Origin of the sequence: Serratia grimesii NBRC 13537, from assembly GCF_001590905.1 — a bacterium.
GTDB classification, from domain to species: domain Bacteria; phylum Pseudomonadota; class Gammaproteobacteria; order Enterobacterales; family Enterobacteriaceae; genus Serratia; species Serratia grimesii.
Map to the genome: position 1 here is coordinate 343,039 of NZ_BCTT01000003.1, position 113,739 is coordinate 456,777.

The window sequence follows — 113,739 nt, forward strand, 5'->3', positions numbered from 1 at the left end:
CGGCGCCGGCTGCGAGTTGGCGCTGGCCTGCGACATCGTTATCTGCGGAGAAAACGCGCGCTTTGGCCTGCCTGAAATCACGCTCGGTTTGATGCCGGGTGCCGGTGGCACACAGCGATTAATCCGCTGCGTCGGTAAATCGCGTGCCAGCCAGATGGTGCTAACGGGAGAAGCCATTAACGCAGCAGGCGCGTTACAAGCCGGATTGGTCAGTGAGGTGTGCGTGGATGCGCTAACGCTGGAACGTGCACAACAGATCGCTGATCGCATCAGCCGGCAAGCACCGCTAGCACTGCGTGCCGCCAAACAGGCATTGAAACAGGCTGAAGAAACCGGCCTTAGCCAGGGGTTAGCCATTGAGCGCCAGCAATTTGTCACCCTGGCTGCCACCGACGATCGCCGTGAAGGCATCGCCGCCTTCTTCGAAAAACGTACGCCAAACTATCAGGGGCGCTAATTTATGGATAATGCATTGATTCTCACCCACCTCGAAGCCGGGGTGCTGACCCTGACCCTCAACCGGCCGGATCGGCTCAATAGCTTTAACGATGAGATGCACCGCCAGTTAAGTGAAGCGCTTACTCTCGCCGAACGGGACGACAAGGTACGCTGCCTGCTGATCACCGGTGCCGGGCGTGGTTTTTGCGCCGGACAAGACCTGAATGATCGCAATGTCAGCGTGGAACAGCAGGCGCCAGACCTCGGTCTGTCAGTGGAGCGTTTCTATAATCCGCTGATCCGTCGCTTGACTGCCTTGCCAAAACCGGTGGTGTGCGCCGTCAACGGCGTAGCAGCAGGCGCAGGCGCTGCTCTGGCGCTGGCCTGCGATATCGTCATTGCTGCCGATAACGCCAACTTTATTCAGTCATTCTGTCGTTTGGGCTTGGTGCCGGACTCTGGTGGTAGTTGGTTCCTGCCACGCTTAGCAGGCCACGCCCGCGCCATGGGCATGGCAATGCTGGGTGACAAAGTCAGCGCACAACAAGCCCTGGCCTGGGGCATGATCTGGCAGGTGGTGGCTGCGGATGAACTGGCTGCCACCAGCCAAACGCTGGCACAACATTTGGCTACTCAACCCACCTATGGGCTGGGGCTGATTAAAAAAGCCCTCTACAGTTCGGCGAACAACACTCTCGATCAACAGTTGGATCTGGAGCGCGATCTTCAACGCCTCGGTGGCCGCAGCGACGACTACCGTGAAGGGGTCAGCGCCTTCTTCGCCAAACGTCCTCCTTCTTTCAGCGGGAAATGAACATGAACCTGCCGAACGTCAACGCAAGGGTCGCGGTGATTGGTGCCGGAACTATGGGTATAGGTATCGCCCAAGTGGCGGCAAGTGCCGGGCATCAGGTGCAGCTGTTTGATATCGCCGCCTCCGCAGCCCAACAGGCGCTCAACGCGCTCGGGCAACGATTGCGCCAACGGGTTACCGCAGGTAAGGCCGATGCAGCCAATACCGAAGCGTTGCTGGCACGCATTCAACCGGTGGATGCATTGAGTCAACTGGCCGACAGTGAATTGGTGATAGAAGCGGTAGCGGAAAAACTGCCGATCAAGCAGAGCCTGTTCCGCGATCTGGAAGCCCTGTGCTCCCCTGCCACACTGTTTGCCAGCAACACGTCATCACTGTCGATCACCGCCATCGCGGGCGCCTTGCAGCACCCACAACGCTTAGCGGGTCTGCACTTCTTTAACCCGGCACCCTTGATGAAGTTGGTCGAGATCGTCAGCGGTCTGGACACCAGCGCCGAAACCGTGGCCACACTGCAAACACTGACTCAACAATGGGGTAAACAAAGCGTCCTGTGTCGCTCTACGCCAGGGTTTATCGTGAACCGTGTAGCACGGCCTTTTTATGCAGAAACCCTCCGCGCTTTGGAAGAGCACGTCGCCGATGCCGCCACGCTGGATAGCGTCATGCGAGACGCGGGTGGCTTCGCCATGGGGCCACTGCAATTGACCGATATGATTGGTCAGGACATCAACTACGCCGTGACCGAATCCGTATTTCAAGCCTTCTTCCAGGATCCCCGTTTTACACCGTCGCTGGTTCAACAAGAACTGGTCGCCGCCGGGCGTCTGGGGCGGAAAAGCGGTCACGGTTTTTACCGTTATGGCGATCATCCCCAACCGACCGCCAACTACTTACCTGCCTCGACGGCAGCGTTACCGCGCAGTATTACGCTGCACGGCGATCCTACCGGCATGACTCTGCTGGACGATTTACTGACGGGAAATGCGGTCACGATCAAACAACCTGGCCAGACCAGCGTATTTGCCCGGCTCGACGAAGTTACATTCATGTTAACAAATGGTAAAACAGCTAGCCAAGTCGCCGATGAAACCGGAACCCCCGTGGTGCTGTTTGATCTGTCCGCCAATTATTCGCAGGCTTCTACCGTCGCAATAAGCTGCGCGGCGCAAAACGATGCCCGGCATAACGCCACGGTAGTGCGCTTACTGCAATCTCTTGGCAAAAAAGTGATTCAGTTACCGGACTATCCCGGCCTATTGGTCATGCGCACCCTTGCCATGCTGGCTAATGAAGCACTCGATGTCGTAAACAAGGGCGTCGCCAGTGCCGCCGATACCGATCACGCTATGTGTTGCGGCGTTAACTACCCTCGCGGCCCGCTGGAATGGGGGACCGCCTTAGGCTGGCAACAGATCCTGACCACGCTGGAAAACCTGCAACACTATTACGGTGAGCCTCGCTACCGTCCGATGCCGCTGCTGCGCCACTACGCGTCCCTCTCTTCAGGAGCCCAATGATGAACGCCAATACGCCCCATGCGCTGGCGCAACGCTGCGCCGAACAGATGTTTCAACAAGATACCTGCGCGCAGGCAATGGGCATGCGTGTGGATGCCGTGGACGCAGGTTTCGCCCGCGTCAGCATGATCGTCGGTCCGCAGATGCTCAATGGTCACCAGACGTGCCATGGCGGTCAACTGTTTAGTCTGGCAGACACCGCCTTCGCTTACGCCTGCAACAGCCAAGGGCTGGCCGCTGTGGCATCCGGTTGCAGCATAGATTTTATCCGCCCCGCACTGGCAGGCGATCGCCTGACTGCCAGCGCAGAAGTGCGCCATCAGGGTAAAACAACGGGGTTGTATGACGTGGAAATCGTCAATCAACTGGGCAAAACCGTCGCCTGGTTCCGCGGCCGCGCACATCGTCTGGGCCACCACATTCTAGGGGAGCAACCATGAAACAGGCGTTTATCTGCGACGGCGTCCGCACGCCAATCGGCCGTTACGGCGGCGCACTCGCCAACGTGCGTGCTGATGATTTAGCCGCGCTACCGTTGCGTACCCTGCTGGCCCGCCATCCTCAGGTGGACTGGTCGTTGGTCGATGACGTTATTCTGGGTTGTGCCAATCAGGCCGGGGAAGATAACCGCAATCTGGCGCGCATGGCGGCGCTACTGGCTGGTCTGCCGGTCAATGTGTCCGGCACCACAATCAACCGCCTGTGTGGCTCTGGATTGGACGCACTCGCCATGGCGGCACGCAGCATCAAAGCCGGTGAAGCCGAGCTGGTGTTGGCGGGCGGTGCAGAATCGATGACGCGAGCTCCACTGGTGATGGGTAAGGCTGACAGTGCCTTCAGCCGCCAGGCACAACTGTATGACACGACTCTGGGCTGGCGTTTTATCAATCCGCTGATGCAAGCACAATTCGGTACCGACTCGATGCCAGAAACGGCCGAAAACGTGGCGGCACAGTTCAACATCAGCCGTGCCGATCAAGACGCTTTCGCATTGCGTAGCCAGCAACGCACTGCCCAGGCACAAGAACGAGGATTGCTGGCACAGGAAATTGAACCGGTTAGCCTCAGGGGCAAAAAAGGCGTGAGCACGCTATTCAGCCAGGACGAACATCCACGCGCAGACACTCAGTTGGCGCAATTGCAGGCGCTAAAAACCCCTTTCCGCCAACCCGGTACGGTGACCGCCGGTAACGCATCCGGCTTGAATGACGGGGCGGCAGCGCTGATCGTCGCCTCGGAAACAATGGCTCTAAGCCAGGGATTAACGCCGCGAGCACGTATCGTTGCCACCGCCACCTGCGGTGTCGAACCTAGCCTGATGGGCATGGGGCCGCTGCCTGCGACCCGTAAAGTGCTGGAAATTGCCGGTCTTAGCCTGGCGCAAATGGACGTGATTGAACTGAATGAGGCGTTTGCCGCCCAGGCGCTGGCAGTATTGCGCCAGCTTGGCCTGCCGGACGATGCACCACAGGTAAACCCTAACGGTGGTGCGATCGCCCTGGGCCACCCGCTGGGTATGAGCGGTGCGCGTTTGGCGCTTGCCGCCCTGTTTGAACTGGAACGGCGTTCCGGTCGCTACGCACTGTGCACCATGTGCATCGGCGTCGGCCAAGGCATCGCCATGATTATTGAGCGAGTTTGATCCCCGAGGCTAACTATGACAACTAATCCACAGCCACTCGATGCCATTGAGTTCGCCTCGCGCGATGAAATTGAAGCGTTGCAATTGGAACGTCTGAAATGGACGCTTCACCACGCCTACAACAATGTGCCTATGTATAAACGCAAGTTTGATCAGGCGGGCGTCCACCCTGACGATCTCAAACAGCTGAGCGACCTGACCCGCTTCCCCTATACCACCAAACAAGATCTGCGTGACAACTACCCCTTCGACACCTTCGCCGTGCCGATGGAACAAGTGGTCCGTATTCACGCCTCGTCGGGTACTACGGGGCGGCCAACCGTCGTTGGCTATACCCAACGTGACATCGACAACTGGGCGGATATTGTTGCCCGCAGCCTGCGAGCAGCCGGTGCCACCGCCAAAGACAAGGTGCATGTGGCCTACGGCTATGGATTGTTCACCGGCGGGCTGGGGGCACATTACGGCGCGGAGCGGCTTGGGGCAACCGTGATCCCCATGTCCGGCGGCCAAACAGAACGGCAGGCGCAGTTGATCCTGGATTTCAAACCTGACGTGATCATGGTGACCCCTTCTTACTGTTTAACGTTGATCGACGAACTGGAACGCAAAATGGGCGGCGACGCTCGTGGCTGTTCGCTGCGTCTTGGGGTATTCGGTGCCGAACCCTGGACCGAAGCATTGCGGCACGAAATCGAAAGCCGCATGGGTATCAAGGCACTGGATATTTATGGTTTGTCTGAAGTGATGGGGCCTGGGGTCGCCATGGAATGTGCAGAGAGTGGCGGCGGCCCAACGATTTGGGAAGACCACTTCCTGCCGGAGATCATTTGTCCGGAAACCGGCATCGCGCTGCCAGACGGACAGCACGGCGAACTGGTGTTCACCACCCTGACCAAAGAGGCGCTACCGGTGATTCGCTATCGCACCCGTGATCTCACCCGCTTGCTGCCAGGTGACGCGCGTCAAATGCGTCGAATGGGCAAAATTACCGGCCGCTCCGACGACATGCTTATCATCCGCGGCGTCAATGTCTTCCCGTCACAGGTGGAAGAACAAATCATGCAGTTCGAACAACTGTCGCCACACTATCAACTGCAAGTCAGCCGCAGCGGACACCTGGATACGCTGGCGGTGCGTGTTGAATTGAAGGAAGCGGCGCTCAGCCTCAGCCATCAACAACGCTGTGAGATCTGCCACCAGCTTCGCCACCATATCAAGTCGATTATCGGCGTCAGCACCGACGTCAGCATCGCCAACTGTGGCGACATCCCGCGCTCGGAAGGCAAAGCACAACGCGTGGTTGACTTAAGACCGCGTTGATTGTGCGGGCGTCACGGATGACGCCTTAATGAATTGTGGTAATGTTACGCTTCATCGACGGCTAACCCATGGAAAAATATGGAACATAAACTGGATGAGTTTATCCACCATGCAATAGACGCTCAGCCGATCAGCGGCACCTCACTGATTATCTCCCTATACGGCGATGCACTCAGCCATCGCGGCGGAGAGGTGTGGCTCGGCAGCCTAAGTGCGCTGCTGAAAGCGTTGGGTTTCGGTGACCGCTTTGTACGCACCTCGGTATTCCGCCTGCAAAAAGAGGGTTGGCTGGACGTCGAAAAAATCGGCCGCCGCAGCTTTTATCGAGTGACCGAACAGGGCATGCGTCAATTCCGCCACGCAGAGTCGAAAATCTACCTCAGCGAACCGCCCGCCTGGGATGGCAAGTGGGATTTGCTGTTGCTGGAAGGGGCTGAAAAGAACGACCGCGCGCGGCTAAAAAAAGAGCTTGGCTGGTTGGGCTTCGGCCAAATAGCCAATAACCTGATGGCAGCCCCGACGCACGTGCAAACCGACGTGACGGCGCTGCTTGGCGAACTTAACGCCAGCGAACAGGTGATCTATTTCCGTGCAGACTATCCCTATAATCGCTCAGAGCATACCCTGCAACAGCTAGTGGCGAGCTGCTGGGCGCTGGCTGACGTTGCCGCCGATTACCATGAGTTTATCGTTTCTTTCCGCCCGCTGATGGCGCTACTGCGCGAAACCGATGACGCGCTGCTGACACCCCAGCGCTGTTTCCAGATTAAGCTATTATTGATCCACTTCTTCCGGCGCGTGGTGCTAAAAGATCCTTTACTGCCGGATGCCTTGCTGCCTACCCAATGGGAGGGGCAAATCGCCCGTAATCTGTGTATCAATATTTATCAACGAGTGGATCGTGCCGCCACCGAGTATGTCAGCGCATTGGCGGAAACCACTATCGGCACCCTGCCCGCCCCAGCAGCAGGTTATTACCGACGCTTTGGCGGCCTGCCGCGCGATCCTTCACTTTAAGGAAATTTTACGATGCCCGTGTATCAGATTGACGGCCTAACGCCAGTCATAGACCCCAGCAGCTATGTCCACCCAACCGCGGTGTTGATTGGCGATGTGATCGTCGGTAAACACGTGTATATCGGCCCAAACGCCAGCCTTCGTGGTGACTTTGGCCGGCTGGTTATCTGCGACGGTGCCAATATTCAGGACAACTGCGTCATGCACGGTTTTCCGCAACAAGACACCGTCGTGGAACAGGATGGTCATATCGGTCACGGCGCGATCCTGCATGGCTGTCGCATCCGCCGTAACGCCATGGTTGGCATGAACGCAGTGATCATGGATGGTGCGGAGATCGGTGAAAACACCATCGTGGGCGCGATGGCATTTGTCAAAGCCGCCGCAGTGATCGACGCCAATAAGCTGGTGGTCGGCAGTCCGGCGCGCGTATTGCGTGACTTGACCGAACAGGAGTTGGCCTGGAAAGTGGCTGGCACGCACGAATACCATGATCTGGTGCTGCGCTGTAAATCTTCACTGCAAGAAGTCGCGCCACTGAGTGAAATCGAGCCGGGTCGTCAGCGCTTAAGTTTTGGCGACCACCTGATCCCAAAAAGTCAGCTTTAAGTTTCGCGAAATACGCTATTCCGTCAAAAAGTGGTTTACAGTAAATACCCTGCTTAACTTCTTTTATCTGGACCGGAATAGATGCCAAGAACGGCCAAAACGGTTGAAGTCCCCGCCATCGGCGAGCTTGATCGCCAAGCGGGGCAACTTAGCTTACAGCTTGCTCAGGCGTTACGGGCAGCCATCAATAAAGGCGAATTGAAAGCGGGCGATCTGTTGCCCTCCACCCGCGTGCTGGCAAGTGCATTGCAGCTTGCCAGGGGAACCGTGCTGGCTGCCTTCGAGCAACTGACGGCAGAGGGATTTCTAGAGGCGCAGCCCGGCTCGGGTACCCGCGTCGCCCTGTCACTTCACCGCCAGCCCCCGGCACCGCTAACTCCGGCGAATATGTGTGACATCCCCCTTTCCAACCAGGCGCAGGCATTGGCGCAATTCGCCAGTCAGTTACGGCCACTGCCACCGGTGCCATTCACCGTTTCAGTACCGATCAATGATACCGCGCCCGACGATGTCTGGCGCCGACTCGGTAACCGTATTCGTGCACGGGGCCCCGGTGCCCCCGCCGGTTATGGCGAACCGCTCGGTGCATTGGCGTTACGCAAGGCCGTCTGTGAATACGTCCGTAAATCCCGCTCGGTCCTTTGTACACCGGAACAGGTCATCATCACCTCCGGCACTCAACAAGGGCTGTATCTCGCCACGCAAATTTTGCTGGACGCCGGTGACACCGCCTGGGTGGAGGATCCGGCCTATCACGGTATTACCGCCATCTTTAACAGCGTATTCAGGGATCGAATCATGGCCAGAGTCCCGGTAGATGCGGAAGGCATAGACGTCACGGCGGCCAAAAAGATCGCGCCACAGGCCAGAGCCGCCTTTGTCACCCCTTCTCACCAGTACCCGCTGTGTATGCCGATGAGCATGACGCGTCGGCTCGAACTGCTGGCGTGGGCCAAGGAGAATCGCGCCTGGATTGTTGAAGATGATTACGACAGTGAAATGCGCTATTCCGGTCATCCGTTCCCTTCATTGCAGGGGCTGGATCCGGCCAGAGTTGTCTACCTGGGTACCTTCAGCAAGATCTTGTTCCCTTCGTTGCGACTGGGTTATGCCATCGTACCAAAACCGTTAGTGGACGCCTTCTGCGGTGCGCGCGTGCTGATGGATCGCCACCCACCCAGTGCCGATCAGCACGTGCTGGCCAGCTTTATGGCGCAGGGGCATCTGGATCGCCATATACGCAGGATGCGTGGCGTCTATGCGGAAAAACGACGTGTGCTTACCGACGCCATCAACGCACATATCTCTCCCGATCTGGCGACCTTGCACCCCAGCGATCAAGGCATGCATATGTTGTTATGGTTAAAGGCCGGGCTGGACGACAGGCAGGTTGTGCGCCGCGCTGCCGAGGCAGGTGTGGCAGTGAGTGCACTCTCGCCGATGTATGCCAGCGACAGCGGGAAAAACGGGTTAATACTCGGATTGGGCGGCTACGATGAGGCACAAATCCACCGTGCCGCCCAAACGCTGAATCAGGTACTGGTGTCGCTAGCCAACCCAGGGTAAGCCGCAACTTACCCTCGCAGATTATCGCGAAAACCGCTTCGCGCCGTACACGCAAACCAATACCCCAGCCATTACCGCGATCATGGATGGCTGGATAGTTTCATGCAGTATCAGTCCGGCAAGCGCCAGGCCGAAAAACGGTTGCAGCAATTGCAGTTGCCCGACGGCGGCTATGCCACCCAGCGCCAAACCGCGATACCAAAAAATAAAGCCTATCCACATGCTAAACAGCGAAATGTAGCCCAGAGAAAGCCACGCCCCGAGACTAACCTGCGGCCATGCCGCAGGGGCAGATCCCATGGCAACCGCTGCGGTCAGCGGTAATGCCACCACCAGCGCCCAGGAGATCACCTGCCATCCACCGAGCTTACGCGTCAGTATCGCTCCTTCCGCATAACCCAGCCCACAAAGTAAAACCGCAGCCACCATAAACACGTCACCGATCCAGGAGCCGCCCGCTCCCTGGCTCAATGCGAAGGCGGCAACGAATACGCCACCCAACATTGAAAACAGCCAGAACGCGGCCTTCGGTCGTTCCCCTCCCCGCAGCACACCGAAACAGGCGGTGGCCAGTGGCAACAGCCCGATATACACCAGCGCATGAGCCGACGTGGTGTGCTGTAAGGCTAAGGCTGTCAGTAAAGGAAAACCGATGACCACGCCGACCGCCACCAGCACCAACGGCATAAGATCATGGCGCTGCGGCCAGCGTTGGCGCATCACCCCAAGTGCAGTCATGGCCAGAAAGGCGGCAATTACCGCCCGCATCGCGGTCAGGAACAGCGGTTCAAACTCCAGCACCGCCAGTCGTGTCGCGGGCAAAGAACCGCTAAAAATTAACATCCCCAAAAAACCGCTGGTCCATCCTTGGGCCGAACGCTGCGCCCCCGCATCGCTGACCCGGACGATAACGCTGTTTTTTTCTGTTTCACTGCGCATTGCAAGACAACTCCACAATCCCGAAAGACCCTTTATTCTCCGGTTAAAGTGGTTTATTTACAGAGCCACATAATCACATTTTTTACTGAACCAGTTTATTCCACACTCGGTGTTTCCATTGCCGCAGGCACTGGCTGATGGCGGCTATAGAAGAAATAGATGGCCACCAACAACAGGGTGAACGGGATGCCAAACCACAGCGTCATTTTGAAAAACTCGGTGAACGCCGTCGAAATCAACAGTGCAGCCATCAGTCCTGCACCGGCCAGCGTGGTGTATGGGAATCCCCACATACGGAATTTCAGGTGTGTTTGGCGATGCTGACGGCGGAAAAACAGATGGGTGACGAAAATCATCAGCCAGGTAAAGCAGGCACCGTATACCGAAATCGACATCATGGCGGCAAACGATTTCTGCGGATACACCAGGCTCAGCACGATCGACACCACAATGCCGATACATGACATCGCCAGTGCACTTACCGGTATACCGCGTTTACTCACTCGACCAAGTGCCGCCGGTGCTTGCCCGGCGCGTGACAACGAGAACATCATGCGCGTAGTAATATACAACTGGCTGTTCATCGCCGAGAGCGCAGCCACCAACACGATAAAGTTGAAGATACCGGCAGCAGCAGGCAAATGGATCACGTTCATCGCGACCAGGAACGGGCTTTCGCCGGTACCCGATTGCCGCCAGGGCACGATCGCCAGCATCAGCGCAATCGACAGCATATAAAAAATAAACAACCGCAAAATGGTGCCTTTGAACGCAGTTTTCACCGCAATCACCGGGTTTTTGGCTTCACCGGCAGCCACTGCGATCATCTCGATACTCAGATAGCTGAAAATGGACACGATCACCGCAAACCACATCCCCTTAATACCAAACGGGAAGAAACCGCCGTTTGCGGTAAAGTTTTGAACACCAAACGCCGGATTCGCGGAGAACACCAGAATGCCGATACCAATAGCGATAAAAGCCGCGATAGCGACCACTTTAATGGTCGACAGCGCGTACTCAACCTGGCCGAATGACTTGACGCCAATGACGTTAATGACGATAACCGCCGCTGAGAACAACAGCACCCAAGGCCAGATTGGCGTGGTCGGGAACCAGAACTGCATATACATGCCAATGGCAGTGACTTCCGTCCCCACCGCCAGCACCACACAGGACCAGTAGGAATAACGCACCAGGAAACCAAACAGTGGACTGATGTAAAACTCGGCATAGTCTCCGAATGAACCCGGTGTCGGGTGTTCGGAGGTCATTTCCGCCAAACACCCCATCAGCAGCAGCGCTACAACACCGCCAATAAAATAGCTCAACAATACGCTGGGACCCGCCATCTGGATGGCATAGGCACTGCCGAGAAACAGCCCGGTACCGATCGCGCCACCTATCGCCAGCATCGACATCTGCCCTGCGGTGAGCTGTTTCTGCAACCCGCCCTGCCGCCGTGCTATTTCGTCAAAACCTTTCATCTGTTTCATAGCAGTGTCCTACCTTATTCACGCAGTACGGGTGACATCCAGAATGGCGGCAGTAACATAGTCGACATTATTTTGATTCAGGCCAGGCAGGCACATACGACCAGGTGCGACCAGGTAAATGGCATAGTGTTGTCGTAGCCGCTCAAGTTGCGGTTGGTTTAGCCCGGTGTAGCTGAACATGCCTTTCTGATCGCGGATACGACGGTAGTCCAACTGTGAACCACCTTGCTCCAGCCCCGCAGATAGGATTTGCCGCATCTGTTTGATACGCTGCCGCATACCGGCCAGTTCGTCTTCCCACTGTTGCCGCAAGCTTTCGTCCGCCAACAGCGTTTCCACAATCTGACTGCCATGGGTCGGTGGGCAAGAGTAGCTGCGGCGGATCAGTGTTTTCAGTGCGCCTTTAACGTTCGCTGCACTCTCTGGACTGGCGCAACGCACCGAAAGCCCGCCCAGTCGCTGGCCATACAACGCGACATTTTTTGAAAACGAGTTGGCGACCAAAAACGCCAGATCGGTTTTCAGCGCTTCGCGCAAGGCAAAGCAGTCTTCTTCCAGACCGTCACCAAAGCCCTGATAGGCAATATCAAAGAACGGCAGCAAGCTGCGACGCTGTAACACTTCCAGGGTGGCACGCCACTGTGCCTGGCTAAGATCGGTGCCGGTTGGGTTATGACAACACGGGTGTAAAAGCACCACACTGCCTTCTGGCAGGCTATCCAGCGTGTCCAACATGGCGTCGAAACGCAGACCACCGTTCACCTCATCAAAGTACGGATAGGTATGTACCTTCAGCCCGGCACCTTCAAAGATTGCCCAATGGTTGGCCCAGGTCGGGTCGGACACCCAAATATCGTGGCGGGACAGGTATTGATGAATAAAATCCGCCGCCAGCTTCAGGGCACCAGAACCGCCAACGGTCTGCACCGTGGTGATGGACGATGAGGTCTGCTCGCCAAATAACAAGGCCTGCACCTGTTGGGCAAACAGCGCCGAACCTTCGATCGGCGGATAACCGTGTGGGCGGCGTTGTTCAAGCAAACGCCGTTCGGCTGCCTCAACCGCCTGCATCAACGGGATTCTGCCGTGCTGATCGTAATAAAGGCCAATACCCAGATTTACTTTCTGCGTATTTTCATCCTGTAAATACGCTTCCATCAACGACATAATAGGATCGGCCGCAGAGCGGCCAATGTGATTAAACATAGCGATTCCTTAACTCATTATTTAATGAATTTTCAGGTGAAATTACTAAAAATATCTTTTATAAATTTAACGACCCAGCACACTGACCGCATCGTTAAATATTACAGCTATAAACTATTCAGCGGTGGCGCTGACCGTTATTTCTATTTTCATTCCAGGCACCACCAATTTATCAACAATTACCGTTGAACGATTAGGATAAGGATAATTAAAATAGTTCTTATAGATTTCATCGAGTAATTTAACGTCACTCACATCGGTGAGATAAACAATAACCTGTAAAACATTGTCGCTGTGGCTATTTGCTGCCTTCAGCGTCTGTGCAAGATTATCGAATGTCAGGGTAATCTGTTTTTCCGGTGCCCCGGTTTCAATACTGCCGTCTGATCTAACCGGGCCATGGGCGGTGAACAGCATGCCGCCGCCTTTGGTCGCCCAAGAGAAAGGTTGGCCAATCTCCGGCAGGCCCGTTTCAATGATACTGCGCATGGTTTATTTCCCCGTGGTGATTAACTGGCGGATCAGCGCCCCATCTCTGGCGAACAGCGAATCTAACACGTTGTAATGGTTAGCTCCGGCTACCGCGACCAGGCGAGCGGGCAAGTGTTTTTCATGCAGCGCGGTGTAATAGTGCTGCGACTGCCCAATCAGTTCCGGCAGCTCTGCGTCGCCATAAAACAGCGTCATGGGCTTTATGCATTCAGGAATCTGACGCGCCGGACTCAGCTGGGTAATTTGCTGTGGGGTCAACTGCAATTGCCGATTAACATAGCTGTTTAACAACGGCTCCAGCTCATAAATACCGCTGATCGCCAGCACGACATCAGCCACCTCATGATGCTGCCAAAAGCTTGCCAGATGACCGCCAGCAGAATGCCCGCACAGATAAACCGGCGCTAAATTATCCTGCCCCAAACGATGTTGAATAGCACCCAGTGCCACTCCTGTTTGCCGGCAAATATCGTCCAGAGTGGCGTGAGGTGCCAGAGTATATTCCAACAGGATCACATCAAAGCCCAGCGACAAGGGCACGTCGGCAATAAAAGCAAAATCATCTTTATTACAAAATTGCCAATAGCCGCCGTGAATAAATATTAATGTGCCTTTATGTTCTTTATCGGAATATAACCAGTCGAACACTTCCCGTGGGGAATTACCGTAGGCAATATTACGTTCACTACGCACTTGGCGATAAACATGCTGACTACGCGTTTGAAACGACGTCAGGATCTCATCTTCATTGTCTACCGTAGCACCGTTATCGTAATCCCCTGGGACAAGTTTCATATATTAAACTTCGTTTATTATTTAAGATATGCGTTAACTATTAGCACCGGGAATAATATTGTCAAGAAGGGAACAGCAGCAATGCGGGCCTGGTAATATAAATCTTTTTAGCTGCCCAATAAGTTTAACCAGTGAAACTTATTGGGCCTGAGTCTTTATTATTCTACCGGCTGAATTTGTGCTAATTGGCTTAGCGCTTGCCAGGCATAATCCCAGAATGTCCGTACCTTTAGCGGCATTCTCTGTGCGTTCTGTGCCACCAATTGCACCGGCATTGGCAAGGGTTCGTAGGACGGTAACAGGCGTACCAATGTCCCCGCAGCCAAATCGTCCGCGACCTGGTATGACAACAGCCGGGCGATGCCCTTGCCTGCGCGCACCGCCAATAACTGTGTTTCAACCTCGTTAAGCAGCAAGCGCGGCGTCAAACGTACTCGCTCGCCGTTCTCCTGTGGGTCAAAACGCCATTCACGCAGCGACGCACGCTGAGTACCGACAATGGTGTCATGATCCGCCAACTGCGCCGGTTCTTGTGGTTCCCCGCGTCGTGCCAGATAGGCCGGGCTGGCGACGGTTACCCGCGACACCTGCCCCAACCGCCGAGCCACCCGGGAAGAATCTTGCAGATGCCCGATACGTATCGCCACATCCAGCCCTTCGTCGATCAAGTCCAGATTACGATCGTTTAGCACCATTTCAATCTGCATCTGCGGATAGTGGTCGAGAAATGCCATCACCACCGGTGCCACATGCTTGCGCCCGAACTGCACCGGCGACGTTATCCGCAACAGACCGGTGAGCTGAGTATCCACCGTGTCCAACACGGCAGCCTGATATTCATGCAGCAGCACGTGAGCGCGTTCCACCAAACGCAACCCCGCCTCAGTCGGCGCGAGCCGCCGGGTGGTACGTTCGACCAAGCGGGCACCAAAGCGCTGCTCCAGCGAGGCAATGGCTCGGGTGATCGCCGGTGCAGAACGCCTTAGCTTACGACCGGCTGCGGCCAGACTGCCGTGCTGGATCACTGCCACAAAGATCGCCAGTTCGTCCAACCGATCCATAGATTGTTCCATAAAGTGAAATTATCAATTTCTACATTGCCGGATTTCGCTCACTGCCTGCAAGAGTATGCTAATAAAAATTGTTCAGGAGCCTCATCATGCAAAAACTAAAACTTTACGGTACCCCGCTTTCCGGCCATGTTCACCGCGTGGCGTTGCTATTACGGATGCTTGCACTGCCGTATGAATTTATCGAGGCCGGCGCAGAGGTGCGCCAGAGCGAGCACTTTCGCCGCCTAAACCCTTTCGGCCAGATCCCGGTCCTGGTGGACGACGATCAGGTGCTGGCCGACAGTAACGCCATTCTGGTGTATCTGGTCAAACGTTACGCACCGGGCAGCCATTGGCTGCCGGAATCCCCCATCGCGGCAGCACAGGTGCAGGAATGGTTATCCAAAGCAGCCGGAGAAGTGCGCTACGGGCCGGCCTCAAGCCGCTTGATCGCTCAATTTTCTGCGCCAGAGGATTATCAGAGTGCGTTAGCGGTCGCCGCCCGTTTTCTGCCGCATATGGAGCAACATCTGGCCAACCGTGCTTTTCTAGCAACTGACGAGGCGACAATTGGCGATCTGGCCTGCTACAGCTATGTTGCGGTGGCCCCAGAAGGCGGGATTTCTCTGGCCCCTTATCCGGCGATCCAACGTTGGGTGGCACGCATCGCAGCGTTGCCCGGTTTCTTCGCCATGCCAACGCTGCCGGAACCCGGCAAGAGGTAACTGATGAACCAACCGATGTTTCACCCCGATGAACTGCGCGCCCAGACGTTAGCCGGTTTTGATCGGGTCAGTGGCGGCATTTACCCCAGCATGCCAGAGCAACATCGTGCGTTTTTCGCTGCACTGCCTTATCTGTTTGTCGCCACACTGGACAGCCAGGATTGGCCGGTGGCGACACTGTTCAGCGGTCCACCCGGTTTCCTGCGCTCGCCAGACAGCGATCACCTGCGTATCAGCGCCCCCCGGAGAAGCGACGATCCTGCGCAGGCTGCCTTGCAAACGGATAAACCGGTGGGGGCATTGGGGTTGGACTTCAGCAACCGGCGACGCAACCGTGTCAACGGTATTATTGGGCGTACCGACAAGAACCGTATTGAGATCGACATCAGGCAGAGTTTTGGTAACTGCCCGCAATATATTCAACGGCGTGAGCTGTATCCAGCAACCAGCTCAGCTTCCCCGATTGAACATCTCACTGCGCTGGACGCGTCGGCGGAGATGTTAATCCGCCAGGCTGATACCTGTTTCGTCGCCAGTTGTGCCCATGCAACGCTCGAACAAGGTGGTGTAGATATTTCACACCGTGGCGGTAAACCAGGTTTCATTCATTTGGAAAACAATAGCCTGTGGATACCCGATTTTCGTGGCAATCGCTATATGAACACGCTGGGTAATTTGCTTGCGGAACCGCGGGCGGCACTGCTGTTTGTCGACTTTGAACACGGGGATATTTTGCACCTGCAAGGGGAAACACACATTCTCTGGCAAGCGGATATCGGGCAAGGCGTGGCAGGGGCAGAACGTTACTGGCGTTTCGATATACGCAGTGCATGGCGCTTTTCGCAGGCCCTGCCGTGGCGAGGCCGTAATCTTGAGTTCTCCCCGGCAACGCTGAACACCGGGGTGTGGTCGGAATAAAAAACCCCGCTTTGGCGGGGTCAGTAGATTGATTTTATACGCTGTGTTCCACCGTTGCAGCGGCTTGATAAAGCTGGCGGAAATAGTTCAGACGTTCGAAGAACAAACGGCTTTGCGACTCCGACATATTACCGGCCACTTTGCCGGCGTCGACCTCTCGCCCCTGCCACTCCATCAACGCAATACTGGAAGCCAAAAAATCCATTTCTCCGCCGCCATAAAGATGTCTGTCCACTGATTTCATCATTTGCACACTCCTTTTAATCACATCGAAAAGGGTCATATGCCTGCTAACTTCAGTATCGTCTCGAACGCGGGCATTTTTTGTACAGAAGGTGCTCAAGGCAGTAAATTGATTTCTTGCCACTGATAGGGCAAATGAAGGCGGAAAAGTTTGCTAGGGTAAAGGGTAGCCATTTGGGATAGATCACCCCGTGTTGAATTCTGAAAAAGGAAGATAACCGATGAGCAATCACTTCTCTGCCACCCTCAAAGATGCCTCACTGTTTCGCGAAGCCAACTATATCGATGGGCAATGGCTGCCGGTCAAAGACGGCCAGTGTCTCAAGATCCACAACCCCGCAACCGGTGAGTTACTCGGCCAGGTACCGGCTTTGGGCGCCAAAGAAACAGCACAGGCGATTGCCGCCGCCAAGAAGGCCCAGCCAGCCTGGCGTGCGCTGACCGCCAAAGAACGGGCCGGTAAGCTGCGCCGCCTGTTTGAACTGATGATGGAAAACCAGGACGATCTGGCGCGCATCATGACCGCAGAACAGGGTAAGCCGCTGGCCGAAAGCCGCGGTGAGATTGCCTACGCAGCGTCCTTTATTGAGTGGTTTGCCGAGGAAGGCAAACGCGTCTACGGCGATACCATCCCGCAACCCCAGTCTGGTCGCCGTATCATCGTGCAGAAAGAACCGATTGGGGTCTTCGCCGCCATTACACCCTGGAATTTCCCGGCGGCGATGATCACCCGTAAAGCGGGTCCCGGCTGGGCCGCAGGGTGTACCGGTGTGATCCGCCCCGCCAGCCAGACGCCATTTTCGGCACTGGCCATCGCGGTACTGGCTGAGCGTGCCGGCCTACCGGCGGGGGTCTGCAACGTGATTACCGGCCCAAGCCAGGCCATCGGTGCTGAGCTGACCGCCAACCCCGACGTACGCAAACTTTCGTTTACCGGCAGCACCGAAGTAGGCGCACAATTGCTGGCACAGTGTGCGCCTACGATCAAAAAGACCAGCATGGAACTGGGCGGCAATGCGCCGTTTATCGTGTTTGACGATGCCGATCTGGACGCCGCCGTGACTGGCGCAGTGGCCTCCAAATACCGCAATGCCGGCCAAACCTGCGTGTGTACCAACCGTTTCCTGGTACAGGACGGTATTTATGACGCCTTTGCTGAAAAGCTGAAAACCGCGGTAGAAAAACTGAAAGTCGGTAACGGAATGGACGATGGCGTGACAATCGGCCCCTTGATTAATCCAGCGGCCGTGGAAAAAGTCACTGAACATATCGATGACGCGGTGCAGCACGGCGCATCGATTCTGTTGGGGGGGAAACCCCACTCGTTGGGCAATAACTTCTTTATGCCAACTATTCTGACCGACGTGCCTCGTCAGGCCAAAATCTTCCATGAGGAAACCTTTGGCCCGGTAGCACCATTGATCCGCTTTGAACACGAAGCCGAAGCCATTGAACTGGCTAACGATACGCCATTTGGCCTGGCATCGTACTTCTATAGCCGGGATATTGGTCGGGTCATGCGCGTCGCAGAAGCGCTGGAATACGGCATTGTTGGTATTAACGAAGGGCTGATTTCTACCGAAGTCGCACCGTTCGGCGGGGTGAAAAACTCCGGGCTGGGGCGTGAAGGATCGAAGTACGGTATCGAGGATTATCTTGAGATCAAATACCTGTGCCTCGGTGGGCTAGACAGCTAACCGCCTGATGCGCTGATACGGTCTGCATAATGCGGGCCGTATCAGCATTGATTGCGAATCCTGTTCGGGTTAACCGACCCGGAAAGAGAGTCCGTCTTCTGAGCGTTGTTTAAGTGAGATTAATAATGGAATTCTCCGCCGCCATCCCTATTCTTCGCATCTTCTCGGTAGAAAAAGCCAAAGAGTTTTACCTGGATTTTCTTGGCTTCACGCTGGATTGGGAGCATCGCTTCAGCGAAGATCTGCCGCTGTACGCACAAGTCTCCCGCTCCGGCCTCACCTTGCATCTCAGCGAACACCACGGCGACAGCACGCCGGGCTCTGCGGTGTTTATCCCCATGGGTGATATCGACGCGTTACATCAGGAACTGTCGGCCAAACAGTATCGCTATGCCAGACCGGGAGTTGAAACGGTCGATTGGGGGAAAGAGTTAAACATCACAGATCCCTTCGGCAACCGCCTGCGCTTTTGTCAGCAGATAAGCAACAGCTGACAACCTTTCAGCGCGCAGGCATCACTTCTGGTACTGCGCGTCACTGACCTTCTCCATCCAGTCAACTGGGCTGCCGTTAAGTGACTCAGCGATAGCAATATGGGTCATGGCAGTCTCCGGTGTCGCACCGTGCCAGTGTTTGACATCTTCCGGGATCCAAACAATATCGCCCTGGTTCATTTCCTGGATCTCGTCACCCCACACCTGGATCCAGCCTCGCCCTTGGGTAACAATCAACGTCTGACCAAGCGGATGGGTGTGCCAGGCAGTGCGAGCACCTGGCTCAAAGGTCACGGTCGCGCCGCCCACGCGGGCCGGCTCACTGCCGGCAAACGGCGCATCGATCCGTACCTTACCGGTAAAATACTCTTCTGGGCCTGGACGGGAGGGTTGTGAACCACTGCGTTGGATTTTCATTTTTTTCTCCGTTTCGACCAAAGTAGCCGACGTTAATATAAACAGAATAATTGTAGAGGCTGCCAGTCACTTCACCGGGTAATGCCTAAAGCATGATGAAATGCACACGACAAAAGATACCCTTCACTCTGCAACGCGACTAGATAGCTAAATGCGCAAGGAGCTATGAGTTGAATTCATTAATTGTCGCCGCCGCCGGCAAACGGCTAGAATATCGCCATGAATTCTGCCCATGCTGTGAGGCCGGGATGTTAAAAGAGAACTTTAACGATTTAATTTCATTTCTGGTGGTCGCCCGTGAACGCAGCTTCACCAAGGCCGCAGCAAAGCTTGGCGTATCCCAATCGGCATTAAGCCATGCCATTCGGGGCCTTGAAGAGCGGCTTGAGCTGCGTTTATTGACGCGTACAACCCGTAGCGTTGCTCCTACCGAAGCCGGTGAGCGGTTGTTCAACAGCCTCGGTCCGCGCTTTGCCGAAATTGAAAGTGAGCTGGATGCGCTGAGTGAAATGCGGGCGCGGCCAGCCGGTAATATTCGCATCACCGCCGGTGAGCATGCCGTCGATTCGGTGCTATGGCCGGTACTGAAATCGTTTCTGGCTGACTACCCGGATATTAATGTCGAAATTACGGTGGATAACGCCCTGACCGACATTGTTGCTGGCCGCTTTGATGCCGGTATTCGCTTGGGTGAACAGGTGGCTAAGGACATGGTTGCCGTGCGTATCGCACCGGAAATGCGTATGGTGCCGGTCGCCTCTCCTGCCTATTTTGAACAATACGGCATACCGAACACCCCACAAGAATTGCAGAATCATCGTTGCATCAATATGCGTTTACCGACCATGGGCGGGCTTTATGCATGGGAATTTGAAAAAGACGGTAGAGAGATCAAAGTTCGCGTTGATGGCCAGTTAACGTTTAACAGCCTGCGCCAACGTATTGAGGCGGCGTTATTGGGTTTCGGTATCACCTTTGTCCCCGAAGATACCGTCACCCATGAGCTGGCTGATGGCCGTTTAGTGCGCGTACTCGACGCCTGGTGCCCGCTTTTCCCCGGTTATTACCTCTACTACCCCAGTCGTCGGCAGCACACGACGGCCTTCGCCCTGCTGGTAGAGGCGCTACGCTACCCGCGCCAATCCTGAATCCCCCTGCCGACGGCTGCGGCAAGGGGCTGGTTTCAGCGCCCGATATTCTGTTGCAGGTGCGCAGGATAACGGGCGCCCTGCACTTCAATGGCGGCAAGCGCTCCTTCAATGCTGCGCAATTCATCCGTGCTCAGCGCTATCGCAGCCGCCCCCAGATTCTCTTGCAGGCGATGTTGCTTGGTGGTTCCCGGAATAGGCACAATCCAAGGTTGTTGCGCCAACAGCCAGGCCAACGCAATCTGTGCCGGCGTGACACCTTTTTGCTGTGCCAACTGCCCAAGCACGTCCACCAGCACCTGGTTGGCCTTACGTGACTCCGTGCTGAAGCGCGGAACGACGTTGCGAAAGTCACCCTTGTCAAAGGCGGTATTTTCATTGATCGCCCCTGTCAGGAAACCTTTCCCCAACGGGCTGAAGGGCACAAAACCGATGCCCAACTCTTGTAATGTCGGTAAGATTTCTTTCTCTGGCTCGCGCCACCACAGCGAGTATTCACTTTGCAACGCCGTCACCGGCTGCACGGCATGGGCACGGCGAATGGTTTGCGCCCCAGCCTCTGACAAACCAAAGTGCTTCACTTTCCCTTCCTGGATCAATGCCTTCACGGTACCGGCGACGTCTTCAATCGGTACATTGGGATCAACCCGGTGCTGATATAGCAGATCAATAGTTTCAATATTCAGGCGCTTCAGTGACCCTTCCACCGCCTGACGGATATGTTCCGGCCGGCTGTTAAGCACCTGTTTGCCATCCGGCTGCGGCAGTTCAAACCCAAATTTGGTCGCAATCACCACACGATCACGCACCGGAGCCAACGCTTCCCCGACCAATGTCTCATTGGTGAAGGGGCCATACACTTCAGCGGTGTCGAAAAAAGTCACGCCCTGATCGACAGCCGCACGAATCAACGCGATCCCCTGCTGTTTGTCAGTCGCCGGGCCATAGCCAAAACTCAACCCCATACAACCCAAGCCCAAAGCTGAGACTTCCAAACCCCTGTTACCCAGTTTACGTTTTTGCATTTTTGCCTCCAAAAGTGTCGCGCTGGCCACCACTCACGCAGGGCAGCCAAAGTGTGATTACTGTAGGAGGACGGTCGGCAAATGACTATGCGTTAAATGTGCTTGAGCTTATGAGCTACATTCATAAAACCAACAAATAATCGTAAAAACAGCACAAGGTATGCAACGAAAGAATAACAATTAGAGTAACCTAGGCGCGCTTCAGGCGATGCTGACGCACCCGTTTACGTTCATCTTAACGGCATCGCTGCGTACGACGCCTGACTCAGACTTGTTTTTGGTTTTACCCCCGATAGTAGAGTTTCTTCAATCATCCAAAACTGTCCTCTCCATTTTTTGCTGCCACTGCCGATTGGCATTGGTGATGAGGGAGGTTGCCAAACATACGGGACGGATTTTTAGGGAGAAACCGCGTGTTTTTTTGGATATGGCTTAATCTCTAAATCGGGGACTTTTCATTTTGGTAAGGATAATACTATGCAAAATAAAGCATCATTGTCGCCGCTCATCATCATCACGGCTCTGTTTGCCGCGTTGAGTGGGCTTTATCTGCTGGGAGGCGGCATCTGGCTAGCCAAACTCGGCGGTTCACTGTACTACATCATCGCCGGCCTGGTTTTGCTGGTTACCGCCTGGCTGCTGGTTCGCCGCCGCGCCACTGCACTGCTGCTGTATGCCGTGTTTTTACTCGGCACCACAATTTGGGCACTGTGGGAGGTCGGTCCGGACTTCTGGGCGTTGACGCCACGCCTGGACGTTACCTTCTTCTTCGGCCTGTGGCTGGTGTTGCCGTTCATCTATCACAAGCTGATTGCCAGCGGCAAGTTGGCCTACAGCGCACTGAGTATCGCGCTGGTGTTTACCGTCGCAGTCCTGGCCTATGCCGTATTTAACGATCCGCAAGAGATCAACGGCACCCTTGAACCGGCCCAGGTGAAGGTTGCACCTCAGGCATCAGACGCCGATTGGCCAGCCTATGGCCGTACTCAGGAAGGCACGCGTTATTCGCCACTGAGCCAGATCAATGACAAAAACGTTGGTCAGCTTAAAGAAGCCTGGACCTTCCAAACTGGCGACCTGAAAACCGCCAACGATCCGGGGGAAATCACCAACGAAGTAACCCCGATTAAAATCCGCGACACGCTCTACCTGTGTACGCCTCACCAGAAGCTGTTTGCACTGGATGCGGCCACCGGTAAACAGAAGTGGAAATTTGATCCTCAGTTGAATTTCAACCCGACCTTCCAGCACATCACCTGTCGTGGTGTTTCTTACCATGAAACTGCCGCAGCAGCAGGCTCGGCGACAGACGCGTCTCCGGCAATGTGCGCACGCCGCATTTTCCTGCCAGTGAATGATGGGCGGTTGTTTGCGCTGGATGCCGAAACCGGTAAGCCTTGTGCCGACTTCGCCAATAACGGCGAACTCAACCTGCAAAGCAATATGCCGTATGCGACGCCAGGCCATTATGAGCCGACGTCTCCGCCGGTGATCACCGACAATGTGATCGTGGTCAGCGGTGCGGTCACCGACAACTACTCCACCCGCGAGCCATCCGGCGTGATCCGCGGATTTGACGTCAACAGCGGCAAACTGCTGTGGGCATTTGATCCGGGCGCCAAAGACCCTAACGCGATCCCAGCAGACGAGCATCACTTTATCCCGAACTCGCCTAACTCTTGGGCACCTGCTGCCTACGACGCCAAGCTGGATATTGTCTACCTGCCGATGGGCGTCGCCACACCCGATATCTGGGGCGGCAACCGTACACCGGAAATGGAGCGTTATGCTAGCGGCCTGCTGGCGCTGAATGCCACAACCGGCAAACTGGTCTGGTTCTATCAAACCGTACACCACGACCTGTGGGATATGGACGTACCGGCGCAGCCAACGCTGGCGGATATTACCGACAAGAGCGGCAATAAGGTGCCGGTAATCTACGTACCGACCAAGACCGGTAACATCTTCGTCCTGAACCGTACCAACGGCGAATTGGTCGTGCCAGCGCCAGAAAAACCGGTACCACAAGGCCCAGCCAAAGGCGACCGTCTGTCACCGACTCAACCTTTCTCAGAGCTGACCTTCCGCCCTGAGAAAAAACTGACTGGCGCAGACATGTGGGGGGCGACCATTTACGACCAACTGGTCTGCCGCGTGATGTTCCACAGCCTGCGTTATGAGGGCACCTTCACCCCGCCTTCTGAACAAGGTACGTTGGTATTCCCAGGTAACCTTGGCATGTTCGAATGGGGCGGTTTGTCTGTCGACACCGATCGTCAAGTGGCTATTGCCAACCCTATCGCACTGCCATTTGTGTCAAAACTGATCCCACGCGGTCCGGGCAACCCAATTGAACCGCCAGCCAACGACAAAGGCGGCAGCGGTACTGAAGCGGGTGTGCAACCACAGTATGGCGTGCCGTTCGGCGTCACACTGAATCCGTTCCTGTCGCCACTTGGCTTGCCGTGTAAACAGCCAGCCTGGGGTTACATTTCTGCTGTAGACCTGAAAACCAACGACATCGTGTGGAAAAAACGCATCGGTACCGTGCGCGACAGCTCCCCGCTGCCGTTGCCGTTCAAGATGGGTATGCCGATGTTGGGTGGACCGGTTTCTACTGCGGGTAATGTGTTCTTTATTGGCGCGACCGCAGACAACTATCTGCGCGCCTTCAGCGTGACCAACGGTGAAAAACTGTGGGAAGCGCGGTTGCCAGCCGGTGGTCAGGCAACACCAATGACCTATGAGGTTAATGGCAAGCAATATGTGGTCATTTCCGCAGGCGGTCATGGCTCATTCGGCACCAAGCTGGGTGACTATATTGTCGCTTACGCCTTGCCGGATGCGAAATAATCAGCACCGTTGAGTTAACGTAAAAAGCACGCCGCAAGGCGTGCTTTTTTACTACAGCAAAGTAATCATGCCGTACCCAGCGGTTATTCCACGGTCAATTTCACCACCGCCGACGCTTGATATTCACCCACCGGTGCGGCACCACCACTTTTTAGAGCAACGCTCAAATCAGCCTGTACTGCCGATTTCTCGACGGTGTATGTCTCCCCTTTGACGCCCTCTTTTGTACCCACCTTAAGGGCAAGGGTCAGATCATCGGCGATCTTCTCGCTACTACTCCCCGATGCAAAGGCAAAGGTCACTTTGACGGTGGATTTTTTATCACAGCTAATGGTGTAACGCGCTTTCTTTGATTTACCCGAAACGGCGGCAGGCTTCAGTTCGCCAAAGTCGATAACATCGGGCCCACTAAGTCCACACACCGGTGGCGGTATGCCATCCCAAGGTTGGTCGAGGGTAGACCAATCGTAATTCGAACCAGATTTAGTAACACAGTAACCATAGGTTCTGTATGACTTCTTAGAAGGTGGAATTAAATCATCGAGCAAACCCGACGACATCACTTCCCCAAGATAACTCTGCCCTTTCAATCCAGCTTCTATCCCGCTAGATGAACATCCCTCGATCTTCGCGATTCTACTATATGTGCTAGTGTGGCGAGCCCACGTCGTCTTCCCTAGCATGTCAGTCCCGGCGAAAAATTCCACTAACAGACAGCCAGCGTGGTCGCAGTTAAATCCGCCGGCCGTCTGATTAAATTTCGTCTTCACTTGCGGTGACTCAACAGTCACTGTGACCGAACTCCCTGGTTTTTCATTGGGGATATTCAAGACAGCGAACGACGTCGTGCAATAGAACCAGAGGAACAAAACAACAATACGTTTCATAAGTTTTCTTCGTCATTATTAAAGTGCTGGCAGAAACCGTTCATTCCGACCGCCTGATTATTCATATTCCAGATTAAAGGTCGCCACCGCACTAAAAGGCCCACGCTGAATACTCTGGCGTTTACGCGCTTCTGGCTCCGCCTGCACATAAGCTTGCAGCCTTAACACATTGTCACCGCTGACCAATCCCTGTTGTCCCCAGGGTTTATTCATCGGCAGCCGTTTACCACCCGGTGTCTCCATCCCGATGGCAATGCCCGATGCCTGACTGCCCGCTGACAACGCTAACAACCCCGGCAAAGCTGTATTCTCAATGCCACTGAATGTGACCTTCACCGTTTTTGCCAGGCTCAGATCGCACTGCGTCAGATGCAGGGTAAACCCCTGCCCATGCGTGCGGTTATTCAGATACAAGAACTTGTCGATCACCGTGCCAAAATCCAGCGTAATATGCTCCTCACCCGGCGGGATCACGCAGGGTTCTGCCACCAATGCCCCATGAAAACGCAGGTTATCTGCGGCTTGCGCCCCTGGCATGGCTAACAGGAACCCTAATGCCATTAAGGCAGGTCGCCCGTAAAATCCGCTATGGTTCACTGGTACACCGCCTGCAACGTTGCCGTCGCCTCGAACTCCCCGGCCTTTAACTTGGCGCCAGCGCGCTTGACCGGTGCTGCCATCAGCACTGGGGGCTTGTCGACACTGACAGGAACAGGCGAGCCTAAGGTAAAAGGCAGGCCGTCACGGGTGAGACGAATACCCAGATCTTTGACGTTGGTGCTGACCGCCGCGTTGTCAAAACCGCTCGGTATACCCGTCAGCACCAGCGCCATCACCAAGCCTTTGCCGCCCGGTTCGCAGGTGATGCTATAGTTCACCGGCTGTCGATAGTTCACTCCATCCACTTTGTTCACCCCCACCCGATCGCCGAAGTTAACATCGATGCGCTGTCCCTTGTTGATCAGGCATGCCGGGCGTATAACGGTCACCTTGATTTTTACCTGCTGCTCGGCGGCATGCACCGCTCCAGCAAGCAACAATAGCCCCAACACCCACCCCTTCTGAGCCAGACAGCGCATGTCGCCCTTCCTAGTCATAGTTAAATCGCACGTTGATCATTGCCGAATACACCCCAGCTTGCAGCGGTGCCTGAGTGCGTTCTGGCGTCACGCTATAACTCAACACACTTTGGCCCGGCACCAGCAACAACGGTGCCCCGCGCTCACCCAACCGCACATCCCGCCCCTGTGAGTCCTTCAGCCGTAGTCCCAATCCCTGAGCGCCTTGAACCCTCACTAATTTTGGATTATTGGCGTCCATCGGCGCGGTAAAACTCACCGAGACCGCCGGCTGGTGAGGAGCCCACAGCAGGCCACCGCTGCGGTCGTCCCGCTTGTTGGCCGGGCTGCGCAAACAATCTTCCAGTCGCAGTTCTATCGCCACCGGCACACCCTGGTTCCCTACCTGTTGCAGATGGGCGCTACCCACACCACCCAAATCAATATCCTGCCTGGCGGAGGTCATCGTCAGTCTACAGGCGCTCTCAGTCAGCGCACCGCGTAAGCGCAGCACCCCATGAGCCCCGTCAACATTGCCTTTATCGGTGTGCCCCTGTTGCGCCGCGCTTGCTTCCGGCAATAACGCCAATAGGCTAACCAGTACCACCGGCACCATCAGTACCGCCATCAACTGCAACAACTGATAGCGCCGCTCATACCGCAGCCAATAACCCTCTTCGTCACTTTTGTTCCCTTGCCGCATACCCCGCTCCTTGTTCACCACCACGATTTCAACGCGGTTTGATTGGCGTTGCCGTGCAGTGCTCGCCATTGCAGCTAAATTGCAACTGCGGGCGGCCGCCATAGTCGTTGACATAGGTCAACACCGGACTGCCGCCCAGCGCTGCCACGCCTACGTTCAATAAGCCACTGCTCTTTGGCGCCACCATCAGTGGCTCAAAATCACTGGCTCCAGGGCCATTAACACTGCGACCACCGTCCACCAGCGTGACAAAATACGCGGAGGGGTTGTTAACCCGATAACGGTCGCCCTGTTTGGTCAGCGTCAGTTGTTCCTGCCAGGGTTTCGCATCGTGGGCCACGGCCAACGCCTGCGGACGGTAGAACAGCTTGATGCGCGTTTGCAGCGCCAACTGCAGGGTATTTGGCTTGTCACTTCTCGGCGGGATCTCGCGCAAGTTGAAGAAAAACAACGTCTCACGATCCTGCGTTAACAAATGGGTCGCCGGCAGCCCCTGAATTTTTATTTGGCTTCTGGCCCCGGCCTCCAGACGCTGTACCGGCGGTAACACCGTTAGCGGGCTGGTGATTTTTTTGCCCTGTGCGTCTTCGATCCACCCCTGCGCCAGGTACGGCAGCTGTTTGTTCTCATTGCTGATGCCCAAGCTGGCCGACCTGTCACCGCCGTTAAACACCACTCGGGTGCGATCCAACGCAATCGCCGCCTGTGCCTGCTGAACGCCCAGCGCCACCAGCAGCACAGTCACATAGGTAAAAGTTAATTTGTTCATTACAGTCATTGTTGTTCACTCGTTATCGGGTTATTCACGCTTGCTGATATAAAACCGCCGGGGTTAGGGATAACGCTCACACGGCAACAACAGCGCACTCACGTCGTTGTGTGGAACCTGCACCGGCAGCGCCAGCTCACACTGAGCCTTTCCCCCCCAACGCACCTGCATCCTTTCGTTCGGGTTCATTCCCGTCAGATAAACACTGCCGCCGTCGTTGACGATTCCTACTTCCTGCTGCTTGCTGTTGAGCACCGTGGCGCCGAACGGTGGGCTGGAACCATCGGCCAGCCTGATCACCGCCATCGCTTTATCGCCAGTGATCACAGCAAAGCGCCGGTAACCAATGGCCCCTTCGGTCAGGGTTGACTGCACAACCGATTGGGTCGCTTCGGCGTTGTCTGGCAAGGTGTTGAGATCAATACTCACCTGATTGCGGTAATAACTGCTGACGTCCGTCACGATGGCTTTGCCAAAAGCATTGGTCTTGACGATAGATCCGTAGCCACGGATCGGAATGGCCGCTACGCCGTCGGTATCCACCAGCATTCGCGCTGTGCCGTTCATGCCGCCACGGTGCAACGCCGCACCTTGCAGGGTGGCGGTTGCGCCACCGGCTAGCGAGACGCCCAACGAGGAGTAACGGCCTGCCAGATAGCTGGCATTGGCGTCGATCAGTGCCATATCCCCTTCGTGGCTGTAATAGCCGCTTGCCGTGCCGCCACTGCGTGCCACGCCGCTGCTCAGGCGGTAACTGTCGCCATTCTCCAGCCGATCGTAGTAGCCAAGGCGCTGGCTGTTGTCATAACGGCTGTAGCTGCTGTCATAGCTCAGCGTTCCGCTACCGCCCCACGGCAGCGACAACGACAAATACATACCGTCGTCATTCGCGCCGTTGTATATATTCCGGTAGCCCGTCAGTGACAGATTCAGGTTGCGCAGACGGCCAAGGTCAAGGTTTTGCGCCAACGTCAGGGTATAGCTGTCGTTGGTGGGTTGATCCCAGTAGGTCTGATGGCTGTAATTGAGGTAAGCACTCAGCCCCAACTCACGGAATTGCTGGTTAAAACTCAGCGTATAACGCTCCTTGCTGCCGCCGTTGCGTCGCCCGTCCAGGCGTGCATCCAGATATTCACTCATCGACAGGTAATCTCGCTCAGAGAAGCGGTAAGCGGCGAATTGCACCTGGCTGTCAGTCTCTTCAAAACGTTTCGCATAGCTCAACCGGTAGGAGCCACCGCTCAGTCGCCCCTGTTCCGGCAACGTCGCGCGTGCCTGAGTAGCGTCGAACGACAGCGCGCCAAACATCATCAGGTCACGCCCCATTCCCAACGACAGCGCGTTATAGTCACCACTGCCCACACCGCCGCCGTATAACGACCAACCGTTATTCACCCCCCAGGAAAACTCACCGGTGGCAAACAGCGGCCCATTAGTACGGTGCTGCCAATCTGACGGTCGTCCTGATGCCAGCTTATAGCGCACCTGCCCCGGCCGGGTTAGATAAGGGATAGTGGCGGTGTTCATTCGAACCTGTTGAACACTGCCGTCCTGTTCTTCCACACGCACGTCCAGCTCTCCAGAAACCGCGTCGTTGATGTCCTGAATGCGAAACGGGCCCGCAGCTACCTGTGTTTCATACAACACGCGCCCCTGTTGGCTGATCACCACCTTGGCGTTAGTACGGGCCACCCCAACCACTTCCGGCGCATAACCACGCAAGTTTGGCGGCAACATGTTGTCATCGCTGGCAAGACTGGCGCCGGTAAAGCGCACACTGTCGAAAAGATCCGAATAAAGGTAGTTTTCCCCTAGGGTCAACTTGGCCCCTAGCGGCGCAAGCGCGCGGTAGGCGTAATAACGGCTCCAGTCCCAGCGAGACTGAGCGCGTTGGCCGCTGTCCTGACGGTCATAACGGGCCTGCCAATCGGCACGCAACCGCCAGGTGCTCAGGTTAGCTCCCAGCGTGCCGTTACCGCTCAGGTGGTAACCACGCACCCCTTGCTGTTGTTGGGTTTGCGCATTGAGGTAATAGTCCATCAGCACGCCCGGAATACCGTTATCCCAACGGGACGGTGGATCCCAGTTTGCGGCGCTGTACTCCAGATAGGCCTGTGGCACGTTGATGGTCAAGCTGTTGCTGCCCAGATCAGCCTGAGCCGTCATCCCCGCCAGGCTGCCCGGCACCAGACACTGTTTCTGATGCCACCAGGCTAACGTGGCCTGCACCTTGGGCTTTAAGGCAAACTGCGCCACCATTGCCGGTGTAATACAGGCTTCACTGCCCTGCGAGTCATCACCCGACGTATAAAAACTCACGGGTTGGTCAGGAATATCTTGCTTATTAATCCGTAGTGTCATCACATAATCACCGGGCATAATGTAGCCACCGCGTGAAAATTGGTTTAAGTCGATATTTTCCCGGTCATTCACATCCAGCACATCAGTATTAAATTGCACTTCACCGGCCCAGGAACAATAACTTATGCCGCCTAACAAACAGGCAAGCCACATTCCGAAAATACGTGGGCGAAATGGCAATAACAGTAACGAAGGGTTATCCATAATCCTCAAGCCTTTATGCTTAACTGAATGCCGTCGTGGGCTTATTCGATGCGTAATAATAAATTCGCTGCCCCTCCCATCGATAATGCATCGGGAGAGATTTTCACATTAATACCGATATATCCGTTTCAGTAATAATCTAATTTAAATCGAACGGTGGAATAAAAGTCCCCCGCCCGCAATACTTGTTGGTTACCCACTAGTCGCAGTGAATAATTCAGCAGCATCTCGCCCGGCATAATATTTACTGCCGGTAAAGCCTCACCTGGGGTGGCGATATATCCGCGCTCATCGGTAATTTGCAAAGCGACACCGCGCGCAGCACCAGACACACCAAACCCACCGGTATCAGGACTACCGTCAAAGGTAATCTGAAAGCGCCGCCAATCCGGGAGTGCCGGATTGATTCGGCCCAGTACACAATTCACCAGATGTATACGGAATGCCAGTGACTGCCCCCGCCCCTCACGTACAATCTGACCAAACGGGAGTGTCGCCATATCGATGGTCTGATAACGGCTGCCAGTATCAATAGCGCAGGCGGTTTCAATAATGGCGCCTTGCATATTAATCCGTCCCCAGCCGGACGACATGGCCCCCATTGCAGGTTCTGCAAGGAATAAACTCAGCAATGCAAGCGCCGTCATAGCGCGAAAAAAAGGGAACATAGGCACTCCGACATCGGCAGCGGTGACAGAAATACATGCGGAAATCCGCATGTATTTTTTAAGCAAGGTGTTACTGATAAGCCAAGGTAAAGTTGACTACGCTTTTGAAATCACCCGGCACAACCGCTGCATCTTTGACGCCATCGCCTTTCAGGAACGCGGAGAAACTCATGGTATTATTGCCATCTTGCAACACCTGCTTTTTGCTTGGCGTATTCAGTTTCAATGGGGAACCATCGCCGTTGGTGAGTGCGATGCTGGCGCCTTTCGCCGCACCGGTCATACCCAGCAGACCGTTTGCGCCCTCAATACCGGTAAAGGTGGTGGTGACGTTTTTAGCCGTACCCAATACACAACCTTCGAGTTTAACTTCAAAGCTTGCAGGCTTAGAGCTACCGCCATTAGCCAGCGCCACGTTAGAAACCTGACCCAAATCAACCGTCTGATTAATATCACTCAACGCAATAGAGCACGGCGCATCAATAATTGAGCCACTGAACGTAACCGTTCCGTGCCCCTGATCGCCAGCCGCATGCGCTACAGAAATGGCACCCAGAGACAAGATAGCTGACAACATAATTTTGTTTAATTGCATGATTGGTTTCCTTTAAGTCGTATTAGTTAATAAGTCACCTTGTTATATATCGGCATTACCCGACACACATATTAAGAGGGCAATTTACTCATCTAACTGCCCACTCCCTGGCAACGAGAAAAATGGTAACCCTTACGACAATAAACAGCAAAATAATCAAATAATTATCACAATAACGATATTAATAACTTTTTAAATTAGATAATTTATATTTTTATTCTGTTTTGAGTAAAAAACAGACAAGTCACTTGGTAAATATAACCAATGAAAACAAATAAAATATATCTTGAAAAAATAAACTTGACCGGATTAGGAATAATCTTGTAAATTAATTTGACGCCAGCATAAAAAAACGCTCATCTGTGCATTACCGTTCACAAAATTATTGACAGCCATAAAAATGAAATATGTACTAAACCTGACAGTAGCATTTGACTTTGATAGTAGACGGTTATCTCTTCGCAATGATGACCGGATTTTTATTGATTTAACCAAACCGGCCACACGCTTATTAATTGAACTCATCAAAAACAACCGAACCAATACCTCCAGAGAAGACTTGCTGAACAACGTCTGGATTAATTATGGATTTTCCGCCTCAAATGCCAGCTTAAATAACTACATCAGTGAGTTAAGACGATCTTTTGCTACGTTGGAAATGAACAGGGACGTGATCATTACTATCCCTAAAGTTGGTTTCAGGCTGGATGCGGACATTCAGACCATTGCCAGATTTGGCTCTCCAGAAACCTGTAAGGAGCAGGTACTGGATGATTTATCGGTAGCCGCAGAGCAGCCGGACGATTCCACAACACAGGTAAAACGAGAAGGCTCTCCCGCACCGCCCATAGATATCGTACCTCCGCAAATCGAGGCTGGCAGTAACACTGCCGCGGTTGCGAAAACCACAAATTTAAAGGCCACAATAAAAATAAAACTGCTGTCATTGTGCCTGGCGCTGTTGGTTCTGTTCATCTACTTTATGGCAACAAAGCCAGACAATACCGTCCCGGTAGAGCAGCTCTTCCAAGAGGGGCAGTGCACGATATACTCACTTGGCCCAGATAAAGACACGCCAAATATGCTGAGCAGGATCAAACTGCACATCGCCAAAATGAACATAGACTGCCGCAGCGTAAAGCGCGATGTTTTCTATATTGAAGAGCTGCCTGAAAAAAACGTCAACAACACAATTTTTATTTCGGTTTGTGATAAATCAGAGGACAACCAGTACAGAACCTGTCGAAATAAATTTGAAGACACACGGAAAAATATAAAGTGAAAACAGTACATTGCGCACCAGCAATCATTATTGCTGTCATTTTAACAGCATCTGTAATTTTGATAATTTGCAACAACCGTCCGCAAGACATTGAAGAGTTTAACTGCCATGCCCAACTGAGTCAGAGTGCCTATACCAATAACAACACAGGCGAAACCATACGCACGAATGCTTTCGTTACCGTTTTTTTGACAAAGAAAGACGGCGGTTTTTTTTCAATGGCAGGTACCATCGAGAATGGTGGTGTCATTCATGACCTGAGAAGAGTAGCTAACTTCTCTATTTCACAAGAGACCTTGCTCGGGATGAGAAAAATCATAATAAAAAGTGTGGACATTAGCCCCAGCGACAACACACCCGACAAAATTTGGAACGATTATGTTGTGCCTGAAAAGGCTGGAATACCGTTGTATGTAAAACTAAAAAAAATAAACAGCAACACTATCGTCATTAATTCGCTGTCGCTCCCTTACCTAATGTGCGTTATGCAGAAGAACTGAAGACAGTAATATCCCACGCATAGGCCTAGAATCCTGATATTACCGCTGAAACCCCATGCCGATCCACGTCTCTCTACCCTTTTGGGGCAGAGAGACGTGTTTATTTAACACATGCCGATGGGTATATCCTGTAAAATGACGATTCGCTAAAAAACCAAAGCATGCTCAAATTCATTTATAAAATAGATAAAAAATATAAACCGAATAATAAAACAGTATAAAAAACCATATACTCATGCTAACGACAATTATTTTGCCATGAAAAACTCAAGAACATATTATAAACCTATTGATTTACGCTCATGACATAAACCATCACTGCCAGAAGATGGCACAGGCGCATAACAATGAAACGAAAAATAACTATCTTGTTCATGGATCAGAATCGTTACTTCACGGAAGGGTTGCGTCAGGGGCTCTCTCATTATTTCAACGACCAAAATATTAACGCTGTTTTTACCGAGAACACGGCATATAAAAATACCGCCGACGTCATATTTTTCGCCGTCGAATCACGTAATAATATGCAGCATCATTATTCATTAAAGTTAATACATCCATCAAGGCAATGCCTGCTCTTGATTACCGAACGCGACCAGATTTTGCCGCAGAACTCCCCTTTACTTAAGGCGTGTCGCCGTATTATCAGCCGGGAAAGCAACATTGATAATGTCATACGGCAAGTAGAACGCTCACTCGCCCTACAAGAAATTCCTGGAGAGACGGATGCCGATAAACACACTGCGCTGTCGTGCAGAGAGTTCGATATTATGCTTCACCTGTCGTTTGGCAACAGTAACTCTGCCATCGGTCGTCATTTGAATATCAGCGAGAAAACTGTCAGTAACCATAAACGGTCCGCGATGCGCAAACTGAATCTACATCGAGATTTTGAGCTTAATTATTGGCTATTACATGGCGGCCTTTACAGCGTCAATAGAGGACAACAGCGTTAGACTCATAACCCCTCCCTCGTGACCACGCTACACGGGCTGCCACCTGCCCCGGCTAACTCGCGCGTAGTTTGCCCCTACAATAAAATTTCACTTCACATATTGATAATGATTATCATTCGCAATATTATAACTCCGTTGGCCCCGGCAGTGGCCGACAATCATCTCTACATTACAGGCAGTCGTACGGCAGGCCGCCTTCGGGCGGCCTTATTCGGAGGCATATGATCGAACACAGTGATCGGCAAGAATATAACGTCACCCCCGCGAGAGTGGCATTCATCCATAACAACACGGAGAACGCTGTATGAGTCAACAGCCACTGACCGCTATGCTGATGCTGGTTTATGTGCTGCTGATGGTGCCTGCACTCTTCGCAATCGACAACCGCCTGAGCACGACCCGCTGGGGCCAGGGTCGCCTCATGCGCAAGACGGTACAAACAGGGTTCGTTATCGCTCTGACGCTGCTGTTTTTCGGCCTCATGACGTTATTGTATTGATGCAGACTAACTTACTGCCACTGGCAGCGCCCCCTCTTCCTTCACCACCGTCGTTTTGCTACTCAAGGCAAAGGCTGAGATCAGGGTAAACAGCAATGCGATGCAGCCGAGGATCAGATACGAGGTTTTAAACCCGTAATTGACGTACATCAGGCCCGCCGCATAAGACATGCCAATGGCCGAAAGCTGCTTGAAGAAGCAGAACCCCCACAGATAAATCGATGCCGAGAGGTTAACGTTAAACTGTGTCGTGATGTATTTGAAAATACCCACCAGCAGGAAAGGGACCTCAAACATATGCAGGGTTTTGAGGAAAATCACCGCCGTCACTGAGTCCGCCTGGGACGAACCAATAATCCGTACAGACATTATCAGCCCGGCTATCAGCAACGCGTTCTTTCCGCCAATGCGGTTGATGATCAAGGGTGCAAAAAACATGATAAAGGCATTAAGAAACTCGCCTAGCGTCGTCACATAGCCAAACGCCTGCGTCCCCGCGTGGCGATCGCTGAAAAACGACGTGAAGAAGTTGGCGAACTGCTGATCGAACACGTCGTACACGCAGGCCACCCCGACGATATACATCACCAGGCACCAAAATTTACGCATTTTCAGCAGGCTCAGCGCCGCTTTTAATTTGATGGGTTTGTGGTTCAACGCTAAGCCATCCGCGACCGCCAGCGTGTTGTTTTGCTCAGGTTTAAACAAATAAAGCAGACCGGCCAACACCAGCGCAAAGCTCGACGCCAGCCAAAACGCAAACTGGTTGTTAATCGTGAACATATAACCGACGATCGATGCGCAAATCGCCCAGCCGATACAACCAAATAAGCGCGCGCGGCCATACTCAAATTGGCTGCGTCGGCTCACCTTCTCAATATAGGCTTCTATCGCCGGCGATCCCCCACTGCACACCAGCCCCAGGTAAATACCGCATAACAACGCACCCAGCACAAAGTTGGTTTGCAGCAGCGGCGAGAAGACATAGATAAACAAAGGCGCCAGAAACAGCAGCAGAAAGATGATCATCCACAACAGATGCTTTTTCAGGCCAAATTTGTCGGTGACAAAACCAAAGATAGGCTGGAATACCAAGGCAAACAGCGCCATACAGGCGAACACTAATCCAGTTTGCTGTTGATCGAGCTGGTTGACGTCATGCAACCAAATCGGAAAGAACGGCAGCACCGCACCCATGATAAAGAAATAGAAAAAACAGAAAGCACCGAAGATCCAAAAGTTCTTGTTCTTTAAATAAAACATGGCTCACCATCCCATTTATGACGGCGCAGGAAACCCTGCGCCTTGTGCGTTTTGAGGAGGTAATACAGTTAGTTCAACGATCAGTGGTAAGCAGGCAGCCAATTACCGTGGGCTTCAATCAACTCGTCACAAAGTTTACGAATATCATCAATCGACAATTCAGCAGACGTATGCGGATCCAATAGTGCTGCATGGTAAATCGCGTCACGTTTATGGGTTACTGCGGCTTCGATAGTCAGCAGTTGGGTGTTGATATTGGTGCGGTTGAGCGCCGCCAGTTGCTCCGGTAAATGCCCCACGTAACATGGCGAGATGCCCTGCCCATCCACCAGACAGGGCACTTCGACACAGGCCTCTGCCGGTAAATTGGTAATTAAACCCGTATTAAGCACATTGCCGCCAATCTTGTAGGGACGATCGGTTTCCATCGCTTCAATGATGTAAGACGCATACTCATGCGTACGGGTGTGTGTCAGGTTGGCGTCATTGGTCAGCGCCAGTTTACGTTGCTGCCATTGTTCAATCTGTTCAATACAGCGGCGCGGGTACTCGTCCAGCGGAATGTTAAAGCGCTCAATCAGTTCCGGATAGTTACGTTTAATCCAATAAGGCATGTACTCCGCGTTGTGCTCAGAAGATTCGGTGACGTAGTAGCCGAAGGTTTTCATGATTTCATGGCGCACCATATCATCGTGCTTGCCTTGCAAGGCATTGGCGCGGCGTTTGATCTCTGGGTACAGATCCTCGCCATGGCGACGAACATCCAGCAACCAGGCCATATGGTTAATGCCTGCGATGTGGAACTGCACATCATCGGTCGGCATATCCACGCTTTTCAGCAGCGTTTCTGCGCAGACCTGCACGCTGTGACACAACCCCACCGTTTTCACCCCCGTATGACGCAGCATTGCACCAGTTAAAGATGCCATCGGGTTGGTATAGTTCAACAGCCAAGCATCTGGGCAAACCGCTTCAATATCCCGGGCGAAATCAAACATCACCGGAATGGTGCGCAGTGCACGGAAGATGCCGCCTATCCCCAGGGTATCGGCAATGGTTTGCTGCAAGCCGTACTTTCTGGCAATGGTAAAGTCGGTGATAGTACAAGGATCATAACCCCCGACCTGGATAGCATTCACCACATAGTTGGCATTTTTCAATGCCGTACGGCGATTTTCCACCCCAAGATAAGGGGTGATCTTCGCCCTGCCGCCATTTATATTGCGGTTGATATTGTTCAACATGGCGCAAGATTCGTTAAGGCGCGCACTGTCAATGTCATATAGCGCGATATCCACTTCTTTCAATGCCGGCGTCGCCATGATGTCGCCGAGTACGTTCTTGGCAAAAATGGTGCTGCCCGCGCCCATAAAAGTCACTTTAATCATCGTATTTCTCCGCTGCACGTGTTTTCGATAGGCTGAAATTACCCTGCAACGCCTGAATGAGATATGGATGAATGTGACCGTGTTATGGCGAAAAATGACGCACCGCAAAAACTGTGAGCTAAGTCGGGATTTGATGGTAACCCAGCCGCGACACTGCCATTACACTGCTACAGTGAATGTAAAAACAGGGACAGTATCTGATGCATAAGAGCTTTACGCTGAACCAGACCGACAATATTGAGCTGAACCTGTACCAATATGGCGAGGAGAACTGTGATAAAGGACATCGCTTTGGCCCCGCCGTACGCCAGCACTATTTATTTCATTATGTGATAAGCGGTACCGGCGTCCTGCATAGCGAGTACGGTTCATTTCCCGTTGTTGCCGGAGAGGGTTTTTTGATTCACCCACACGACGTAACCACCTACTGCGCTGACAAAAAAGATCCCTGGCATTACATGTGGCTGGAAGTCGACGGGCTCATTGCCGGTAAGATTTTCGAAGAATGCCGTCTAAGCCGTCAATTCCCGATTTATCGGCCCAGCGAAACTGGCGATGATGCCCAGGCACTTCACCATCTACGGCAGATCGTGGCCCATGGCGATGAACACCGGCTGAAAGTCCTCGGACTGAGCTATCTGTTTTTTTCTGCGCTGATCGCCAATTCGGTACAAAGCAGCACCGACTACCCCAGTGACAAAACACTGCATCTTCACAAGGCCGTTAAACACATAGAAAACCGATACCATGAACACCTCACCATTGCGCGTCTGGCAGACTACTGCAATATCAACCGCAGCTATCTGTGCAGGCTGTTCAAAGGCGCATACGGCATTGGGCCGAAGGAATACTTACTTAATTTCCGCATGAATATCGCCGCCAGCCTGCTGCGTAATAGCCAGACGGCAATCAAAGTGGTAGGGATTTCTGTCGGTTATGAAAACCAACTGCACTTTTCCAAAGCCTTCAAACAGGTCCACGGCCAATCGCCGGCGAAATGGCGGCAAGAAAACGCTCAGGAACCACGATCCAGCACGTGACGATCAAACATCGTTACTGCCTGCCACAGCGCTTTCCTCAACAGCATGCGATTTTACGCGCGGGTACTTCCACAACCAGCGACCACTGACCATACGCCAATAGAACAAGGCACCGCGTACCGCCCAATCCATAAACATCCCCAACCAGACACCAACGACGCCCATTCCCAGCATAATGCCCAGCGTATAACCGGCTACCACACGGCAGCCCCACATGCCCAGCATCGACACCCACATGGCAAAACGCGCGTCGCGCGCGCCTTTCAAACCGGCAGGCAGCACCCAGGATGCAGCCCAGATCGGCATAAAGGCGGCATTAAGCCAAATCAGGACCTTCACCACCTCTTTCACGTCGTCTTGTTGGGTATAGAATGCGGCGAACACGCCGGCCAATGGCGCCGTCCCCCAGGCGATCACTGTAAGTCCAATCGTCGCTAGCCAGAAGATATGCCGCAGTTGCCGTTCTGCCTGGGCTATCTGCCCTTTCCCCAGACGTTTTCCCACAATAATGGTCGATGCCGACCCCAAGGCATTGCCCGGTAGGTTAATCAATGACGCGATAGAGAAAGCAATAAAATTGCCGGCGATAACATTGGTGCCCATACCGGCGACAAACATTTGTGTCAGTAACTTGCCACCGTTAAACAACACCGACTCGATGCTGGCGGGAATACCGATCCCCAACACTTCCCAGAGGATATTGAGTTTTAATGGGGTAAAGTAACTTTTCAGTGTGATGTGCAGCGCCGGGTTAAAACCGATCATGAGGACATAAATAATCGCAATAGCACCGATATAGCGCGAAATGGTCAGCCCCAGCCCGGCGCCGACGAAACCCAGGCCGTGCCAGCCCAACATGCCATAAATCAGGATGCTACTGATGATGATATTCAGGATATTCATGCCGCCGTTAATCAGCAGCGGGATTTTGGTATTCCCGGCGCCACGCAGCGCGCCGCTGCCAATCAGTGCAATGGCAGCAGCCGGGTAACTCCATACCGTAGTTTGGAGATAGGACAGTGCCAGCGCCTTTACCTCTGGCGTGGCAGCACCGGCGATCACATCAATAATTTGTTCGCCCGCCAGGTGAATACCCGCGGCCAACACCAAGGCAACCAGGGTCATCAACACCAAAGATTGACGTGCCGCCGCGCGTGCTCTTTTACGATCCCGCTTGCCCAGGCTGAAAGCCACCACCACCGTAGTCCCCAAGTCCACGGCGGCAAAGAACGAGATAATCACCATGTTGAAGCTGTCAGCCAACCCCACCCCGGCCATTGCTTCCTTGCCGATCCAGCTCACCAGAAAGGTACTTAAGACCCCCATCAGCAGGACACAGGCGTTCTCCATAAAGATCGGCACCGCCAGCGGCGTGATCTCACGCCAAAACAGCACGCGGTAGCTTTTCCGTTTGGCGTACCAGGGGGTATTTTCTACACGCTGACGCAGGGCGGCATATGGGTTCAAGATCGGCTCATGAGATAAAAGTGAAACAACATTTCAAATAATGAGCGACAGATGCTTATCCTGCAAAGAATATTTTGAAAATGCGCCGAGAATTGGGGATTGCCAGGTGCGCAGCGTGCCGCACCGGCATTAATCATGCACTCACTACTCCATATAGTCTTCCTGATCGGACTTTGCTGCGGCAATAAAGTTCGCGGTGCGATTTTCCATCGAAGCGCATTTATCCGACAGCAACTGGCGGTCCTCCAGCACAGCCAGATAACGTGCCTGGGCCAATGCCGGCAATTTCTGATAGCCCGCGGCATGGGTATCCCAACCGCGATGCTCCGCTACCCGCATCGCGGTACGTTGTAATTTAACATCATCAGGAATGTCCGAACGGTGGCAGTTTTGTCGCAGGAAATGGCTACCAGCCAACATAGTGGAAAGATGATCCAATTGCGCTTGCAGCGGTGGAGCCGGTTTATGCTCCTTTTGCTGGCAACCCGCGATAAGTAACAATGCCGCAGCGCCAACAATGGAAGTGCGTAACAGTACAAACATAGTGATTACCCGCAAAAATAGTGATGGTTAAAATGATATTAGGTGAGCCATAAAATACTGCAAGGCGATGTACGGGCATTATTTCTGAGGGCGATGGGGAGAAAAGGCACAGTACATAACGAGCCGAATGCTGGTTGAAAACACAGTATTTACCGTGCAATGATAACGAAACACCTAAGGAGATTGGATGAAAACCGTCGAAATTCTTTTGTATAGCCTACAGCCCAATACTGGCGTGGCATTTCATCAAATTATGCATGAGATAAGTGTGCCATTGCACCTGGACTGCGGCATGGATGTCGTTCGCTACGGTCAATCCCTGCATGATCCGGACAACTATTATTTAATCCGGGCCTACGATAGCGCAGAACATCTCGAAGCTTCCCAAAATGCCTTCTATAGCAGCCATGCCTGGCGTGCAGGCCCACGGGAATCCATCATTGCGCTCATCGCCACCAGCATAAAATCCGTCATTACACTGGATAACGTCGCACTTGGGGCATTAAGGCAAGCTGACTTATGAACAACGCCAATGCGATGCGTTATTTTTTGGCTATTTGCTTACTCATTGCGACAATTAATCACCTTATTGCCGGCGTGAAGTTTGGTTTTCTCTGGGATTATGGTTACGGCGAGCAGGCATTCTTCGTCAGCCGTCTATTTTGGGGCAGTCTGACTTTCCTTGATCCGCTGGCGGCCTATCTTCTTTTTGCCAAACCCAAGGCCGGTATTGCCAGTACGTTAGCCATCATTACCCTTGATGTCCTGCACAATGGCTATTACGTTTACCTTAATCACCAATGGCTCGAACCTTTCTTTATCTTCCAATGTGCATTTCTGGTTATCAGCTATCTCTTTGCCGTCAGAATAAAAAGAATGGGTTTTGTTCAGGCAAGACAGTAAAGGGTGAAGCCGTAGGCAGCAGAAGTGATTTTTGATCGCGATGGGGCATGTGAGGCGTGGATCACAGACAAAATCGTCTGTAAGTGATTGAATAATGGCGGAGAGAGGGGGATTTGAACCCCCGGTAGAGTTGCCCCTACTCCAGTTTTCGAGACTGGTCCGTTCAGCCGCTCCGGCATCTCTCCTTCAAGTGCTTGCTATCATGCCCCTTTTTGCGGCATTTTTACAGAGTTAGCCTCCAGCCGAATGTGCAAGTGACGACTTTACGAGCAACGCGATGATTAAATGGCCGTGGAAAACGCATCAACCGCAGGCGGAAACGCTTGCCCAGTGGCAAGACGCGCTGGCAATTCCCCTGCTCTCTCCGCTGGACGAGCGGGAACAACAACGGCTGGTTGCCGTTGCCGGGCAGATTTTGCAGCAAAAACGCATTGTCCCCTTACAAGGGCTGGTGCTGACGTCGCAAATGCAGGCGCGCATTGCCCTGCTATTCGCCTTGCCGGTAATGGAGTTGGGCGCCGAATGCCTCGACGGTTTCAATGAGATCTTGCTCTATCCGACCCCTTTTGTAGTGGAGGATGAATGGCAGGATGATTTTGGGCTGGTGCATTCCGGGCCAGTAGTACAATCTGGCCAAAGCTGGGAACAAGGGCCTATTGTGCTCAACTGGCAGGACGTACAAGACTCTTTTGATCTCTCCGGTTTTAACCTAGTGATCCACGAAGCAGTGCACAAGCTGGATATGCGCAACGGCGGCAGCGCGACAGGCATCCCACCTATTCCGCTACGCGATATTGCCGCCTGGGAGCATGACCTGCACGCCGCGATGGAAAACCTACAGGACGAGATCGACATGGTCGGTGAAGATGCCGCCAGCATGGATGCCTACGCCGCGACCGATCCCGCCGAGTGCTTTGCCGTGCTGTCAGAGTATTTTTTCAGCGCCCCCGAACTGCTGGCCAACCGTTTTCCGGCGCTGTACCAGCATTTCTGCCGTTTCTATAAACAGGATACGCTGGCACGTTTGCAACGCTGGCAAGCTGACGGCGGCGCAGAACTGCTGTAACCACGCCCGTATTGCTCAGATGCTGAGCAGTCGCACCGAATCGGCGAATTTAGCGTTGACACACTCTGGGTGGCTGGATATGATGCGCCCCGTTCAGACAATTCCTCTGTAGTTCAGTCGGTAGAACGGCGGACTGTTAATCCGTATGTCACTGGTTCGAGTCCAGTCAGAGGAGCCATATTAGAGACGCCCGCTTAAGGAAACTTAAGCGGGCGTTTTGCTATTGCGCCGTTTCACACTTTCCCTTTCTCGCTAACCTCATCTTGTTGATCTTCTGTTTTTACTCGCATATAGTTAGGCGCCATACTACATGGCGAGATCAATCATGAAACTCGAGCAAAAATACCTCTCCCTGCTTCAAGAAGCTCACCGACGCCAGCTTCCTGATCTGGAGAATATTCGATTATGTTTTCAGACACTCTCGCTGGCTTCAGCCATCGATCGGGATTGCGCCTCACTGCTGGCACCTTATGCCCTGTCTGAAGGCCGCTTCGTCATGTTGTTCTTGCTTGATGCCGCCAAAGAAGGGCTGGCACCTAATGAACTGGCGGAAAAAGCAGGCGTGACCCGCGCTACAGTCACGGGCCTGCTAAATGGCCTTGAGCGAGAACATCTGCTTGAACGCCACGCCGATATCAGTGATCGCCGTGCACTGCGCGTTCGACTGACTCACAAAGGTGAACACGTTGCCAAACAGGTATTTGAGCAACATAGCCAATGGATTGCGGGATTGTTTGGAAACCTCTCCGCTGGCGAACAAGCTCAATTGGGTTTGTTACTTGAAAAAGTCGCAGCCAACTTAACGCCGGTCGAAGAGGAGCCATCGATATGAGCCACTCTCCTACACGTAAAGGGGCAACCCGCGTTTCAGACATTGCTCCTGATATTCTGGATGCATTATCCCGTGGCGAGCAACAGAGCGCCACACTGGTCGAGGTATTGGCCCTTGACCAAATCTTATTGTTACACACCGCTTTTCCTGCCCTTTCCCCCCACGCACTACAAGCTGCCGAATCGGCTTGCAAGCAAGGAATCGTCAAGCGAATGGAAGGCATTGGTGCCATTTTACTGAGTGAACTTGGTACAGCAGGCATTGAACAATGCATGGCACACCGTTCAGATACAGTACGAGGCTGGGCCTGTTTTATGATTGGGGCGCAGACTGAAATGTGCTTAACCGAAAGACTGGACGCCATCCGCCCTCTGGCTGACGACGGTCATTTCGGTGTGCGTGAATGGGCTTGGCTGGCGGTACGCCCGCATTTGGCGAAAGAGCTCGATAAGGCTATCGAACACCTGAGCGTCTGGACAGGTGCGTCCTCTGAGCGTATTCGTCGTTTCGCCAGTGAAGCATTGCGGCCACGCGGCGTTTGGTCTGCGCACATCGCGGCACTTAAACAACAGCCTGAACGCGCATTACCCATTCTTTCTCCGTTGCGGGCTGATCCGTCCACCTATGTGCAAGACTCGCTGGCCAACTGGCTCAACGATGCCGCAAAAAATACCCCCAAGTGGGTAATGGATTTGTGTCAGCAATGGTTGCAAGAATCCCCCTCTGCCGCGACCCACCGTATTTGCCAACGCGCGATGCGCAATCTGAAATGAAGGAGAAACTGCCCATGGCCCATTATCTGATTGAGTTATATTCCCCCAATGCAAAATGGGAAGCGTTGCCCGCCGAAGAACGGCGGCAGTTCATCGACAACATCCAACTTGCGATGGGCAATCTATCCCACCTTGGCGTCGACGTTCTGGCATTGGGTGAAACGGACAGCACTGTCGACAAACCAACGGAGCATCGTTTTCTGGGTATCTGGCGTTTTGCTGATATTCAAACGCGGGATAGGTTGCTGGCGGGCATTAAAGCCAGCGGCTGGTATAACTACTTTGACCATGTCAATGCCGCGGGGAGTGCCGCTGGTTTCGAGACCCATTTAGCTACGTTAGCCGCTGGCTAATCACGCAGTAGCCCCTCATGAGGTGTAATATTACGCCGATATCAGGCACCACGAATGGTCCCACGCCAGACAAAATCGGCGTGGTACAACCGTGTTTCACCCGGCATCTCCTGCCCTAATGCCGGCATCATGCTCTCTTCTTTCTTTTCTTCCGCCATCAGCCACGAGACCGCATCCTGCGCAAACAACGCCACCGGTTGAGTAAATGTGGTCAGGTTGTAAGAGGACCAGGCCGCCTGCGGAATATCATCGTAACCTGCAACACACAGGTCCTCTGGAATGCGGAGCCCAAAACGATGCCGCGCCTCATCCATAAAACCGCAGGCCAACAGATCGGTCACGCAGAAGACCGCGTTTGGGCGCTCGCGCCGGGTCAGCAGCCGGTGTGCCAGGATCTGGCCGCTTTCATAAGACGTGGTGCCAAAACGTTCAACGCTCACCTGCAACCCCGCACCTTCTGCCGCCTGAAGAAAGCCGCGTTCACGCGCCATCAGGCTGGGCGTGCCGGCCAATGAGTTGGCAAAAGCAATGCGCTGGCAACCTGCACGGGCAAACGCCATTACCACCCTGCCCGCCGCCTCTTCATTATCGAGTCGGATGCTGAGTGACCCCGGCAAGGTGTCGTTGCGGTTAATCAGCACCAGCCGCTGACCATGCTTGTGGCACAAGCGGGCAATGCCACTGTCCGGCATCCCAGAAAGCACAAAAGAGGCATCTGCCCGAAAGTTAATTGCCTGCTGCAATGCCTGGGAAACGCTGTCATCAGAGCGATCGGTATTAATCAGCATGGCAATTTTCCCCGCATCCTGCAGATGTTGGGTCAGCAAGCGAACCAGGCTGGCCCGATAGGGTGTCGCCAGCTCTGAGACGATCAGGCAGACGATACCGCTACGGTTACGCACCAACCCCCTCGCCAGATGATTAACGTGATAACCCAGTTCTTCCGCCGCGCGCATCACCCTTTCACGGGTCGTTGCGGACACGCTGGCACCGGGCGTATAAGTCCGCGAAACGGCCGAGCGGGAAACTCCGGCCAATTCCGCCACATCTTTCGCACTGATCATCACCTTATCCACTGCCATCTTCACATCCATCAGTTTGTGCTCTGGGAAAAGTTTGCCGCACTTTGCAAAGCTGTGCAAATTTTTATCGGTTAAATTGTTTCGTTTTTGTGACGGATAGGTTGAATTGTTTCATCACGCGATTGACAGCACAATTTTTATCCTCTAGTTATTTGCACACACGTGCAAAAAAATAGGCGACAACGTATCGCCACCCTACACAACCAAGGAGAACACCATGCATCGCGTTACTCTGATAGCGGCCCTCGCCGCTGGCTCTGCACTCTCTGCTTCACCTGCTTTCGCCGCTGGGAAATTGAACATGATCTGCTCCGCCGATGTTGTGGTCTGCGAACAGATGACCAATCTATTTGAGAAACAACACCCGGACATCAAAGTCAGTATGGTGCGCCTTTCCGCGGGTGAAGCCTATGCGCGTATTCGTACCGAAGCCCGCAACCCACGCACCGATATTTGGTGGGCAGGCACGGGCGATCCCCATATGCAGGCCGCCGACGAAGGGTTAACCCAGCCGTATAAATCTCCACTGCTTGATCAACAGCACGACTGGGCGCGCAAACAGGCTGAAAGCGCCGGCTACCGTACCGTCGGCGTCTACGCCGGGGCGCTGGGTTGGGGTTACAACACCAAGCTGTTGGCAGAGAAAAAACTCAAGGTACCTGCCTGCTGGAGCGATTTGCTGGATCCGGCCTTTAAAGGCGAGATCCAGATGGCCAACCCAAATTCGTCCGGTACCGCCTACAACACCCTCGCCACATTGGTGCAAATCATGGGGGAAGAACCGGCCTTCGATTATCTGAAAAAACTCAACGCCAATATCTCACAGTACACCAAATCTGGCTCTGCGCCGGTGAAAGCTGCGGCACGTGGCGAAACGACCGTCGGCATCGTTTTTATGCATGACGCCGTCGCAATGCAGGTGGATGGGTTCCCGATCAAAGCGGTCGCGCCTTGCGAAGGTACCGGATTTGAAATTGGCTCCATGTCTATCGTCAAAGGCGCGCGTAACCTCAATGAGGCCAAGGTGTGGTACGACTGGGCACTCGGTGCTGACGCCCAGTCACACATGAAAGATGCCAAATCCTTCCAGTTACCCTCGAACCGTAACGCGGCCATTTCCGAATACGCGCCACGCTTTGAGAACATCAAACTGATCGATTACGACTTTAAAACCTACGGTGCGACAGAGAAACGTAAGGCACTGCTCAGCCGTTGGGATAAAGAGATCGGCGCCAGCGCCCAATAATTCACGTCCTTTTCCTCACGTATGTTATGCGCTCTGCGATAAACCGGGCGAGGCAACACTCGCCCGTGCAAGCAGGGTGAAGGAAATATAAACACTCGAGGTTACGATGAATGCTCAAAACCGCCGCCTTGACGGGGCTCTTGTGCTGGGCGCATTGGCTTTGCTGCTACTGCCCTGGTACAGCCTGGAGGCCGGGTTCTTTGACTTTGGCTGGCTAAGTACGCTGTGGCAGGATCAAGCAAGCGCACCGGCACTGTGGCAAATTCTGGTGTTTCAGCGCCCCTGGCTGACAATCGCTTTACTGATGCTAGTGGTTTGCGCACTGGCGCGCTTGCTGCACGTTAGCCGTTTGCGCTCACAGCTCCTGATGTGTGCCAGTGCCATCGGCGTTGTTTTTCTTTTATTTGAAGGCCATGCCATCGGCTACAGCGGTTGGAATTGGCAATGGAGCGAGCATCTGTTTGGCGCGCTCAGCGACGGTCAACCGGCGTTTGGCGCGGGCGCTATTTTGCTGATCACCACGTTTCTGTTGCTGTTCTCTTTTGCACTTGCCGAACGCGGTGTGCTGAAAGGTGATGCCTTTGTGGTGGCTGCCATTGTGCTGCTGGTCGCGCTGGTCACCACCTTTGTGCTTTACCCGGTGCTGAGCATGTTTGTCGCTTCCGTACAGGACGTAGACGGTTCATTTAAACCCGATGGCCTGATCGCCAATATGCAAGACCCGGCGATTTGGAGCCTCAGTTGTCTGAAAGGCGGCAGCTGTGGCACCGCCTGGCGAACGCTGACGTTGGCGCTGATGACAGCCAGCGGTTCTACGCTTCTCGGTCTGGCTTTTGCGCTGGCTGCTACACGCACGCCGTTGCCGTTTAAGAAAGGTCTACGCTTACTCACCGTCCTGCCAATCATCACGCCGCCGTTTGTGATTGGCCTGGCGCTAATGCTGTTGTTTGGCCGCGCCGGCGTCGTCACCGAACTGCTTGCCAGCCTGTTTGGCATTGAGCCAGGTCGTTGGCTGTACGGGCTGACCGGTATCTGGATTGCCCAGGTACTTTCCTTCACTCCGATCGCCTTCCTGGTACTGATTGGCGTGGTAGAAGGTGTCAGCCCCTCACTGGAAGAGGCCTCACAGACACTGCGGGCAAACCGCTGGCGCACCTTCCGTTATGTTTCACTGCCGCTGATGGCACCCGGCTTGGCCAACGCCTTCCTGATCAGCTTTATCGAAAGCATGGCGGACTTTGGTAATCCGATGGTGCTTGGCGGCAGCCATGGCGTGCTGTCGACCGAGATCTTCTTCTCGGTGGTGGGTGCGCAGAACGATCCGAGCCGTGCCGCGGTTCTGGCAATCATCCTGCTGTGCTTTACCCTCAGCGCCTTTATTCTGCAACGCCTGTGGCTGGCCGGGAAAAGCTTCGCTACCGTGACCGGCAAAGGCGATTCGGGCATGCACTGTGGGCTGCCGCGTGGATTGCGTTATGGCGTGTACACATTGGTCATCCCTTGGGGTCTGTTCACGCTGGTCATCTACGGCATGATCCTGATCGGCGGTTTCGTCCAGTCATGGGGACTCGACAGCAGCCTGACGCTGGGCCATTACGCCCGTGCCTTTGGCTTCCAGTGGAATGGTGGTCAGATAGTCTGGACCGGTGTTGCCTGGAACTCGTTCTGGACTACGCTGGAGATCGCGTTGATCGCCGCACCACTCACGGCCATCGTTGGCCTGCTCACTGCGTGGTTAATTGTGCGGCAGAAGTTTGCCGGTCGCCAAACCTTTGAGTTTTTATTGATGCTCAGCTTTGCCATTCCCGGCACGGTCATCGGTGTCAGTTACATCATGGCTTACAACCTGCCACCGCTGGAGATCACCGGCACCGCGCTGATTCTGGTCGCCTGTTTTGTGTTCCGTAATATGCCGGTTGGTGTGCGCGGTGGCATTGCCGCCATGAGCCAACTGGATCGTAGCCTGGATGAAGCGTCACTGACGCTACGCGCCAGCAGTTTCCGCACCCTGCGTAAAGTCATACTACCACTGTTGAAACCGGCGATCAGCGCAGCGCTGGTGTATGCCTTTGTGCGTGCAATTACCTCCATCAGTGCGGTGATTTTCCTGGTTAGCGCCCAGTACAACATGGCCACTTCCTACATCGTTGGATTGGTCGAAAACGGGGAATACGGTGTAGCTATCGCCTACTCCTCCGTGCTTATCGTCGTGATGTTGGCGGTAATCCTCACCTTCCAGTTGCTGGTCGGCGAACGTCGCCTGCGCCGCGCAATCCGTATTGCCACACCGCCGGTGACGCCTCCACCGGCTCTACATCAGGAGAATGCCGTATGACTGCCATTTGTTCCGGCTCGGTGGTGTTTGAGAACGTCACCAAACAGTTTGCCGATTTCACCGCCGTACCCGGCCTGTCACTCACCGTCGAACCGGGCACACTGGTGACATTGCTCGGCCCGTCTGGCTGTGGCAAAACCACTACCCTGCGCTTGCTGGCAGGCCTGGAACACCCAACCTCTGGCCGTATTCTGATTGGCGGCAAGGACGTCACGCATCTGCCCGCCAACGAACGCGACGTCGCGATGGTGTTCCAATCCTACGCATTGTTCCCGCATATGAACGCGCTGGACAACGTCATGTACGGTTTACTCGCCAGCGGCCTGCCGCGTAAAGAGGCACAGGACCGCGCACGCGAGGGGTTGAAACTGGTTGGCCTGGAAAACATGGGCCAACGTCTCCCCGCAGAGCTCTCTGGTGGACAGCAGCAGCGCATTGCCGTAGCGCGTGCGCTGGTATTGGAACCGCAGGTGTTACTGCTTGATGAGCCATTATCCAACCTTGACGAACGCCTGCGTCGCCGTGTTCGCACCGAAATCCGTGATTTGCAGCAACGCCTCGGTTTCACTGCGGTATACGTGACTCATGATCAAGAAGAAGCTTTAGCGGTCTCCGATAAGATTATCGTCATGAAAGAAGGGCATATTGCCCAACAGGGCGCGCCTCAGGAGCTTTATCATTCACCAGCATCCGTGTTTATCGCTGACTTTATGGGCGAGGCCAATATCTTGCCCTGTGATATTGAACGCGTCGAGGATGGTGAGGCGCTAATCACCCTCGGCAGCCGTCAGTATCGGGTTCCGGGTACCAAAGCACGCCCCGGCACCGCGCAACTGTCGGTACGCCCGCAATTTATTACTCTGCAGCCGGAGCAAGCTGGCGCATTAAACGGGGAAATAACCCATAGCACCTGGCTCGGGGACCATATCGAATATGAAGTGAAAACCGATCTCGGTGCGCTATTCATTGTCGATGTACAGATGGAGCGCCAACTGGCGCCAGCCACACGCGTGGCCGTTGATTTCAAATCTCAGGGGCTGGCACTGATAGCTCAGTGAGCCTCAAAACGTTAAGGATCAAACATGAATGAGCCCATTTCCCAGCGTCTGTCGCTGGCCGAACAGGCGGCGCGTGCCGCCGGCACCAAAGCGCTGGACTATTTTAACCGTCGTGAAAGCCTGGTGATTGAAACCAAACGTGATGCACAGGACGTGGTATCCATTGCCGACCGAGAAGTTGAACTGTTGATCCGCGAACAGATCGCCAGTCAGTTCCCGGACGACGGTTTTTTGGGGGAAGAGTTTGGCTTGCAACCCGGTAACTCAGGTTACACCTGGGTGGTGGATCCCATCGATGGCACCAGCCCGTTTGTTAACGGCATGCCAAACTGGTGCGTGTCCATCGCCGTGATTCACCACGGTGAGCCGGTGATCGGTGTGATCGTTGCACCCTGCCAGCAAGAATGTTTTATCGCGGCACGCGGCGCGGGGGCGACGCTCAATGGCAAACCGCTGCGGGTAGACCCAAAACGTACGATGCAAAACCACGTCACCGGTTTTGGCGCTAACAGCTATGTCACACCGGAACGCGTCGGTGAGATCGCCGCCGGTATCACCGCGTCGGGCGGCAATTTCTTCCGTAATGGGTCGGGTGCCATGATGCTGGCTTGGGTTGCAGCCGGACGTTTGGTGGGTTACTACGAACCCTATATGCATGCCTGGGACTGTCTGGCGGGTTACTGTCTGGTCAACGAAGCCGGTGGCTGGACGCATCCGTTCAATACCGACGGGGAACATCTACTGCGTGGCGGGCCGGTGCTGGCCGTCGCGCCAGGGGCCAAACAAGATTTAATGCATATCGCACAACTGTAATTCAGACGGCTCACAAATCTGTTTAGGGTTAAACCGGTGGGGTCGAGCCTGTTCGACCCGATTTAACCCATTGATTATGCTATAGGGCGCAGTATGCAGCGCCCTTATTCTTAGCACCTACAACCCGCGTTTTTCCATCAACACAGCCAGATCAACCAAACGGTTAGAGAAGCCCCATTCGTTGTCGTACCAGGCCAGAACCTTGACCAGATTCCCACCAATAACCAACGTCGAAAGCCCATCAATAATGGATGAACGTGGGTCGCCTTTATAATCGCTCGATACCAAAGGCTCATCGCTGTAACCCAGAATATCCTTGAGTGGGCCCGACTGCGCCGCCTGACGGAACGCGGCGTTGATCTCTTCAGCCGTCACGTCACGTTTCAACGTCACCGTTAAGTCAACGATAGATACTACGGGCACCGGCACACGTAACGAATAACCGGTTAAACGCCCGTCCAATGCCGGGATCACCTTGCCAAGGGCTTTCGCGGCACCGCTGGAGTAAGGCACTATCGACTCCGCTGCGGCGCGAGCGCCACGTAAGTCTTTTTCCGGTTGGTCATGCAATGCCTGGCTGTTGGTGTAGGCATGGGTGGTATTCATCAGGCCATATTCAATACCGAAGGCCTGATGCAGGACCTGAGCCGCGGGCGCCAGGCCGTTAGTGGTGCAACTGCCGTTGCTGACCACACGGTGCTTCGCCGGATCGTACAGATCCTGATTAACGCCCATCACTATCGTAATATCGTCGTCTTTGCCCGGAGCCGAGATAATCACTCGCTTGGCCCCGCCTTTCGTGATGTGCACTTCGGCCTTGGCTTTGTCAGTGAAGAACCCCGTCGCTTCGATAACGACGTCAACGCCCACGCTTTTCCATGGGATAGCGGCCGGATCTCTTTCGGAGAAAACATGAATCGGCCGACCATCGAGCAGTAGCTGGTTTTCACCGGCTTCAACATTGGCTGCCAATGTGCCCGACAACGAGTCGTATTTCAGCAGATGCGCCAAGGTTTTGCTGTCGGTTAAATCGTTGATCGCCACTATCTCAAAGTCACTGCGCCCCAACGCAGCACGCAACACATTTCTGCCGATTCTGCCGAATCCATTAATGCCTACTTTGACCATGATCTACTCCTTCGTTATTGGCTCTGCTGCCAATGTAGGTCGAAGGCGTTATGACGTAAATGACGTTTATAGATCAATTTACGCCAACACGCGTGAATGGAAACGTTCGCGATACTCGGTAGGTGTCAGTTGTAAATGTCGTTCAAAAACGCGCCGCAGATTGAGACCATTACCAAACCCGCAGTTCATGGCGATTTGCTCAATACCTTCAGCACTCTGTTCCAAACGTTGCCGGGCCAGATACAGGCGCCCTTCTTCAACAAATTTAGCGGGTGAAATGCCCGTCTCACGCGTGAACACGCGGGTAAAGTTTCGCGGGCTCATCGCGACCCGCTCTGCCAGTTTCTCTACACCGAGATCGCTGGACAGGTTTTCCAGGATCCAGGACTGGAGATCGCGGATCGGGCCAGGGGTTTTAGCCTGATTCAAAGGATAACGACTGAACTGCGCCTGACCGCCAGGCCGACGCAGGAACATCACCAGGTCTTGCGCCACTTCGCGTGCCTGAACAAAACCGTAATCGTCTTCCACCAGCGCCAGGGTGAGATCGAACCCGGAACTGACACCGCCGGAGGTCCAGACAGAGCCATCCTGAACATACAGCGGCCCATTTTCGACGTGTATTTTGGGGAAGCGGGCCTGCAACGTTTCCAGCAGTCGCCAATGGGTGGTTGCCCGGCGTCCATCGAGTAAACCAGCCTCTGCAAGTAGCAAAGCGCCACCGCATACCGACGCAATACGTCGCGCTTTAGGTGCGGCGCGGCGCAGCCAGTCGACAACGTAGGCACTTTCTTCTTCGGTCGCGCCTTTTCCGGTCACTATGATGGTGTCGCGCTCCTGATCAGGATCGAGATCCGAGAGACGATGATCGGCGAGCAGATTCAATCCAGACAAACCGTGCACCACCCGATGGGGTTGCGTGGTGGCCAGCGACATTTGATAAAGCGGCGCGTCATGAGGCCTCAAGCGGTTGGCCTGCATCAGGATGTCAGCGATTCCCGCCGACTCGAACAACATGCCCCCTTCGGGGACGATAATCAGAAATGTATGCATGTCCTTAAAATACAAATTGAACAAAATAAGTCAAGAACGTGTTATCCGCAGAGGCACGTTAGTTTGCTGCCCCTGCTTTGAATTTCAGAGAAGCCCACCACAGGCGGTTCAGGCGGGCTTGTCGTCATCGAACTATCAGCGCCAACCCAGCGCCGGGGCGACATGCGTCAAGATCGATTCAATCACATGGGCGTTATAGTCAACGCCCAGTTGGTTTGGCACGGTCAACAGCAAGGTGTCCGCTTCGGCAATGGCTTCGTCCTGCGCCAGTTGTTTGATCAACAGCTCTGGCTCAGCGGCATAACTGCGTCCGAATATGGCTCGGGTCTGCTGATCGATATACCCCACCTGATCGCCTTCCTGACCGCTATTGCCGAAATAACTGCGATCCTGCGAATTCATCAATGCAAAGATACTGCGGCTGACCGACACACGGGGTTCGCGCTGATGCCCTGCTGCTTTCCAGGCTTCACGGTACTCGCGAATTTGCTTGGCCTGCTGCACGTGAAACGGCTCGCCCGTTTCGTCATTTTTTAACGTCGAGCTTTGCAGGTTCATCCCCAATTTCGCCGCCCAGACTGCTGTGGCGTTCGAGCTGGCCCCCCACCAGATACGATCCCTCAAGCCTGCGGAGAAAGGCTCAACACGCAACAGTCCCGGCGGGTTGGGGAACATCGGCTGTGGGTTCGGTTCGGCAAAACCTTCACCACGCAGCGCATCGAGTAACACCTCGGTATGGCGACGGGCCATATCGGCTTCGGTCTCGCCTTCGGCGGGCGTATAGCCAAAGTAACGCCAGCCCTCAATGACCTGCTCGGGAGAACCGCGGCTAATGCCAAGCTGCAAGCGTCCACCAGAAATCAGATCAGCAGCACCGGCGTCTTCGACCATATAAAGTGGGTTTTCATAGCGCATGTCGATCACACCGGTGCCGATCTCAATACGTCGAGTTTTTGCGCCAATGGCAGCCAACAGCGGGAACGGCGAGCCTAGCTGACGCGCAAAGTGATGCACGCGGAAGTAAGCCCCATCCGCCCCCAATTCTTCTGCCGCGACAGCGAGATCGATGGATTGCAGCAACGCATCCGCAGCAGAACGGGTACCCGACTGTGACGAAGGCGTCCAGTGACCAAACGAGAGAAATCCAATTTTCTTCATAGGAGTAGCCCTTAGATTCAATTATGACCGGATTACAGTGACAAAAATGCCCCCGCTCAGGCCAGAAAAATTGTGTGCGATCGCACTAAACGAACCGTTTTGAGCTAACGAAAGACGCCCTTATTGCAGCCCAACTCGACCGCCCGATCGTTGTAATCAAAAAGTAAATATCGTATAACAGGCTCCTCCGAGGGGTGTCCTGTTACGGGCTGAGATGGCGCAAGCCGAACCCTTTGAACCTGATCTGGGTCATGCCAGCGAAGGGACGGGTCGGCAATAACACCATCAGTCATTGCCTGTTCATACCTCAGCGCGCCCGGATCTCCACACACTTTTGGAGGTCCCATGTTTACCCCTCAATTTGATAATGGTCTTTACGGACGGCTGCGCCAGCAGGCCGGTAGCCACTGGCAGGACTATGTCGCACACCCTTTTATTCAGCAACTGGCTGCCGGCACACTACCTGAGCCCGCATTCCGCCGCTATCTGACCCAGGATTACCTGTTCCTGATCCACTTTGCCCGCGCCTATGCGCTGCTGGTCAGCAAACTGCGGACCCTGCCGGAGATGCGTGCGGCCACCGCCTCCCTCAACGCCATTGTCGCCGAACTGCCTTTGCATCTGGCCTATTGCGCAGACTGGGGGCTGAGCGAACCAGACATTGCCGCCGAACCTGAGGCCGCAGAAACCCTCAACTACACCCGCTATGTACTCGATATCGGCCACGCCGGTGATGCGCTTGATCTGCTCGCCGCGCTGATGCCCTGCGTCGCCGGTTATGCCGAAATTGGCTTGCGGCTGCTGGGCGACCCTGCCACGGTAATGGAAGGCAACCCTTATGCCTCATGGATCCGTAACTATGGTGATCCTGCCTATCTGTCCGGGGTGCAGGCCGCACTCGATCTACTGGAAAACGTTGGTCACCAGCGTGGAGCTGAAAGCCGACTGGCCGAACTGTCGACCATCTTCACCACGGCGACCCGGCTGGAGTCTGCCTTCTGGCAAATGGGGTTGAATGCCAAATGAGTAGCGGTAACGCTCAGTATGACGGCGTGCGACCGGGTATTCAGGTGCGGGATTTGACTCTGCGCTTTGGCCAGCAAGTGATTTTCGACCGGCTAAATTTCGATATCGCAGGCGGCAGTTTTGTCGCCTTGCTCGGCGCAAGCGGTGCAGGGAAAACCAGCTTACTGAAGATCATTGCCGGGTTGGCGAAACCCACGTCCGGCACGGTCACAGGCAGCGATGGCCTGCCGATCCCCGGCCGCATCGCTTACATGGGGCAAAAAGATTTGCTCTATCCGTGGCTAACCATTGATCAAAACATTAGCCTCGGCGCACGGCTACGGGGTGAAAAAGTCGACCGTTCCTGGGCAGAACATCTGCTGGAACGCGTAGGTCTGAGCGGGTATGGCAGTGCCTTGCCGGCGGCCTTGTCCGGTGGGATGCGCCAACGCGCAGCCATCGCCCGCACCTTGTATGAGCGCCAACCGATCGTATTGATGGATGAACCTTTCTCGGCGCTGGACACCATTACCCGCGCCAAAATTCAGCAGCTTGCCGCCGATCTGCTGGCACAACATACCGTGTTACTGATTACCCACGATCCCATGGAGGCCTGCCGCCTTAGTCACCGCTTGCTGGTCTTGTCGCGCTATCCCGCCGGCATTGACGACAGCCATGTCATTGAGGGCCTGCCGCCACGTGCACCGGACGATCCCCAACTGCTGAAAAGCCAGAGCGAGCTGCTGCTGCAACTGGTGAGGGCAGCCGAATGAAACCTATGGTGGAAAGCCGCCTGTCACGAATACGCCGCAGCCTGACAGTATTTGTCGGTCTGTTATTGCTATGGGGATGGGTCACCTTGGGTGATATACCCGCCTTCCTGTTGCCTTCACCGTCTGCGGTCGCGCAGGCGCTTTGGAATGACCGGGCTTATCTCGCTTATCACACGCTGATTACGGCCTCAGAAATAGCCTGCGGCCTGCTGGCAGGGGTGTTGCTGGGGGCCGCGCTAGCACTGTGCATGATTTTCTCGCCACGGCTGCAACGCTGGCTGATGCCCCTGGTGCTGACCAGTCAGGCGATCCCGGTGTTTGCGCTGGCCCCGCTGTTAGTGCTGTGGTTTGGTTTTGGCATGAGCGCCAAAGTGGTGATGGCGGTGCTGGTGATCTTCTTCCCTGTCACCTCCGCATTCTTTGATGGACTGCGGCGGGTCAATAACGACTATCTCGACCTGGCACGAACCCTGCGCGCCTCCCCCTGGGCCCAACTGCGGCATGTGCGGCTGATGGCGGCGTTGCCGGCCTTCGGTTCCGGGCTACGCATGGCCGCCGCCGTCGCCCCGATAGGCGCCATCATCGGCGAATGGGTCGGTTCGGCGGAAGGTTTAGGTTACGTAATGCTTAACGCTAACGCACGCATGCAGACCGACGTCTGTTTTGCTGCGCTGTTTATTCTGGTGCTGATGACCGTCTTGCTCTGGGTGACGGTAGACGCGCTGCTGCTACGCCTTATTAACTGGGCGCCGGAAAATGACTGATAAAAGGAATCAACAATGATTAAAAATACCCTCTGCGGGCTGCTGCTCAGCGCTACGCTGGCCGGGCAAGCAACCGCTGCCGAAAAACTGACGCTGGTGCTCGATTGGTACATCAACCCCGATCACGCGCCTATCATGGTGGCCGAACAGATCGGTGCTTTCAAGGCCGAAGGCCTCGACGTCAAGATTGTGCCCCCGTCTGATCCCGCGTTGCCCCCACGGCTGGTTGCAGCAAAACAGGCCGATCTCGCCATCACTTATCAACCACAATTGCATTTCTTTGCCGATCAAGGTCTACCGTTAATGCGTGTGGGCACCCTGATTAACTCACCGCTGAATACCATCATCACGCTGGATAAAACCATCACCACTCCTGCTGGCCTAAAGGGCAAGAAAATCGGCTATTCGGTCAGCGGTATTGAACAAGCGACGCTGGCAACCATGCTCCAGCATGAACATATCAACCCCAATGACACCCACTTGATCAACGTTAACTTCCAGTTGACCAGCGCCTTGCTGGCAGGACAGGTCGATGCGGTTATCGGCGGTTATCGCAATATTGAAGCGCTTGAATTGAAGTTACAGGGAAAAGATCCGGTGGTGTTTAACGTTGAAGATTACGGCGTCCCCGCCTACGACGAACTGATCATCGTCGCCAATCGCGACACCGTCACAGAGCCGAAAATTAAAAAATTCCTCGCGGCACTGAAAAAAGGCAGCGATTACCTGCACGCCCATCCTCAGGAAAGCTGGTTAGCGTTCGCCAAAGCCCATCCAGAACTGAACACCGAGCTGAACAAACAGGCGTGGCAGGCCAGCTTACCGCTGTTTGCGCGCGATCCGGCCAAGCTGGATAAGGCACGCTATCAAGCCTACGAGCAATTCCTTTTCGACAACAAGCTGATCAAGAAAATCACCCCCGTGGAACAATACGCGGTGGAACTGCATTAAGCCGTTATCGGGCGTAGCATGCTGCGCCCTTATCTATAACGCCCTATCTCAATGGGGAAGCCATACAACACCATGATTGGCCTCTCTCTTCACTGGCGTGATTAGTGTCACACTATTGTCACAAAAACGTCCAATCACACTCTGACGCACCGGAGCAATGCAAACACGCATTGCCCTGACGGTTTCAATGCGCTATACCCTCCTCTTTCTCGCTGCGGCAGCGGTCAGCGGCGTTGGCCAGGACAGTAAAGTTTTTCTTTTTAATTAGACAGGGTACGGTGGATGGTTTCAGCATTAATCTCGTTTGCACTTTTTTTAGCCTCAATTTTAATCTACCGGACCCGGGGCGCTGCCAACCGTTGGTGGCTTGCCACTCTGCTGACACTGCTGGGCAGCTATCTGATCCTCAACGTTGTCCTGATCGCCAGTAACTATTTTACCGGTGACGGCATTACCGATGCGGTGATCTACACCCTCACCAGTAGCCTGAAAGGCGCGGGCGTCGGAAAATACCTGCTGCCGTTTATCGGGCTACTGGCCGTCCTGGCGCTGATCTTCGCCGTACTCACCTGGAGTCTGGTGCGGCGCAAAGCGAAAAGCAGCAGCGTGGTATACAGTGTGATTGCCGTGCTGCTGGCCTTGTTTTCCGTCGGTACCACCCCCGCCTTTCAGGATATCTCCCTGCTGGTCAGAAGCCAGATCAGCGGCGATACCGCCGACTTTGATACCTATTACAAAGCCCCCAAAAGAAGCGTACAGGGCAAGGCCCCGAATCTGGTGTATATCTATGCTGAGAGCCTGGAAAGAACCTACTTCGATCAGCAACTTTTTCCCGGACTGGCTGACGAACTGAACCAACATCGCGAAAACAGCATCGACTTCAGCAACACCCAACAGTTGCCTGGCACCGGCTATACCATTGCCGGCATGGTGGCCTCGCAGTGTGGCATCCCGCTGTTTGCCCCTTTCGACGGTAACGCCTCCAGCGCCGTGTCCACCTTTTACCCGGAAAACGTCTGTCTGGGCGATGTGCTGAAGTCCGCCGGTTATGACAACTACTTTTATCAGGGTGCCGAGCTGGCCTTTGCTGGTAAAGACACTTTCCTGAAATCGCACGGTTTCGATCATGCTTACGGCTTCAAAGAACTGCGTGGGCAGGTCAGCGATCCAAGCTACAAAAATGACTGGGGCTGGTACGACGATACCGTTCTGGATGTGGTGTTCGACAAGTTTGTTGAGCTGTCTAAACAGAATAAAAAGTTTTCACTGTTTGCACTGACCGTGGACACTCACCACCCGGATGGTTTTATCTCCGCCAGTTGCAGTAAAAAATCATTCAGTTGGCAGAACAAAGAGAACCGCTCATTAAGCGCGGTCGCCTGTAGCCAGCAGCACATCGCGGCGCTGATCGACAAAATCAAGGCATCCGACTATTTCAAAAATACCGTTATCGTGGTGTCCTCGGATCACCTGGCGATGAACAACACCGCCTATGACATTCTGACCAAGCAGAAACGCCGTAACCTGTTCTTTATCATTGACGGCACTCGCCCGCAGACTGCGCTGCATAACGAGAAACGCAGCACGCTGGACAACGGTGCCACAGTGTTGGACGTGATGGGCGGCGATAACTACATTGGCCTTGGCCGCAGCAGTTTCTCTAGCCCAACGTTGTCCACCGTTTTCATGAATATCGATGAGAAAATCAACGCCTGGAAACCGGCAGTGGTGAAACAATGGGGGTTCCCAAACAGCATTAGCAATTTCACCTTGGGCAATCAGGGCAACAGTTTTACCTTTTCCGGCATTACCTTTAAGGTGCCGTTTATCCTGAAAGTGACGGATAACAAAATTGAGCCGATGTTTAATGTTTACCTGTCAACACCGCTGAAAAAACAGCTTGCTGGCCTGGGCGCAGGTGAAAAATTCGTTTGGGTCGACAAGTGTTATGAAATAGGCCGGATATGGGCACCCGAAATGGCGCTGAGTACCGAAACCTGTGTTGCGTCAGGCAACCTGGCTTCACCGCCGCAGATTGTGCAGGCCAAAGGGGGGAGCTACCGTGGCAAAGTCAGCTTTAGCAGCCCGGAAGCAGACAGCGTTGCTGCTTATCAACGTGCCATCGAACAGTTGAACGTGGACGATGCTGCCGTTAAATATCAGGCAGATGCTATTGCATTTATGCTGCCGGGCATGCCGGAACAAGTGAAGGCAATTACCGGGGTTTCCAGCGTTGAAGACTGGGGGCGCTGGTCAGATGCCAATCTGGCACCAACGGTGAAAATCGACTATGTCGACCCATTACCGTCCGTCTTCGATCTGGTGTTACGCGCCCGCGCTTACGGTAAAAACATCGGTGAACCGATCTCCGTGCGCGTCGGTGAGCAAGAGCAATTTGTGACACTCAGTGAGCAGGACACCACCGTGACCCTGCGTTTCGACAATACCGGCGGCGCACGGAATATCAGCATCACCCCACCTGCACCGACTGAACCGCAGGAGGGTGCCAGCGGTGGCTTTACCCCGAAAAAACTGGGTATTGGCCTGGTATCATTGAAGGTAGAACAGGCCGCTCCCGCCTCCTGATCGTTGCCTTGCAGAGGCGCTGCATGCAGCGCCCACGTTATTCGGGGCGAATTTATTCGCCCCTTACCGTTTCTCCAAAGCTTTTGTGCCCATCTTCGGCTAACCTGTGGCTGTGAATTAATATCCGCCTGCCTCCCACCACGAGTAGGGAGAACCAAGGAGAGAGTATGAGCAGTCAGCAATCCGGCACCGGCCTCACCCCCACTCAGGCGATCGACAAACTGGAAGCGTTGTATGACGCCTCAGTTGCCGCGCTGCGCCAGGCTGTGGGGGATTTTATTAGTCACGGCGGCCTACCCGACACACAAGCCCGTACGACAGGGTTGTTTGTTTATCCGGAACTGCGCGTTAGCTGGGACGGCACATCACCCGGCCAGACTAAAACCCGCGCCTACGGCCGCTTTACCCATACCGGTTGCTACACCACCACCATCACCCGACCACAACTTTTCCGCCACTATCTCATCGAGCAGTTGACGATGCTGGCGAACGAATACGATGCGCATATTGACGTCAGACCATCACAGCAGGAAATTCCGTTCCCTTACGTGATTGACGGTTCCAACCTGATGTTGGATCGCACGATGAGTGCCAGCCTGGCACAGCATTTCCCGACAACCGAGTTGGCGCAAATCGGGGATGAAACTGCCGACGGCCTGTTCCACGCCACCAGTACCTTCCCGCTGTCACATTTCGACGCGCTACGGGCCGATTTTTCACTGGCGCGGTTACGCCACTACACCGGCACCCCGGTGGAGCATTTTCAGCCCTTCGTGCTGTTCACCAACTACACCCGCTACGTGGATGAGTTTGTCCGCTGGGCCTGCGCCGAAATAGCCGACCCGGCCAGCCCTTATATTGCGCTGTCCAGCGCCGGTGGCATCTACATCACGCCGGAAACGACCGCGCCAGACCAGGCCGTTTCTGACTTGGCCTGGAAAAATCACCAGATGCCGGCCTACCATCTGATCTCACGTACCGGCCAGGGCATCACACTGATCAATATTGGTGTCGGTCCGTCCAACGCCAAAACCATCTGCGACCATCTGGCGGTACTGCGCCCTAGCGCCTGGTTGATGATCGGCCACTGTGGCGGTCTGCGTGAAAGCCAGTCGATTGGTGACTATGTATTGGCCCACGCCTATCTGCGTGATGATCATGTGCTGGACTCGGTGTTACCACCGGATATCCCGATCCCCAGCATTGCAGAGGTACAACGTGCGTTGTATGACGCCACCAAAATGGTCAGCGGTATGCCGGGTGAAGAAGTTAAACAGCGTCTGCGCACCGGCACCGTAGTAACCACCGACGATCGCAACTGGGAACTGCGCTATTCCGCTTCTGCGCTGCGCTTTAACCTCAGCCGCGCGGTCGCCGTCGACATGGAAAGTGCCACAATTGCGGCCCAGGGTTACCGTTTCCGGGTGCCATACGGCACACTGTTGTGCGTATCGGATAAACCACTGCACGGTGAAATCAAGCTACCAGGCCAAGCCAACCGCTTTTATGAAGGAGCAATTTCAGAGCACCTGCAAATCGGTATTTGCGCCATTGATTTGCTCCGTGCGGAAGGCGATCGCTTACATTCCCGTAAGCTGCGGACCTTTAACGAGCCGCCGTTCCGCTAACGCGCTTCGCCCTACTACCGATCGGCTGAGCCTGACGCGCATTTTTTATTCGGTCTTTGTCAGTTCAGTACAGGAAGAAGTGCCGTTCATTTCTCTGCCACCGTCATGAACGGCAATTGAAGGGGCCGAAGGCGCGGGTTGCAAGGGGCCGCACTTACGGCCCCTTGCTCGGCCGGAGCATAAAAACCTGAAGTGAACAGCATTCCCACTTTTGCGGGCTTTTTAACTTTTCATCCTCAGACCGTTGATGTCTACGCCGCAAATCTGTTACAACAGCGGCTCCCATTCCCCAGTCATTATCACTCATATGATTGTCAGACCTCAGCAACACTGGTTCAGGCGGCTTTTCGTCTGGCACGGTTCGGTGCTCTCCAAAATTCTGTTTCGCCTTAGCCTTAACATCGCAATGTCGATCGTTGCTGTGCTGTGTTTTCAGTGGTACGAACATCTGGGCGTCAAACTCACACTGGCCCCCTTCAGTCTATTAGGCGTGGCGATCGCCATCTTCCTCGGGTTCCGCAACAGCGTCAGCTATGCGCGATTCACCGAGGCGCGGCTGTTATGGGGCAGCTTGTTGATCGTCCAGCGTTCACTGCTACGCCAGATCAAAAGCCTGCTGCCTCAGCAGGATGAGGCAGCGCGTGAATTTGCCGCCCTGCTGATGGCATTCAGCTACTGCCTGAAACACCAACTGCGCGGCACCGATATCACCGCCGATCTGCAACGCCTGTTACCCCACGCTGATTTACGGGCGATTGAAACTAGCACTTCTCCCTGTAACCGTCTGCTGTTGATGATGGGGCAATGGCTGGGAGAGAAGCGGCAATCGGCACAGCTGTCAGATATGCTGTTTCACAGTATCGATCAGAACCTCAATCGACTGTCCGAGATCCTCGGTGGCTGCGAACGCATTGCCAATACGCCGATCCCGTTCGCTTATAGCCTGATCGTTCACCGCACGGTATATCTGTTCTGCACGCTGCTGCCTTTCGCACTGGTGCCGGACCTGCATTACATGACGCCATTGGTGTCGGTCTTTATTTCCTATACCTTCATCTCACTGGACTCTCTGGCAGAAGAACTCGAAGATCCGTTCGGCACCGCCGCTAACGATCTGCCACTTAACGCCATGTGCAACGCCATTGAGATCAACCTGCGCGAAATGAACGACGAAACCGATTTACCACCAGCGGCGCGACCGGACAGCCATTATCAACTCAGTTAATTGACGACAATTTCAGGTGCGGTGATGACCGCACCTGAAACGGCATGCGCATGCTATCCTCTACCAAAACCCCCTCCAACACCTTCGGTTTCTCACTGGCACTGTCGCTCCCGGAGGAACGCCAGACACCACCAGCATCAGGCTCAGTTCAGGCGGCCCCCGACATCAGCAAACTTAAGCGGGAAAGCCTGTCCTGATTACTGCACCAACGCCAGCACGCGTTTTTCCTGACTGCGGCTGGCGGCGATTGACAGTAAAATCTCTTTCACCACCAACGCTGGCGCCGACAACGACTGCTGACTGGAGATACACAACGACAACGGGACGCTTAACGACGGCGTATTGATGCGTGCCATCCACGCCTTCGCGGGGCCAATCATCGCGCGCGCCACCGACTCCGGCAAAATAGTGGCGCCAAGGCCGCTGGCGATAGCCGCGCTCAGGGTACCTGGGGATTCAATTTCACCAATTACGTTGGCCGCCAGCTTGCGCACTGCCATGGCTTTATCCACCTGGTTCCGCACCACATCACCCTCGCGTGGTAAGAACAAATTCAGCCGCGCGACATCAAGCAGATCAACACTGTTGCCGGGGTTTGGTACCGCACGCGTCGCCACCAGATAGAGATCTTCCCGCATCAATGCTGTGGCCTGCAAACCGGTGGGCATTTTAGTCCCGTAAATTACCGCCATATCCAGGTTCTGGTTGGCGACCTGCCCGGCCAACGTTGAACCGATGTTCTCGTTCAAACTGAGCAAAATACCTGGGTGCTGATCGCGCACCGCCTGCAACAGCGGCAAGGCCAGTTGAGACGCCAGGCTACCCGGTGCCAACCCAACGGATACATGGCCGCTCATTGCCTGTCCGGCACTGTTGACCGCACTTTGCGCCTGCTCACACTGGCGCAAAATGGTTTGGGCATGCGCATAAAGAATGTTACCGGCCTCGGTCGGCATCACGCCACGCTTGGTGCGGATCAGCAGTTGCTGTTTCAGCTCCCCTTCCAGAGTGGCCAATTGTTGGCTGAGCGCTGGCTGAGCGATATGTAGCACCTCTGCCGCCTGCGTCAGGCTGCCAATGTCGACGATTTTCACAAAATACTTCAGACGTCTGAAATTCATATTGCCTCCGTCATGCCACTTAACTGCGTATGTTCAGGAAGAAATACAGCAAGATCTGGGCCAGACCGAAACAATAAGAGAGCATATGAACTAATCGACGGAAAAATAAGAAAAAATGATGCTGTCGTCGATAAAATCGCCAGATGACGCGACGGGAAATAACAAAAGTGTGCACCAACATAAGGCATGGCAACGGTGGCAAATGGCCATCCCTGGATCACTGCGCAGCAGTGCATCAATAAAAGCGATAAAAAGCAGCAGGTTGAATAATCTTGCAGCAAACGAAACGGCAAGGTGTTTTCAGGCTTTACAAGCCAGAGCCACCTCGCTATTATTCGCCCCGTTCACACGATTCCTCTGTAGTTCAGTCGGTAGAACGGCGGACTGTTAATCCGTATGTCACTGGTTCGAGTCCAGTCAGAGGAGCCATATTAGAGACGCCCGCTTAAGGAAACTTAAGCGGGCGTTTTGCTTTGCGTCAAATCCGATCGTCGGCGAAAAACGGTCGTCATTCGTCAGCAGGCTAAAAATTCGTTATTATCCGCTCCCACTCTCCATCCGGCAGCCTGATGTCTACGATTATCGATACCTTTATTGCCCCACCGTGCCATGACGAGATAAAGACGCTCTATCAGGACGAGCATCTGGTGCTGATCAATAAACCCAGCGGGTTGCTTAGTCTTTCGGGGAAAAATCCGCAAAATCTGGATTCGGTACACCACCGATTAGTACAGATCTTCCCTGGCTGTACCTTGGTTCACCGCTTAGACTTCGGTACATCCGGGCTGATGGTAATTGCCCGCAATAAAGCGATCAATGCTGCCCTCTGCCAACAGTTCAGCCAACGTGCGGTGACCAAGGTATACAGCGCATTGCTCTGTGGGCATCTGGATGATAACGAAGGGATAATAGACGCAGCGATAGCCAAAGACCCGGCGTTGTTCCCGCTAATGTCAATTTGCGCAATCCACGGTAAACCCGCTCGCTCCCGCTATCGGGTGGTTGAACGCTTTTACCATGAATTGGAAGACGGGACGTTACTGCCATTGACGCGAGTCCAACTCATCCCGGAAACCGGACGTACTCATCAGCTCCGCATCCACTGTCAGCAGTTGGGCCACCCTATTTTAGGCTGTGATCTGTATGGCGGCCTGCTGGTGCCAGGCACCGAACAAACACCGCGACTGATGCTGCATGCCAGTGAGCTGCATTTTGTTCATCCCATCAGCGATGAGCTGATCAAGGCCCACAATGCCAGCCCGTTCTAAACGCGTTTCACTGGATTCCGCTGACGTCCGGTGATTATGCGGAGTATGTATCTCTGATGATGGTTGCCGTGCATATCCCAGCGCGCAACCCCCTTTGATTCCTGATGTGAAACTTGTCGGCCAGGGGCTTTTGTCACAATACCAGCCGCTACCCTACCCCAGATCATGAATATGACTCATGTCGTAATGAAATTAAGTCGCTTTCACTCCGCTAATGGCTCTGGCATAAAATATGCAATGTTAACTTATTGACAACATGAAGACTGATGAATCAGAAATCCAGTAACCGCTGGAAAATAAAGAAATAAATTCATTTTTCATGTCAGAACCCAGGGTCAAGATTACGATGAATAAAGATTTTACCTTTACGATTAAGCGCAGTTCCTTCGATGAAAACTATAACCCTTCAGAAGGTACGCGTATTACAACCAACTTTGCTAACTTGGCCCGAGGAAAGAATCGCCAGGAGAATTTACGCAATACTTTGGTGATGATTGATAATCGGTTCAATTCATTAGCCAATTGGGATAACCCCAAGAGCAATCGCTATTCTGTCGAACTTGAAATCATTTCCGTTGAGATGAGTATTGAAGGCAATGGCAATACCTTCCCAGTGATTGAAATATTAAAAACAAATATTATTGATAAGAAAAACAACGAGCGCATTGAAGGTATTGTGGGGAATAATTTTTCTTCTTACGTACGAGATTATGACTTCAGCGTATTGCTGTTAGAACACAATAATAACCAACCCCAATTTAACATTCCAGATAACTTTGGGGATTTGCATGGGAACATATTTAAATATTTCGTTAACTCAAATGAGTACAAAGAGAACTTTAAAAAATCACCTGTAATATGCTTAAGTGTCTCAAGTAAAGATACCTATTACCGGACGGGGAACCAACATCCTGTATTAGGCATTGAGTATCAGCAGAATGATTCTTCCTTGACTGAAAAATATTTCAATAAAATGGGGTTACAGGTTCGTTATTTTATGCCTAAAAATAGCGTTGCGCCTTTGGCTTTTTATTTTTCTGGTGATTTACTTAGTGATTATACTGATATTGAGCTTATCAGTACGATCAGCACGATGGAGACTTTCCAGAAAATTTACCGACCTGAGATTTACAATAGTAACTCTGCCGCAGGACAATACTATCAACCCAGCCTGAATCATCAGGATCATTCATTAACAAAAATTGTTTATGACCGGGAAGAACGCAGCCAGTTAGCTATTGAGCAGGGGAAATTTACTGAAGAGCACTTCATCAAGCCATACAAGAATATTCTTGAACAATGGTCCGCTAACTACGCTCTTTGATTAACCGAAAATAAAAGGTCATCTATTATGAAAATATTACTTCCCACTTCAACTGCTGGCAGTTTGCCTAAACCTTCCTGGCTTGCACAACCAGAGACACTTTGGTCCCCTTGGAAATTGCAAAATGAAGAATTAATTGAGGGGAAACAAGATGCACTGCGTTTGTCCCTGGAAGACCAACTGCGGGCAGGCATTGACATTGTCAGTGATGGCGAGCAAACGCGCCAACACTTTGTCACTACGTTTATTGAGCACCTCAGCGGCGTTGACTTTGAGAAACGTCAGGTCGTTAAAATTCGTAATCGTTATGATGCGAGTGTACCGACCGTCGTGGGTGCTGTGGCGCGTCAAAAACCTGTTTTTGTCGAAGATGCCAAGTTTTTACGTCAGCTCACCAAGCAGCCTATTAAATGGGCCCTGCCAGGGCCTATGACGATGATCGATACGCTCTATGATAGTCACTATAAGAGCCGCGAAAAGCTTGCGTGGGAGTTTGCAAAAATTCTCAATCAAGAGGCAAAAGAATTAGAAGCTGCTGGCGTCGATATTATTCAGTTCGATGAGCCTGCCTTTAACGTATTTTTTGATGAGGTGAACGATTGGGGGATCGCCGCGTTAGAAAAAGCCATTGAAGGACTTAAATGTGAAACGGCTGTGCATATCTGCTATGGATATGGCATCAAGGCCAATACCGATTGGAAAAAGACGTTGGGGTCAGAGTGGCGACAATATGAAGAAGCTTTCCCAAAACTGCAAACATCTAATATCGATATAATCTCACTGGAATGCCATAACTCGCATGTCCCAATGGATCTGCTTGAACTGATTCGCGGTAAAAAAGTAATGGTTGGGGCCATTGATGTGGCAACCAACACCATAGAGACACCAGAAGAAGTCGCCAATACATTACGTAAAGCACTTCAGTTTGTAGATGCCGATAAACTCTATCCTTCTACCAACTGTGGCATGGCTCCCTTGTCTCGTCAGGTTGCCACAGGCAAACTCAATGCCTTAAGCGCGGGCGCAGAGATCATCCGCAGAGAACTCTCAACGAAATAACATCGCTAAATATTCGGTCTATCTAAAGGAAATCCCCAGGGTGTTAGGCGTACAGCACAACCTGACTAATGTGGAACGATAAAGTGCGAAGTTGTTTAGTGCGTTTGTATTTTGAATAATGTCTACTTTGCCACTGAGCAGTCCAGATGACATCGGGCTGCTTAGAGCAAACAGCAGAAGTTCACGATTTCTTATATGGTCGAATAAAGGGTGTGCTCCTCTAGAACGCCGAAACTCTACCGTTTTAATAAAGTTATAGACTAATTAACACACCGGAAAGCCATCAAAAATGCGAATGACTTCATCTTTGATGGTTTCTGAATCCGTTGTTACTCAGCGCGGATAATTACCGACAGCACGATTCACTGCCGCCCATGCCGTCATGACATCTCGTTGGCTCATGGCCAGCGCCTGCCTTGCCTGGATATTGCTGCGCTGTGCATCCAACACATCGATAAAATTGCTAAGTCCGCCATCGTAACGTGCCTGGATTAGCTTCAGTGCCTGTCCGGCACTGTCCGCGCGAATCTGCTGCTCGTTTAATTTTTGCTGCGCCGCTGCATAACGACTTAAAGCATCATCAATTTCCTGCCACGCCTTCAGAACTGTTTTGTGGTAATCGACTGCAGCCTGCTGTTGAACGGTTTCCCGCAAAACCACCGTCGCTTTTCGACGTCCTCGGTCAAACAAGGGCAGATTCAGGCTCGGTCCTACTGACCAGCTGCGGCTGCCCCACTCAGTAAAGTTATCTGCACTGTAGGTATCCATACCAATTCGTGCGCCCAATGTAATACTCGGGTAAAGTTCGGCTTCCGCTACACCAATTCTCGCCGTTGCCGCATGAAGACGGGCTTCTGCAGCCCGGATGTCAGGTCGGTTGAGTGCCACTTCGGACGGAATACCCATGTGCAATGGTGGCAAATTGCCCGGTTTTAAGCTGTCCGCGTGATATTGCAGCTGCTGCTGCAGCGCACCAGGCCGTTCGTCCAACAGCAAGAGGAGCTGGTTCATTGCCACACCTTCCTGTGCCTGAAGGTCGATCAGGTTCGCTCGGGTGGCAGCCAGTTCACTGCGCTGCCTTTCCTGACTGGTCTCATCCAGCTCTCCACCCTCTGTTCGTGCCTGAATCAGAGAAAGGCGTTCATCCAGCGCTTTTTCATCCTGTTTGGCGAGCATGATTTGCTGCTGAATGCCACGCAAGTTGTAATAGTTATTCACCACATCACCGACAATACTCAGCCTTGCCAGCTCCAGCATCGCTTTCTGGGATTGAACATCCGCGTCAGAAGCTTCTATTGCGCGGCGTACATGCCCCCACAGATCGACTTCCCATGAGAAATCCAGCCCACCTTGATACCAGTTCGACGGCGCAGCCATCAGCTGTATGAGTTCATCTGGGTTGGGCAGCGCTTCTTTCAGAGCTCGCGTTGAAGGGCTGTTCTCGCTTTGCTGGATCCGGGTGACACTGCCAGTGGCGTTCACCGTTGGAGTTTGCTGCGAAGCGGTTATCTGCTGCTGTGCACGGGCGCTAGCAAATCGCAACGTTGCGGTGCGAATATCCGGGCTCGCCGATAAGGCTTTGGTAACCAGTGCATCAAGTACAGGATCGTTATAGCGTTTCCACCACTGGTTATCTGAAACGGCGTTCCCTCCTGGTAGCGTATGCAACGCGGCATCACCGCTGCGCCAGGTTGTCCAGTCTGTTGGTGCATCTGCCTTTGGCTTTTGGAAATCCGGACCAACTGTACAACCACTGATGAGAGTCAGTGCAGTCATCGCCGCCAGCGCGGATAATGCATGACGATTGAAAAGTGAAAAACGGTTATTCATCTGGATCTCTGCATCAGTAGAGTCGGTTACGAAACAGCCACGCGGCCAACGGCATGGTGATAACTGCCATGGCTATCATGGGAATAAAATCAAAAGCGACGTCGCTAAACCCAGCGCCTTCGAGATAGACCCGCCGCACAAGATCAATGGCAAAACGCAGTGGATTAGCATAGGTCAGGGTATCAAGCACCGCAGGCATGGTTTGCACAGGAGTTAGCAATCCGGAAAGCAACATGAGCGGCATGATGAGTAAGAAGGTGTACAACATGGCCTGTTGCATGTTGATGGAAACCGCTGAAATCGACAGCCCCAGACCGACAGCTGCAATATTGAAACTGAGCAGCCCGAAATAGAGAAGAAACAGCGACCCGTTCATTGGGATCTGGAACCAGAATAATATGACCAAGAGGATGATTGTCGATTGCACCAACCCAACCAACACCGGTGGGATGGCTTTGCCAATTAGCAACTGCATGGGCGTAAAGGGTGTGACCAGAAGTTGGTCAAAGGTCCCCTGCTCCCGTTCTCTGGCGACCGAAAGAGCCGACAACAACAACGTCTGCATCATACTGATTGCCGCAATCAGCGTGGGCATCAATCCCCATCGAGACTCAAGATTCGGATTATACCAGGCGCGGACCTCAACATTTATCGGTGAAAGGTTGCCTGTCCTGCGCTGGTTAAAGTCGTTGACCACCGCGCTGATATAACCTGCTGCCGCACCTGCGGTAGAGGAATTACGGCCATCGAGGATCACCTGCAATGGTGACGTCAGTCCCTGGTTAAGCTTATTTTCAAAATCAGGTGGGAATGTCAGTACCATCAAGGCTTTCCCGTCCATTACCACCTGCTGAATTTGCGAGGCTGACGTCAGCGTGGCGGTTCGGTTAAATACGCCAGTCCCGTCCAAGTGCGAAATAATTTGTGTTGAAGCCTGACCCCGGCTTTGATCCAGTACAGCATAGTCAACGTGGTTAACATCATAGGTTGCCGCGTAGCCAAACAGTAACGCCTGCATAAAAACGGGAGCAATCAGGATCACTCTGTTGGCGGGTTCTTTGACAATGGTCAGGATTTCTTTTCTTATCAGAAAGCTGATGTGCCGCAGCCATTGTTGGAATTCAGATATCATGCGCTACCTCAGCCGTTTGCGAAGGGAAAGTCGTGAGGCATTAATCAGGATAACCGCATAGAGCAGCAGGATGCCGCATTGGCGGAAAAACATCGGCCAGTCATCACCACCCAGAAACAGCGTCTTGATAAGTGACATGAAATGGGTTGCGGGTAAAATCTGACTGACAACCTGAACGACTATCGGTAAGTTACGGATATCAAAAACAAAACCAGATAGCATCATCGCAGGCATAAAACTCGCAATCAGTGCAATCTGGCTGGCCAAAAACTGGCTTGGCGCAAAGCCTGATATGGTCAACCCCATCCCCAGCGAGACCAACAAATACAGTAGTGAAGACGTAATGATGGCGAAGAGAGAGCCTCTGATTGGGATCGCAAACAGGTAATGCGCAGCAAGCAGGCAGATAACGAGATCGACAGTGCCAATCACCATATAAGGTGCAAGTTTGGCCAACACCAGTTCCAGTGGGCGAACGGGTGTAACAAACAAGGCTTCAAGTGTTCCCCGCTCACGCTCACGGGCAATCAGCAGTCCGGTAAGAAATGCCCCAATCAGCGTCAAGATGAGGACGAGGATCCCCGGCACAATAAACCAGGTACTGATCCCGGCTTCGTTGAACCACATGCGTTGTTCAATGGATACCGTGCCTGTCGTTGACGCGAGATTTTGTCTGTCAGACTCAATCGCCGTCTGCGTACCCAATGCACCGATGATATAGCTCTGTGCCGCAGAGGCAACGCTGGTGACAGCCCCGTTGAGCAATACCTGCAATGTGCCATTTCCCGACGCCGTGCTTTCGGCATAGTCTGAAGGAATCCGAACAATGGCATCAATCTCATCTTTCTGAAGTGCTGCCTGCGCAGCAACGAGGCTCGGGTACTCCTGCACGGAGAGATAACGACTACCCTGTAATGCGGTAAGGACCTGATGGCTCTGAGTGGTATGCTGCTCCTGCACCACCGCGACACGCGCCGTGCTCAGATCAAAAGAGACGCCGTAACCAAACAGCAAGATCAGCACGATGGGCAGTAGAAACCCGACCGCAAGGTTGCTTTTATCGCGTATCAACTGGCGGGTTTCTTTGCGGGTCAGCGAGATCAGACGACGAAGGAACGTTGAATCATTCATTACTGAGCTCCTTTTGAGCCACCTGAGCACGGGAATTTTCGACAATGGCAATAAAGGCAGTATTCATGTCTGCTGTATGGTCAAGTCCTGCGAGCTGACGGACTTCTTTAGGCGTACCCAACGCCAGCAGCTTTCCCGCATCCTGAATCGCAATCCTGTCGCAATATTCGGCCTCCTCCATAAAATGCGTTGTGACGATAATAGTGATGCCTTTGTTCGCCAGTTCGCCAATGGTGTACCAGAACAGACGCCGCGCCAGTGGATCGATACCGCTGGTCGGCTCATCGAGAAAAACAATTTCCGGTTCATGCAACAAAGCTACTGCCATGGATAAACGCTGTTTGAATCCTCCAGGCAGTTCGCCGCTAATGGCATCCGGACTCAGTTCAAATTGCTTCAGAGAAGCCTCTATCTGGCGGTTCAGTTTTTCACCAGACAGGCCATAGGCTCCCCCAAAGAAAGTCAGGTTGTCCCGTACGCTGAGGTTGCCGTAAAGGGCAAATTTCTGCGAGACGTAGCCAATACGGGCACGCGCTTTCGCCCGCGCTGTGCGCAGGTTCATTCCGGCTACTTCCAGTTGCCCGCTGGTCGCAGGCAGCAACCCACACAGCATACGGAACGTGGTCGTTTTCCCTGCGCCATTCGGCCCTAACAAGCCGAAGATTTCGCCGCGTTTGACGTCAAAAGAGGTATTGGCAACCGCGGTGAAATCACCAAATTTTCGCACCAGATCTTTCACGACGATGACCGGCTCGTCACTGTCGCTATTACTGTTTTGTGCGGAGACCATTTCCGCTTTTACCGGCCCGCCAGGCGCAGTCGAATCGTGCTGCTGTGCTTGATGCAATAACAACATGAAACCATCTTCCAGTTCTGCTTCCCTCGGAGTGGCATTCACTTCACGCGGTGTGGTTTTATCATCGGCAGATAGGCAGATAAAGCGGACGGCATCGCCTTTGGGTACTGCATCAGCAATGGCGTCGCGCTTTTCGAGTAGATGAGCCTGTAAAATACGTGATTTAGTGCCTTGTGCAGGAACGGCCAACCATGTTCTACCTGCGGCCTTCTGACGCAGCATTTCAGGTTTACCCTCTGCGAGGATTTTGCCCTGATTCATCACATAAATTTGCGCGCAGCGCTCGGCCTCGTCCATATAGGCGGTACTGATGATAACGCTCAGTTTTTCATCTTTAACCAGCTGTTCGATGATTTTCCAAAGATCACGACGAGAGAGAGGATCAACCCCGACGCTCGGTTCATCAAGCAGCAGCAAATCAGGGGAACGCACCAGCGTGCAGGCCAACCCCAGCTTTTGCTTCATACCACCTGAGAGCTTTCCGGCTGGGCGCGCCGTAAAGCGGGTCAAATCGGTTATCGACAGCAGTCGTTCGAAGCGTTCTTGTCTGACCTGCGAGGGAACGCCATGCAAATCCGCGTACAAATCGAGATTTTCCTGCACGCTGAGATCCTCATACAGCCCAAAACGCTGCGGCATGTAACTGATGCGGTTTTGCACTGACTGCGGATCTGCGGTCACATCTGTGCCCAATACGGTCAAGCTGCCTGAACTGGGTTCATAAAGCCCGGCAATCAGCCGCTGAAAGGTGGTTTTCCCCGCACCATCAGGGCCAACCAGCGCAGTCAACTCCCCAGCACGAATGTTAAGCGTCAGGCCATCCAGTGCACGCGTTTCAGGAGCATTTTTGGTGACACCTGGAAACAGACGCACCAAGTCGTGTGCAATGACGACATGCTGATTATCAGTTACTGGCATCGCGCTGATTCTCTGGCTGAGTATTGATAGTCACCGTTGCGGGTTGCCCCATACGCAGAACGTTATCAGGGTCGTCAACGACAATGCGGACTTCAAATACCAGATTGGTTCGCAGATCTTCAGTCTGGACAGATTTTGGCGTGAACTCAGCCACAGATGAAATGAACCCAACTTTGCCAGTTACTGGTTTATCCGGAAATGAATCAGTGAAGACCTCTGCCGGCATGCCAGATTTCACACGCCCCAGATCACCTTCATTCAGCCATACGCGGACCCATTTCGGCTTGCTAAGAGCCAGGGTATAGACCGCTTTTTGTGGACCGGTCATGTCACCGGGTTCCTGAAGACGTGCCCGGACCACTGCATCTACAGGAGAACGTAATTCTGCCTGCGAGAGATGGTATTGCATCAACGCCAGCTGTGCCTCGGTAGCGCGAACCTGCGCAACGGAAGCTTCACGTTGCTCTGAGCGCACACCTTTTTCCATCAACGTCAGGCTGGCCTGACGCTCTTTCACGTTAGCCTGGGCGATACGGAGATTACTGCGGGCCGTGTCCAGTTCCTGCTTACTGACCCCCTTTCCTCCTGTGCTGGCGGAAATGCGTTGAATGCGGCTGATGTCTTCAGTTGCTTTTTGTAATTGGGCCTGTGCCGAGGACAATTGGGCTCGGGCCTGAGCCAGTTCTTCAGGCCTTGCCCCAGCCTGCTGTTCACGCACCGTTTGCTTCTGCGCATCTAGCTGCGCCTGGGCCTGCTGCTCCTGAATTTTCAGCGCACGAGTATCCAGCGTGGCGATAACCTGTCCGGCACGAACCTGATCGCCCTCATCGACAGTGAGCGTGCTAATACGGCCGCTGTCTTCGAATGCCAGTGAGACCTGGCGAATGTCGACATTTCCATGCAGCGTCAAGTGACGCTTATCTCCATCGTGACGACCAACCAGCCAGAAAGTCGCCACGGCAATGATAAGAGCCACAACAACTACCCCGGCGATGATTTTTTTATTCATCATAAAAATGTCCTGATGTTCCCTGAGACACTTAGTTTAAATTCAATTTAAACTTTAATTGTGTAATAATAAACCCTTCTTGTCGAATTAACTTATCTGGAAGTTGTGGATTATGAGCAGAGCGCGCCGAAGCGATGGGAATATCACCCGGGAAAGCATCCTCGAAGCAGCAGGAGAGCTGATCGCAGAAAAGGGATTTGCACAGACCACTAACAAAGAAATTGCTAAAAAAGCCAGTGTTGATCTGGCTGCAATCAACTATCACTTTGGTGGACGTGACGGGTTATATCTCGCTGTACTGACACATGCCCATCACCATTATCTGGATGGTGAGCAACTCGCACGACTTGCTGCATCTGAGCTACCCGCAGAAGATAAGTTAGGCACTTTTCTGGAAACGTTTCTGTCAAAACTGAGCAATCCGGATGACTGGCATGGCAGAGTGTTTGCACGTGAGATGTTGTCTCCATCAGCACAACTCGGTGATTTTATTAATGCTGAAGGTGCTGGAAAGATTCAGTCGGTAAGGCGGATTGTGGGTGAAGCAGCAGGTCTCTCAGCAGAAGATCCCCGCTTGCTCCCTTGCATGCTGAGTGTAGTTGCACCCTGTATGATGCTGATGGTGGCGGGTAATCGTATACCAGGACCTGTGAAGGAAATCGTCGCGATGCAAACGAAAGTGCTCACGACGCATTTCAAACTTTTCTCTCTGGCCGGATTAAAAGCTATACGTGAGAACAAACCAAGCTGATTGATTCAGGAATAGTTAATCGTCATCGGTTAACTGGCCGCGTTCTTTTTAAAAGGTTGTTTAGCGCTTACTGAACGCCAGCCGGGCTGCAAATAACAGAAAAATCATACCTGTTGTACGATCCAGCCAACGGATCACTTTCTCTTTTTGCAGCAGGGATGCCAGCGGACGCGTTGCACCAATCAACATCATTGACCAGGTAATACCAATCGCCATATGAATACTCACCAGCGCAAAAGTCCAGATAACGGGTGAATGCCCCTGTGGTATAAATTGGGGTAAAAAAGAAACATAAAAGATACCCACTTTAGGATTCAGGGCATTACCGAGAATGCCTTTCAAGAACCAGTTTGAAGCAGGCTTTCCGGAAGTAGCTGCGACTGCAAATTGCTTCCTTGGACGCAGCAACATATTTATGCCTAGCCATGTCAGATAAGCTGCGCCGCAGTACTTTAGAATGTCATAAGCAAGTTCTGAAACAGCGATAAGTGCACCCAAGCCGAAGGCTACCGCCGCCCCCCATATTAAACAGCCGACACTGATACCAAGCGCAGCATGAACGGCCTGTTTTCTGCCTTCAACAGTCGCCGTTCTTAATACCAGTGCGGTATCCAGGCCCGGTGTTAAGGTCAACAGTACAGCGGCAAAACTAAACGCCAGAAGCGCGTCCATAACGGACATAGCACAATCTCCAGGTCATTAAAATTACGTACGCGTGCTGGATTATGGATTCCAGCCCCTTTCACTTTACGAACACATCGTATAAAGCTTACTTATCCGGGTCACGGCTTTTCTTATTTCATCAAAGGAATGTGGTGTGCTGCATTAAAGTCCTGCGATTTTGAACCACCAAGATAATCTGCGCCCTATTTATCAACCCCCCGTGCTGTTAGTAATGTCCCCTTTTTGCATTTAACAACCAACACAATAACAAGGGCCTTTGGATTGCCACTACAACATACCGCCGTAGTTTTTATTCATGCCGGGGAGTAACCTTTCATGGAAGAAAAACCTTAATTTTTACTATTTTTCAAATAATTAACAGTCATCACCACTTCAAAAAGGACCCAGCCTACTGCCTGATGGGCCCAGATTGTCGGTCAGGATCTTTAGCAATGCACGGACTTTAGGTAATGCCTGACGGCTTTTGAGCCAAGCCAAATTAATCGGCAGACCATCGGTGGCCAGATGGGATAACACTTCAACCAAGGTACCCTCTTCAAGCTGTCGTTTCACCAACCAGGTGGGCAATTGTGCAATGCCGTGCCCTGCCAATACCGCGGTGAGCTGCCCTTCTGCATCGCCGATCGCCACCCGCGCGGGTAACACCTTTTTCTCGCTGCTGTTGGGTTGCACTCCGGCAAAATGCCAGGGCGTGGGCAGACCGTTTCCTTCGCCGTAAACCACGCAGCTGTGATTTTCTAAATCCTGCTCGGTTTCCGGTGTACCCCGCTTTTTCACGTAGGACGGTGAAGCACAAAAAATATGTCGTTGTGCCCCCAGATAACAATGCCCCAAGGTATTTGGCCAAATATCAGCGCCACCGATACGTACGATGATGTCGATACCTTCTCTTACAGGATCAACAAAGCGATCAGAAAAGGAGATATGCGGCATCAACAACGGGTGATCCTCAATCAGCTTCAGGATCACCGGTAATGCATGCAGACGGCCATAGGAAGCAGGCAGATCAACACGCACTTTACCCTGTGGTTGGGCGTTTTCGGCCTGTATTGAGAGTTCCGCCTCCTCCAGTTCGCCAAGCACGCCGGTGCACGTGCGATAAAACGTTACCCCCGCATCAGTCAGTGACAATCGCCGCGTGGTGCGGTGAAACAACCTAACCTGCAAACGCGCTTCTAAACGTGCAATGCCTTTACTGATAGCAGAGCTGGTCAAATTCATGCGTTCTGCGGCGGCAGTAAAGCTGCCCATGTCCGCCACACAGACAAACAAGTCGATACCTTTCAGTCTTTCTGAAGAATACATAGCCCACCAAATTGATGAATTTAATTCCATAAACTTGGTAATTTATAGCCTAAATAGGAATATTTTTCTCAGTAAACTCCTCTCTATCGCCAGGCATTAGACCCATGCCTTATTCAGTTATAAACAAAAGGAGTTTATTCATGCGCATAACGAAACCCAGGGTGCTGATTACCGGTGCCACCGGCCAGATAGGCGGTGATACTCTGCGTATTCTCCAGACGGACCCTTCCATCACTCTGGTCGCTGCCGTGCGCTCATCGCAAAAAGCTGCGCCTTTTGAGGCTCAAGGTATTCGCACTGTCATTATGGATTTTGATAAAGAAGACACGCTGGTGCCCGCGCTACACAGCATTGACCGTGTCTTTCTGGCAACCGGTTACACCGTCGACATGTTGCGTCAGAGCAAAGTGTTTCTCGACAAGGCAAAACACGCAGGTGTGCAGCATATTGTGCACCTGGGCGCCTGCGGCCGTGACGATACCACTATTGCACACTGGGCCTGGCATCAACTGATCGAACGTTATATTGAAGCCTTAGATTTCTCCTTCACGCATTTACGACCAGAGTGCTTTATGCAAAATCTGATCGGCTACGGCGGTGTTCCGGCGGTCATCAACGGCGTCATTGAGCAATACACCGGCGATGCCCCTTTCAGTTGGGTGGATGGTGAAGACGTTGCGCTGGCAGCGGCCTATTCACTGCTGCATCCTGAAAAACACGCGGGCAAAACTTATCGTCTGGGTTATGACGCCAAGTCTTATGGCGAGATCGCTGCCATGATGACCGAAATACTAGGCCAATCGTTCCGCTATGAAGCACATGATCACCGCGTTTTCCTCGAGAATATGCGGCAATCCGGAGCCGAAATGGCTTATATGAATTGCGTGGGTGACAACCTGCGGCGCATTGCCGAACGTGATATTCCCGGCGTCGAGGAAACGTTTGATAACTTCCCGGAAATAGCAGGCAGAGAGCCTGTGCGCTGGCCTGCGTTTATTCGCAAGCACCGGGCCGCTTTTGCCTATTAAAATTTACTAGTACGCCATTATCAGGCCCCTTCGCTCAAACCCGAACGGGCCTTTATGTACACTCATCCCACCGTTTGATCCCACCTCTTACTCACTGAATTAAACATAAAGATTATGCATTCCCTGCATGCCTGAGCCGCCTGAAACAGAATGTGGAGATATTGTGAATTTGCACTTCCTTTACGATAAATGCAAATGATTATCGTTACCATAATCATTCAATAATATTTGCACACACTTTCAGGGATAAGATGCATGATTTACACAAAAGCTTTCAAATTGAGACCGGGCGCGATACTGCTGGCAGGGTTGATTAGCGGTAGCGGCTATGCCGCTGATGATCTGGCGGGTGAAAGTGAAGAAATGGTGGTCTTGGCACCGGCAGAGGAACAATTAAAACAGCAACCTGGCGTCTCCATTATTACCGCTGAAGACATCGCCAAGGATCCTCCGGTCAATGATTTATCCGACATTATTCGAAAAATGCCTGGCGTGAACCTCACCGGTAACAGCGCCAGCGGCAGCCGGGGCAATAACCGTCAGATCGATATACGCGGGATGGGGCCAGAAAATACACTGATCCTGATCGACGGCGTCCCGACCACGTCACGTAATTCGGTCCGCTATAGCTGGCGCGGCGAAAGAGATACCCGCGGCGATACCAACTGGGTGCCAGCAGAAATGGTTGAACGTATCGAGGTTCTGCGGGGCCCGGCGGCGGCACGTTACGGTTCCGGTGCCGCAGGTGGGGTAATCAATATCATCACCAAGCGCCCAACTAACGACTGGCACGGAAGTTTATCTCTGTTTACCAATCAGCCAGAAAACGACAAAGAGGGGGCGACAAAGCGCACTAACTTTAGCCTCAGCGGCCCATTAGCTGACGATGCACTCACCATGCGGTTATACGGAAACTTCAACAAAACCGACGCCGATGCTGCTGATATCAACACGGCACAAAACGGTTCCTATGCTGCCGGTCACGAAGGCGTGCGCAACAAAGACGTCAATGCCCTCTTCTCCTGGAAAATGACCCCAACGCAGATCGTTGATTTTGAGCTGGGCTACAGCCGCCAGGGGAATATCTATGCCGGCGATACCCAGTACAGCAACGGTAACCTTAGCCCGAACGATCTGGTGTCATCACTGTACGGGCAAGAAACCAACCGTCTATATCGCCAGACCTATGGCATCACCCATAACGGCATCTGGGATTGGGGGCAGTCACGCGTCGGCGTCTATTACGAAAAAACCAATAATACCCGCCTGCAAGAAGGGTCTACCGGGCGTGTGGAAGGGATGATAAACAGCGACCAATACACGACCAGTCGGCTGCAAAATGTCAGAACTACCGGTGAAGTGACACTTCCGTTAGACCTGTGGTTAGACCAAACCATGACGCTCGGTGCAGAGTGGAACCGGGAACAGCTTAACGACCCCGCATCCATGCAGGTCACGGACGCCAGCGGCATCACCATTGGCGACATATCCGGCGATCCTGGCGGCCGCAGTGCTAAAAACAGTGCTGAACTTAGCGCTCTGTATTTCGAAGATAATATCGAAGCCGTACCCGGTACTTTGCTGATTCCCGGCCTGCGTTTCGATTATCACAGTAAATTCGGCAGTAACTGGAGCCCGAGTCTCAACGCTTCACAAGAGCTTGGCGACTACTTCAAACTGAAAGCGGGCATTGCACGCGTATTTAAAGCCCCTAACCTGTACCAATCCAGCGAAGGCTACCTGCTTTCTACCCGTGGCAACGGATGCCCAAATAATATTGCCTCAGGAAGTTGCTACCTGATGGGTAACAACGATTTAGATCCCGAAGTCAGCATTAACAAAGAGATTGGTCTGGAATTCGCCTATGAAGGATTCAATGCCGGTATCACCTACTTCCGTAACGATTATAAAAATAAAATCGTCTCGGGTACCGATCTGGTGGGCTACGCCTCTAACGGTTACAACATTTTACGCTGGGAAAATGGCGGCAAAGCGGTGGTCGAAGGCTTAGAAGGCAGCCTGGTGATCCCGGTGATCAAAGATCGGCTTAGCTGGCGCACCAATGCTACCTACATGATCACATCAGAGAACAAGGAGACCGGCAATCCACTTTCCGTGATCCCCAAATACACCGTCAATACCATGCTGGATTATCAGTTGACCGATAAGCTTTCAACCAATGTCACCTGGACCTTTTATGGCCGTCAGAAACCACGTGAGTATGCCGAAATCCGCAATGAAGTGGGTTCGCTGGCAACCAATGAGGTGGGGGCCTATTCCGTAGCAGCGGTTGGAGTGAATTATGATCTGGCCAAGAACCTGCGTCTGAATGCAGGCATAAGTAATCTGTTTGATAAGGAGTTGTATCGTGAAAACGAAGGTGCGTCGACTTATAACGAACCCGGCCGCGCTTATTATGCTGGTATGACGTTGTCATTCTGATTGACTAAGATGCAGATTAGCCCGTTCGGGGAAACTGAGCGGGCCTTTTAGCGTTCAAAAACTTCGCCTAGCCACCAGAAAAGCACCAATGACCAACAATACACCGCCCAAGAGTGCAGGCAAATTTTCGCGCAGTGCCGCTGGCCCGGCTTTGTAGATATCCACCATCAGCCCCGCAACTAACTGGCTGGCAACCAGGACGGCAATGGTAGTCGCCGCCCCCAGCTTCTGGTAGCCCAGGATACCGGAGAAAACAAAAAATGAACCCAGCAAACCGGGCAGCAACATCCATATCCTGAGTGTGCCAGTCACCTCCGCCAACGCGCTCACGCCGTTTTTGGCAAACAATAACCCCATCAATAACAACAGGCCAACGCTGGAGTTGATCACCAACGTAATCAACACCGTCGACACACTTTCAGTAATACGCACCATTAGCAGGTTCTGGATAACCAGACTGATCCCGGCGGCCACCAGCAGCAATAGCATGATATTCATAGCGATCCTGAATTTTTCGGCACGATTAACGGGCCGGTGGCTCGTTGTTGTCATCGAGTTTTAACTGCAAGAAGGTCAAATCCAGCCATTTACCGAACTTGGCGCCCACTTCGCTCATCCGTCCGACCATCTCGAACCCCAGATTGATGTGCAACTGCACGGAGGCATGGTTACCGGACTCAATACCCGCCACCATCACATGTTTGCCAATTGCCCGCGCCTGCTCAATCAGAGCGATCAGTAACGTTTTACCCACTCCGCCACCACGGCAATCCTTGCGGACATAAACCGAGTGTTCGACAGTGTGCCGGTAACCATCCCAGGCCCGCCAGTCACCAAATGAGGCATACCCCATCACCTCACCCGCCTCATTAACCGCGACCAATACCGGATAACCCGCAGCTTGCCGTTCCGCCATCCAGGCCTCACGGTTCGCCGCGTCGACGCTAAGTTCATTCCAGATCGCCGTCGTATTAAGCACAGCATCATTATAGATAGCCGCAATACCTGCACTATCGGTTATAGTCGCGTTACGGATAAGCATGTTGACCTCTTGGTTGACCGTCCACTATCATACTACGATATGAATAATAAATTAGACAACCTAAATCAACGCATCGGCGCGCGGATCCGCATCGAACGTGAAGCACGCCATTGGTCATTGTCCGATCTGGCCGAAAGGGCCGGAGTTTCGCGTGCCATGGTGCACAAAATTGAACGCGGTGACAGTAGCCCTACGGCGATGTTGCTAGGTCGCCTCTCTGGCGCGTTCGGCCTGAGCATGTCAAAACTGATCGCCCGGGCGGAAACGCAAGAAGGTCGGTTGATGCGCCAACAGGATCAGCCGGTTTGGGTCGATCCCGACAGTGGCTACATCCGCCGTCATGTGTCTCCGCAGTCGGATATGCCACTCGATCTGGTGCGCATTGAACTGCCTGCCGGCGCGGAGATCCCCATGCCAGCCTCAGCCTACGCTTTTATGCGGCAACTGCTTTGGGTGCTGTCAGGTTCGTTGGTGTTTCAGGAAGGCGAAACCCGCCATGAGATGGCTGAAGGTGATTGCCTTGAACTCGGTCCGCCCACCGATTGTGTATTCAAAAATGAGAGCGCCGAAACCTGCATTTACCTGGTGGTAGTGATGAACAAGGCCTGACGCTGTCAGGCCCTAAACGGATGACGCTTAACGTTGTGGGTCCCGGTTATAGCCTGCGCAGAAAAATTTCTCGGCCAAGCGATTAGCGCCGCCAGAGAAGAACTCACTCATCAGCTCCCCATTGAGATCGTAGGCCCGGCAAAGCAGCCCGGCCTCGAACGCTGCCTGATTTTCATCTCCTAAGCTTTCCGCCAAATGGTGGGCATACCCCAACACAAAACCCCGTTTGTAGTCACAGCAGAACCGGGATAACTGATCGGGTGGGCTGGCGTCCTGCGCTTTTAAACCGGCCATCAGTCCCTTGCCGAAGTGATTGTTCATGGAACCCCCTTTTCTCACAATGATCGCTATATAAAACATTATATAGCGATCATTGTGGCCATGGACATACTCACAAAGTTTTACCTCAACGTCTTACGGCATAAAAAAGCCCGCAGAGCGAAACCCTGCGGGCTAATCAGTCTTTGAAGATCTATTACAGGGTGAAGTTCAGCCCTTCCACCACAGTCTGCTCAAGTGGCAAACGGCCTGAAGGGATCTCTTTTTGCTGCAGGAACTCAGGCAGACGGGATTTATCCCCCGCTTTACCGATAGCCACGATGCCATGCACTTGATAGTTGTCAGGCAGATTGAGCGCAGCTTTGATTTTATCGTGATGGATGCCCCCCATGCAGTGGGTCAGCCAGCCTTTCAAATGTGCCTGCAACGCCAGGTTAGCCCAAGCGGCACCGGCATCGAAGGCGTGGCTTGGGTTACTCACTTCTTTTTCACCGTTCAAACTGGTGGTTTTGGAGATGACCACCACCAGCGCCGAAGCGTGTTGCGCCCAACCGCGGTTAAATTCAACCAGGAAATCCAGGTAGCTGTCCCAGCTGGCCGAACCATGTTTGCTGTAGGCAAAGCGCCATGGCTGAACGTTATACGCTGAGGGCGACCAGCGCGCGGCTTCAAAGAAGCTCAGCAGGGTTGCATCGTCAATAGGATCATTCGCCAGCGCGCGCGGCGACCAACGTTCAATAAACTGCGCATCAATCGGGTGATCGGAAATTCTTGGCTGGCTCATGGACATCTCTCTCATGGGTATGGAATAACAACGTTATCTGATATTCCCATGACTCACACCAGCAAAACTTTTATTTTGTGCTATTGCTCAGCGCAGGAGCTCTTGTTGCAGCCAATCCAGGAACGCCCGTACCGGCGGATGTCGTTCGCGACCCGGTACACACAGTGCGGTATAAGCGGCACCCGGCACGCGTATTTCCGGACGATAGGAAACCAATAAGCCATTACGTACCAGATCGGACACCATCACCGAACTGGCCAACACCAGCCCCTGCCCAGCCACCGCTGCCTGCAACGCATAATGCTCTTCGTCATACGCCCGTAACGTCGTGTGCTGTTGCCACCAATCAACCCCGGCAGCCTGACACCACTCGCGCCAGCCGTTTTCATACAAGGTAGAGTCATGCCAGCGAACAGTGATCAGTGCGGGCGTCTGCTGTTCCGCTGCGCACAGACCTGGGGCACCATAAACACCAAAACTCTCCTCCAGCCGCGCCGCCAGATGCAACTGCGGGTAGTTTGCACTGCTGTAGCGAATAGCAATGTCCACACTGGCGTCCTGCTGTAGGTCAATAACCTCGCCGCAGGCTTCCAGGCGGACCAGATAATGCGGATAGGCCTGATAGAACCGCCCCAGACGCGGGACTAACCACAGTGCAGCGAATGAATGGGTGACCGAAACACACAATGAGCCGGCGCTGGGTACAGGGCGTAGCGCATCCAACGTCATTGCCACATCAAGCAGCGCAGTGTGCACCCTGGCAAACAGGCGTTCACCCTTCTGCGTCAATCGCACGCCGCGCGGTACCCGATCGAACAAGGCGAAACCCAATTGCTGTTCAAGGACTTTGATCTGATGTGACACCGCCGTCGGCGTAACCGCCAACTCCAGTGCGGCTTGTTTAAAACTGCGCAAGCGGGCAGCGGACTCAAAGGTGCGTAACGCAGTAACCGGCAGCGTGGCAAACATGGTGTTGGTTCCGTAAAGGTGAATTCAATTCATCCTGGCAGAGTAAAGCTCATTTGTCGCTGACGCTGAACACGCCGTAAATTGACTATTCACACTCGTTGCTAGCAAACGGAGAGTTACATGAATTCATCTAATCACCCAAAACATCTTATCGTATTGGTCGGCAGCCCACGCCGTGACGGCAACAGTGCCGCTTTGGCCCAAGCCGTGATGACCGGCGCCGCCGAGGCAGGAACAATAGCCAGCCTGCATTTTCTAGATGATTACATCAGCGGTTTTCTAGCGGATGAGCGCCATGCAGCACCGCCTTCCGACCGTTACGGTGAACTGTTCCTGACACATTTTCTGCCTGCGGACGCGGCTGTGTTTTGCACCCCACTTTACTGGTATGGCATGTCGGCGCAAACCAAAGCCTTTTTCGATCGCTCTTTTAGCTATTACGCCAGCACCTACCCCGATGCGGAACAGGTGCACCAGCGTATGAGCGGTAAGCGCATCGGGCTGACCGTGGCCTCAGAGGAAACGTACCCTGGTGGTGCTATGGGGATTGTGCATCAGATTCAGGAGTTCAGTCGCTATACGCATTCCGAGTTTGTCGGCGTGGTACAGGGGGCAGGCAACAACCGCGGTGAAATCAGCCGTGATCCACGCAATCCACTGCTGGCCGCTCACGAGTTGGGACGCGATATTTTCACTCGTCACTACTCGGATTACCGAGTGGATACGCCACGCAGCCCGCAAGTTTGGCAACGTTGATTCGCCAAAAGGGGCAGTTTGCTGCCCCTTTATTAAGGTTGCGCAAGTATATGTAGCAATATATTGCCGCCCATTGGCCCGTTAGGATAAACATCATATGATGTGTCCGTCAGACCGGCACGCCAATCAACTCAAAGTGAAATAAGATGTCAAAACAATGGAAAATAACGGCAGCCAACGCCTGTCTGCAGGTGTACACCCGGTTCGGCGGCAGCGTTAAAGAAAAAGCCAGTTTTCATCCGGGCCTGACGTTTAATCGCATTGTTATTTTCTCCACCACCGCACTTGGCGATCTTATGTTTAATACGCCAGCTATTCGCGCGGTGCGTGAACGCTACCCAACGGCACACATCACGCTTATTTCAAGCTATAAAAACAAACAATTGGTCGCAGAAAGTCGTTTCTTTAATGATGTTATTTATTGGGATCATAAAGCAAAAGACATGCTCAGCGTTATTCACCAGCTGCGTAAACATAAGCCTGAACTGGCGATCATCCTTCACTCCAAATCCCCTTATGACGTCATTGTCGCCATTACCGCCGGTTGCCACTATGTGTTCAAAGATGCTTACGGCAACAAGGCCACCGGCATGGAGCCCTGGCTGAGCGGAGTCAGCCGCAGCACCGGCGGGCATTTAATTCAGCGCAAGTTGGATCTGGTGGCGCAATTGGGGTGCCGCACAGACAATACCGAGATGTTTATTCCCATTGAGTTTCCACCGGTGAATAAAACCAGCGGCAAAACCCTGATTGGTTTCCAAATGGGGGCTTCCGAAACCTTACGTTGCTGGCCCGTTGAACGTTTTACTCATCTGGCCAAACTGCTGCTGGCGCACTCGCCACACAACCAGATTGAGTTAATTGGCACCCCTAAAGAGCTAGCCATCGAAAAGGCCTTCATGGCCGGACTGACGGCTGCCGAGCAACAACGCGTGGTCAGCCACATGGGTAAAACCACCCTGCCGCAACTGCTGGCAGTGATGTCAAACATGCAGGTTTTGGTCACCGGCGACACTGGCCCCCTGCATCTGGCCATTGCCCTCAAAACCCCCACCGTCAGCCTGTTTGTCACGGCAAATCCGCAGCATACTGGCCCCTATCAGAATAGCGAGTTGCATCAGGTTATGTACGTGCCCACGGATACGATACAGCTCAGTGCAGCCCAACGTCGCCAGCCGCTTAGCATCATCACTGAGCATCAGGTTTTTGATAAAGTGGCGGCTGCGCTTCAACGCGGCTGATCAGCGATCGCATGGGTAGGTTGGGCAAACACCATGGCCAACGGGAACCAAAACAGGTACCAAAACTCGGCCGGATTGGCGATAACAAACATGCCCTGCGAGCAATAGAAAATCAGCATGAAAAAATACAATGCGGCTTCCAGCCGTCGCCCGGCGTTGAGATGGCGTACAGCGAGCACTGCGCCAAATACCAGTAATCCTGCAAACAGGCTAAACCCGACCAGCCCCCCCTTGAGTAATGCCCCCAGGTACAAGCTATGCGTCGTATGAATAAACTCGCCGGTGTAATTGGTGAACGTCAGTTCTTTATCAAATCCATAGCCAAAAAATGGCGCCTGCGCTATCAACATCCCACTATGCTGCCAAATACTCATTCGTACAAAACTCTGCTGATACAGTTCTTCAAAACGTGTAATCAGCATCTCGCCAATGGGTGAAAAAACAACCACCATTGCGGCAAGTATCATCGCGGCCACAATAGAAAAAACCGTTTTTTTATTCAGTGCCAAGTAGGATGTGGTTAATGCCAGTGCGGCTAGCAGGGCAATCAAAGGCCCACGGCTTTGCGTCAGCACCATAAAAGCAAAAAGCACCGGGATCGACAGAAGGGCTTTTTTTTGTTGGGTATCACGAAAAACAATCAGGCTTAAAATAATCCCCAACGCAGCATAGCCGGCAAGGTCTATCACATTACGCGGGCCGGGATTGGCGTCAGATGTTTCTCTTAGGGTATAAATTACACGGTAATCAACCCATGCCAGATACAGGCATAGCAAGGTGATGCCGGCGATCACCCCGCACAGTAAAAGTGTACGTCGTGGACTTTCCAGCACAGTGATCAACAGGCCAAGATAAATCAGGATATAAGCACTGTGCGTCAAAGTTGACGCCATATTATCCGGCGTGCCCCCCCAGAGATTACTGGCAGAGTAATAGGTGAGAAAACATGCGGCCAGCAGTATCCCCACCACCGTCGAACGTCTGTTAAGCCAGACTTGTCGAAATGCAGGTTTGGAGAGCAACGTAAGCAGGAAGAAAAATGCTGCGATATGGAATAAATTATTTACCCGGGTGAAACCACAGAAAATAGCACTGAAAAAAGAGAATGCCAGAAAAGCGTAAACAGAGATCAATGCCGTTACATCAGTTCTTTTTGAAAAAATCATTACAATCAACCTTTTCAAAAATACTTGTATCTATGGCACTCCCCAACGAAAAATTCCTTACGACAATATTCTTTTTTTTCATTCTTTCTCCAGCATGACTAAACGCCGGGATAATCAGGTCATCAACCTTCTCCGGTAAGAAGGTTGGCAATTGGTTTTCCGGTGTCTCATAAAATCGTGGCAAGTGGAAATTGTTCATATCCAGCCCTGCAATAAAGAGCTGTTTAAACCCCAAAAAGGCAATTATCTGAAAAGCCCAATACACCACGGTACCGGCATCGAAAATACCATGTCGAATGTCATGGCTAAATGCGATGGATTTACAGACCGGCGAGAAATCAACACACTGATCATGGCGATAATGCTCCCACAAAGCCAGCGGATTGATTTTGGGGTTATAAATTTTGAAGGCTGCGTCCTCAACCACGGCAAACCGGCATTTCACCCCGGCCAACGTGAACCGGTCAATTATTTTCGCCACGCCGTGTACCGTCGTAAACAGGATTAAGTCAGACTCAAGGATAATATCCTGGATAATATCCGGCCGCCGATCGATAAAGCCCATATCGACAATCACGTAAAAGCGAAAGCGCACCTGTTGGCTTAAGGAATAGGCACCGTTGACTCCGATAGCCGGCATATCCGGGATATCGCTAAAGCACATTTTTTTTACCGAGGGTCCCGTTGCCGTCAGCAATACCGGCCCCTGCCAACTGTCTTTCAATGCTGACAAGGTCACTATCGGCACTGTTTGTCTTTTGTACTCTAATACCGCAATTTCTCCGCTTTCTGCACGTTCAATTTTCACATACGGCCAGAGGTTTTCATTGTGCCGGTAAGGCCGTGTATGAGAATAACGATATACCTGCTTAAAAAAACTTCCCATCGCGCCGTATCCCATCGAAAATGCGTCCTGCCAAAATTAGCTGTCTATTTTTGAATTAAATTCACTGATGGGCTGAGTATCGGAGTATTAGGGGTGATGGGGCAATTTTTTCAATTTGAATTATTCGTCATGATAATGACAAGAGATGTGTGTATTTGTTAATCAGGTTAATAATGTGTAGGGAACAGTAATTATTATTTTAATTATACCGGGGCGAATAACGTATCCCCGGTTATTTCAGCTAGGGCTTTGCACTCACTTTACCGATCGTCGAAGGGTTCTCCAAGGGTCAACATCAGCCGATTCGCCCAGGCAAAGAAGGCCGTTGACTGTACCAGATCCAACAGGGCTAGCTCATCCAACCCCAACCCGCGCAGCTCCGCCAGATGAGCAGCATTAGCCTGCGGCGGCGTAGCAGACAATGCAGCGGCAAAGTCTATTAGCACGCGCCACGGTTCTTCTTGCCCTTCACTCAATATCTCTCCCGGCGCTACGTCCAGCAGACGTTGCACCTCATCCGCCTGCCTGGACAATTGCGCTGCCTTGCGAGCATGTACCGAAGCGCAATAGATGCAGCCATTCACCTTGCTCGCGACCGTCGCCGCGAGTTCACGATCTTTACGCTCCAATCCGTCCGAGGTATAGAAAATCGCGCGATCCGCTAATGTCCGCTGTTCCAACACCGGATGATTGCGGGCCAACAGACGGAAATATTCCGAATCGCTATGCCCAAAGCGTGTCAACAGCGCCTGACCTGCTGCGTCAAATTCCGTCAACGGTTTAGCGGCAATCCACGGCTCCCAGCCCAGTTCCTGACGCGTAAATACCGGCGGCGCATGGCGACCACGCAGCGTGGTCGATTCGGTACGCCAACGGCCTGCCCTGACCGGCGCACCAACAGCGCCCTCTTCTATCGGCTTGCCGCCAAGCAACCTATATCCCGTCAGCAGACGGCTTTGAAAGCTGACAAACGCGATCAGTTGCGACAAGGTGACAATATCGTCCAGCGACCAACCGGCCTGTTGGAGCACCTGTAGATGTTGCGCGTCGGCACTGGCAGGTTTAAACGCCAGCCGCTCGGCATGATCCAGAGCTGCCTGTAAATGTGCCCCTTCCTCTGCACCACCTTGTTGTTGCAGCAATGCCGCATAATGCGTTGAGAGTGGCTTGTCTGCATGCCATTCGCTGATACGCTGCGCGATTTGCAGCCGCTGCGCTAAGGAAAATCCGCCCACGTCTGCGGGGGAAAACAGCGCAAGGTAACTGGCATGAATCGCATCTGTCGCCGCCTGCCGTGTTGCTCTTGCCTGTGCCAGCGCAGAACCGGGCGCAATCTCTGCCAACGCAGCCAACAGGTCTTCATTGTTCAATTGTGCAGTCATACCTTTTCCTCAGCGTGATGTTCATAGGAGACAGTAATAGGTGTACGACGTTGCCAGCCCAGTTCAGGCGCAACATGACGGGCGATTAATTCAATCGAACGCAGGATATGAGCATGCGGTGGATCAATGGAATGCACCTGAAATGCCAGGTCAGTCACCCGCGCCAGCGCACTGTCTTTCTGTAAAGAAGCAATGACCTGATCCGGGCTGCCAAGATGCACATCAAAGGCGCGGATCAGCCCATCGAGCGATTCATCAGACGGGCGATGGCCGCTGGCTCGCAGGCGCTCAAGCCCACGGCCAAGTCCCTGCGCGGCAAAATCTCGTGCCAGTTGGCCATTGTCAGTGACCAATGCCGTGCGCGAGCCCATAATGCGCGGCGCGATCCCCGGCGGTAACGCTGCCAGATAGGCGTCAATAATCGGGTTCTGCAATTCGTCTAGCGGCAGATCCGGTGTATCTGCCGGACGTGGTTGAGTCCGCGACAGCATCAGGCCGTCACCGGCGCGTCCGGCGCGTTCGCCCCCTTCCACCGAAAAAGTGGCCTGCCAAACCCGATCAGCCAACTGAGGTACCGCCGGATACAAGCGATTGGTTTCATCACCCAATGCCTCGCCGCGCCAGGCACGCAGCAGAATGTTGAAGTTGTCGGTGAACACTGCGTGGCGCTGCTGAGCATCGAACCCGAAGGCGCTGAACGAAGACGGCGTACCACCGGCGGCAATCCCCACCTCTAGCCTGCCGTCGGACAGCAGATCCAGCACGGCGGTATCTTCCGCCACACGAATGGCCGACTCCATCGGTAGCGTGATCACCCCGGTGCCGAGCCGGATATGGCGAGTACGCGCCGCCACCTGCGCCAAAAATACCAACGGAGAAGGCAATCCTCCCTCATCCTCATGAAAATGGTGCTGTGCCACCCAGGCGCTATCAAACCCGGCCCGTTCGGCATGTGCAATCTGTTCGGTCGCCAGTCGGTAGCGCTGCTGCGCACTCCCCTGATCCAGTAACCGGGTGAAAAAACCGAGTCTTTTACTGCTCATAGATCGCATCCTCAACCTCAGGCGGTTCGGCATTAAACTGACGACCGGGAATGGCCTCAATCAACTGACGGGTATAATCACTGCCAGGCAGGGCGAACAGCTCGCCAGTCTCGCCATTGTCCACCTGTACCCCACGGTGCAGCACCGAAACACTGTGTGAAATCTGCCGTACCGTCGCCAGATCGTGTGAGATAAACAAATAGGTCAGCCCCAGTTCCTGCTGCAAATCCTGCAACAGTCGCAGGATCTGCGCCTGTACCCGGACATCCAATGCCGACGTCGCTTCATCGAGCACCAGCACGCGTGGTTGCAAGACCAGCGCACGGGCGATCGCCACCCGTTGGCGCTGGCCGCCGGAGAGTTCGCGGGGTTTACGACTCAGCAATTCATTCGGTAGCGCGACCCGTTCAAACAAATCCCGCACCCGGCGATAGCGCTCCGCTTTGCCCAGTGGTTCAAAATTTAGCAACGGCTCTTCAATCACCTGATACAGCGTTTGCGATGGATCGAGCGAGCCGAATGGATTCTGGTACACCAACTGAATACGGCGGCGGAACTGTCGCAGCGCTTCGCCTTTCAACTGGGTAAAATCGACCCCGTCGATAATGATTTGACCGGCGTCCGGTCGTTGAAAACCGAGCAGGCAGCGCGCCAGCGTGGTCTTGCCGGAGCCAGACTCCCCCACTAACGCATGGGTGGTGCCGCGCGGTACGCTAAACGACACCTGATCCAACGCACGGTAGGTTTTGCTACCGGTGCCATTCAGGCGGAAGTCTTTCACTAACCCATTGACCTGGATCGCCTGTTCTTGCAGGGCATGCCCGATAGGTGGCCGCGGCGTGGCGTGGCGCAACGACGGTACGTCGGCAAACAGCTGGCGGGTATAATCACTGGCAGGCGCGCCCAACACCGCGGCGGTTACACCTTGCTCCTGCACCCGGCCATGGCGAAACACCAGCAGCCGGTCGGCACGCTCCGCCGCCACAGCCAGATCGTGGGTCACCAGCAACACCGCCGTACCGAACTCTTGCCGTAACTCGTCGATCAGATCGAGGATGCGTTTTTGCACCGTGACATCCAGCGCGCTGGTTGGCTCATCAGCAATAATCAACGCAGGTTGTAAAGCAATGGCTATCGCAATCAACACGCGCTGCTTCATGCCGCCGGAAAGCTCGTGCGGGTACTGACGAGCCCGCAGTTCCGGGTGCGTCAGACCTACACGGGTCAACAGAGCAGCCACTCTCTGTTGCACCTGCTTACGCGGTAACCGACTGTGAATATTGAGGATTTCCGCCACCTGTTCGCCAATGGTTTTTACCGGGTTGAGCGAGCTGGACGGATCCTGCGGGATCAAGCTGATTTGCGCGCCGCGCACGGCGTCCAAACGCCGCGACGACCAGTGGCTGATGTCAGTTCCGTTGAGGCGGATGGCCCCTTGTTCCAGACGACCATTTTCCGTCAGCAGGCCAATGATCGCCTGCGCGGTGGTCGTTTTACCGGAACCTGACTCTCCCACCAGCGCCACCACTTCTCCGGGCTGGATCGAGAACGATACCTGGTGAACCACACGCTGGCTGCCGGTTGCGCTCTGATAGGCGATAGACACCTGATCCAGCTCCAGCACCGGCGTCGCTGCCGATCGTTGCAATGCAGTCTGAAGGCTCATCGTTGGGTTCTCCCGAATGAACGGCTGATGCGGTTGGTCGCCAACACCACTGCCACTACCGCCAGCCCCGGGAAGGTCGTCAGCCACCAGGCGGTCGAAATGTAGTTGCGCCCTTCAGCGATCAATAGCCCCCATTCCGGCGTCGGCGGCGGGGTGCCATAGCCCAGAAAACTCAGAGTCGCGATCGCCAGAATAGCGCTGCCAAACTGCAACGCCGAGAAGGCGATCACCGATGTCAGCGAGTTCGGCAGAATGTGCCGCCATAGCACCGCCCAGAAGGTGCCGCCGCTACCATAGGCCGCCTCGACGTAATCACTGTGGCGCACCCGCACCACTTCGGCACGCGCCAGGCGGGCAAAGTTGGCAACCGAAGTAATACCGACGGCGATGGCGGCATTAACCGTGCCAAAACCCAACAAAATAATAATGCTCAGTGACAGCAGCAAACCGGGGATCGACAGCAACACATCAACGAAGCGCATCACTGCCTCATCGACAATTCCCCCGACTGCACCGGCAATCAGCCCCAACGCTGTGCCCAGCACTAACCCCAGTGCAACTGCCACTAACGCGGCAGACAGTGTCTGCGAAGCGCCATACACCATACGTGCATACAGGTCGCGCCCGAGTTGATCGGTGCCCAGCCAATGTGCGCCGCCCGGCGCCAGCCTCTGGGCGCTGGCAATGCCTTCTGTACCGCTGTATGCGGTAAATAACTGCGGTGCCAGCGCCCAGAGCACCGCAATGGCGATCACCGCCCACGCCAGCAGCAGCGTCAGCGGTACCCGACGACGACGCGGACGGCTGGTGGATAAGGTCCCTTCGCTTTCCAGTCCACCCAAATCACGCTCATGCACGACAGTTTTTTCAAAGGAGATACTGCTCATACGGCGGCTCCTGTGTGGATTTTCAGACGGGGATCCAACAGTGGGAACAGCAGATCCACCAACAGATTGAGGCTGACGAAAGCGGCGGCCGAGATCACCACAATGGCTTGTAACACCGCCACATCCTGATTCAGGACTGCCTGTAAGGTCAGTTGCCCCAACCCGCTACGACCAAATACGGTTTCAGTGATTAATGCACCCGCAATAAGCTCGCCAAGCAGAATGCCCGCAATCGTCAATGTGGGCAGCATGGCGTTGCGGGCTACATGGCGCCATAGCACCCGGTTACGGCTGGCACCTTTGGCGCGTACCACGGCAACAAACGGCTGAGTCTGCACCTGATCAATACAGCGGATCAGGATCTGCGCCAGTGGCGCGGAGATCGGCACGGCCAATGTCACAATCGGCAAAATCAGTCCCTGCCACTCACCCGGGTTAATCACCGGGATCAGCTTGAGTTGAAACGAGAAAACCTGAATAAGCACGATACCCAGCCAGAAGGTCGGCACCGAGACAAAGAGCGACGGTAGCGATTGCAGTGTCGATCTTAGCCAGCCAAAACCACTCAGATTGGAAGTAAAAGCAATTGCCAATGCCAGGATCAACGCTACCGTGAACCCCAACACCGCCAGTTGCAGCGTCGCGGGCAGGTTAGTCGCCAACAGTTCGGTCACCGGCACCCCAGCCTGAATGGAATACCCGAGGTCACCGCGCAACACATTGCCCAGCGCATGCAGGTACTGCTGCCACAGCGACACATCGGCACCATAGGCGGCGCGCATATCAGCGATCTGGGCCGGACTGAGCCCCATATCCGGGTTCTGAAACTTAATCAGGATGGCATCGCCGGGCAGTACCTGCAGCAAGATAAACGACAGGCTAAAAGTCGCCCACAACACCAGCAGCGCCAGCCCAATGCGCCGCGCCAAATATCGGCTCATCATGACCTCCTTAGTGTTTCTCTAACCAGGCACCGTAAAAACTCGGGCGACCGACAGCTTCGAAACTGACCCCCTTCAAATAAGGCGCACCGGCAAACACCTGCGGCTCTTCGAAGAACGGGATCACGTAGGCCTGATCGAGCAGATAGTTTTGCGCTTCACCGGCGATAAGCAGGCGTTTTTGCGCATCCACCTCAGAGGCAATGCCCAACAGCAAAGCGTTGAGCTTGTCATCTTTGAACGTGCTGTTTTTACCCGTCCCGCCTTGCTGCAACAGCGCATCACGGTTGGTCGGGTAGAACTGGCTTTTGATCACGTCCGGATCGGCCCGTCCCACTTCCACCACCGCTGCGGGCGTTTTTTGTGGATCAAGGTTATCCGCCACCCGGCTGCCGGCATCCCCAGCCAGAATATTCAAACGTGCGCCAACCTTGCCCCACTGCTGAGAAACCAGTTGCAGCACCGCTTTATTCTGCGGCTGTGGCAGTGATTCATAGATATTCAGCAGCAGTTTTTTACCGTCTTTCTCGCGCAGACCATCACTGCCCTTTTTCCAGCCCGCCTCATCCAGTAGACGGTTGGCGAGTTCCGGGTCAAATTTCAGTTTGGCGGACAGGTCGACAAAACCGGCGGCAGAAGAGGCAATCACCGATTTGGCCTGCGGGTAGTTAACGGAGAACAGCGTATCGACAATCTGCTTGCTGTCAGTGGCGTGCAGCAACGCCTGACGTACGCGCAGATCGCTCACTAACGGGTTATCAGGCCGGAAAGCAACGCTGTCATTGACGCCACGCGTTGGGGCTGCGTAGATAGTGAAGCCCTGGTCCTGCGTTTGCTTCTCGTCGTAGGCCTGGATCTGGCGAATAAAGTCCGCCTGCCCAGCCTGCAATGCGCCGATACGCACACTGTCTTCCCCAGTGACAATCACCTTGATACCGTCCAGATTAGCGCGCCCTTGCTGGGCCAGTTTGGTGGGTCCCCACTGATAATCTTTGCGCACGCTAAGATCTACTTCGCGTCCCAGCGTCTCGCCGCTGACCACGAACGGGCCGGAGCCGATGATATGGCGTGCATCACCCAGTTCGTCATAGTGGCGGTTTAAGGTACCCAGCGAAACCAGCCCCGACCCTATGGTGGCGGTGCCCTGCAGGAAACCCGGTGACGAACGCTTGAAGTAAAATTTGACGGTTAACGGGTCAATCACTTCGCTATGGTCATAGTTATTGATGACCTCGGACACCGGCAGACGTTTTTCTTTATTGCCCAAACCAAAGGTATCGAAATTCTTCGCCACCGCGTTGGCATCCAACGGTGTGCCATCGGAGAAGGTCACGCCGGGCCGCAACTTGAAGGTGTATTCGGTTTTGTCGGCGTTACTGCTCCAGGATTCGGCAATCCACGGTTCAATCTCCAGCGTTTTAGGGTTCTGATAGGTCAGTTTGTCGGTGATCTGGTTGAGAATGCCGCCGTTGGGGTAGAAACCGCCGGAAGGCGGATAAAGATTGCTGTGCGCCTGCTGCTCCAGGTAGACGAGCGTGCCGCCCTGCACCGATGCTAGCGCCGGACTCATCACCGCCGCCAATCCCAATGCCACTGTTATCCCGCTGGTTAATCTATTGAAAGAGAAATTAAACATAGAGTGCCACGCCTTCTTTATTTCGGAATATTAAATTAGGTTGCACCTCCCCACTGTGCGTGAACGCCGCTGGTGAGCATTTCTCTACGCAACCAACCGTAAGCGTCAAGGTTTGCGGTGGCGCATAAACGATGAGCAACACAGAGGCGTTGGAAATGCACCCAGCCCTCTGGGCCTCGTTCCTAAAACCTGTACTCAGCGTTGTCAGGCTAGGACATAGGCCCACTATGTCCGTCACCTTCCACCTTGATTACAGGCTTTAGGACCAGCGACGGCGCCGCGAACAGTGGGAAGGCACAACCTCGATAACAAACCAAATTGGCGGGGAGTTGAACGAACTAATTTCGCTAACCAATGGCGGAAAATGCACAAGGCGGTGACGGTTGGCAGAAAAGGTGTTTTGTTATAACGTATCGAAAACCAAACCGGGAAGACGAAAATGAAAATCCAACTTTCTCTGCTGTTCCTTGGGCTGCTGGCCGGGCAAGCCGCCGCGTTTCAGTCCAAAGTGCCCGAACCGCAGCCGGAAAATGCACGCGCAGCGGAAAACAGCCTCGAGAATCTGTTTTATGGTTTTCACGCGCTGGACGCGCAGGCGGTCAACATCGGCACCTGTGCAGCGCTGCCACAGGCGGGATGCCAGTGCGCATTCTGCACCATGCTACGACAGGCCGGGCCGATGAAATAGTCGCCGGCTCTGTAATCAACCCAGCTCGTACTGCACAATCAACTGCCCTTTTTTCACCTTTAGCGCAGTGATGTTTACCGTGCCAAGTTCAGCCAGCGAAGGCACATGAGTACCGCCGCAGCCATAGGCCGGCAGTTCGCCAAATCCGACCTGACGCAGGCCGTCAACCGCCAGTTGTTTGCGTGGGAAATCCGCCGCAATCAACCGTGCCAGCTCCGTTTGCAGGAAAGCCTGATCCAGCGTTTGCGGTTCCGCGCCCGGTGCAAAGGTGATTCGCCCTTCGCCCGGCCAATGATGCGCCTTCACCGGTTGCCAGCCACGCGTTTCACCCAACCAACCGATTAAGTGCCCGGCAGAATGCCAACGGGTATGCAATCGGCGCAGTTCGCCATCAATCTGTACGTTCACCCGCCCTGCGGGTACGGGTTCCGCAGTAAAATGCAGCACTTTGTCACCCTGCTGCGCCACACGTAGTACCGGGACAGTGCCAAGTTGGCCGCCGTCGGCCGGTTGACCGCCGCCCTGAGGGTGAAACAGCGTGGCGTCCAGCTCTATCGCGTATCCACCCTCTTCAATCGGGGTGCAGACCAGCACCTGCGCTTCGCCTTGTAAATCGTCGCTGTAATAATAAAGTCGTTCGGTCATGGTTTTTCTCCTGATTAGAGAGCCCATTATATTCATGCCATAATCAAAGGATAATCCGTCAACATTACAATGGACCTTTGCGCTGTGAGCACAAATCTCTCTCATTCACTGCTGGCCGAAATGGCCATGTTTGTTCAGGTGGTAGAGAGCGGCAGTTTTTCCGCCGCCGCTCGTCGATTAGGCACTTCTCCTTCCGCCGCCAGCCGTAGCGTAGCCAAACTGGAACAGGCGTTGGCGTTACAACTGTTGCACCGCACCACACGCAAGCTACGCCTGAGTGAACAAGGTGAAGAGGTGTTTCAACGCTGTCGCAACATGCTGGACGCCGCCCATTCCGTCATGGAATTCAGCGGCCGTGGGACGGTAGAGCCTGAGGGGTTGATCAGTGTCAGCGTACCCAAGGCCGTAGGCCGCTTTGTATTGCACCCACACATACCAGAGTTTTTACGCCGCTATCCCAAGGTGGACGTTCGCCTGCGGTTGGAAGACCGTTATATGGACTTAATTGATGATCGGGTCGATTTGGCGCTGCGCATTACCGAGCAGCCTTCACCCGGCTTGATAGGCCGCCAGTTGATGACTATCGAACACCTGCTGTGCGCCACGCCCGCTTATCTGGCGCAACACGGCACACCACAACACCCGCAAGATCTGGCACATCACAGTTGTATTTATCTGGGTGAAACACCTAACGACGCCCGCTGGAAATTCAGGCGAGCCAGTAAAACGGTGGCGGTAAATGTGCATGGTCGCTATGCCGCTAACCATACCGGCGTACGCTTGGATGCGGTGAAACAGCATATTGGCATTGGTAGTCTGCCCTACTTCACTGCCCGACAAGCGTTGGACAGCGGTGACGTGGTGCAAGTGCTGCCGGAATGGGACTTTCTTAGCAGCTACCACGGTGGCCTGTGGTTATTGTATGCACCCAATCAACACTTGCCACCCAAACTGCGGGTGTTTATCGACTATCTGGTCGCCTGCCTGGCTAAAGAGCCACAGTTAAAGCGCCTTACGTAGGGTAATGTTTATACGGTGTGGCCCCACCAACGAATGGTAGCCTTCTTTGATCGGCATAATGCCGTGAAAACATAGTCGCGATGGGCCGCCCCACACTACAACATCCCCGTGTGCCAAGGGAATGCGCTGTGCCCGATCGCTGCGCTGCATACCGCCAAACTGGAACACCGCCGGTAGCCCCAGGGAAACGGAAACAATCGGCGAGCCAAAATCATGCTCGTCTTTGTCCTGATGCAATGACAACTTACTGCCCGGATCGTAGCGGTTCATCAGGCAAGAGTCCGGGACAAAGGGGGCAAAACCTGCCTGTTGCGCCGCTTCATCCGCCAGCGCCATCAGAATATCCGGGATCGGTGGCCAACGTTTACCGCTGCGCGAGTCACGCTCAGAGTAGCGGTAGCCACGGCTATCACTGCTCCAGCCGTTGCCGCACCAGCTCATCGCCACTGACATCACATGGCCGCCCGGCGTGGTCATATGCCGCCACGGCACCTGGGCGATTACCCCATTCACTGCCGCCAGTAACTCCGGGCCATGATCGCGCACAAAGCCGTGCATCACTACCGCACCTGGGGCAATCTGCTCTCGCCACGGCGGCGGTACAGCGTCTTCAAATAGATCGAGGGTCATTGCAAAACACCTGTATTAATACACAGTGTTTATTTTAACCCGCCACTGACGATTGTCCAGTGTGATACGCGGCATTGTTGTCAGCACCAAACTTCACTAGAGTGGGCGGCAATAAAATCAATAACTTTTCAGGACAGTCCGTGATTAAAGGAATAGCACTTTCCGTTATCGCCTCGATATTGTTCGGCGTGATGTATTACTACACTTCCACTCTGACGCCACTCGACGGCGAACAGGTGTTTGGCTGGCGCACCCTGCTGACGGTGCCATTCTTGACCCTGTTTATGCTGTATTCCGCCGACTGGCGCAAAGTCAGTGAAACGCTGTACTGGATAAAACAACGGCCTCGCCGCCTGCTGTTTCTACCGCTGAGTTCGGCGCTGTTGGGGGTGCAACTGTGGTTGTTCCTGTGGGCGCCGCTGCACGGCAAAGCGTTGGAGGTGTCACTGGGTTATTTCCTGCTGCCGCTAACGATGGTGCTGGCGGGCCGTTTAATGTTCCGCGATCGGCTTTCTCTGCTGCAAAAACTGGCGGTAGCCTGCGCCATTATCGGCGTTGGTAATGAGCTGTATCAGGTGGGCGGCGTCTCCTGGACCACGCTGGTGGTGGCGCTGGGCTATCCGCTTTACTTTATTTTGCGCCGCCGTTTTGGCACCGATAACCTCGGCGGGCTGTGGTGTGAATTGACATTGATGTTACCGGTAGCCGCCTGGTTCGCCTTCGGTGGCAACGGGCCACTGGCGGCGCTGAGCATCAGCCCGGCACTCTATTGGCAGGTTCCGTTGCTGGGAGTAATCAGCGCCGCTGCGCTGGTATGCTATATCCTTGCCAGTCGCCTGCTGCCATTCAGCCTGTTCGGTCTGCTGAGCTATGTGGAACCGGTACTGCTGGTGGTGGTGGCGTTGTTACTTGGCGAGACCATTGGCCGGGATGAATGGCTAACCTACATTCCGATCTGGCTGGCCGTGTTGTTGTTGGTGTCGGAAGGCGCCCGCCATCTGTTACGCAGAAGGCAGATTTAGCGCAAACGTGACAGTGCAACGATAGTACTTATTTGATTAAATTACTCTTTATAAGAAAATAAAGGTTGTGACGTCGTCACCTTCTTGCCAATAGCGCCCGCTAAAACAGCGCCCAGCATGGCAAGAAGGTGTGAGCTGCTTGAGCAGTTCCAATTCAAAGGTCTGTTGGTACGCATCGAGCGCCACCAGGCGCGCATCGAGAAAATCAAAATAGTTGCGCACCTGCGGGTACAACGCTTTGAACAGGCTTTCTTTGGCGGAGAACACCAACGTCAACGCGTGGTTAAATGCCAGCGGTTGAGCGCGAAGGTATTCATATTCCGTCTCGCTGACGATAGCCCCCCACAGCTCCTCCGCCCGTGCAGTGGGGATTAACGTTTCAACGTCCAACCCCACGCCACCCAGCCCGCTCTCCCGATGCACGGCGCAAAGCGCAGTATTTGCATTATGGCTGATTGCACCGGCAATCCCCTGCGGCCACTGCGGTGCACGGTCTTCACCACGCAACAAGGTGAAATCAGCAAATCCCTGAGGTATCAACAACGCCCGCGCCAAATAACGCCCGGCCAAATATTCCGCCCGCCTTTTGGGTACCGCCCGCGTCAAATGATCGGGGATTGCCATGCCAATGTCAGCGAAGCAGCTGTCCTGATAATTTGCCAAAGAAAAACGGCAACGCACAACCTGCCCCGGATAATCATCCAGGTTCAGCCATTCAATATTGGGGATAAAAGATGAGAACACGTGTCGTCCATGTTGAGTGCGCAGACCGCTAATTTTAGACGCCGAACTGAAAGGCAACAATGATTATTCCTCTCCCCCGCAACCGGAGGAGAGGAACGGCAGGATTACAGAATGCCTTTCATGGTTTTCTCGAAATCACTCCAGGCGCAATATCCCTGTTTATCAATCGGACAACCCTTTAACGCCATCGTCACGCGTTGCGGTGGGGTCTTGAGCGTCAACGGGGTGGCATTACGCAACTGATCGGTAGATTGATACACGTACTCAATCTTCAGCAAGTCACGATCATTTTTCTTATCGTGCCAACGCTGGAACACCAGCTTGCCCCCAATCGGGGTTTTCTCATATTGATGCGGCAGTTGGTACGGCTTGAACTCCATCGCTGACAGCAAAGAGGCAATGTTAGAGTCGTGGCCCACCAGCACCGTGACTTTCGGCGAATCTGGCTTGCGTTCGCCAATCAATGCGCCGTTGATGTAGGTCAGCAGCGGCTTGGCCACGTTCTGCGCCACCACTGGCGAGGTGAATAACGAATCCTGATAGCCATCTTTCAACTGCGCCAACTGCTTCCACTGATGTGGCGTGGTGATTTTGCCCCAGGCGACATCTTTCATCGGAAAGCCTTCGTAATATTGCAGCATAAAGGCATCCACCAGTGAGTTGCCTACCCGCAGTGGCCCAGCCACACCCGGCTCTTTGCCCGGTACCGCACTCATTTTGCTGGCTTCTTTGGTCAGATCACAGTGCTTGTCGGTTTTACAGGCGCTGGAATCTTTGTAATCGATGATTTTTTCCAATTGCTTATAGGCCGCATCCAGTTTCAACGAGGCCAGTTCGGCGTTCATGGCACCCAGCGCCTGTTGATTGAAAGCTTCGCTGTTGTCAGTGATGATCGGGTTGAAGGTCGGATCCATCTCCCCCATTTTGTCCTGATGGTGCACGCTGACATCACAGCCGGGGAAAGCACCGTTGGTAAAGAACTGCGCAGTCGCGACCGTGCGTTGCAAACTGTTGGCATAGACATAAACACTGCCGGCAGTCGGGCAGCCTTCCTGCGGCAGTACCCCAGTTTGCTTTAGCCACGCATTAAAATAGTGCCCCATGTAAACTTCCAACACCCCGCCCTTGGTGGTTAACAAGCCACCCGGAGTGTCCCAAGTCGGCCAGGCTTTGGGCGTTGACTGCGCCAGCACGCTGCCGTTATTGGCCAACGGTGCACGCAGGTTATGGCGACTCATCACCAGCACCTGTTCCAGTTGGTAGTCGTTGGTTTCCGCCAGGGCAGTCCCTGTCATAAATAACGGCAAGCACAGCAATAAGGTTTTTATTTTCATCCGCAGAGGCTCCAGGAATATGATTATTTTTAATGTGTTAGCTTTGTCGTCGTTATGATGGCGAGGTTAACGGGGAAAGTGTGTGATAGGTATCACAAGGAGAGGTCTGCCCAGCGACCATCCGCAGATGGCCGCCGTTAACTCAAAAACTTACAGCCACAAACGCATGATTGGCCAGCCGATCAACAGCAGTGCCGCGATATACACCACACCGAGAATACCGCCCATACGCCAGTAATCTTTCGATTTCACATAGCCGCAGCCATAGATGATCACCCCTGGGCCAGTCGCGTACGGTGTCAGTACCCCCATGATACCGATCGACAACACCAGCAACATTGAGAGTTGTTCCATCGGAACCCCCGGTAGCCCTTTGCCGACCGCCAGGATCACTGGCAGCATGGTTGCAGTGTGCGCTGACAAGCTGGCAAACAGATAGTGAGCAAAGTAAAACACCAGCACCAGAGCCACCACCGTCATATTCGGTGAAAAACCGTCCAGGTGGGTGCTCATGGTCTGAGCAAACCAGTCGATAAAACCGGAACGTGTTAAGCCATTGGCCATCACCACCAGCGTCGCCAGGTTAACCAGTGTGTTCCAGGCGCTGGAGTATTTGGTGATCTCCTTCCAAGACACCACGTGCAATGCCAACATCAGCGAGACCGCCAACAGACAAACCGTTGTTGCGTCAAGCACCTTGCCGCCAAACACCCACAGACACAGGCTGAGCAGCACCAGACCAATCAGCGTGTATTCCTTACGCGTCAACTTGCCCATTTCACTCAACGCGGTATTCGCCCAGGTCGCCACTTCGCTACTGTGGGTCACACCCGGTTTGTATAGGTAATAGGAGATCAACGGCGCGATAATCAACAGCAACAGCCCAACCGGCAGGAACGCCAGGAACCACTGCATCCAACTGATATGCACCCCGGCGATCTTACTGACGAACTCAATCCCCAGCACGTTGGGCGCAGCACCGGTGACAAACATTGAGGAGCTGATGCTGGTGCCCACCACCATCATCCACATCAGGTAGCCGCCGATACGGCGCGAGGAGGGATCATTGGGGAACGAGTCAAACAGCGGCGGCAGGTTTTTCACCACCGGGAATACGGTACCACCGGTACGCGCGGTATTGGACGGGGTAAAAGGTGCCAACAGGATATCGATGATCACCACGGCATAGCCAAGCGTCAGCGTTCGCTTCCCCATGAACTTCACCAGAAACAGTGCGATGCGTCGCCCTAACCCCGTGGCCTCATACCCGAGCGCAAAGATAAATGCGCCGAATACCAGCCAGACGGTGGTACTGGAGAACCCTGCCAGCCCCCATTTCAGCGCTTCTTTACCGGCCTTAAAGCCCGGTTCTGCCAGTTCCTGCGCACCAAACAGCACCCAATTGGCACTCAGCACACTGAGTGTCACAGCGATAAAACTGATCGCCGTCGCCGGAATAGGCTCCAGAATCATGCCGACAATCATCGCCACAAAAATGGCGAAATAACGCCAGGCCTGCGGCGGCATACCGTCGGGCGTGGGTATCCAGAGCAGGATCGCCAACACCAATAACGGCGTTAGCGCTTTCCAGATTTTTTCCTTGGTTTCGGACATAAGTTTCTCCTGAAGACGAGTTATTGTTTTTAGTTCGGTAACTGAGCCAACAGCCAGGTGACAATCAACAGGTCAGCGCTGCCGCCGGGGCTGAGATTGCGCGTGATGCATTCGGCGTCGAACCGCCGTAGGTGAGTAATACCCGGCTCACCCTGCGCGCCCCCCTGTGCCAGCAGCTCAGCGGCACGCTGTTGTAACCAGCGCAAACCATCAATGCCGCCGCGCGAAGCCACGTTGGTGTCATCGTTGTTGGCCATTAACCACAGCAGGCTGTCCATCAGCGCTGTCTGCTCGTCGCACCCGGCATTCAGCCGTTGTCGATACAGCGGCAACGCACCGTTAATCACCCGTTCAAAGCCAGACTCCGCTTCGCCGCGAGCGCCGCTCAGACCATGCCTGGCGTACAACCGTTGCCCAGCGGTTTGTAACGCGTTGTGCTGTTGCAGCTCACGTGTCACCAGCCCGCGACACATCGCCGCCACTTCGACACACAACGACGTGGCATCGATGACGTGTTGCCGCTGGGACAGACGACCGAAAGCGGTACACAGCAAGCCGAGCGAAAATACGCTGCCTTTATGGGTATTAACGCCGCCCGTGGCCTGGAACATGTGGTTTTCACAGGCCAGGCCGAGTGGGCGCAGCCGTAGGAGCTGCTCGGCTACCGGGCGACATGCATCATCACGGCCCTGACGGATAAAACGCGGTAGCCAGATACCGATGGCGCGGGCGCTGCGGTAAAAATGGCCAATATTCATATCCCGGTGGGCACCGTTGTTATGGCGATCCACCAGCCCCGGTTTGGGTGTCAGATTCACTTCCACCAGCAGTGCACGGTAGGCGGTGTGGGCAAAGCCGTTAACCTCCGGCTGAGGCGTGCAGCTGGCAGGATCAACGGGTAGCGAGCGCATCATTGAGCATCCTTTCCATTTCTTGCAGTAACTCTTCACTGCTGTGCTGCCGCTGGCGGGCGCAGAGTTTGGCCGGTTGGTTACACAACAGGCAACGACGTTCCGCCATCCCCAGATCACGACGCGACAAAATGCGCCCCTGTGCGTCCAGCACGTCGATATCCCACAAGCGGCCAATCGGCTGTTGCACCTCTAATTGAATGGCGCAGTCTTTCACCCGTTGAGCATCCGCCTGCAGCGCCATAAAGCCTTCACAGCCGGTAGACAGCGCCAGCGTTTCCGACTGTAGGCACTGCCAACCCTGCTCGCGCCCCATTTGCTGCAACGCCTGCCAACCTAGGTTGAAAATATTGCGCGTCAGACCGCTGTCTTTTATCGCACCAGGTACCACCAGCGTCAGCACCAGCAGAGTGGATTGATGTTGCGACAACCACGCCAGTTGGCGTGCCCGGCGGCATTCACGGCTGGTAAGCAGTTCAGGCAGGCTTACTGCACGGTTGGCGGCGAGTTCTGGCAGGACACAAGGCATAGGCTTACTCCACCACCTGATGCACCACGTCTATCACTGAACCATCGCGGTAGCGCACGACCGCCACCACTTTGTCGGTAAAGGCGATCGGCTCCGGCTCCCCGGTCAGCAGCAGCGCACGCTGACGCAACCACTCGATGCCGACTACCGGCAAACCGGCCTCTTGCAACCGCTGCGCCAGTTCCGGACGGGCCGGGTTAACGGCAATACCATGATCGGTAACCAAAATGTCGATACTGGAACCCGGCGTCACACAGGTGGTCACCTGCTCTACCAATGTCGGGATGCGGCCACGTACCAGCGGTGCCACGATAATGGCCAACCGTGCAGCTGCTGCGGTATCACAGTGACCACCAGAAGCCCCGCGCAATACACCATCGGAGCCCGTCAGCACGTTAACGTTAAAGCCGGTGTCAATTTCCAGCGCGCTCAGTACCACCACATCCAACCGATCGACCGAGGCCCCCTTCGAGCTGAAATTGGCGTATTGGTTGGCGCTGATCTCGATATGATGTGGGTTACGCGCCAACGACATCGCCGCTGCGCGATCAAAACTCTGCACGTCCAGCAATTTGGCGATCAGCCCTTTTTCATGCAGATCCACCATGGTCGAAGTGATACCGCCAAGCGCAAAACCCGCCCGCACGTCACGTGCACGCATTTTGTCTTCCAGAAAACGCGTCACCGCCAACGAAGCACCACCGGTACCGGTTTGCAGCGAAAAACCTTCGGTAAAGTAACCGGAGCCGGCGATCACTTCGGCGGCCCGGCGGGCGATCAGCAATTCGCGCGGGTTGGATGTCATACGGGTGGCATCGGCACCGATCTTGTCAGCGTCACCGACCTGTTTCAGTTGAACGATCAGATCAACCCGATCCTGCGCCAGGCTGGCCGGATGATGTGGGTACGGTACGATCTTCTCAGTGAGTAGCACCACGGTACCCGCAGCATCGGCATCTACTTTGGCGTAGCCCAGCGAGCCACAGCAGGCTTCCCCGCTGTAGCCGTTGGCATTGCCGAACTCATCGCAGGCCGGTACTCCCAGGAAAGCGACGTCAATGCTCAACTCGCCGGATTCGATCAGGTTTACCCGGCCACCGTGGGAGTGGATCTGCACCGGTTCGGCCAGCAGGCCACGGGAGATGGCATCCGCCAATGGGCCGCGCAGGCCGGAAGTATAAATACGGCTCACCACTCCATTACGGATATGACCGACCAGCGGTGCATGGCATTCGCTCAGTGAACTGGAAGCCAGTGTCAGGTTACGGAACCCCATCGCTGCCAGTGTTTCCATCACCTGATTCAATGCCAGATCGCCGCCGCGAAACGCATGGTGGAAAGAAATGGTCATGCCGTCCTGCAAACCGCTGCGTCGCACCGCCTGTTCCAGCGTGTCACAGCGTTTGATATCACGTGGTTTGCGCGCCTGTTGATTGGCCTTGGAGGCATCCTGATAGCAGCGTAAATCCGCCAAATTTTTCAGAGTCATCAGTCGTTGTTGACGTTTCATTATGCTTCCTCTCCGTGCTGAACCGATGCTTCGCGGATGCCGGAGAGCGCTGCGCGTTGCAATACCAGCCGCGCGCGTTCAATCACCGGGCTGTCGACCATCTTGCCGTTGAGCGACACGACCCCGCGCCCTTCCTGCTCCGCCGCCGCCGCGGCATCCACCACCCGCTGGGCGTGAGCCACTTCCTTGGCGGTTGGCGCATACAGGTTGTGCAGCAGTTCAATTTGCCGGGGGTTAATCAGGGATTTGCCGTCGAAGCCGAGCTGTTTGATCAGCGCCGCTTCCTGCAGGAAACCCGCTTCGTTATTAGCGTCGGAATACACGGTGTCGAAAGCCTGAATACCCGCTGCCCGTGCCGCCTGTAGTAACGAGCAACGTGCAAACAGCAGCTCAATGCCTTCCGGTGAGCGTTCAGTACGCAGATTGCGCACGTAGTCTTCCGCCCCAAGCGCAATACCAACCAGGCGTGGGGAAGCGTGAGCAATCGCCACCGCCTGAGTGATCCCCGCCGCCGACTCAATCGCTGCCAGCAGACCGGTGCTGCCGACCGGGCGTCCGCAGTCGGCTTCGATAGCAGCAATCTCACGATCCATGTCCACCACGTCCTGCGCACTGTCGGTTTTCGGCAGGCGAACAATGTCCGCCCCGCCGCGTACCACCGCCTGTAAATCTGCCAGCCCATAGGCAGAATCCAGTGCGTTAACGCGCACAATGGTTTCCACCTCCTGATACAGCGGATGTTGCAGCGCGTGGTACACCAGCCGCCGTGCCGCGTCCTTTTCACGCAGAATCACCGAGTCTTCCAGATCGAACATCAACGCATCGGCCTGATAAATAAAGGCGTTACTCACCATCGCCGCATTGGCGCCCGGCACGAACAACATGCTGCGGCGCAGGCGGTGTTTATTCAGCTTTTTCATTACGCGCCCCCCATGGCAGTTGACCATTGTCACTGGCACGCATCAGCGCCGTTTCCAGCCGGGCTCGTAGCACACAGTCAAGTGCACCTTTGTCATCCACCATCACTTGTACCGGCTCCACCTGATAGTGTTGCAATACCTGTAGCAGCGTCTGGCGAATGGCTTCACCGAACTGTTTTTCCACGCTGCTGGCGATCAGCAGATCGTGTTCCGGCCCCTCTGCGGGCGCGATGCGTACCATGACATCACTGGATTCCAGCGTGCCGGCCATTGCTTCTCGGATAATTTTCATCTTTCACCTGATTGTGCGGATTCAAAGGATTTTGCCGCCGGTTTGGCCCGGCGCTGCGTTTGCAAATCTTGTAGGTAGTAGAGGGTGTCTGGCGGAACCAGTGGCGCAGCAGCGTGAAAGTCGCCAGCAGCCAGCAGTTTGCGAACCCAAGAGGCGGAGATCGCCACACCCTGATATTGCAAACGCTCAATTTCTACCAGCGCGATAGGCGGGCTGGACAAAGCTGGGGTTTCCAGCCAGTAGCGCATGTCACGGTTGTACTTCGCAGTGACTGCGCAGAACGGTTCGTTGCCGACAAAACGGTGGGTGATACCCAGAGCGGGTGCCAGATACTGACGAAAGATCTTCAGATCGATTTCGGTGTAGCAATCGTCGGCAATGCCCTGGTCTTTAATGAAGTAACACGGGAATGTGGCGCGTGAAATGACGTACTGGGATCCTTCATGCACGGTCAGATTGGGAATATCCGTCGTGCCCGCCAGCACCAAGCGCCGTCGGTCTTCGTAGCTGAAACGTGAGGTGTCTTCCTTCACTAAAAACAGGTGCAGCCAGTCGCACTTCTCTGCTGCCTTGCGCACCAAGTATTGGTGCCCTCGCGTGAAAGGGTTGGCGTTCATTACGATGCTGCCAATGGTGTTGCCCGGCCGACGCTGTCCCGCCAACTGCGCAGCATAACGCTTCAAACGGCATGGGCTGTTTTCCATCAGCACCACGATGCCCGGCACACGGGCAATTGGGTAGAAGCCACACTGACGGAACAGCGGTTCATTTTGAATTTTGGTATAAATAAATAGTTGGGTGTGATGGCGTTCATACGCCAGATTCACCAGTTCGGTTGCCAGCGATAACGCCAGCCCTTCACCGCGCATTTGTGGGCTGATGGCAACGCATTTGATAATATTGTGTGCAATGCCACCGCAAGCGACCAACTTATCGTTTTGTGTAACGGTAATAAATATTTCAACCGTAGTATCGATATTCAGATCGTTACTGCGCAGGAAGGTATTAATCTGTGCAATATTTTTATGATCTGACCTTTTCACTCGGTTAAATACGGCATCGCCCAACATAACACGCTCTCTGGATTAACCATTAAACAACAAATTAAAAACAAATAAGAACATCAATTAACATCTTTCGGATAATTAAAACCTTAAAAACCATAAAGATAAAACCGTTAAAACCTTACTACTGACGTAATAAAACAATGGTAAGCAGAAAAAAACATCGAATTATTGACCTATTTCACAAACCCCTTCCGGTTAATAAGTTATTTAATGTTCTTTATTTACTTAATTATTTTTATGGTGTTTATTACTGAGATAATCTTTATTTGATGATGCAATTCACTTACATTTACTTAGCATATTTATTTCAATCGTAGGTTTTACTATGGAATGGTTGAACATACTGATCGTCGAAGATGAAACGCCGCTGGCAGAGATGCATGCTGAATTTATTCGGCAGAACGGGGGGTGTCGGCAAATCTGGCTGGCCGGCACCTTGGCGCAGGCGCGCATGATGGCCGACCGCTTCAAACCGGATCTGATCCTGCTGGATAACTTCCTGCCCGATGGTCAGGGTATTGAGCTGCTGCGGGAACTGACGTTAAAGGGGTATACCGGCGGTATCGTGTTTATCACTGCCGCCAGTGATATGGATACCGTCGCCGAAGCGCTGCGTTATGGGGTGTTTGATTACCTGATCAAACCGCTGGCCTATGATCGTCTGACCCACACCTTATTACGCTTCAGCCAGCGGCGCCAGGCGCTGAAGGACAAAGCGCGCCTTAACCAACGTCGTATCGACCAGATGTTCAACACCTATGCACGAGGTGAGCAGCAGGCAGCATTGCCGGCAGGTATCGATGAATTGACGCTGGTTAAAATCCGCGCCTTGTTTGATCCCCCGACGGAAAGTCACACAGCTGAAAGCGTTGCGCAAAAAATGGGATTAAGCCGTACAACTGCACGTCGCTATCTGGAATTTTGCACCGCCGCACAACAACTGCGTGCCGAAATCATTTACGGCAAGGTGGGCCGTCCACAGCGGATCTATCGTTCTCTTCCCCCTGAATAAACGGTTATTTGATCGGCCCTGCAAGGTTGTATGTAACCGCTTTACTTTTCTTGTACTCGTCAGCATCTTATTCGGCATGATTTAATAATCTGCCGACAGGACGATCGCCGATGAGTAGCCTGCCCCATCCTTCCCTGAAAGACATTCTCGCTCGCCAGGACTGGCAAAACCCGGCCTGTATCCATTACCAGCGGTTAGCGGCACATCCACCGTTTTCCAGCTGGCGCGAACTGAACGCTGCACGTGACGATGTCGCCAGTAAAAGCCGGCAAACACTAAATGGTGACTGGTGCTTCAGCTATTTTGATCGTCCAGAGGCGGTGCCGGACAGTTGGTTGCAGCAGGATCTGCGCGACGCTGATCGGCTTAACGTGCCGTCCAACTGGCAGCTTGCCGGTTATGATGCGCCGATCTACACCAACGTCCGTTATCCCATTCCGGTTAATCCGCCACGGGTACCGGAACAGAATCCGACAGGCTGCTATTCCCGGCACTTTACGGTTGATCCTGCGTGGTTGGCTGAGGGGCAGACACGCATTGTCTTTGACGGCGTCAACTCGGCGTTTTATCTGTGGTGCAACGGTCATTGGGTTGGTTATTCACAAGACAGTCGCCTGCCCGCTGAATTTGATCTCAGTCCCTGGCTGTTGGCAGGTGAAAACCGGCTGGCGGTGATGGTGCTGCGCTGGTGCGATGGCAGTTATCTGGAAGATCAGGATATGTGGCGTATGAGCGGAATTTTTCGCGACGTCACCCTACTGCATAAACCAGCCACACATCTGAGCGATATTCGTATTACCACCCCACTTTACGACAGTTTCTGCCGCGGCGAACTGGTGGCAGAAGTCCACGTCAACCGGCCAACGCAGCACCGGGTGCAGTTGCAGCTGTGGCGCGATGGCCTGCTCGTGGGGGAGAAAACCCAGGCGATCGGCAGCGAGATTGTCGACGAACGCGGTGCCTATGATGACCGCACTACCCTGCGCCTGCCGGTAGAACAGCCGGCGTTGTGGAGCGCGGAAACCCCCACGTTGTACCGTGCAACGCTTGCTTTGCTGTCAGCAGAGGGAGAAATCATTGAGGTGGAAGCTTATGATATCGGCTTCCGCCAGGTAGAAATCAGCAATGGCCTGTTGAAGCTGAATGGCCAGCCGTTGCTGATTCGTGGTACCAACCGCCACGAGCATCACCCAGAGCACGGACAAGTGATGGATGAGGCGTTAATGCGCCATGACATCCTGCTGATGAAGCAACACAACTTCAATGCGGTGCGTTGCTCACACTATCCGAACCACCCGTTATGGTATCGGCTGTGCGATCGTTATGGCCTGTATGTGGTTGACGAAGCCAATATTGAAACCCACGGCATGCAGCCGATGAACCGATTGTCTGACGATCCGCTATGGTTGCCGGCAATGAGCGAACGCGTGACGCGCATGGTGCAACGGGATCGCAACCACCCTTGCATCATAATCTGGTCTCTGGGCAACGAGTCTGGCCACGGCAGCAACCATGACGCCCTTTACCGCTGGGTGAAAAGCCAGGATCCCACTCGCCCGGTTCAGTACGAAGGTGGCGGTGCCAACAGCCCCGCGACCGATATTCTCTGTCCAATGTATGCACGGGTCGATCAGGATCAGCCGTTCCCTGCCGTACCCAAATGGTCGATCAAAAAGTGGATCGGCCTGCCAGATGAGTCGCGACCGCTAATCCTGTGTGAATACGCTCATGCGATGGGTAACAGCTTTGGCGGCTTTGACCGTTACTGGCAGGCTTTCCGCCAGTATCCGCGCTTGCAAGGGGGCTTCGTTTGGGACTGGGTCGACCAGGCGCTCACCCGCCGCGGCGAAAACGGTGAGGAATACTGGGCTTACGGCGGTGACTTTGGCGACACACCTAACGATCGCCAGTTTTGTCTTAACGGGTTGGTATTCCCCGATCGCACGCCACACCCCGCGTTGTTTGAAGCGCAACGTGCACAGCAATTTTTCCAGTTTACCTTCGACGCCGATACGCTGACGCTAACCGTCAGCAGCGAGTATCTGTTCCGCCATACCGATAACGAGCGGCTGAATTGGCGGCTGGAATTGGATGGCACAGAGCGCGCCAGCGGCAGCGTTGATCTCTCCTTACCCCCACAAGGCAGCGCCCGTATTCATCTGATCGACCGTTTGCCGATGCTCCACCAACCCGGCGAACTGTGGCTGAATGTAGAAGTGGTGCAACCCCAAGCCACAGACTGGTCCGAGGCGAACCATCGCTGTGCCTGGGACCAATGGTTAGTACCACGTTCATTGCATCTGCCGCCGCCCACACCGAACGGCGTAGCGCCACAACTCAGCCAAAATGACCAGACGATTGTGATCAGCCACGGCAGCCAACGCTGGCAGTTTACACGCGACAATGGCTGTTTAACCCAGTGGTGGCAACACGATCGCCCACAATTGTTGACCCCGCTGCACGATAACTTTGTCCGCGCCCCACTGGATAACGACATCGGTGTCAGCGAAGTCGAACGTATCGATCCCAACGCCTGGGTCGAACGCTGGAAGCTGGCGGGCATGTATCGGTTGGAAGAACGCTGCACGCTGTTGCAGGCTGATCCGTTGAGCGACGGCGTACGGGTGGTGAGCGAACATCGGTTCGGGGTTGATGGACTAACGCTGTTGCGCAGCCGCAAACAATGGCTGTTCGACAGCCAAGGCACGGTCAGCGTCAGTGTCGACGTAGAGATCGCCGCCAGCCTGCCACCACCGGCACGTATTGGCCTAAGCTGCCAACTGGCAGAAATCCATCCGCAGGTAAAATGGTTGGGCCTCGGCCCGCATGAGAACTACCCGGATCGCCGCCTCGCTGCGCAATTCGGCCGTTGGCAACTACCGCTGGAGGAGTTGCACACGCCGTATATCTTCCCCGGCGAGAATGGCCTGCGCTGTGACACCCGCAGCCTACAGTACGGTGACTGGCACATTGACGGGTTGTTCCACTTCTCGCTCAGCCGCTACGGCCTGCGCCAATTGATGGACTGTAGCCACCAGCACCTGCTGCAACCGGAAGCCGGTACCTGGCTTAATCTGGACGGTTTCCATATGGGGGTTGGCGGTGACGATTCCTGGAGCCCGAGCGTCAATGCGGATTACCTGCTTAGTCGCAGCCATTACCATTATCAACTGCGTTTAAAACGCGCAGAGCTAGGCTAAATCTGCCAAAACCTCAACGGGTTGCGCATTCTGTAAGCAAACAGTCACAGAATGCGTAATCCGCCTTTGACATGCCGCCAACACCCCGTTATGATTCCGGCCGTTCAAACGA

The 113,739-nt window shown here is 53.9% G+C and carries 109 protein-coding genes, 3 tRNA genes and 1 riboswitch (1 of these 113 only partly in view); of the genes, 54 read left to right on the plus strand and 58 right to left on the minus strand.

Going from position 1 to position 113,739, the window contains the following annotated elements; translation table 11 throughout:
• The 9 genes from paaF to pdxR all read left to right on the plus strand — a co-directional run.
• Positions 1-457: the 3' portion of a 2,3-dehydroadipyl-CoA hydratase PaaF gene (paaF, locus tag SGR01S_RS03970; RefSeq protein ID WP_061806588.1), read on the plus strand. Its footprint begins 317 nt before the window's first position; the window shows 457 of its 774 coding nt (coding positions 318-774); its start codon lies off the left edge, out of view; the stop codon is at positions 455-457.
• A 3-nt stretch (positions 458-460) separates the two neighbouring features.
• Entirely contained in the window at positions 461-1,252 is a 792-nt protein-coding gene (gene paaG / locus SGR01S_RS03975; protein WP_037417237.1) for a 2-(1,2-epoxy-1,2-dihydrophenyl)acetyl-CoA isomerase PaaG, read from the plus strand.
• A gap of 2 nt (positions 1,253-1,254) precedes the next feature.
• Complete coding sequence (locus SGR01S_RS03980; protein WP_061806589.1) at positions 1,255-2,772, plus strand: 3-hydroxyacyl-CoA dehydrogenase; 1,518 nt, start codon at positions 1,255-1,257, stop codon at positions 2,770-2,772.
• A complete protein-coding gene (paaI, locus tag SGR01S_RS03985) occupies positions 2,772-3,212 on the plus strand; it encodes a hydroxyphenylacetyl-CoA thioesterase PaaI (protein ID WP_037417231.1) in 441 nt (146 codons plus the stop codon). The genes SGR01S_RS03980 and paaI overlap by 1 nt, the downstream gene beginning before the upstream one ends.
• Entirely contained in the window at positions 3,209-4,414 is a 1,206-nt protein-coding gene (gene pcaF, locus SGR01S_RS03990; protein WP_061806590.1) for a 3-oxoadipyl-CoA thiolase, read from the plus strand. Before paaI ends, pcaF begins: the two co-directional genes overlap by 4 nt.
• Positions 4,415-4,429: 15 nt before the next feature.
• Positions 4,430-5,737, plus strand: coding sequence for a phenylacetate--CoA ligase PaaK (paaK, locus tag SGR01S_RS03995; RefSeq protein ID WP_037417225.1), 1,308 nt, complete (start codon positions 4,430-4,432; stop codon positions 5,735-5,737).
• Positions 5,738-5,815: 78 nt separating this feature from the next.
• On the plus strand, positions 5,816-6,754 hold the full coding sequence (gene paaX / locus SGR01S_RS04000; protein ID WP_061806591.1) for a phenylacetic acid degradation operon negative regulatory protein PaaX: 939 nt from the start codon (positions 5,816-5,818) through the stop codon (positions 6,752-6,754).
• Between the two features lie 12 nt (positions 6,755-6,766).
• On the plus strand, positions 6,767-7,363 hold the full coding sequence (gene paaY, locus SGR01S_RS04005) for a phenylacetic acid degradation protein PaaY (protein ID WP_061806592.1): 597 nt from the start codon (positions 6,767-6,769) through the stop codon (positions 7,361-7,363).
• Positions 7,364-7,444: 81 nt separating this feature from the next.
• Positions 7,445-8,929: a MocR-like pyridoxine biosynthesis transcription factor PdxR gene (gene pdxR, locus SGR01S_RS04010; RefSeq protein ID WP_061806593.1), complete on the plus strand. Its 1,485-nt coding sequence runs from the start codon at positions 7,445-7,447 to the stop codon at positions 8,927-8,929.
• Positions 8,930-8,950: 21 nt separating this feature from the next.
• On the opposite strand, the gene SGR01S_RS04015 is transcribed toward pdxR, so the two are convergent.
• The 6 genes from SGR01S_RS04015 to SGR01S_RS04040 form a co-directional block, all read right to left on the minus strand.
• Positions 8,951-9,868 carry a DMT family transporter gene (locus SGR01S_RS04015; RefSeq protein WP_037417212.1) on the minus strand — a complete coding sequence of 306 codons (918 nt, stop codon included), beginning with the start codon at positions 9,866-9,868 and terminating at the stop codon, positions 8,951-8,953.
• Between the two features lie 95 nt (positions 9,869-9,963).
• Positions 9,964-11,364, minus strand: a complete 1,401-nt coding sequence (locus SGR01S_RS04020; protein ID WP_061806594.1) for an amino acid permease — start codon at positions 11,362-11,364, stop codon at positions 9,964-9,966.
• 18 nt (positions 11,365-11,382) lie between these two features.
• A complete protein-coding gene (locus SGR01S_RS04025; RefSeq protein ID WP_061806595.1) occupies positions 11,383-12,570 on the minus strand; it encodes an amino acid aminotransferase in 1,188 nt (395 codons plus the stop codon).
• 114 nt (positions 12,571-12,684) lie between these two features.
• Positions 12,685-13,059 carry a RidA family protein gene (locus SGR01S_RS04030; protein WP_061806596.1) on the minus strand — a complete coding sequence of 125 codons (375 nt, stop codon included), beginning with the start codon at positions 13,057-13,059 and terminating at the stop codon, positions 12,685-12,687.
• Positions 13,060-13,062: 3 nt separating this feature from the next.
• Positions 13,063-13,857, minus strand: coding sequence for an alpha/beta hydrolase (locus tag SGR01S_RS04035; RefSeq protein ID WP_061806597.1), 795 nt, complete (start codon positions 13,855-13,857; stop codon positions 13,063-13,065).
• A 158-nt stretch (positions 13,858-14,015) separates the two neighbouring features.
• A complete protein-coding gene (locus SGR01S_RS04040) occupies positions 14,016-14,918 on the minus strand; it encodes a LysR family transcriptional regulator (protein WP_061806598.1) in 903 nt (300 codons plus the stop codon).
• 98 nt (positions 14,919-15,016) lie between these two features.
• Here SGR01S_RS04040 and SGR01S_RS04045 point away from each other — a divergent pair, with 98 nt between their 5' ends.
• Positions 15,017-15,634 (plus strand): glutathione S-transferase family protein, encoded by a 618-nt coding sequence (locus tag SGR01S_RS04045; RefSeq protein WP_061806599.1) that lies wholly within the window; start codon positions 15,017-15,019, stop codon positions 15,632-15,634.
• Between the two features lie 3 nt (positions 15,635-15,637).
• Positions 15,638-16,552, plus strand: coding sequence for a PNPOx family protein (locus tag SGR01S_RS04050; RefSeq protein ID WP_061806600.1), 915 nt, complete (start codon positions 15,638-15,640; stop codon positions 16,550-16,552).
• A 34-nt stretch (positions 16,553-16,586) separates the two neighbouring features.
• Here SGR01S_RS04050 and SGR01S_RS04055 read toward each other — a convergent pair whose 3' ends face one another.
• On the minus strand, positions 16,587-16,799 hold the full coding sequence (locus SGR01S_RS04055) for a glycogen synthase (RefSeq protein WP_037417192.1): 213 nt from the start codon (positions 16,797-16,799) through the stop codon (positions 16,587-16,589).
• A gap of 217 nt (positions 16,800-17,016) precedes the next feature.
• On the opposite strand from SGR01S_RS04055, the gene gabD reads away from it, so the two are divergent.
• Entirely contained in the window at positions 17,017-18,492 is a 1,476-nt protein-coding gene (gene gabD / locus SGR01S_RS04060; RefSeq protein WP_061806601.1) for an NADP-dependent succinate-semialdehyde dehydrogenase, read from the plus strand.
• A 125-nt stretch (positions 18,493-18,617) separates the two neighbouring features.
• Positions 18,618-18,986 (plus strand): glyoxalase superfamily protein, encoded by a 369-nt coding sequence (locus tag SGR01S_RS04065; protein ID WP_061806602.1) that lies wholly within the window; start codon positions 18,618-18,620, stop codon positions 18,984-18,986.
• Positions 18,987-19,007: 21 nt separating this feature from the next.
• Here SGR01S_RS04065 and SGR01S_RS04070 read toward each other — a convergent pair whose 3' ends face one another.
• Positions 19,008-19,403 carry a (R)-mandelonitrile lyase gene (locus tag SGR01S_RS04070; RefSeq protein ID WP_037417183.1) on the minus strand — a complete coding sequence of 132 codons (396 nt, stop codon included), beginning with the start codon at positions 19,401-19,403 and terminating at the stop codon, positions 19,008-19,010.
• A 248-nt stretch (positions 19,404-19,651) separates the two neighbouring features.
• Here SGR01S_RS04070 and SGR01S_RS04075 point away from each other — a divergent pair, with 248 nt between their 5' ends.
• Positions 19,652-20,551, plus strand: coding sequence for a LysR family transcriptional regulator (locus SGR01S_RS04075; RefSeq protein WP_037417423.1), 900 nt, complete (start codon positions 19,652-19,654; stop codon positions 20,549-20,551).
• 35 nt (positions 20,552-20,586) lie between these two features.
• On the opposite strand, the gene SGR01S_RS04080 is transcribed toward SGR01S_RS04075, so the two are convergent.
• Complete coding sequence (locus tag SGR01S_RS04080) at positions 20,587-21,576, minus strand: aldo/keto reductase (protein ID WP_037417179.1); 990 nt, start codon at positions 21,574-21,576, stop codon at positions 20,587-20,589.
• A 477-nt stretch (positions 21,577-22,053) separates the two neighbouring features.
• On the opposite strand from SGR01S_RS04080, the gene SGR01S_RS04085 reads away from it, so the two are divergent.
• Complete coding sequence (locus SGR01S_RS04085; RefSeq protein ID WP_061806603.1) at positions 22,054-24,429, plus strand: glucose/quinate/shikimate family membrane-bound PQQ-dependent dehydrogenase; 2,376 nt, start codon at positions 22,054-22,056, stop codon at positions 24,427-24,429.
• Between the two features lie 83 nt (positions 24,430-24,512).
• Here the strand turns inward: SGR01S_RS04085 and SGR01S_RS04090 are convergent, their stop codons facing one another.
• From SGR01S_RS04090 to SGR01S_RS04125, 8 genes are all read right to left on the minus strand, one after another.
• A complete protein-coding gene (locus tag SGR01S_RS04090; protein ID WP_061806604.1) occupies positions 24,513-25,316 on the minus strand; it encodes an MrpH family fimbial adhesin in 804 nt (267 codons plus the stop codon).
• Positions 25,317-25,373: 57 nt separating this feature from the next.
• Complete coding sequence (locus tag SGR01S_RS04095) at positions 25,374-25,877, minus strand: fimbrial protein (RefSeq protein ID WP_061806605.1); 504 nt, start codon at positions 25,875-25,877, stop codon at positions 25,374-25,376.
• A gap of 32 nt (positions 25,878-25,909) precedes the next feature.
• Positions 25,910-26,395 (minus strand): fimbrial protein, encoded by a 486-nt coding sequence (locus tag SGR01S_RS04100; RefSeq protein WP_061806606.1) that lies wholly within the window; start codon positions 26,393-26,395, stop codon positions 25,910-25,912.
• A 10-nt stretch (positions 26,396-26,405) separates the two neighbouring features.
• Complete coding sequence (locus SGR01S_RS04105; protein ID WP_061806607.1) at positions 26,406-27,077, minus strand: fimbrial protein; 672 nt, start codon at positions 27,075-27,077, stop codon at positions 26,406-26,408.
• 28 nt (positions 27,078-27,105) lie between these two features.
• Positions 27,106-27,855, minus strand: a complete 750-nt coding sequence (locus SGR01S_RS04110; protein ID WP_082797598.1) for a fimbria/pilus periplasmic chaperone — start codon at positions 27,853-27,855, stop codon at positions 27,106-27,108.
• Positions 27,856-27,909: 54 nt separating this feature from the next.
• The gene (locus SGR01S_RS04115; RefSeq protein WP_061806608.1) at positions 27,910-30,411 is read right to left on the minus strand and encodes an outer membrane usher protein; all 2,502 of its coding nucleotides are present in this window, start codon (positions 30,409-30,411) and stop codon (positions 27,910-27,912) included.
• 128 nt (positions 30,412-30,539) lie between these two features.
• A complete protein-coding gene (locus SGR01S_RS04120; RefSeq protein ID WP_061806609.1) occupies positions 30,540-31,079 on the minus strand; it encodes a fimbrial protein in 540 nt (179 codons plus the stop codon).
• Between the two features lie 70 nt (positions 31,080-31,149).
• Positions 31,150-31,674, minus strand: a complete 525-nt coding sequence (locus SGR01S_RS04125) for a fimbrial protein (RefSeq protein WP_037417161.1) — start codon at positions 31,672-31,674, stop codon at positions 31,150-31,152.
• 400 nt (positions 31,675-32,074) lie between these two features.
• Between SGR01S_RS04125 and SGR01S_RS04130 the strand changes: the two genes are divergently transcribed.
• The 4 genes from SGR01S_RS04130 (at position 32,075) to SGR01S_RS04145 (ending at position 34,911) form a co-directional block, all read left to right on the plus strand.
• A complete protein-coding gene (locus tag SGR01S_RS04130) occupies positions 32,075-32,956 on the plus strand; it encodes a transcriptional regulator (RefSeq protein ID WP_051922543.1) in 882 nt (293 codons plus the stop codon).
• Positions 32,953-33,456 (plus strand): FidL-like protein, encoded by a 504-nt coding sequence (locus SGR01S_RS04135; protein WP_037417159.1) that lies wholly within the window; start codon positions 32,953-32,955, stop codon positions 33,454-33,456. The genes SGR01S_RS04130 and SGR01S_RS04135 overlap by 4 nt, the downstream gene beginning before the upstream one ends.
• Positions 33,457-33,803: 347 nt before the next feature.
• Complete coding sequence (locus SGR01S_RS04140; RefSeq protein ID WP_037417157.1) at positions 33,804-34,412, plus strand: helix-turn-helix transcriptional regulator; 609 nt, start codon at positions 33,804-33,806, stop codon at positions 34,410-34,412.
• A 304-nt stretch (positions 34,413-34,716) separates the two neighbouring features.
• Positions 34,717-34,911, plus strand: a complete 195-nt coding sequence (locus tag SGR01S_RS04145) for a hypothetical protein (RefSeq protein WP_037417155.1) — start codon at positions 34,717-34,719, stop codon at positions 34,909-34,911.
• Between the two features lie 6 nt (positions 34,912-34,917).
• On the opposite strand, the gene SGR01S_RS04150 is transcribed toward SGR01S_RS04145, so the two are convergent.
• Entirely contained in the window at positions 34,918-36,174 is a 1,257-nt protein-coding gene (locus SGR01S_RS04150) for an MFS transporter (RefSeq protein WP_037417153.1), read from the minus strand.
• 80 nt (positions 36,175-36,254) lie between these two features.
• Entirely contained in the window at positions 36,255-37,562 is a 1,308-nt protein-coding gene (locus SGR01S_RS04155; RefSeq protein WP_037417150.1) for an alpha-glucosidase/alpha-galactosidase, read from the minus strand.
• A gap of 200 nt (positions 37,563-37,762) precedes the next feature.
• Between SGR01S_RS04155 and SGR01S_RS04160 the strand changes: the two genes are divergently transcribed.
• Positions 37,763-38,602 carry an AraC family transcriptional regulator gene (locus SGR01S_RS04160; RefSeq protein WP_037417147.1) on the plus strand — a complete coding sequence of 280 codons (840 nt, stop codon included), beginning with the start codon at positions 37,763-37,765 and terminating at the stop codon, positions 38,600-38,602.
• A 3-nt stretch (positions 38,603-38,605) separates the two neighbouring features.
• Here the strand turns inward: SGR01S_RS04160 and SGR01S_RS04165 are convergent, their stop codons facing one another.
• Complete coding sequence (locus SGR01S_RS04165) at positions 38,606-40,069, minus strand: EmmdR/YeeO family multidrug/toxin efflux MATE transporter (RefSeq protein ID WP_061806610.1); 1,464 nt, start codon at positions 40,067-40,069, stop codon at positions 38,606-38,608.
• 144 nt (positions 40,070-40,213) lie between these two features.
• A complete protein-coding gene (gspS, locus tag SGR01S_RS04170) occupies positions 40,214-40,612 on the minus strand; it encodes a type II secretion system pilot lipoprotein GspS (protein WP_037417141.1) in 399 nt (132 codons plus the stop codon).
• Positions 40,613-40,799: 187 nt separating this feature from the next.
• Between gspS and SGR01S_RS04175 the strand changes: the two genes are divergently transcribed.
• Together SGR01S_RS04175 and SGR01S_RS04180 are read left to right on the plus strand one after the other, a co-directional pair.
• Complete coding sequence (locus tag SGR01S_RS04175) at positions 40,800-41,135, plus strand: NIPSNAP family protein (protein ID WP_061806611.1); 336 nt, start codon at positions 40,800-40,802, stop codon at positions 41,133-41,135.
• On the plus strand, positions 41,132-41,515 hold the full coding sequence (locus SGR01S_RS04180; RefSeq protein WP_061806612.1) for a hypothetical protein: 384 nt from the start codon (positions 41,132-41,134) through the stop codon (positions 41,513-41,515). The genes SGR01S_RS04175 and SGR01S_RS04180 overlap by 4 nt, the downstream gene beginning before the upstream one ends.
• Positions 41,516-41,610: 95 nt before the next feature.
• Here the strand turns inward: SGR01S_RS04180 and SGR01S_RS04185 are convergent.
• A tRNA-Ser gene (locus SGR01S_RS04185) sits at positions 41,611-41,700 on the minus strand.
• A gap of 92 nt (positions 41,701-41,792) precedes the next feature.
• Between SGR01S_RS04185 and mtfA the strand changes: the two genes are divergently transcribed.
• The 5 genes from mtfA (at position 41,793) to SGR01S_RS04210 (ending at position 44,539) form a co-directional block, all read left to right on the plus strand.
• Positions 41,793-42,581, plus strand: a complete 789-nt coding sequence (gene mtfA, locus SGR01S_RS04190) for a DgsA anti-repressor MtfA (protein ID WP_061806613.1) — start codon at positions 41,793-41,795, stop codon at positions 42,579-42,581.
• Positions 42,582-42,683: 102 nt separating this feature from the next.
• Positions 42,684-42,759: transfer RNA gene (locus SGR01S_RS04195), tRNA-Asn, on the plus strand.
• A gap of 147 nt (positions 42,760-42,906) precedes the next feature.
• Positions 42,907-43,413 carry a MarR family winged helix-turn-helix transcriptional regulator gene (locus SGR01S_RS04200; protein ID WP_172479786.1) on the plus strand — a complete coding sequence of 169 codons (507 nt, stop codon included), beginning with the start codon at positions 42,907-42,909 and terminating at the stop codon, positions 43,411-43,413.
• Positions 43,410-44,186 (plus strand): hypothetical protein, encoded by a 777-nt coding sequence (locus SGR01S_RS04205; RefSeq protein WP_061806614.1) that lies wholly within the window; start codon positions 43,410-43,412, stop codon positions 44,184-44,186. Before SGR01S_RS04200 ends, SGR01S_RS04205 begins: the two co-directional genes overlap by 4 nt.
• A gap of 14 nt (positions 44,187-44,200) precedes the next feature.
• Positions 44,201-44,539 carry a DUF6616 family protein gene (locus SGR01S_RS04210; RefSeq protein ID WP_061806615.1) on the plus strand — a complete coding sequence of 113 codons (339 nt, stop codon included), beginning with the start codon at positions 44,201-44,203 and terminating at the stop codon, positions 44,537-44,539.
• Between the two features lie 41 nt (positions 44,540-44,580).
• On the opposite strand, the gene SGR01S_RS04215 is transcribed toward SGR01S_RS04210, so the two are convergent.
• Positions 44,581-45,621, minus strand: coding sequence for a LacI family DNA-binding transcriptional regulator (locus SGR01S_RS04215; protein ID WP_061806616.1), 1,041 nt, complete (start codon positions 45,619-45,621; stop codon positions 44,581-44,583).
• 217 nt (positions 45,622-45,838) lie between these two features.
• On the opposite strand from SGR01S_RS04215, the gene SGR01S_RS04220 reads away from it, so the two are divergent.
• The 4 genes from SGR01S_RS04220 to SGR01S_RS04235 all read left to right on the plus strand — a co-directional run bounded on the left by SGR01S_RS04220 (position 45,839) and on the right by SGR01S_RS04235 (position 51,073).
• Positions 45,839-46,867, plus strand: a complete 1,029-nt coding sequence (locus SGR01S_RS04220; protein WP_061806617.1) for an ABC transporter substrate-binding protein — start codon at positions 45,839-45,841, stop codon at positions 46,865-46,867.
• A 106-nt stretch (positions 46,868-46,973) separates the two neighbouring features.
• Complete coding sequence (locus tag SGR01S_RS04225; RefSeq protein ID WP_061806618.1) at positions 46,974-49,202, plus strand: ABC transporter permease; 2,229 nt, start codon at positions 46,974-46,976, stop codon at positions 49,200-49,202.
• Positions 49,199-50,260: an ABC transporter ATP-binding protein gene (locus tag SGR01S_RS04230; RefSeq protein ID WP_061806619.1), complete on the plus strand. Its 1,062-nt coding sequence runs from the start codon at positions 49,199-49,201 to the stop codon at positions 50,258-50,260. The genes SGR01S_RS04225 and SGR01S_RS04230 overlap by 4 nt, the downstream gene beginning before the upstream one ends.
• Positions 50,261-50,284: 24 nt before the next feature.
• On the plus strand, positions 50,285-51,073 hold the full coding sequence (locus SGR01S_RS04235; RefSeq protein WP_061806620.1) for an inositol monophosphatase family protein: 789 nt from the start codon (positions 50,285-50,287) through the stop codon (positions 51,071-51,073).
• A gap of 117 nt (positions 51,074-51,190) precedes the next feature.
• Here SGR01S_RS04235 and gap read toward each other — a convergent pair whose 3' ends face one another.
• The 3 genes from gap to SGR01S_RS04250 form a co-directional block, all read right to left on the minus strand.
• A complete protein-coding gene (gap, locus tag SGR01S_RS04240; RefSeq protein ID WP_037417112.1) occupies positions 51,191-52,201 on the minus strand; it encodes a type I glyceraldehyde-3-phosphate dehydrogenase in 1,011 nt (336 codons plus the stop codon).
• A 78-nt stretch (positions 52,202-52,279) separates the two neighbouring features.
• On the minus strand, positions 52,280-53,254 hold the full coding sequence (locus SGR01S_RS04245) for a GlxA family transcriptional regulator (protein WP_061806621.1): 975 nt from the start codon (positions 53,252-53,254) through the stop codon (positions 52,280-52,282).
• 135 nt (positions 53,255-53,389) lie between these two features.
• The gene (locus tag SGR01S_RS04250; RefSeq protein ID WP_061806622.1) at positions 53,390-54,412 is read right to left on the minus strand and encodes an LLM class flavin-dependent oxidoreductase; all 1,023 of its coding nucleotides are present in this window, start codon (positions 54,410-54,412) and stop codon (positions 53,390-53,392) included.
• Between the two features lie 180 nt (positions 54,413-54,592).
• A riboswitch (TPP riboswitch) is annotated at positions 54,593-54,695 on the plus strand.
• Positions 54,696-54,757: 62 nt separating this feature from the next.
• Between SGR01S_RS04250 and tenA the strand changes: the two genes are divergently transcribed.
• From tenA to SGR01S_RS24135, 8 genes are all read left to right on the plus strand, one after another.
• Positions 54,758-55,438, plus strand: coding sequence for a thiaminase II (tenA, locus tag SGR01S_RS04255; RefSeq protein ID WP_061806623.1), 681 nt, complete (start codon positions 54,758-54,760; stop codon positions 55,436-55,438).
• Positions 55,435-56,190 carry an ABC transporter ATP-binding protein gene (locus SGR01S_RS04260; RefSeq protein WP_061806624.1) on the plus strand — a complete coding sequence of 252 codons (756 nt, stop codon included), beginning with the start codon at positions 55,435-55,437 and terminating at the stop codon, positions 56,188-56,190. The genes tenA and SGR01S_RS04260 overlap by 4 nt, the downstream gene beginning before the upstream one ends.
• Positions 56,187-56,954, plus strand: coding sequence for an ABC transporter permease (locus SGR01S_RS04265; protein WP_061806625.1), 768 nt, complete (start codon positions 56,187-56,189; stop codon positions 56,952-56,954). The genes SGR01S_RS04260 and SGR01S_RS04265 overlap by 4 nt, the downstream gene beginning before the upstream one ends.
• 15 nt (positions 56,955-56,969) lie before the next feature.
• Positions 56,970-57,905 (plus strand): ABC transporter substrate-binding protein, encoded by a 936-nt coding sequence (locus tag SGR01S_RS04270; protein WP_061806626.1) that lies wholly within the window; start codon positions 56,970-56,972, stop codon positions 57,903-57,905.
• Between the two features lie 282 nt (positions 57,906-58,187).
• Positions 58,188-60,491, plus strand: coding sequence for a phosphatidylglycerol--membrane-oligosaccharide glycerophosphotransferase (gene opgB / locus SGR01S_RS04275; RefSeq protein WP_061806627.1), 2,304 nt, complete (start codon positions 58,188-58,190; stop codon positions 60,489-60,491).
• A 167-nt stretch (positions 60,492-60,658) separates the two neighbouring features.
• Complete coding sequence (locus SGR01S_RS04280) at positions 60,659-62,119, plus strand: AMP nucleosidase (RefSeq protein WP_061806628.1); 1,461 nt, start codon at positions 60,659-60,661, stop codon at positions 62,117-62,119.
• Positions 62,120-62,426: 307 nt separating this feature from the next.
• Complete coding sequence (locus tag SGR01S_RS04285; protein ID WP_037417413.1) at positions 62,427-63,344, plus strand: bestrophin family protein; 918 nt, start codon at positions 62,427-62,429, stop codon at positions 63,342-63,344.
• Between the two features lie 50 nt (positions 63,345-63,394).
• Positions 63,395-63,541, plus strand: coding sequence for a hypothetical protein (locus tag SGR01S_RS24135; protein WP_167348749.1), 147 nt, complete (start codon positions 63,395-63,397; stop codon positions 63,539-63,541).
• On the opposite strand, the gene nac is transcribed toward SGR01S_RS24135, so the two are convergent.
• Positions 63,542-64,465, minus strand: a complete 924-nt coding sequence (gene nac, locus SGR01S_RS04290) for a nitrogen assimilation transcriptional regulator NAC (RefSeq protein ID WP_061806629.1) — start codon at positions 64,463-64,465, stop codon at positions 63,542-63,544.
• Positions 64,466-64,818: 353 nt separating this feature from the next.
• On the opposite strand from nac, the gene SGR01S_RS04295 reads away from it, so the two are divergent.
• The 4 genes from SGR01S_RS04295 (at position 64,819) to SGR01S_RS04310 (ending at position 68,116) form a co-directional block, all read left to right on the plus strand.
• Positions 64,819-64,894 (plus strand) — tRNA-Asn (locus tag SGR01S_RS04295).
• Between the two features lie 140 nt (positions 64,895-65,034).
• Entirely contained in the window at positions 65,035-65,733 is a 699-nt protein-coding gene (locus SGR01S_RS04300) for an RluA family pseudouridine synthase (protein ID WP_061806630.1), read from the plus strand.
• 346 nt (positions 65,734-66,079) lie between these two features.
• Positions 66,080-67,057 (plus strand): DUF1852 domain-containing protein, encoded by a 978-nt coding sequence (locus SGR01S_RS04305; protein WP_061806631.1) that lies wholly within the window; start codon positions 66,080-66,082, stop codon positions 67,055-67,057.
• 27 nt (positions 67,058-67,084) lie between these two features.
• Positions 67,085-68,116 carry a methionine synthase gene (locus tag SGR01S_RS04310; RefSeq protein ID WP_061806632.1) on the plus strand — a complete coding sequence of 344 codons (1,032 nt, stop codon included), beginning with the start codon at positions 67,085-67,087 and terminating at the stop codon, positions 68,114-68,116.
• Positions 68,117-68,449: 333 nt separating this feature from the next.
• Here SGR01S_RS04310 and SGR01S_RS04315 read toward each other — a convergent pair whose 3' ends face one another.
• From SGR01S_RS04315 to SGR01S_RS04335, 5 genes are read right to left on the minus strand one after another with little or no spacing between them, the layout of a single operon-like run.
• Positions 68,450-69,946 carry an efflux transporter outer membrane subunit gene (locus tag SGR01S_RS04315; RefSeq protein ID WP_061806633.1) on the minus strand — a complete coding sequence of 499 codons (1,497 nt, stop codon included), beginning with the start codon at positions 69,944-69,946 and terminating at the stop codon, positions 68,450-68,452.
• Positions 69,947-69,959: 13 nt separating this feature from the next.
• Entirely contained in the window at positions 69,960-71,078 is a 1,119-nt protein-coding gene (locus SGR01S_RS04320; protein ID WP_061806634.1) for an ABC transporter permease, read from the minus strand.
• Positions 71,079-71,081: 3 nt separating this feature from the next.
• Complete coding sequence (locus tag SGR01S_RS04325; RefSeq protein ID WP_061806635.1) at positions 71,082-72,209, minus strand: ABC transporter permease; 1,128 nt, start codon at positions 72,207-72,209, stop codon at positions 71,082-71,084.
• The gene (locus SGR01S_RS04330) at positions 72,202-73,983 is read right to left on the minus strand and encodes an ATP-binding cassette domain-containing protein (RefSeq protein WP_061806636.1); all 1,782 of its coding nucleotides are present in this window, start codon (positions 73,981-73,983) and stop codon (positions 72,202-72,204) included. Before SGR01S_RS04330 ends, SGR01S_RS04325 begins: the two co-directional genes overlap by 8 nt.
• The gene (locus tag SGR01S_RS04335; protein WP_238320976.1) at positions 73,970-74,995 is read right to left on the minus strand and encodes an HlyD family secretion protein; all 1,026 of its coding nucleotides are present in this window, start codon (positions 74,993-74,995) and stop codon (positions 73,970-73,972) included. Before SGR01S_RS04335 ends, SGR01S_RS04330 begins: the two co-directional genes overlap by 14 nt.
• Positions 74,996-75,104: 109 nt before the next feature.
• Here SGR01S_RS04335 and SGR01S_RS04340 point away from each other — a divergent pair, with 109 nt between their 5' ends.
• The gene (locus SGR01S_RS04340) at positions 75,105-75,743 is read left to right on the plus strand and encodes a TetR/AcrR family transcriptional regulator (protein WP_061806637.1); all 639 of its coding nucleotides are present in this window, start codon (positions 75,105-75,107) and stop codon (positions 75,741-75,743) included.
• 60 nt (positions 75,744-75,803) lie between these two features.
• Here SGR01S_RS04340 and SGR01S_RS04345 read toward each other — a convergent pair whose 3' ends face one another.
• Complete coding sequence (locus tag SGR01S_RS04345; RefSeq protein ID WP_061806638.1) at positions 75,804-76,424, minus strand: LysE family translocator; 621 nt, start codon at positions 76,422-76,424, stop codon at positions 75,804-75,806.
• A gap of 375 nt (positions 76,425-76,799) precedes the next feature.
• Positions 76,800-77,732: a LysR family transcriptional regulator gene (locus SGR01S_RS04350; protein ID WP_061806639.1), complete on the minus strand. Its 933-nt coding sequence runs from the start codon at positions 77,730-77,732 to the stop codon at positions 76,800-76,802.
• A 140-nt stretch (positions 77,733-77,872) separates the two neighbouring features.
• Here SGR01S_RS04350 and SGR01S_RS04355 point away from each other — a divergent pair, with 140 nt between their 5' ends.
• Entirely contained in the window at positions 77,873-78,760 is an 888-nt protein-coding gene (locus tag SGR01S_RS04355; protein WP_061806640.1) for an NmrA family NAD(P)-binding protein, read from the plus strand.
• 255 nt (positions 78,761-79,015) lie between these two features.
• Positions 79,016-81,202 carry a TonB-dependent siderophore receptor gene (locus SGR01S_RS04360; RefSeq protein WP_061806641.1) on the plus strand — a complete coding sequence of 729 codons (2,187 nt, stop codon included), beginning with the start codon at positions 79,016-79,018 and terminating at the stop codon, positions 81,200-81,202.
• 54 nt (positions 81,203-81,256) lie between these two features.
• On the opposite strand, the gene SGR01S_RS04365 is transcribed toward SGR01S_RS04360, so the two are convergent.
• Positions 81,257-81,706: a DMT family transporter gene (locus tag SGR01S_RS04365; RefSeq protein WP_370452813.1), complete on the minus strand. Its 450-nt coding sequence runs from the start codon at positions 81,704-81,706 to the stop codon at positions 81,257-81,259.
• A 19-nt stretch (positions 81,707-81,725) separates the two neighbouring features.
• Complete coding sequence (locus SGR01S_RS04370; protein ID WP_037417069.1) at positions 81,726-82,244, minus strand: GNAT family N-acetyltransferase; 519 nt, start codon at positions 82,242-82,244, stop codon at positions 81,726-81,728.
• 39 nt (positions 82,245-82,283) lie between these two features.
• On the opposite strand from SGR01S_RS04370, the gene SGR01S_RS04375 reads away from it, so the two are divergent.
• Positions 82,284-82,853 carry a helix-turn-helix domain-containing protein gene (locus SGR01S_RS04375; RefSeq protein WP_037417067.1) on the plus strand — a complete coding sequence of 190 codons (570 nt, stop codon included), beginning with the start codon at positions 82,284-82,286 and terminating at the stop codon, positions 82,851-82,853.
• Positions 82,854-82,880: 27 nt separating this feature from the next.
• Here SGR01S_RS04375 and SGR01S_RS04380 read toward each other — a convergent pair whose 3' ends face one another.
• The 3 genes from SGR01S_RS04380 to SGR01S_RS04390 form a co-directional block, all read right to left on the minus strand.
• Positions 82,881-83,174 carry a DUF2623 family protein gene (locus tag SGR01S_RS04380; protein WP_061806642.1) on the minus strand — a complete coding sequence of 98 codons (294 nt, stop codon included), beginning with the start codon at positions 83,172-83,174 and terminating at the stop codon, positions 82,881-82,883.
• A 154-nt stretch (positions 83,175-83,328) separates the two neighbouring features.
• Positions 83,329-83,916, minus strand: coding sequence for a nitroreductase family protein (locus tag SGR01S_RS04385; RefSeq protein ID WP_037417064.1), 588 nt, complete (start codon positions 83,914-83,916; stop codon positions 83,329-83,331).
• Positions 83,917-84,003: 87 nt separating this feature from the next.
• Positions 84,004-84,885 (minus strand): LysR substrate-binding domain-containing protein, encoded by an 882-nt coding sequence (locus SGR01S_RS04390; protein WP_061806643.1) that lies wholly within the window; start codon positions 84,883-84,885, stop codon positions 84,004-84,006.
• A gap of 120 nt (positions 84,886-85,005) precedes the next feature.
• On the opposite strand from SGR01S_RS04390, the gene SGR01S_RS04395 reads away from it, so the two are divergent.
• Positions 85,006-85,641: a flavodoxin family protein gene (locus tag SGR01S_RS04395; RefSeq protein WP_061806644.1), complete on the plus strand. Its 636-nt coding sequence runs from the start codon at positions 85,006-85,008 to the stop codon at positions 85,639-85,641.
• Between the two features lie 146 nt (positions 85,642-85,787).
• Positions 85,788-86,882 (plus strand): glycosyltransferase family 9 protein, encoded by a 1,095-nt coding sequence (locus SGR01S_RS04400; RefSeq protein ID WP_061806645.1) that lies wholly within the window; start codon positions 85,788-85,790, stop codon positions 86,880-86,882.
• Here SGR01S_RS04400 and SGR01S_RS04405 read toward each other — a convergent pair.
• From SGR01S_RS04405 to SGR01S_RS04440, 8 genes are all read right to left on the minus strand, one after another.
• The gene (locus tag SGR01S_RS04405; RefSeq protein ID WP_061806646.1) at positions 86,870-88,048 is read right to left on the minus strand and encodes an O-antigen ligase family protein; all 1,179 of its coding nucleotides are present in this window, start codon (positions 88,046-88,048) and stop codon (positions 86,870-86,872) included. The two genes, SGR01S_RS04400 and SGR01S_RS04405, sit on opposite strands and share 13 nt — an antisense overlap.
• Positions 88,026-88,934 carry a WaaZ-like lipopolysaccharide core biosynthesis protein gene (locus SGR01S_RS04410; RefSeq protein ID WP_061806674.1) on the minus strand — a complete coding sequence of 303 codons (909 nt, stop codon included), beginning with the start codon at positions 88,932-88,934 and terminating at the stop codon, positions 88,026-88,028. Before SGR01S_RS04410 ends, SGR01S_RS04405 begins: the two co-directional genes overlap by 23 nt.
• Positions 88,935-89,194: 260 nt before the next feature.
• Positions 89,195-90,316 carry an alkylhydroperoxidase domain protein gene (locus SGR01S_RS04415; protein WP_061806647.1) on the minus strand — a complete coding sequence of 374 codons (1,122 nt, stop codon included), beginning with the start codon at positions 90,314-90,316 and terminating at the stop codon, positions 89,195-89,197.
• Entirely contained in the window at positions 90,313-91,359 is a 1,047-nt protein-coding gene (locus SGR01S_RS04420; protein WP_061806648.1) for a putative FMN-dependent luciferase-like monooxygenase, read from the minus strand. Before SGR01S_RS04420 ends, SGR01S_RS04415 begins: the two co-directional genes overlap by 4 nt.
• Complete coding sequence (locus SGR01S_RS04425) at positions 91,349-93,025, minus strand: dipeptide ABC transporter ATP-binding protein (protein ID WP_061806649.1); 1,677 nt, start codon at positions 93,023-93,025, stop codon at positions 91,349-91,351. Before SGR01S_RS04425 ends, SGR01S_RS04420 begins: the two co-directional genes overlap by 11 nt.
• Positions 93,022-93,912, minus strand: a complete 891-nt coding sequence (locus SGR01S_RS04430; protein ID WP_061806650.1) for an ABC transporter permease — start codon at positions 93,910-93,912, stop codon at positions 93,022-93,024. Before SGR01S_RS04430 ends, SGR01S_RS04425 begins: the two co-directional genes overlap by 4 nt.
• A complete protein-coding gene (locus SGR01S_RS04435; protein ID WP_061806651.1) occupies positions 93,909-94,853 on the minus strand; it encodes an ABC transporter permease in 945 nt (314 codons plus the stop codon). The genes SGR01S_RS04430 and SGR01S_RS04435 overlap by 4 nt, the downstream gene beginning before the upstream one ends.
• 10 nt (positions 94,854-94,863) lie before the next feature.
• On the minus strand, positions 94,864-96,489 hold the full coding sequence (locus SGR01S_RS04440) for a TIGR04028 family ABC transporter substrate-binding protein (protein ID WP_061806652.1): 1,626 nt from the start codon (positions 96,487-96,489) through the stop codon (positions 94,864-94,866).
• Between the two features lie 439 nt (positions 96,490-96,928).
• Between SGR01S_RS04440 and SGR01S_RS04445 the strand changes: the two genes are divergently transcribed.
• Positions 96,929-97,177, plus strand: a complete 249-nt coding sequence (locus SGR01S_RS04445; RefSeq protein WP_061806653.1) for a hypothetical protein — start codon at positions 96,929-96,931, stop codon at positions 97,175-97,177.
• Between the two features lie 15 nt (positions 97,178-97,192).
• Here SGR01S_RS04445 and SGR01S_RS04450 read toward each other — a convergent pair whose 3' ends face one another.
• The gene (locus tag SGR01S_RS04450) at positions 97,193-97,822 is read right to left on the minus strand and encodes an alanyl-tRNA editing protein (RefSeq protein ID WP_061806654.1); all 630 of its coding nucleotides are present in this window, start codon (positions 97,820-97,822) and stop codon (positions 97,193-97,195) included.
• An 84-nt stretch (positions 97,823-97,906) separates the two neighbouring features.
• Between SGR01S_RS04450 and SGR01S_RS04455 the strand changes: the two genes are divergently transcribed.
• On the plus strand, positions 97,907-98,842 hold the full coding sequence (locus SGR01S_RS04455; protein WP_218000715.1) for a LysR family transcriptional regulator: 936 nt from the start codon (positions 97,907-97,909) through the stop codon (positions 98,840-98,842).
• On the opposite strand, the gene alkB is transcribed toward SGR01S_RS04455, so the two are convergent.
• Positions 98,825-99,472: a DNA oxidative demethylase AlkB gene (alkB, locus tag SGR01S_RS04460; RefSeq protein ID WP_061806656.1), complete on the minus strand. Its 648-nt coding sequence runs from the start codon at positions 99,470-99,472 to the stop codon at positions 98,825-98,827. The genes SGR01S_RS04455 and alkB overlap by 18 nt on opposite strands.
• A gap of 140 nt (positions 99,473-99,612) precedes the next feature.
• On the opposite strand from alkB, the gene rarD reads away from it, so the two are divergent.
• Entirely contained in the window at positions 99,613-100,494 is an 882-nt protein-coding gene (gene rarD / locus SGR01S_RS04465; RefSeq protein ID WP_061806657.1) for an EamA family transporter RarD, read from the plus strand.
• A 48-nt stretch (positions 100,495-100,542) separates the two neighbouring features.
• Here the strand turns inward: rarD and SGR01S_RS04470 are convergent, their stop codons facing one another.
• The 9 genes from SGR01S_RS04470 to citC form a co-directional block, all read right to left on the minus strand.
• Positions 100,543-101,238, minus strand: a complete 696-nt coding sequence (locus SGR01S_RS04470) for a 4'-phosphopantetheinyl transferase family protein (RefSeq protein ID WP_061806675.1) — start codon at positions 101,236-101,238, stop codon at positions 100,543-100,545.
• A 104-nt stretch (positions 101,239-101,342) separates the two neighbouring features.
• Positions 101,343-102,572: a bifunctional glucose-1-phosphatase/inositol phosphatase gene (gene agp / locus SGR01S_RS04475; RefSeq protein WP_061806658.1), complete on the minus strand. Its 1,230-nt coding sequence runs from the start codon at positions 102,570-102,572 to the stop codon at positions 101,343-101,345.
• A 150-nt stretch (positions 102,573-102,722) separates the two neighbouring features.
• Positions 102,723-104,186, minus strand: coding sequence for an anion permease (locus SGR01S_RS04480; RefSeq protein WP_037417038.1), 1,464 nt, complete (start codon positions 104,184-104,186; stop codon positions 102,723-102,725).
• A 29-nt stretch (positions 104,187-104,215) separates the two neighbouring features.
• Positions 104,216-105,097, minus strand: coding sequence for a triphosphoribosyl-dephospho-CoA synthase CitG (citG, locus tag SGR01S_RS04485; RefSeq protein WP_061806676.1), 882 nt, complete (start codon positions 105,095-105,097; stop codon positions 104,216-104,218).
• Positions 105,078-105,626 (minus strand): citrate lyase holo-[acyl-carrier protein] synthase, encoded by a 549-nt coding sequence (gene citX / locus SGR01S_RS04490; protein ID WP_061806659.1) that lies wholly within the window; start codon positions 105,624-105,626, stop codon positions 105,078-105,080. The genes citG and citX overlap by 20 nt, the downstream gene beginning before the upstream one ends.
• 4 nt (positions 105,627-105,630) lie before the next feature.
• Complete coding sequence (gene citF / locus SGR01S_RS04495) at positions 105,631-107,136, minus strand: citrate lyase subunit alpha (RefSeq protein ID WP_061806660.1); 1,506 nt, start codon at positions 107,134-107,136, stop codon at positions 105,631-105,633.
• The gene (gene citE / locus SGR01S_RS04500) at positions 107,136-108,056 is read right to left on the minus strand and encodes a citrate (pro-3S)-lyase subunit beta (protein WP_061806661.1); all 921 of its coding nucleotides are present in this window, start codon (positions 108,054-108,056) and stop codon (positions 107,136-107,138) included. The genes citF and citE overlap by 1 nt, the downstream gene beginning before the upstream one ends.
• Positions 108,040-108,348: a citrate lyase acyl carrier protein gene (gene citD / locus SGR01S_RS04505; RefSeq protein ID WP_037417027.1), complete on the minus strand. Its 309-nt coding sequence runs from the start codon at positions 108,346-108,348 to the stop codon at positions 108,040-108,042. Before citD ends, citE begins: the two co-directional genes overlap by 17 nt.
• Positions 108,345-109,418, minus strand: coding sequence for a [citrate (pro-3S)-lyase] ligase (citC, locus tag SGR01S_RS04510; RefSeq protein WP_061806662.1), 1,074 nt, complete (start codon positions 109,416-109,418; stop codon positions 108,345-108,347). Before citC ends, citD begins: the two co-directional genes overlap by 4 nt.
• 322 nt (positions 109,419-109,740) lie before the next feature.
• Between citC and dpiA the strand changes: the two genes are divergently transcribed.
• Complete coding sequence (gene dpiA, locus SGR01S_RS04515; RefSeq protein ID WP_037417021.1) at positions 109,741-110,427, plus strand: two-component response regulator DpiA; 687 nt, start codon at positions 109,741-109,743, stop codon at positions 110,425-110,427.
• A 110-nt stretch (positions 110,428-110,537) separates the two neighbouring features.
• The gene (locus SGR01S_RS04520; RefSeq protein ID WP_061806663.1) at positions 110,538-113,627 is read left to right on the plus strand and encodes a beta-galactosidase; all 3,090 of its coding nucleotides are present in this window, start codon (positions 110,538-110,540) and stop codon (positions 113,625-113,627) included.
• Positions 113,628-113,739 lie beyond the last annotated feature (112 nt).

Excerpts from the sequence above, each read along its gene's own strand:
- SGR01S_RS04065 (WP_061806602.1), top strand. The coding sequence starts at position 18,618 with ATGGAATTCTCCGCCGCCATCCCTATTCTTCGCATCTTCTCGGTAGAA.
- SGR01S_RS04440 (WP_061806652.1), bottom strand. The coding sequence starts at position 96,489 with ATGTTTAATTTCTCTTTCAATAGATTAACCAGCGGGATAACAGTGGCA.
- SGR01S_RS04100 (WP_061806606.1), bottom strand. The coding sequence starts at position 26,395 with ATGCGCTGTCTGGCTCAGAAGGGGTGGGTGTTGGGGCTATTGTTGCTT.
- citF (WP_061806660.1), bottom strand. The coding sequence starts at position 107,136 with ATGAAACGTCAACAACGACTGATGACTCTGAAAAATTTGGCGGATTTA.
- SGR01S_RS04210 (WP_061806615.1), top strand. The coding sequence starts at position 44,201 with ATGGCCCATTATCTGATTGAGTTATATTCCCCCAATGCAAAATGGGAA.
- SGR01S_RS04015 (WP_037417212.1), bottom strand. The coding sequence starts at position 9,868 with ATGCGCAGTGAAACAGAAAAAAACAGCGTTATCGTCCGGGTCAGCGAT.
- SGR01S_RS04205 (WP_061806614.1), top strand. The coding sequence starts at position 43,410 with ATGAGCCACTCTCCTACACGTAAAGGGGCAACCCGCGTTTCAGACATT.
- SGR01S_RS04080 (WP_037417179.1), bottom strand. The coding sequence starts at position 21,576 with ATGCAAAAACGTAAACTGGGTAACAGGGGTTTGGAAGTCTCAGCTTTG.
- SGR01S_RS04310 (WP_061806632.1), top strand. The coding sequence starts at position 67,085 with ATGAAAATATTACTTCCCACTTCAACTGCTGGCAGTTTGCCTAAACCT.
- SGR01S_RS04150 (WP_037417153.1), bottom strand. The coding sequence starts at position 36,174 with ATGTTTTATTTAAAGAACAAGAACTTTTGGATCTTCGGTGCTTTCTGT.
- SGR01S_RS04040 (WP_061806598.1), bottom strand. The coding sequence starts at position 14,918 with ATGGATCGGTTGGACGAACTGGCGATCTTTGTGGCAGTGATCCAGCAC.
- SGR01S_RS04115 (WP_061806608.1), bottom strand. The coding sequence starts at position 30,411 with ATGGATAACCCTTCGTTACTGTTATTGCCATTTCGCCCACGTATTTTC.
- SGR01S_RS04375 (WP_037417067.1), top strand. The coding sequence starts at position 82,284 with ATGAATAATAAATTAGACAACCTAAATCAACGCATCGGCGCGCGGATC.
- citG (WP_061806676.1), bottom strand. The coding sequence starts at position 105,097 with ATGCGCTCGCTACCCGTTGATCCTGCCAGCTGCACGCCTCAGCCGGAG.
- SGR01S_RS04410 (WP_061806674.1), bottom strand. The coding sequence starts at position 88,934 with ATGGGAAGTTTTTTTAAGCAGGTATATCGTTATTCTCATACACGGCCT.
- SGR01S_RS04405 (WP_061806646.1), bottom strand. The coding sequence starts at position 88,048 with ATGATTTTTTCAAAAAGAACTGATGTAACGGCATTGATCTCTGTTTAC.
- SGR01S_RS04425 (WP_061806649.1), bottom strand. The coding sequence starts at position 93,025 with ATGAGCCTTCAGACTGCATTGCAACGATCGGCAGCGACGCCGGTGCTG.
- alkB (WP_061806656.1), bottom strand. The coding sequence starts at position 99,472 with ATGACCCTCGATCTATTTGAAGACGCTGTACCGCCGCCGTGGCGAGAG.
- SGR01S_RS04355 (WP_061806640.1), top strand. The coding sequence starts at position 77,873 with ATGCGCATAACGAAACCCAGGGTGCTGATTACCGGTGCCACCGGCCAG.
- pdxR (WP_061806593.1), top strand. The coding sequence starts at position 7,445 with ATGCCAAGAACGGCCAAAACGGTTGAAGTCCCCGCCATCGGCGAGCTT.
- SGR01S_RS04225 (WP_061806618.1), top strand. The coding sequence starts at position 46,974 with ATGAATGCTCAAAACCGCCGCCTTGACGGGGCTCTTGTGCTGGGCGCA.
- SGR01S_RS04175 (WP_061806611.1), top strand. The coding sequence starts at position 40,800 with ATGAAAACCGTCGAAATTCTTTTGTATAGCCTACAGCCCAATACTGGC.
- SGR01S_RS04325 (WP_061806635.1), bottom strand. The coding sequence starts at position 72,209 with ATGAATGATTCAACGTTCCTTCGTCGTCTGATCTCGCTGACCCGCAAA.
- SGR01S_RS04445 (WP_061806653.1), top strand. The coding sequence starts at position 96,929 with ATGAAAATCCAACTTTCTCTGCTGTTCCTTGGGCTGCTGGCCGGGCAA.
- SGR01S_RS04200 (WP_172479786.1), top strand. The coding sequence starts at position 42,907 with ATGAAACTCGAGCAAAAATACCTCTCCCTGCTTCAAGAAGCTCACCGA.
- SGR01S_RS04245 (WP_061806621.1), bottom strand. The coding sequence starts at position 53,254 with ATGCATACATTTCTGATTATCGTCCCCGAAGGGGGCATGTTGTTCGAG.
- paaI (WP_037417231.1), top strand. The coding sequence starts at position 2,772 with ATGAACGCCAATACGCCCCATGCGCTGGCGCAACGCTGCGCCGAACAG.
- SGR01S_RS04395 (WP_061806644.1), top strand. The coding sequence starts at position 85,006 with ATGAATTCATCTAATCACCCAAAACATCTTATCGTATTGGTCGGCAGC.
- SGR01S_RS04285 (WP_037417413.1), top strand. The coding sequence starts at position 62,427 with ATGATTGTCAGACCTCAGCAACACTGGTTCAGGCGGCTTTTCGTCTGG.
- SGR01S_RS24135 (WP_167348749.1), top strand. The coding sequence starts at position 63,395 with ATGCTATCCTCTACCAAAACCCCCTCCAACACCTTCGGTTTCTCACTG.
- SGR01S_RS04335 (WP_238320976.1), bottom strand. The coding sequence starts at position 74,995 with ATGATGAATAAAAAAATCATCGCCGGGGTAGTTGTTGTGGCTCTTATC.
- SGR01S_RS04330 (WP_061806636.1), bottom strand. The coding sequence starts at position 73,983 with ATGCCAGTAACTGATAATCAGCATGTCGTCATTGCACACGACTTGGTG.
- SGR01S_RS04480 (WP_037417038.1), bottom strand. The coding sequence starts at position 104,186 with ATGTCCGAAACCAAGGAAAAAATCTGGAAAGCGCTAACGCCGTTATTG.
- SGR01S_RS04430 (WP_061806650.1), bottom strand. The coding sequence starts at position 93,912 with ATGAGCAGTATCTCCTTTGAAAAAACTGTCGTGCATGAGCGTGATTTG.
- agp (WP_061806658.1), bottom strand. The coding sequence starts at position 102,572 with ATGAAAATAAAAACCTTATTGCTGTGCTTGCCGTTATTTATGACAGGG.
- SGR01S_RS04260 (WP_061806624.1), top strand. The coding sequence starts at position 55,435 with ATGAGTAGCGGTAACGCTCAGTATGACGGCGTGCGACCGGGTATTCAG.
- paaK (WP_037417225.1), top strand. The coding sequence starts at position 4,430 with ATGACAACTAATCCACAGCCACTCGATGCCATTGAGTTCGCCTCGCGC.
- SGR01S_RS04085 (WP_061806603.1), top strand. The coding sequence starts at position 22,054 with ATGCAAAATAAAGCATCATTGTCGCCGCTCATCATCATCACGGCTCTG.
- SGR01S_RS04400 (WP_061806645.1), top strand. The coding sequence starts at position 85,788 with ATGTCAAAACAATGGAAAATAACGGCAGCCAACGCCTGTCTGCAGGTG.
- SGR01S_RS04180 (WP_061806612.1), top strand. The coding sequence starts at position 41,132 with ATGAACAACGCCAATGCGATGCGTTATTTTTTGGCTATTTGCTTACTC.
- SGR01S_RS04095 (WP_061806605.1), bottom strand. The coding sequence starts at position 25,877 with ATGGCATTAGGGTTCCTGTTAGCCATGCCAGGGGCGCAAGCCGCAGAT.
- SGR01S_RS04345 (WP_061806638.1), bottom strand. The coding sequence starts at position 76,424 with ATGTCCGTTATGGACGCGCTTCTGGCGTTTAGTTTTGCCGCTGTACTG.
- citX (WP_061806659.1), bottom strand. The coding sequence starts at position 105,626 with ATGCCTTGTGTCCTGCCAGAACTCGCCGCCAACCGTGCAGTAAGCCTG.
- SGR01S_RS04390 (WP_061806643.1), bottom strand. The coding sequence starts at position 84,885 with ATGTTTGCCACGCTGCCGGTTACTGCGTTACGCACCTTTGAGTCCGCT.
- SGR01S_RS04380 (WP_061806642.1), bottom strand. The coding sequence starts at position 83,174 with ATGAACAATCACTTCGGCAAGGGACTGATGGCCGGTTTAAAAGCGCAG.
- SGR01S_RS04070 (WP_037417183.1), bottom strand. The coding sequence starts at position 19,403 with ATGAAAATCCAACGCAGTGGTTCACAACCCTCCCGTCCAGGCCCAGAA.
- nac (WP_061806629.1), bottom strand. The coding sequence starts at position 64,465 with ATGAATTTCAGACGTCTGAAGTATTTTGTGAAAATCGTCGACATTGGC.
- SGR01S_RS04125 (WP_037417161.1), bottom strand. The coding sequence starts at position 31,674 with ATGCAATTAAACAAAATTATGTTGTCAGCTATCTTGTCTCTGGGTGCC.
- SGR01S_RS04450 (WP_061806654.1), bottom strand. The coding sequence starts at position 97,822 with ATGACCGAACGACTTTATTATTACAGCGACGATTTACAAGGCGAAGCG.
- SGR01S_RS04315 (WP_061806633.1), bottom strand. The coding sequence starts at position 69,946 with ATGAATAACCGTTTTTCACTTTTCAATCGTCATGCATTATCCGCGCTG.
- SGR01S_RS04025 (WP_061806595.1), bottom strand. The coding sequence starts at position 12,570 with ATGTTTAATCACATTGGCCGCTCTGCGGCCGATCCTATTATGTCGTTG.
- SGR01S_RS04075 (WP_037417423.1), top strand. The coding sequence starts at position 19,652 with ATGTTAAAAGAGAACTTTAACGATTTAATTTCATTTCTGGTGGTCGCC.
- SGR01S_RS04300 (WP_061806630.1), top strand. The coding sequence starts at position 65,035 with ATGTCTACGATTATCGATACCTTTATTGCCCCACCGTGCCATGACGAG.
- SGR01S_RS04415 (WP_061806647.1), bottom strand. The coding sequence starts at position 90,316 with ATGACTGCACAATTGAACAATGAAGACCTGTTGGCTGCGTTGGCAGAG.
- SGR01S_RS04140 (WP_037417157.1), top strand. The coding sequence starts at position 33,804 with ATGAAACGAAAAATAACTATCTTGTTCATGGATCAGAATCGTTACTTC.
- SGR01S_RS04050 (WP_061806600.1), top strand. The coding sequence starts at position 15,638 with ATGAACCAACCGATGTTTCACCCCGATGAACTGCGCGCCCAGACGTTA.
- SGR01S_RS04160 (WP_037417147.1), top strand. The coding sequence starts at position 37,763 with ATGCATAAGAGCTTTACGCTGAACCAGACCGACAATATTGAGCTGAAC.
- citC (WP_061806662.1), bottom strand. The coding sequence starts at position 109,418 with ATGTTGGGCGATGCCGTATTTAACCGAGTGAAAAGGTCAGATCATAAA.
- citD (WP_037417027.1), bottom strand. The coding sequence starts at position 108,348 with ATGAAAATTATCCGAGAAGCAATGGCCGGCACGCTGGAATCCAGTGAT.
- SGR01S_RS04235 (WP_061806620.1), top strand. The coding sequence starts at position 50,285 with ATGAATGAGCCCATTTCCCAGCGTCTGTCGCTGGCCGAACAGGCGGCG.
- SGR01S_RS04045 (WP_061806599.1), top strand. The coding sequence starts at position 15,017 with ATGCAAAAACTAAAACTTTACGGTACCCCGCTTTCCGGCCATGTTCAC.
- dpiA (WP_037417021.1), top strand. The coding sequence starts at position 109,741 with ATGGAATGGTTGAACATACTGATCGTCGAAGATGAAACGCCGCTGGCA.
- paaX (WP_061806591.1), top strand. The coding sequence starts at position 5,816 with ATGGAACATAAACTGGATGAGTTTATCCACCATGCAATAGACGCTCAG.
- SGR01S_RS04420 (WP_061806648.1), bottom strand. The coding sequence starts at position 91,359 with ATGAGCAGTAAAAGACTCGGTTTTTTCACCCGGTTACTGGATCAGGGG.
- SGR01S_RS04340 (WP_061806637.1), top strand. The coding sequence starts at position 75,105 with ATGAGCAGAGCGCGCCGAAGCGATGGGAATATCACCCGGGAAAGCATC.
- SGR01S_RS03980 (WP_061806589.1), top strand. The coding sequence starts at position 1,255 with ATGAACCTGCCGAACGTCAACGCAAGGGTCGCGGTGATTGGTGCCGGA.
- SGR01S_RS04220 (WP_061806617.1), top strand. The coding sequence starts at position 45,839 with ATGCATCGCGTTACTCTGATAGCGGCCCTCGCCGCTGGCTCTGCACTC.
- SGR01S_RS04030 (WP_061806596.1), bottom strand. The coding sequence starts at position 13,059 with ATGCGCAGTATCATTGAAACGGGCCTGCCGGAGATTGGCCAACCTTTC.
- gabD (WP_061806601.1), top strand. The coding sequence starts at position 17,017 with ATGAGCAATCACTTCTCTGCCACCCTCAAAGATGCCTCACTGTTTCGC.
- SGR01S_RS04035 (WP_061806597.1), bottom strand. The coding sequence starts at position 13,857 with ATGAAACTTGTCCCAGGGGATTACGATAACGGTGCTACGGTAGACAAT.
- SGR01S_RS04110 (WP_082797598.1), bottom strand. The coding sequence starts at position 27,855 with ATGACTGTAATGAACAAATTAACTTTTACCTATGTGACTGTGCTGCTG.
- SGR01S_RS04130 (WP_051922543.1), top strand. The coding sequence starts at position 32,075 with ATGAAATATGTACTAAACCTGACAGTAGCATTTGACTTTGATAGTAGA.
- SGR01S_RS04090 (WP_061806604.1), bottom strand. The coding sequence starts at position 25,316 with ATGAAACGTATTGTTGTTTTGTTCCTCTGGTTCTATTGCACGACGTCG.
- SGR01S_RS04435 (WP_061806651.1), bottom strand. The coding sequence starts at position 94,853 with ATGAGCCGATATTTGGCGCGGCGCATTGGGCTGGCGCTGCTGGTGTTG.
- SGR01S_RS04305 (WP_061806631.1), top strand. The coding sequence starts at position 66,080 with ATGAATAAAGATTTTACCTTTACGATTAAGCGCAGTTCCTTCGATGAA.
- SGR01S_RS04250 (WP_061806622.1), bottom strand. The coding sequence starts at position 54,412 with ATGAAGAAAATTGGATTTCTCTCGTTTGGTCACTGGACGCCTTCGTCA.
- gap (WP_037417112.1), bottom strand. The coding sequence starts at position 52,201 with ATGGTCAAAGTAGGCATTAATGGATTCGGCAGAATCGGCAGAAATGTG.
- SGR01S_RS04120 (WP_061806609.1), bottom strand. The coding sequence starts at position 31,079 with ATGTTCCCTTTTTTTCGCGCTATGACGGCGCTTGCATTGCTGAGTTTA.
- SGR01S_RS04320 (WP_061806634.1), bottom strand. The coding sequence starts at position 71,078 with ATGATATCTGAATTCCAACAATGGCTGCGGCACATCAGCTTTCTGATA.
- SGR01S_RS04230 (WP_061806619.1), top strand. The coding sequence starts at position 49,199 with ATGACTGCCATTTGTTCCGGCTCGGTGGTGTTTGAGAACGTCACCAAA.
- SGR01S_RS04215 (WP_061806616.1), bottom strand. The coding sequence starts at position 45,621 with ATGGCAGTGGATAAGGTGATGATCAGTGCGAAAGATGTGGCGGAATTG.
- SGR01S_RS04280 (WP_061806628.1), top strand. The coding sequence starts at position 60,659 with ATGAGCAGTCAGCAATCCGGCACCGGCCTCACCCCCACTCAGGCGATC.
- mtfA (WP_061806613.1), top strand. The coding sequence starts at position 41,793 with ATGATTAAATGGCCGTGGAAAACGCATCAACCGCAGGCGGAAACGCTT.
- paaY (WP_061806592.1), top strand. The coding sequence starts at position 6,767 with ATGCCCGTGTATCAGATTGACGGCCTAACGCCAGTCATAGACCCCAGC.
- SGR01S_RS04265 (WP_061806625.1), top strand. The coding sequence starts at position 56,187 with ATGAAACCTATGGTGGAAAGCCGCCTGTCACGAATACGCCGCAGCCTG.
- citE (WP_061806661.1), bottom strand. The coding sequence starts at position 108,056 with ATGAAAAAGCTGAATAAACACCGCCTGCGCCGCAGCATGTTGTTCGTG.
- opgB (WP_061806627.1), top strand. The coding sequence starts at position 58,188 with ATGGTTTCAGCATTAATCTCGTTTGCACTTTTTTTAGCCTCAATTTTA.
- SGR01S_RS04360 (WP_061806641.1), top strand. The coding sequence starts at position 79,016 with ATGATTTACACAAAAGCTTTCAAATTGAGACCGGGCGCGATACTGCTG.
- SGR01S_RS04105 (WP_061806607.1), bottom strand. The coding sequence starts at position 27,077 with ATGCGGCAAGGGAACAAAAGTGACGAAGAGGGTTATTGGCTGCGGTAT.
- pcaF (WP_061806590.1), top strand. The coding sequence starts at position 3,209 with ATGAAACAGGCGTTTATCTGCGACGGCGTCCGCACGCCAATCGGCCGT.
- SGR01S_RS04370 (WP_037417069.1), bottom strand. The coding sequence starts at position 82,244 with ATGCTTATCCGTAACGCGACTATAACCGATAGTGCAGGTATTGCGGCT.
- tenA (WP_061806623.1), top strand. The coding sequence starts at position 54,758 with ATGTTTACCCCTCAATTTGATAATGGTCTTTACGGACGGCTGCGCCAG.
- SGR01S_RS04055 (WP_037417192.1), bottom strand. The coding sequence starts at position 16,799 with ATGATGAAATCAGTGGACAGACATCTTTATGGCGGCGGAGAAATGGAT.
- SGR01S_RS04520 (WP_061806663.1), top strand. The coding sequence starts at position 110,538 with ATGAGTAGCCTGCCCCATCCTTCCCTGAAAGACATTCTCGCTCGCCAG.
- paaG (WP_037417237.1), top strand. The coding sequence starts at position 461 with ATGGATAATGCATTGATTCTCACCCACCTCGAAGCCGGGGTGCTGACC.
- SGR01S_RS04155 (WP_037417150.1), bottom strand. The coding sequence starts at position 37,562 with ATGATTAAAGTGACTTTTATGGGCGCGGGCAGCACCATTTTTGCCAAG.
- SGR01S_RS04270 (WP_061806626.1), top strand. The coding sequence starts at position 56,970 with ATGATTAAAAATACCCTCTGCGGGCTGCTGCTCAGCGCTACGCTGGCC.
- SGR01S_RS04385 (WP_037417064.1), bottom strand. The coding sequence starts at position 83,916 with ATGAGCCAGCCAAGAATTTCCGATCACCCGATTGATGCGCAGTTTATT.
- SGR01S_RS04020 (WP_061806594.1), bottom strand. The coding sequence starts at position 11,364 with ATGAAACAGATGAAAGGTTTTGACGAAATAGCACGGCGGCAGGGCGGG.
- SGR01S_RS04350 (WP_061806639.1), bottom strand. The coding sequence starts at position 77,732 with ATGTATTCTTCAGAAAGACTGAAAGGTATCGACTTGTTTGTCTGTGTG.
- gspS (WP_037417141.1), bottom strand. The coding sequence starts at position 40,612 with ATGTTTGTACTGTTACGCACTTCCATTGTTGGCGCTGCGGCATTGTTA.
- SGR01S_RS04145 (WP_037417155.1), top strand. The coding sequence starts at position 34,717 with ATGAGTCAACAGCCACTGACCGCTATGCTGATGCTGGTTTATGTGCTG.